This window comes from Intestinibacillus massiliensis (genome assembly GCF_900155735.1).
In the GTDB taxonomy this organism is placed as follows: Bacteria; Bacillota; Clostridia; order Oscillospirales; family Butyricicoccaceae; genus Intestinibacillus; species Intestinibacillus massiliensis.
In genome coordinates this window covers 284,222-365,655 of the sequence record NZ_LT707059.1, presented here as the reverse complement: position 1 = coordinate 365,655, position 81,434 = coordinate 284,222, and the positions used below count along the sequence as shown (strand labels likewise).

The window sequence follows — 81,434 nt, the reverse complement described above, 5'->3', positions numbered from 1 at the left end:
CCACAAGCCCCGCCGCAACCGCGGGGCGGCCCGCCCCGCCCCCGAGCGCTACGCCTGAAACCCCCAGGCGGAGCAGCAGTTGGCCGAGCGCCTCGATGATCTGCGAAACCGCCGTGGGCACCATATCAGAGCGCCCCTGGTAATACCCGCGGAAGACCGAAAGGGTCGATACCATGAGCACGGACGGCGAGATCGCCGCAACCGCCGCGGCCGCGCCGGGGTTACCGACACGCTCCGCCAGGACGCCCGCGCCGAAGAACAGCAGCAGCGTACAGACCGCGCCGAACGGCACAAAAATGCACGCCGCGACGCGCACGATGCGGCGCACCTCGCGTTCCCGCCCAAGCGCGGTCGCCTCGGCCACCATTTTGGCGAGCGAGGACGGCAGGCCGACGGAGGACACGACCAGCATGACCATATAAATCGTATAGGCGGTGTTGAACAGCCCCATATTGGCCACGCCGACCATGCGCGTGAGCGGGATCTGGAACAGCGCGCCGATTACTTTCACAATCAGGTTGGCCACAAGCAGGATAAACGCGCCCTGTACAAAATTCTGTTTTTTCCGATGCAAATGCAGCACGCCCTTCTTTTATGTTTCTTAACTTATGCTACTCAAGGGCGTACCAAAGTATGCCAGTTTAAATCATACGGAGGCACTGCACGGCAAGGCGCGTAAAACGCACCTCCGCGCGCGCGGCGATCTCCATTACGTCTTCATGTTTGATTGGCACGTCTTTGACGCCCGCCGCCATATCGGTGATCAGCGACAGCCCGAGCACCTCCAGACCGCAATGTGCCGCGGCGATGGTCTCGTTTACCGTGGACATGCCGACCGCGTCGCCCCCGAGCACCCGCATGGCGCGGATTTCGGCAGGCGTTTCATACTGCGGGCCCGGCGCGTACATATAGACGCCCTCGCGCAGGTCTACCTGCTCCCTGGCCGCGGCCTCGCGCGCCACCTGCTGGAGGCGCGGCGTATAGGCATGGCTCATGTCCGGGAACCGCGTGCCCAGTTCCTCGCAGTTCTTGCCCCAGAGCGGGGTCGCGGAAAACAGGTTGATATGATCCCGGATCAGCATGATATCGCCCTCGTGGAAGCCGAGGTTGATGCCGCCCGACGCGTTCGTCAGCAGCATCGCACGCGCCCCAAGCAGCTTTGCGACGCCGACGGCGAAGGCGCTCTGTTCCGGGCTGTTGCCCTCGTACATGTGCATGCGCCCCTGCATCAGCATCACGCGCCGCCCGGCAAGCTCGCCAAATGTCAGCGCGCCCGTATGCCCGGCCACGGTCGACGCCGTGAAGTGCGGGATCTCCGGATACGGCACGGTCACCGCCTGCCGGCACTGCTGCGCCAGGTAGCCCAGGCCGGAGCCCAGGACAACCAGCGCCTCCGGCGCAAAGCCCCCGGTTTTCCCGCGTAAAAAATCCGCGCTTTCGCGGTAGGTTTCAATGGAAAACATGCGTCCGTCCCCTTCCCTTGTACGGCCTGTATGCGCCGCCCCGCCGCAGGCTATACGGCCGGGGCGGCGGCCCCGCGGCGGATATTAAAGCTGCGCGCCGCAGGATGAGCAGAACCCATCGTCCTTATTGCAGGGCTTGCCGCAGTTGGGGCAGACCAGCCCCGCCTTGGCGTCCGCAATTTTTGCTTTCAGCTCGGCCACACGCGCGCGGTTTTCATCGACCTTGGCGATGCGGCTTTCCATTTCCTCTTCCGGCGTTTCGATGCCGACATGGATATCGTATACGATTTTGCCGATTTCCTTATACAGCACTTCGCATTCGGTGTTCAAGTCGAAAATCTGAAGGTTCAGGCGGGTCGCCTGCGCCATTTCCGTCGCCTTTTTCCCGGCGCTGTCCGCCGCGCGCACGGCCGCCTTCCCCGTCTTATCCGCGAGAACCTTGGCCTTTTCCAGCAGCATTTGTACCTTCGGGTCCATATTTTCAGCTCCTCCCGGGCATTTACGGCCAAATTGGCCGTCCGCCCATATTTAAAGTGATTATAAACCACGGCCCTATAAAAATCAAGACAGCAGCCGTAAATTAATGGTAAACTAGCCGATAAACTCGTGCAATACCGAATTTTCCGGCAGATAAGGCTGATAATCGAGCTCCGCGAAGCAGCCGATCGCCCGGAATACCTCGTGCAGGCCGACCGCGCGCATCTCCTCTTCCCGTCCTGCGATTTCGGCCTGCAGCATCTGCATCAAAATGCAGCTTTCATACGGCAGGTAGGAATCGATATACTGCGTCGCGTGGTGGCGGTACGGCGNGGGGGCGGCGCTCAAACGCAGGGCGGGGGGCGTTCCCCGGCGCCGGCTGCTGCGCCTTCTTAATAGACAGGTTTATGCGGCCTTCACGGTCGATGTTTATCACTTTTACGGAGACCTGCTGGCCCTCCTTGAGGAACTCTTTGATATCGCTGACATAGGAATTGGCGACTTCCGAAATATGCACCATTCCCGACTTCCCCTCCGGCAAAGCTACAAAGGCACCAAATTTGGTAATACCCGTAACCTTTCCCTCCAAGATTGATCCTACAACCAAATCCATACCTTTTGTTTTGCCCTCCGTTGTTTTTTGTGAAAAAAGATTATTTGCTAGACGCGTCGACAAAAACGCGTTCACCGGGAGACGCGTACCCCAGCTTGTCACGCGCAATGGTTGCGATATTTTCGTCGGACGCACCCTGATCCAGGCTGTCTTTGATCTCGCTGTTTTTGGCAGTCTGGCTCTGGATTTGTGCGTTCAGATCCTCCAGCCGTGCGCTTTTGTCGCTGATCTGAAGCTGGAGGTGCACCAGCGAGACCGTGGCATAGAGCGCAAAGCAAAACAGGGCGAACTTGACGACGCCCGGTACCCTCTGCCTTTTTTTCACGCCGCCGGCCTCCATTCACGCTGTTTGATACCATACCAACATCCTACAATAATATCTATTTTATTTTAAACCTTTTCTCCGGAAAATGGAAGGGCTTTTTTAAATTTTTCTTAGTTTGTTTGTGTGTTTTACCAGCATTTTTCAGATATACCAGATGTGGTTTTGTCTTCTTCCACAAAAAAACCGGAAAACCGGCAACGCGCTTCCCGCCCTGCATCAGGAGCATCGCGACGGCAAGGACCGGCGGGCTGAGCGCAATAAAATAAAGCAGCGCGCCAAGCCCCGCGCCGAGCAGGACATAGAAGCGCCCCTCCCCCGCCGCCGCGGTCAGCACAAAGACAAACAGCGTCCCCAGGAGCCCCAGCCAGAACAGGGTGTCGCAAAACGCCGTCATGGCAGCCCCCGCATGCAGCGAACGGCGCACCGCACGCAAGAGGTCATACAGGACGCCGAGGGACACGCCCATGAGCACCGCCTTTAAAAAGACCAGCGTCTGGAACGCGATCGAAATCTCCATCAGCCAAACAACCTGCCGAACAGGCCCGCCCGCGCCGCCGAGCGGTCCTCATACTCCAGCGAGTCCACCTGCCCGCGGATCAGCAGCTCGCCGTTTTCCAGGTTGAGCTTTTCCACATTGAGCTCGCTGCCGCGCACGACCAGCACGCCCTCGGTCGTCACCATGGAAATCGTATTTTCATCAAAGTTCTCCACATCGGTCACGCCCGAAACGCTTAGCTTGGCGCGGTCCTCCAGGATCAGGTTATGCGGCAGTTCCCCGCCCGTCCGGCGCAGTTTTTCATCATTTGCCATGCTTTCATCCTCCGCTATAAAAATAGAACGCCTGCTATCCCCATATATATGGTCCAGCACGGCGTTCTATGCAGCGTCAAATGATTTCGCGGTACATGCCTGCGGCGTCCGCCTTCAGGGCATGCTCGCTGATCTGCAGCACCTCGACCTTCATCGTGCGCTGCCCGAAAACGATTTCTATAACGTCCCCTTCCTTCACCTGATAGGAAGCCTTCGCGGGCTTGCCGTTGACCGTGATGCGCGCAGCGTCGCATGCGTCGTTCGCCACGGTACGGCGCTTGATCAGGCGGGAGACCTTTAAATACTTGTCCAGTCTCATATGTCGCCATTCACCCTGTCGCGCAGCTGCTTGCCCGGCTTAAACACCGGGATTACCGCCGCTTCAATCTTCATCGGTTCGCCGGATTTCGGATTGCGCCCCATGCGCTCCGGGCGCGATTTGGTCTCGAAACTCCCGAAACCGACGAGCTGCAGCTTATCCCCCGCTGCAAGAACGTCCTCCACCGCACTGAGCACGGCGTCCAGCGCCTTTTCCGCATCCTTTTTGGTCATATCCGCTTTGCCGGCGACCAGCGAGATGAAGTCGTTTTTCTTCATAATTGATTCCTCCGTTATTTGGTTTCTTCCCTCTTGGCCGCATCCCACAGCGCGTCCATTTCTGCAAGGGACGTCTCCTCCAGCGTTTTTCCAGAACCGAGCACGGCGCGCTCCACCTGTGCGAAGCGCCGGATGAACTTATCGCTTGCGCGCTCCAGCGCCTCTTCCGGGTCGGCCTTGATAAACCGCGCCACATTGACCGTGGCAAACAGCAGGTCTCCCAGTTCTTCCGTGGGGTCGCCGTCCCCGCTTACCGCGCGGGACAACTCTTCCACTTCCTCGCGCACCTTCTCAAGCGCGCCCGCGGCGTCCGCCCAGTCAAAGCCCACTTTAGACGCCTTATGCTGCACCTTTTCCGCGCGGATTAGCTGGGGCAGGCTGCGCGCCACGCTTTCCATGCTGTCCGTGGTGGTTTTCTGGCTCTTTTCCACGCGCTTGAGCGCATCCCAGTTCTGGAGCACCTCTGCGGAGGAGGAGACCTTGACGTCGCCGAATATGTGCGGGTGCCGGTAAATCAGCTTTTTGCAGATGCCGTCCGCCACGTCGTCCATATCAAAATTGCCCTTTTCGCGCTCCATTTCGGTATGGAACACAACCTGCAGCAGCACGTCGCCCAGTTCTTCCTTCATATGTTCCAGATCTTCCTGGTCGATCGCCTCGATCACCTCGTAGGTCTCCTCGATGAAGTTGCGGCGGATGCTCCGGTGATCCTGCTCGCGATCCCACATGCAGCCGCCGGGCGCGCGCAGGATTTCCATAATGCGCAGCAAGTCGTCGAATGTATAGTTCTCTTTGGTTTCAAATGCTATCATGTTAAACTTCCCATCATTTCAAATGCAGTAAATCTGCTAGTTTTTCACCGCCCGGCATCATCAGGATGTCCTCGCGCTCCACCGCGCGCAGCGCAAACAGCAGCACGGCATAGACGGCGACGGCCACACAGATGGATATCAGCGTCGCCACCTTATCCATGGCGGAACCCGGCGCGGCGGAAAGCACATGCGTCAGCGTCTGGAAACTGATGGCGGTCGCCGCGCCCATGCCGACGGTCGCTGCAAACGGCCGCACGAGGGTCTTCCCAAAGGACGGCAGCGCATGCGTCAGGCGGCTGATCTGGAACAGGTTGATCGCGGCGATGAGCGCATAACACACCGTGGTGCTGATCGGCGCGCCCGCGATATTGACCTGCGGCGTGCCCAGCAGCGCGTAGTCCATGAACAGCTTGACGACCGCGCCCGCAAACATGGAGATAAGCGGGAGGTCCGCCCGCCCCAGCGCCTGCAAAATCGCGTTTGTGATAGCCACCACCGCCACGCACGGTACGGCAAGCCCGAGGATCTGCATCAGCGGGCCCGCAAGTGCAGTGTGCTCGGAATAGACCAGCCGCAGGATCGGCTGCGCCAGGAGCAGGAAGCCCGCGCCCGCCGGCAGCGTGATCAGCATCGTCAGGCGGAAAGTGGTGCCCATCGTGTTTTTGACTTTCGTGAAGTTCTGGCTCGCGTTGGCGCCCGCGATGGCTGGCAGCGCGCTGACCGCAATCGCGGTCACCAGCGTCTGCGGCAGGTTAAAAAAGTTAATCGCCATGGTTTTGTACGCGCCAAAATTAATATTGGCCAGGTGTTCCGACATGCCGATATCCTGTAAACGGTTCATAATCAGCGCGAGGTCGATCAAGTCCGTCACGCTCATGACCGCCGAATTGATCGTAATCGGGATGGTCAGCGCCAGCAGGCTTTTGCAAAGCGACGACGCCGGGCGCATGCTGTCGTTTAGCGCATGCACGGCCTGCGCGCGCCGCTGCGAAAAGGCCGACCGGGCAAGCATGTACAGTACGGCGACCACTTCGCCGATCGTAATGCCGAGCACAATCGCCGCCGCAATCGCGGGGCCGTCCGCCCCGCGCCCNGCACCGAACGCCACTGGCGCAGCGTCGCCTCGACGGGCGCGCCGCGGAAGTTGCGGTCGCGGATCGCGCGGCGCATGAAACGCAGCATTTCCGGCGCAAGCACCGTCCCGTCTGAAAGCGAGACGCTGCTTGCCACGCTGAGGTACAGGCAGGTCGCCTTGTCCTCCAGCCCGCCTGTAATCGTGTCGCTGAAGGAGTGGATGCCCTCGATGACCGCGACTTCGTCCGGGTCCAGGCTCAGGCACTCGACCTCGTCGGTGCGGCTCTGCTTTTCAAAGTCAAAATGCGGCACGCAGATTTCCTCGCCCGCCGCCAGGCGCTGCAAATGGTCGTTCAGCAGCGGCAGGTCCATGCAGAGCGGGGACTCGAAGTCGTCCACGCCCTCCTCGTCCTTCGGGATCTGGTATTCCGAGCGCGTGCGGTAATAATCGTCCATCGAGATGACCTCGGCATGGACGCCGTGCCCCATCAGCGCTTCGCCCAGAAGCCTGGCCGTCGTTGTCTTGCCGCTGGAGGAGGGGCCGTTCAGCAGCACAATCGGACGCTGCTTCATGCAGGCAACAATGCTTGCAGCCGTTTGCTCCACCTGGGTATGGTACCGCCGCTCGCTTCCCTCGATAAAACCCTTGGGGTCGCGCGCCGCCTGGTCGTTAATTTGCTCCAATTTATAGGTCATGCTTATCCCTCATTCGCGCCGCCGCCCGCGAGCAGCTTCATACGTGCCGCCCGGATGCGTTCGCCGGCGCCCAAATATTCGGTTGGGTACTTCGGGTTTGCAAACCGCGTGATCTTGCCGGTGGCGGGGTCGCAGCGTTTGCTGACCGCGCCCGCGCCCAGCGAAACGATGGTTTGCAGTTCCTCCATCATGTACACATTGTAAAGGCTTTCCGTGCCCGGCTTACACCAGCCGACGTTTTCAAAGCCGCCCGCCGTGAATTTTTGCCGGTACAGGTAATAGGGCGCATAGCCCGCCGCCGTGAGCTGCCTGCCCGCGTCTTCCAGCATGGCGGCTGCCATGCCGCGCTTGGCGGCGTTTTCCGCCTTGTCGGAGAGGTCGGCCGCGCGCTTGATGGCCAGCGTATGCACCGTGATATTCTCCGGATCCAGGTTTATCAGGGTTTCCATCGTCTGTGCGAAGCTTTCCGGCGTGTCGCCGTCCAGCCCCGCGATCGTATCCATGTTGATACATTCAAAACCGGCCTCCCGCGCGAGCGCGAAACTCTCCAGCACCTGCGCCGCGCTGTGCTGGCGGCCGATGCGGCGCAGCACCGCATCGTTCATGGTCTGCGGGTTGATGCTGACGCGCGTCGCGCCGCCCGCGGCGATTGCGGCGAGCTTCTCCCGGGTGATCGTATCCGGGCGGCCGGCCTCTACCGTGTATTCCCGCAGCGCGGAAAGGTCTACCGCGTCGGCCAGCGTGCCCATCAGGCGAGCAAGCTGCCCCGCGGACAGCGTGGTCGGCGTGCCGCCGCCGATATACAGCGTGACGACGCGCTGGCCGCTTTCCCTCAGCAGGCGGCCTGTCATCTCGGCCTCCGCGCAGAGCGCATCCAGGTACGGGGGGATCAGTGCGGCCGATTTCTCAATGCTGGACGACACGAACGAGCAATACGCGCAACGCGACGGGCAGAATGGGATGCCGACGTACATCGATATATCGCCTGGCTGGAGCTGTGCCTTACAGTCGAGTGCGACAGCCGCTGCGCGCACCGTCAGCGCGGCCTGCGCCTTGGAAACGTAAAAATGGCCGCGCAGGCGAGCCGCCACCTCGGCGTTCGTCATGCCGCGCTCCATCATGCCGCGTGCCAGCTTGGCGGGACGCACCCCGGTCAGGCTGCCCCAGACAGGCGGCGCGGGCAAAAATGGTACGAGCGCATCGTAGATCGAAAGCTTTACGATTTCGTTTTCCAGCCTGCGGCGCGCCAGCACGTCGCAGCCCGTGATATCGGCTTCCCGCGCGCACTCCCTCGAAGCGCCGGCGTACGTCACGCGGGCAACCGCGCGCGCAACGCCGTTTTCGGCGGTAAGGCTGGAAACGCACACATCACCGGACGGCTGCACCGTGCAAGACGGTATTTCGGCCGGCAGCAGGTGCAGCAGCATTTCCTCGACCGCATGCCGGTAATCATGCCCCTGTAGGATATAATTCATCGTGCCAGCGCCTGGCGCACATAGGGGTTGTGGCGGCGCTCCTCCTCGAGCGTGGACGCGCCCTCATGACCGGGGAGGACATGGTAGTCGCCCTCCAGGTCGTGCAGGCGCTTGAGCGAGCGGAGCATATCGTCGAAATTGCCGCCCGGCAGGTCGCAGCGCCCGCATTCGTGGCGGAACATCGTATCGCCGGTAAACAGGCAATCGCCCAGCATGATGACGCACGAACCGGGCGTGTGCCCCGGCGTGTGTAGATAAGTTGCCGTCATCCCGCCGAAGGAAACCTGCGTGCCCTCCTCCGCGTAAAGGTCGACCGCCGGCTCCTCGTAATTCTTGATGAAGGGGCGGAAATCCGTCATGGCTTCCTTTGCCATCAGCGGCGCGTCGGCCTGGTGCAGCACCAGCTTTGCGCCCGTCGCCTCCTTTATGGCCTTCGCCGCGAGCACATGGTCAAAGTGCGCATGGGTCAGCAAGATATACTTGACGTCAACGCCTTCCTTGCGCACCTGCCCCAGGATCGCGTCCGCGTTATCGCCCGGGTCGATGACCGCGCCTTCCTTGGTCGCCCCGTCAAATACAATATAGCAGTTTGTGCCGACCACGCCGACACACAGGTGTAAAATCTTCATTGCGGCCACCTCCGTCTATCTCATCAGGCTGGTATCCATAAAAATGGTCACCGGCCCGTCGTTCACCAGTTCAATCTGCATATCCGCGCCGAACTCCCCGGTCTCGACCGCGAGGCCGCTTTCGCGGCAGCGTGCGACAAACCGTTCATACAGCGGGATCGCGGTTTCCGGGCGCGCGGCGCGCACAAAGCTCGGCCGCTTGCCCTTTTTGCAGTCCCCATACAGGGTAAAATTGGAGACGATCAGCAGGCCGCCCCCGACATCCGCAAGGGATAAATTCATTTTATCATTATTATCTGTAAAAATGCGTAAACCCACGCATTTATCCGCCAAATAATCGGCGTCGTCCGCCCCGTCGCCCTCTTCCACGCCGAGTAGCACTACAAAGCCGCGGCCGATCGCGCGTGCCTCCCCGCCGTCAACCGTGACGGATGCACGCGCGGCGCGCTGAATAATCGCCCTCATAAAGCCTCCATGCCTGAGCGCCGCCCGGTATGGGCGGCGCTGCAAAATACGGGGTCTTCCCCCTGTGTGTCCCTTAGTTGCCGTCAACCGTGCGGATGACGTCCACCACGCCCTTGGTGCCCCGCAGGCGCGACATGATATTGTCAAGCTGCGCAATGCCCGTCACGTCGATCATCGCGTTGATCACCGCAAAACCGTCCGCCAGGTCGCGCGCGCTCAGTTCATGCACATTGACGTGCGCGCTGGAAAACAGTGTTGCAATATCGGCCAGGATCCCAATGCGGTTCTTGGTCGAAATCTGCAGGCCGGTGGAAAACTTGTCGCGCTGCGGGTTGCTTGCGACCAAGTCCTCGTCCCACCAGCAGTTGACCCAGCGCGCCTTGTCCTCTTCGCTGCCATTGGTATGGACGTTGACGCAGTCGCGCCGGTGGATGGACACGCCATAGCCGCGCGTGATAAAGCCGATGATGTCGTCGCCCGGGATCGGCGTGCAGCAGCGCGCGAACTTGATCAGGCAGTTGTCAATCCCCTCCACGATGACACCGGACTGGGACTTGCCGTGGCGCTTGACCGTGACCGGGTGCGCGGCATGGTCGGCTTGCGCCGTCTGGCGGCGCAGGCGGGTGACGTCGTCCTTGACCTTATTGACCACCTTGGTGACTGTGATGCCGCCGTAGCCGATGGAGGCGTACATCTCATCCAGCGCCTTGAAGGAGAACTTATCCAGCACGTCTTTCTGGATTTCCCCGTTTTCGTAAAAACCGTTATAGAGTAGGTTGGCGCGCAATTCGCGGTCAAGCTCTTCCTTGCCCTGCACGATATTCTCTTCGCGGCATTCCTTTTTAAACCACTGCTTGATCTTGTTGCGCGCCTCGGTGGTGCGCACGATCTTGACCCAGTTGCGGCTAGGGCCGTGCGTCTCCTTGGAGGTCAGGATTTCAACGATATCGCCGTTTTTAAGTGGCGTATCGATCGGCGCAATGCGGCCGTTGATCTTACAGCCCACCATGCGGTTGCCGACGGCCGAATGGATGGCGTACGCCAGGTCGATCGGGATCGCGCCCGCGGGCATGTTGACGACGTCGCCCTTGGGGGTGAATACGAACACCTCATCCGCAAACAGGTCGACCTTGATGTTTTTGATAAAATCCTCTGCCTCGGTATCCTGCTGCGCCTCGAGGAGCTGGCGGATCCAGGCGAACGCTTCTTCGCTGCCCTTGCGGTCCAGCCCCTGCTTGTATTTCCAGTGCGCTGCAACGCCGTATTCCGCCATGCGGTGCATCTCCGCCGTGCGGATCTGTACCTCGAACGGCACGCCCGCGCGGCCGATGACCGTCGTGTGCAGGGACTGGTAGCCGTTCGGCTTGGGGGTGGAAATATAGTCCTTGAAGCGCCCGGGGATCGGCTTATACAGGTCGTGGATATAGCCCAGCACGTTGTAGCAGTCCGCCACCGTGCCCACGATCACGCGCACCGCGCAAATATCGTAAATCTCATTGATCGTCTTGTGCTGGGCGTACATTTTGCGGTATATGGAGTAGATATGCTTGACGCGCGCGGAAATCTCATGCGTGATGTGCGCTTCTTCCAGCTTGGAATCGATGGTGTCCTTGATGTGCTCGAGGAACTCCTCGTGCTGCGCGCTCTGCGCCTTCAGCCCTTCGACGATCTCGTTATAGCCGATCGGATCCAGGCACTTGAGCGACAAATCCTCAAGTTCCCACTTGATGCGCTGCATACCCAGGCGGTGCGCGATCGGGGCGTAGATTTCCATGGTTTCGAGCGCCTTGTCGCGCTGCTTGCGCTCGGGCAGGTGTTGGAAGGTGCGCGCGTTGTGCAGGCGGTCTGCCAGCTTGATGAGGATGACGCGTATGTCCTTGGCCATGGCCATAAACATCTTGCGCAGGTCCTCCATCTGCTCCTGCTCCTTGGAATAGCGCAGCATGCCCAGGCGGGTCACGCCGTCCACCAACTCGGCCACCGAGGTGCCGAACTTGTTTTCAATCTCACGGTAGCCGAAGGGGGTGTCCTCGATGCAGTCGTGCAGCAGGCCGGCGCAGATCGAATCCGTGTCCAGCCCCATTTCGACGATGATTTCCGCGACCGCGACCGGGTGGATGATGTACGGTTCTCCGTTGCGGCGCTTTTGCCCCTCGTGCGCGGCCGCCGCGCATTCATAGGCGGCGCGGATCTTCTTGACATTGGCGGACGGGTTCTGTTTTTGCACCCGTTCGATCAAAAAGTCTATCTTATTTTTCATTTCCATAGTTTTCTCTCCCCGGACAGCCCTCTCCCCTATTTGCTCATACTCTTCAGCGTCGCAAGCACGACCGAACCGGAAATATCGGCCTTGCCCTCGTGCGGCTTGAGGAGGATATTGAGAAGCCCATCCTTAAAATGGTAGCTCAGCAAGCTGCTTTCACTAAATACATCCAGGCAAACAAACAGCTTGCCAATATTGATATCCCTTTTGCTTTCCCACTGCACGCGGCGCGACAGTGCGTTCGACGGCACGCTGAGCCGCCCTTCCTCGGCGCGGCTGTTGATATGCCGCCACACGGCCACAAGGTCTTTGCGGTCTGGTAGCAGGATGCGCGCCTCGCGCTCGGTCAGCCCCTGGTCGTTCATATAGCGGTTGTAAATCTCCAGCAGCTTCTGGTCTGCGACCATCTCGCAGGCGCTCAGGCGCACGTCCTTCAGGACAAGCTGCACCGTTTTTTTGCCACGGTAGGTATTGATCTCCAGATGGAACGCGGCGTCCACATAGTTGCCCTGCGCGAAGCCGCACCCGCCTGCGCCCGTACCGAACAGCATCGCCGTAAACGGCACGCCGTCCTTGACAAGCGTTAGGCGGACGTGGCGGTCGCTCGAAATCGGGGTGATATCCTCGACGTACATTTCTTCCATCGAAAAGACCGGCTGCGCATTGCGCATCCCGAAGGGTTCGAGCGCGGACAGCCCTTCCACATTTTCCTGCGTGATGTAGGGCGGCGTAATGCGGCTGTCGATCTCCAGCACCGGGATCAGGTCGCCGGGGTGGATGTGCGCGTCCGCATATGCCCGGATGCGCGCCTTAAACGCCGCGAGCTGCCCGCGGCCGATCGTCAGCCCGGCAGCCAGCTCATGCCCGCCGTATTTTTGGAGGATGTCCTCGCAGCTCTCAAGCGCCTCAAACAGGTTGAACCCATGTAGCGAACGCCCGGAACCTTTGCCGGTGTCCTGGTCGAGCGCGATCAGGATGACCGGGCAGCCGTACCGGTCGCAGATGCGGGAGGACACGATGCCGATGACGCCGTGGTGCCAGTTTTCGCCGGCAAGCACGATGACCTTATCCTCAATCGGGTTGTATTCGCGGCGCAGCTGCGTCAGCGCCTGCTCCAGGATCTCGCTTTCCGCCGTCTGGCGGGCTTTATTCTGCTCGCACAGCCAGGAGGCCAGCTCCTGCGCGCGCGCGGGGTCTTTGGTCAAAAACAGTTCGGCCGCGCGGGACGCCTGCCCGAGCCGCCCCGCCGCGTTGATACGCGGCGCGAGGACGAAGCTCACCGTCCCGCTCGTCAGCTTGCGGCCTGCCTGCCCGGCTTCCCGCAGCAGCATGGCAAGGCCGGGGCGGCTTGGCTTTTCCATCTGCCGCAAGCCGGCCGCAACGATAATGCGGTTTTCACCGACAATCGGCATTACGTCCGCGACCGTGCCCATCGCCACCAGGTCGCCATATTGCGCCAGCATCGCCCGCTGGTCGCCCGCGAGCGCACAGACAAGCTTGAATGCGACGCCGACGCCGGCCAGCTCGTCAAAGGGGTATTCGCAGTCCGCACGCCGCGGGTCGACGACGGCTGCGGCCGCTGGCAGTTCGCTGCGGCACTCGTGATGGTCGGTCACCACGACGCGCAGGCCGAGCCCCGCAGCATATGCGATCTCCGGCAGCGCCGTGATGCCGGAATCCACCGTGACCACCAGGCGCGCGCCGTCATCATACAGGCTCTTGAGCGCCGCGCAGCTCAGGCCGTAGCCCTCGCTCACACGGTCGGGGATGTAATAGTCGCACTGCGCGCCCTGCTGCCGTAAAAAATCGACGAGGACGCACGTTGCCGTCACGCCGTCCACGTCGTAATCGCCAAACACTACGATTTTCTCCCCCGCGTCCATCGCGCGGCGGATTTCCGCGACCGCGCGCGCCATATCCGGCAAACGCATCGGGTCGTGCAGGCCGGAGGGGTCGGTATTCAGGAACGCGCGCACCCCGTCCGCCGTATCTATCCCGCGTGCGCACAGCGCGGCCGCGGCGAGCGGCGTGAAGCCGCACTCTTTGCAGAGCGCCCGTGCCCGGTCAAGATCCGGCTGCGCGGTCACCCATTTTTTCATTTTCATGCAATCTCCTCAACAGTATTTCATATTGAGTATATTATACCAAAACCTCATCACAAACTCAACACTTTACTGGTCATCCTGCATAAGCACCCGGATATGTGAAAAAACTGATGATTTTGCAACTATTACGGCATAGAAAAAGCGGACATCCCTGAAAAGGAACATCCGCTTCCCATTTGGCCTGTCAGTCCTGTTTTTCAAAGTCCTCTTTGCCGACGCCGCACAGCGGGCAGAGGAAATCGTCAGGGACGTCTTCCCACTTGGTGCCGGGGGCGATGCCGCCCTCTTCGTAGCCCTCCGCCTCGTCATAGACCCAGCCGCAGGGCACGCACACATACTTTGCCAAACTTATCGCTCCTTCTGTTCCCCCTCCGGATGCAGGTAGCGCTTCAAATACTGCCCGGTGTAGGATTTTTCGCATTTGACAATATCTTCGGGCGTGCCGCAGCACACGACTTCGCCGCCGCCGTCGCCGCCCTCCGGGCCAAGGTCGATGATATAATCGGCGGTCTTGATCACGTCCAGGTTGTGTTCGATGACGACAACCGTGTTCCCGGCGTCCACCAGCTTCTGGAGCACTTCCACCAAACGGTGCACGTCTGCGACGTGCAGGCCGGTCGTAGGCTCGTCCAGGATATAGATGGTCTTGCCGGTCGCGCGGCGGCTCAGCTCGGTCGCAAGCTTGGTGCGCTGGGCTTCGCCGCCCGACAGCGTCGTGGACGACTGCCCGAGCTTGACATAGCCCAGCCCGACCTCCTGCAGCGTCTGGATACGGCGGGCGATCTTCGGCACGTTTTCAAAGAAGCGCAGCGCCTCGTCTATCGTCATATCCAGCACTTCGAAGATATTCTTGCCCTTATATCGTACCTCAAGCGTCTCCTTATTATACCTTCTGCCCTTGCAAACATCGCAGGGGACATAAATATCCGGCAGGAAATGCATCTCGATTTTCAGCAGGCCGTCGCCCGCGCAGGCTTCGCACCGCCCGCCCTTGACGTTAAAGGAGAAACGTCCCGGGCCATAGCCGCGCATCTTGGCGTCCTGCGTGGACGCAAACAGCTCGCGGATGTCGCCGAATACGCCGGTATAGGTCGCCGGGTTGGAACGCGGCGTGCGGCCGATCGGCGACTGGTCGATATCGATCACCTTGTCGAGGTGCTCGATGCCGTCCATGCCCTCGTGCGCGCCCGCACGCGTCTTGGCGCCGTTGAGTTCGGCGGCCAGGCGCTTGTACAGGATTTCATTGACAAAGGAGGATTTCCCCGAACCGGATACGCCGGTGATACAGGTCAGCGTGCCGAGCGGGATGGTGAAATCCGTGTTCTTCAGGTTATTGACCGACGCGCCGCGCACCGTCAGGCGCTTGCCGTTGCCCAGGCGGCGCACTTCCGGCACGGGGATACGCCTTTTCCCGGTGAGGTATTGGCCTGTCAGCGACGCCTCGCATTTCAGGAGCCCGTCCACATCGCCTTGGTAAATGATATGGCCGCCGTGCACGCCCGCGCCCGGGCCGATATCGATGATGTGATCCGCGGCGTACATGGTGTCTTCGTCGTGCTCGACCACGATCAGCGTATTGCCCAGGTCGCGCAGCCGCTTAAGCGTGGCGAGCAGCTTGTCGTTGTCGCGCTGGTGCAGGCCGATCGACGGCTCGTCTAAGATATAGAGTACGCCCATCAGCGAGGAGCCGATCTGCGTCGCGAGGCGGATACGCTGGCTTTCGCCGCCCGACAGGGTCGCGGAAGCGCGCGAAAGCGTCAGGTACTCCAGGCCGACCGATTGCAGGAAGCCCAGCCGCTCGCGGATTTCCTTGAGGATACGCTCCGCGATCATCATGTGCTTTTCGCTCAGTTCCAGATGGTCGAGGAAATCGAGCGCGGCGGTCACGGACAGCTCGCTGAACTGCATGATGTTAAGCCCGCCTACCGTGACGGCAAGGATCTCCTTTTTAAGGCGGCGCCCCTTGCAATCCGGGCACGGCACCTCGCTCATGCAGTCCTCGATTTCCGCGCGCATATAGTCGCTGCTTGTCTCCTTATAGCGGCGCTCGAGGTTATTGATGATGCCCTCAAAGGGCTGCTTCATCGTGCCGCCGGAAAAGCGCTGCACCTTGAGTTCCAGCGCTTCCTTGCCCGTGCCGTAAAGCAGCGCGTCCACCGCTTCCTCCGACATCTCCTCAATCGGCGTATCGACGGTAAAGCCGTGCTTTTTGCCGAGCGCGTCGAAGTACATGCGCGCGATGCTGCCCGGCTCGGCGTTGCCCCAGCCGCTTGCCTGGATCGCGCCGTTTTTAATGGACAGCTTGCGGTTCGGCAGGACGCGCCCCGGGTCGAGCTTCATCTGGATGCCGAGGCCGGTACAGGTCGGGCAGGCGCCGTACGGGTTATTGAAGGAAAACATACGCGGCGTCAGCTCTTCGATCGAAATGCCGCAGTCCGGGCAGGCATAGTTCTGGGAAAACATGATTTCCTCCCCGTCGACCACGTCTGCGATGACCAGGCCGCCAGTCAGCGCGGAAGCGGACTCGACCGAATCGGTCAGGCGGGCGCGCACGTCCGGCTTGACGACGATACGGTCTACCACGATTTCAATCGAATGCTTTTTATTCTTTTCGAGCTTGATCTCCTCGGAAAGGTCATATATGATGCCGTCCACGCGCACACGCACATAGCCGGACTTGCGCGCTTCCTCAAACGTCTTGACATGCTCGCCCTTGCGCTGACGCACGACCGGCGCGAGCACCTGCAGCTTGGTGCGCTCCGGGAGCGTCATCAGCTGGTCGATGATCTGGTCGATTGTCTGCTGATGGATTTCCTTGCCGCATTTCGGGCAATGCGGCACACCGATACGCGCCCAAAGCAGGCGCAGGTAATCGTAAATCTCGGTCACTGTGCCGACCGTCGAGCGCGGGTTCTTGGACGTGGTCTTCTGGTCGATGGAGATCGCGGGCGACAGCCCCTCGATGTAATCCACGTCCGGCTTTTCCATCTGTCCCAGGAATTGGCGCGCATAAGAGGACAGCGACTCGACATAGCGCCGCTGCCCTTCCGCGTAGATCGTGTCGAACGCCAGGGACGACTTGCCCGAACCTGACAGGCCGGTCATCACGACAAGCTTATCGCGCGGGATCTTGACGTCGATATCCTTTAAATTGTGCTCCCTGGCACCTTTGACATGGATAAATTCGTGCATAATAGTTCCTTCATCCCTCCATCGCTTCCTTTATATCTGCCTGGATGGGGCGGCGTTTACCCGTCCGCCCAAACGCTGTGCAGGCATGGCCGCACACGCTATAATCCGTTTCCAACCGCTACAAAGCCTCATATCCCGTCCACGATGACCGCGTCCGCCTGCACCGAACCCTCGCGCAAATGCATGATTTCCCGGTATTCGTCCGAGGCAAAGCAGCGGCCGAGCGCTTCCCTGTCCGGGAACTCCACCACGATCAGCCGGTCAGGCTGCCAGTGCGCGGACAGATAGCCGATGCGCTCTGTCCGCACCAGGTATTTCCCGCCATGGCGCTCCACAACCGGGCGCACCTTTTGGATATAGTCGTCGTATAACGCGCGCTTGGCAGGGTCGCCGGCCTGCACGGAAACGATAAAATAAGCCTTCATGCCCCTTCCGCCTCCAGCGCCTTGATCTGGTCGCGCAGTTCCGCGGCGACCTCGAACTCCAACAGCTTGGCGGCTTCCTTCATCTGGCGGGTGAGCTGGGCGATCTTCTCCGCCCGCTCGCCCTTGGTCATATACTTTTTCTTGCCGGAAGCCTTGCTATTCGCCTCGGCGGAAATCTCAATAATATCGTGTACGTTTTTGTGTATCGTGCGCGGCGTGATGCCGTGCGCCTTGTTGAAGGCCATCTGCTTCTCACGGCGGCGGTTGGTCTCGCCAATCGCGCGGCGCATCGAGGCCGTGACCGTGTCCGCATACATGATGACCTTGCCTTCTGCATTGCGCGCGGCGCGCCCGATCGTCTGGACGAGTGAGGTCTCCGAACGCAAGAAGCCTTCCTTGTCCGCGTCCAGGATCGCGACGAGCGAGACCTCGGGCAGGTCCAGGCCTTCGCGCAGCAGGTTGATGCCGACGAGCACGTCGTACATGCCGAGACGCAGGTCGCGCAGCAGCTCCATGCGCTCGATCGTCTTGACGTCATGGTGCATGTAACGCACGCGGATGCCCGCGCCCTCCAAATAGCTGGTCAAATCCTCCGCCATCTTTTTGGTCAGCGTCGTCACAAGCACGCGCTCCTTCTTTTCGGCGCGCGCGTTGATTTCGCCGATCAGGTCGTCGACCTGCCCCTCGACCGGGCGGACGTCGATCTCCGGGTCGAGCAGGCCGGTCGGCCGGATGACCTGCTCGACGATCTGCGAGGAGCGTTCCTTCTCGTAGTCGCCCGGCGTGGCGGACACGTAGATGACCTGGTTGAGGCGCTCATCAAACTCCTCAAAATTCAGCGGCCGGTTGTCGAAGGCCGAGGGCAGGCGGAAGCCGTTTTCCACCAGGCTCTCCTTGCGGGCGCGGTCGCCGTGGTACATGGCGCGCACCTGCGGCAGCATTACGTGGCTCTCGTCCACGATCAGCAGGAAATCCTTCGGGAAATAATCAATGAGCGTAAACGGCGCGGAACCCGGCTCGCGCCCGCTGAGCACGCGTGAATAGTTCTCGATGCCGCTGCAAAAGCCGATTTCCTCCATCATTTCAAGGTCATAGTTCGTGCGCTGGCGGATGCGCTGCGCTTCCACCAGCTTGCCGTTTTCCTCAAAATACCGCACGCGCGCGTCCAGCTCGCTGCGCAGGTTTTCAATCGCCGCCTGCATTTTCTCCCGCGGCGTGACATAGTGGCTTGCCGGGAAAACCGCGATGTGCCCCAGCTCGCGCACCATCGTGCCGGTGAGCGGGTTGATCTGGCTGATGCGGTCGATTTCGTCGCCAAAAAACTCGACCCGGACACAGTCCGTATCCGAATAAACCGGCCAAATCTCGACCGTGTCGCCACGCACGCGGAAACGGTTGCGTTCAAATGCAATATCGTTGCGCTCATACTGGATATCGATCAGGCGCTGCAAAAGCTGTTCGCGCCGCAGCTCCATGCCCGGGCGCAGGGAAATGACCATGCTTTTATAGTCGATCGGGTCGCCGAGCGAATAAATACACGAGACCGACGCGACAATAATGACGTCCTCCCGCTCGGAAAGCGCCGAAGTCGCCGAATGGCGCAGGCGGTCGATTTCGTCGTTGATCGCGCTGTCCTTCTCAATATAGGTATCGGTCGAGGCGATATACGCCTCAGGCTGGTAGTAATCGTAATAGGAAACGAAATACTCGACCGCGTTTTCCGGGAAAAACTCCCGCAGCTCCGAGCACAGCTGCGCGGCAAGCGTCTTGTTGTGCGCGAGCACCAGCGTCGGCCGCTGGGTGCGCTCGATGATGTTCGCCATGGTAAAGGTCTTGCCCGAGCCGGTCACGCCGAGCAGCGTCTGTTCGCGGAACCCCAGTTCCACCCCCTGCACCAGCTTGTCGATCGCCTCCGGCTGGTCGCCGGCCGGCTTATATTCACTCACCACTTTAAATTTTGGCATATCGCCCCTCCCCTCTATGCACAGGATGCGCCGCAGCGCCCGTGCGCATTCCAAATCAGCCTCAATTCACGATGCCGCTGTCGCGGAGCGAAACAAAATCGTCATCCGCCACAATGATATGGTCGATCAGCCGCACGCCGACCGCCTCCAGGCCGGCCTGTATCCTCCTGGTCGTTGCGATATCCTCCCGCGACGGCAGCGCTAGGCCGTTCGGGTGATTATGCGCAAGGATGGCGCCGCTCGCGTTAAAACGGATTGCAAGCTCGACGATTTTGCGCACCGGCGCGCCGGTCTCGTTCACCGTGCCGCGCGCGATCTCCTGGCAGTCCAGCACGATGCCGCGGTTGTCCACGCAGGCGAGCAGCACCGCTTCATCCCGCAGGCCGCGGAACCGGGGCGCCATAAACGCGCCGATGAGCGCCGTCGAAGTCAGCGGCTTCTGCCGGAGGCTGTGCTCGGAACGGTCGACCTCGCAGCGGCGGGCAAGCTGGCTGCAAAGCTGGAGCAGCAACGCGCTGTTCTCGCCGATGCCGTCCACCTGCGCCAGTTCCTCGACCGGCGCTTCCAGCACGCGGTGCAGGCTGCCGAACCGTTCCATCAGCCGGTGCGCAACCGGGTTTACGTCGACCCGCGGGATGGCGTAAAACAGCAGCAGTTCAAGCGCCTCATGGTCATGCAGCGCATCCAGGCCGTTTTCGCGAAACTTCTGCTTCATGCGCTTGCGGTGGTCGTCATGCACTGCCATGGTTACGCCCCTCCCTATTGCGGCGCGCGGATGGCCGCCGCAGCTTTCCCCAAAATATCCGTGACGAACGGCAGCCCCGCAAGCTGCGGGAACGGCAGAGTCGGGTGCGGCTCGCCGGTATGGGGCCGCAGGGACTTCGCCATCCAGATAACGTCCCGCCACTGGCCGAACTTGTACATGCTGACCTGGTATGCGCCCGAAATCACAAACCCCATCGCGGAGTGGAACTTGATGGAGCGCTCGTTCGGCGATGTGATGCCGACAAAGATGTTATAATAGCCCTGCCGCGTCAGCAGCTCGAACAGCGCGGAATACAGGGCGCGCGCCACGCCGCAGCGGTGGAACGCCTCCGCGACATAGATCGAGGTCTCGACCGACCACTGGTATGCCGCGCGGGCGCGGTGCGGGGAGGCGTAACCATACCCTGCGACTGCGCCGTCAATCCGGCAGACCAGCCACGGGGTCTTTTGCGTAAAACGCTCGATACGCCCGATAAACTCCCCCAGCGACGGCGCCTCGTACTCGCTTGAAACCGTAGTGGCCTCCACATAGGGCGCGTAGATGGCGAGCATCTCCCGTGCATCCTCCACCGTCGCCGGTTTAATCGTAATTTCAGGCATGGTTTTCCTCCTGTTTCGACAGAATTCCTAGACTTTTATTATACTGCAAATACAAATCCATTTGCAACCGTATCTTTACAAAATAGCGCACAGTCTGTCTTTCCATTTCGCATGCCTTATGGTATACTGTTGATAAATTGAGTGCTTTTGAAAGGAGGCGAACCGTTTGGTACGCTACGGCTTTATCCGCACCAAGGAAGACATCAAATTCCTGGTGCTGTACTCCATGGGCTTCCTGGATTTCCCGGTCAGCTTTGAATCGGTTGTCGATATCTGCACCTGGTGCGACGACGGCTTCAGTTATTTTGAGCTGCAGGAGGCGTTTTACGAAATGGTCGAGACCGGCCATATCGAACGTGCGCCCGGGGAAGGCGAACCGCTCTACCGCATCACTGCCATGGGCCGGGAAACCGCCGAACTGTTCGAAACCAGCCTGCCCTATACCGTACGCGAATCCGCGCAGGCGTCCGCGCTGCGGGTCGTGCGCGCGCTGCGGCGGGACGCCGCGATCTCGACCAGCGTCGAGCCTTGCGCCGATAACGACCTGGTCGTCGAGCTTGGCCTTGAGGAGGTCTTTTCCATCCGCATGCATGTGGTAAGCCGTGCGCAGGCGTCCCTGCTGGAACGCCGGTTCCGCAAAAACGCGGAAAAGATTTACCATGTGCTGCTCGACGCGTTGACCCAAAACTACGAAGAAGAAAAGGAAGATGACCCCGCGCTGTGAAATACTTGAGACAACTCGCAATTCTCTTTGCCCTGTGCGTCGCCGGCGACCTGCTCTCCGTGCTGTGCGCGGGCAAGCTGCCGGGCAATGTGCTCGGCATGAGCCTGTTATTTATCCTGCTGGCCTTTGGCGTAATCAAGCTAAGCCACGTGGAAGAAGCCGCAGACTTCTTCCTGAAAAATATGGCGTTCTTCTTTCTGCCGGCCTGCCTCGGCATCCTGGACGTTTTCCCCCAGATCAAGTCCCAGCTTGTGCCCATCCTCGCGGTCATTATCCTGACGACGCTCATCACGGCGGCCGTGACCGCCGGCACCGTCCATCTCGTCCTGAAGATGCAGGCGCGGCGCGCCCCTGTGGAGACTGCCGTCCCCGCCGAAACGGTACATAGCGAGGAGGCGACGCTTTCATGAAAGACGTACTGACTTCCCCGCTCGCCTGGCTGGCGCTTTCAGTACTTTCCTATGAAATTGGCCTGCTGGCCAACCGCAGGCTGAAAACGCCGGTCGCCAACCCGCTGCTGATCGCCATGGTGCTGATGTGCGCCCTGCTGGTCGCCACCGGCACCTCGACAGAAACCTACAATACCGGCGGCGCGTTTATCTCGATGTTCCTGACGCCCGCCACCGTCGCGCTCGCCATCCCGATCTACCGGCAGCTCGGAACGCTAAAAAAGCACCTGCTGCCCATCTTGCTGGGCGCGTTCGTCGGTTCGCTCGCCTCCATGGGCAGCGTATTTGTGCTGTGCAAGCTGTTTGGGCTGGACAGCTCGGTCATCGCTTCCCTGCTGCCCAAATCGGTCACCACGCCGATTGGCGTCGAGGTCGCCCGTTCGCTCGGCGGCGTGCCGTCGATTACGGCGATCGCCATCATTGTTACCGGCCTGTTCGGCGCGGTCTGCCTGCCTGGCTTCCTGAAAAAGCTCGGCGTGAACCATCCGGTCACCACCGGCATTGCGATCGGCACCTCCTCCCACGCGGTCGGTACGTCGCGCGCCATTGAGCTGGGCGAAACGGAAGGCGCGATGAGCGGGCTTGCGATCGGCGTCGCGGGGCTGATTACGGCGCTTGTCGCATCGGTCGTGGCAATTTTCCTGTAAAAACAAAAAAAGGCTTTGCCTGCGGCAGGGCCTTTTTTGTTTCCCGTTATCAGATGTGCAGTTTCCGCGCAAACTGAACCCGGAGGTGATACCATGCGGCTATTCAAGGAGATCGTCCGTGTGCGGGAAGATGAATTGCGGCGCATTGCTTTCCGGCACCAGCACAAGAAAAAGGGCGGCAACGGCGGCGGGAAAAATGCGCAAGGGCAATAAGCCTCTTTGCGGCAAACCCATTAGTCCGGCTGTTTCAACTCAATTCTTTTAACGCGTATACCGTGTCAGCGTGAAGCCCAAAAGGCTTCACGCTTTTTTGCACAGAGCATGTCATCGAAGACGGGTGATACGCAAGATGATGTGGCTCCTATTGCCCCGCCCCGCCGGGAATTTCTTAAGAAGAATTAATTTTTATCCCGCCCCCCTTTCCTTTCACACAGGAGTTGGTATAATAGTTCTTATATGGTACATTTCATGTTGCCGCGAGATGCGGCAGCCAACGGCCATAGCAACTATAGGAGGGATGATAACCTATGAAAAAAGGGACAAAGGGGTTGGCCGCGGTACTCGCCGCCGTCACCCTGCTCGGTACGCTGCCCGCAGGGGCTGCCGCCGTTAAGGACATAAACGGCCACTGGGCACAATCTACGATCCAGTCCTGGATTGACAGCGGCCGCATCAGCGGCTATCCGGACGGTACATTCAAACCGGACAACAAGGTGACGCGCGCAGAAATGGTGAAGCTGGTCAATAACGCATTTGGCTTCACATCCGGTTCTTCCGCCACTTTTTCCGACGTTAAAAGCGATTATTGGGCCTATGCGGAAATCCAGAAGGGCGTAGGCAACGGCTACATCTCCGGTAATTCGGACGGCACGTTCCAGCCGGACAAGCCGCTGACACGTGAACAGGCGGCCGTCATGCTGGCCAAGGTGGACAACCTCAAAATTTCGTCCTCCGAAACCGCCTTTACCGACGACGCTTCCATTTCCAGCTGGGCAAAGCCGTATGTCCGCGCCGCGTCGCTGGCCGAAGTGATGAACGGCTATCCGGACAACTCGTTCGGGCCGGGCAAGCCGCTGACGCGCGCCGAGGCGGTCGTCGCGATCAACAAGGCGCTGTCCTCCCGCCGGAGCGAATCTTCGTCGAACAACAATAACAATCAAAACAATAACAACAACGCCAACAAGCCGACCAGCAGCGCGGACAACCTGACGGTCGATTCCAGCAAAAAATCCTACAGCGGCGGCACTTATAACGACATCGACATTAAGGTCTCCGGCGCAAAGCTTAAAAACATCACCGCCGAGGGCGACCTTACCATTACGGGCGACGTCAAGAATGGTTCCGTTACTTTGGAAGACGTGCGTGTCAAGGGCGATATTTACGTTTACGGCGGCGGCCAAAACTCCATCGTTTTTACAGACTGCCAGATTGACGGCGATGTGGTTTCCGACAAAAGCAGCAGCAGCGGCAGCGAAATCGTTGCGCTGAAATTTGACAAGGACACTTCCATCAAGGGGAACCTGCGCATTCAAAACGATACGACAATTGCGAAGAACAGCAGCAACCCAAAGATCAGCGATGTTGTGATCGAGAGCAAAAACCTTAAGGTTACCATCGAATCCAGCGTCACCGTCTCCACCCTGACGCTGGACAGCAGCGCAACCGGCACGACGCTTACGGTAAACGGTACGATCAGCACCCTGACGCCGAATTCCCGTTCCAGTGCAACCATCAAGGGCAGCGGTACGATTTCCAAACTGGAAAGCGGCAAAAACAGCACCATTACGGTTACGGACAAAGTGACGGTGGAAAACAGCACCAAGGTAACAGGCGTTTCCATCTCCCCAGCTTCCGCTAGCGTTGCGGTCGATAAAACGGTTGACCTTACCGCGACTGTCAGCCCCTCGGATGCAACGAACAAAACGGTTACTTGGTCTTCCAATAACACCAATATTGCAACGGTCAGCGACAGCGGCGTAGTTAAGGGCGTGAAGGCCGGCACCGCCACCATTACCGCAAAAGCAAATGACGGCAGCGGCAAATCCGCAACCTGCAAAATTACGGTTACGGGTTCTTCCTCTACGGTAAGCGTGACCGGCGTCACCTTGACTCCCACCACCTTAAGCCTGGTTGAAGGCAATTCGGAACAGCTCACCGCAACTGTTGCGCCAACAAATGCTTCTAACCCAAAAGTTTCCTGGACTTCCAGCGACGCTAACATTGCCACGGTAGACGCGAACGGCAAGGTGACTGCTGTTAAAAATGGCAACGCGACTATTACGGTGAAAACAAACGATGGCGGTAAAACCGCACAGTGCACAGTTACCGTTAAGTCCGAAACTGATATCGTTACTAAAATTTCTCTTAGTGCAAGCAGCCTATCCCTTGAAAAAGGCGAAACTAACACATTAACGGCAACTGTACAAGCTACGGGCAATGCTGACAAAACGGTAACTTGGTCTTCCAGCGATGAAAAGATCGCAACTGTGGCGGGCGGTGTGGTCAGCGCTGTCGCTGCGGGTACAGCCACTATTACTGCTACAGCAGGGGATCAATCCGCAACCTGTATTGTTACTGTAAAAGCTGACGAACCACCTAAAGCCATTCCTGTAGAAGATGTAACCCTTGATACTACATCTCTCAATCTTTCAACGAGCGACGAGAATCAACAATCTGCAAAGCTAAATGCAAAATTCAAGCCCGAAAATGCTACCAACAAAAATGTTACCTGGTCTTCCAGCGATAACGAGATAGCAACCGTCGATAACGGCGTGGTTACGGCCGTTTCTGCCGGAACAGCGACCATCACTGTTACCACAGAAGACGGGGAGAAAACTGCAACCTGCACTGTGACTGTCACAGAATAATTCATATTTTCACATAAAAGCGGCCGGGATTTCCCGGCCGCTTTCCTATTGCCCTACCACAGGCAGATTTCCGCATCCTCTTGCTGCGCCTCGCGCGTAAGCGCCGGGTGTTCCCTTTCCAAAATAGGGAACACACTGTCGTTATCCAGCAGCCACGGGCGGATTTCCGCCTGCCGCAGCACTACCGGCATGCGGTCGTGCACGTCCTGCATGGAAGCGTCCGCCGCGGTGGTCAGCACCACAAAATGCCCTGCGCCGTCAAAATACTGGTAAAGCCCGGCCAGGTACAGGCTGTCTGCGTGCGCCGCGCGGAAGCGGTATTTGCGCCGCGACCCATCGTGCGACCATTCGTAAAAACCGGACGTCGGCACCGCACAGCGCCGTATCCGCAGCGCTTCGCGGAACATCGGCCGCATCCCCGCGGTTTCCGCACGCGCATTGATGACGGCGCCCTTGCCGTGCGGGTTTGGGAATCCCCAGACAAAGGCCGCCGGGCGGACGGCCCCATCCTGTGCAAGCAGCACGGGCGCCCGGTCGGTGGGGAACACTTCGCCGCTGCAAAACGCCCCGCCGGCCTCCCGCAGCCCCCGCACGATTTCGCCAAACGCCGGCGCGTCCGCGTCAAACTGATATCTCCCGCACATCATGCACCCTCCTGTTTTACCGCTGCTCCGCCACGTCCGATCGCACCGGGCTTACAAATTTACGCAGTGAAGTATCGTCAAAGGACTTCATCCCGTCCCCTGCTTTCCGCCTTTATCATAGCATAACGCGCCACATCCTGTTAAGCCTTTCTTCCCAATTATGCGTATCCCTTCCCGAAACGGACATACTAAGCGGGAAAGCGAGGTGTTCCCATGTCATATGTTAACCCGAAAATCCAGACGCAGTTCGAGTCCCTTTCCATTGAACTAAAGGACGAGATTTTAAAGCGCAATGTGCGCCTGGAAAACCTGCATGACCTGATCCACGTGCTGGAACAGATTGTGAACGAAGATACCCATTCCTGAGTGATAACGAGGTGCGAAAAAATGTCTATTAAACAGATTGCATTCCAGTGCGTCGGCCTTGCCGATGACGACGCCATGAAAACGCAGCTTGGCGCGCTGCCGGGCGTTATTGAGATGAACATTGATTCCAGCTCCCACGCCGTGGATGTGCGCTATGACGATACAAGGATTTCCGCCATCCGGATCGAAGCGTGCCTGAATAACCCCAATTACCGGATGCACTCCTGACGTGCGCGGCCGCCCCCAACGGGCGGCTTTCCCTTTGCCGGAAAACATGCGCCCCCCACAGAAAACCCGCGGTCCCCTGAACGGAAAATGCTGATATTTTTCAAAGACACGGATAATTGTACAAGTAGCCGTGCCACCCACCATGGTATAATGCATTCAGCAAAAAACAAAACAGACTCATAAGCCTAGTACATAATTTGACGTCCGAAAGGAGCCTTCCCAAATGAAGATGAATATGAAAAAATGGCTGGAAGACATGCTCGCCGCCCCCCGCAAGACCGCAATGCCCGTCCTCTCCTTCCCCGCAATCCAGCTTATGGATATCTCCGTCCGCGAGCTGATTTCCAGCAGCGACCTGCAGGCCAAGGGGATGAAGCTTGTCGCAGGCCGCGTCCCGTCCGCCGCTTCCGTCAGCCTGATGGATTTGTCCGTGGAAGCCGAGTGCTTCGGCGCGGAGATCCGTGTTTCTGACGACGAGGTGCCGACGGTCGTCGGTTCTATCGTTAACGACAGCGACGAGGCCGAAGCCCTCGAGATCCCCAAGGTCGGCGCCTGCCGTACCGGCATTTACATCGAGGCGATCGAGAAAGCGGTCAAGCTGATTGAGGACCGCCCGGTATTCGCCGGCGTGATCGGCCCCTTCTCACTGGCCGGCCGCCTGATGGACGTGACCGAAGCCATGATCTATTGCTATGAAGACCCCGATATGGTAGCAACCCTGCTGGACAAAGTCAGCACCTTCCTGATCGATTATTGCAAGGCATATAAGGCTGTCGGCGCCAACGGCATCGTAATGGCGGAACCGCTTGCCGGCCTGCTGTCCCCCGCCCTGTCCGAGGAGTTCTCCGGCCCGTATGTCAAGCGCATCGTGGACGCGGTACAGGACGACGATTTTATCGTGATTTATCACAACTGCGGCAACTGCACCATCCAAATGATCGACTCCATCCTCGCAACCGGTTCCGCGGCCTATCATTTCGGCAACGCCATTTCCATGGCGGAAATGATGACCCACATCCCCGAGAGCACCATCGCGATGGGCAATGTCGACCCCGCGGTTGAAATCCGCAACGGCACGCCGGAATCCGTCCGTGAAGCGACGCTCAAGGTCATGGGCGAATGCTGCAAGTACCCGAACTTCGTCATTTCCACCGGCTGCGACATCCCGCCGATGTCCCCATGGGCAAATATCGACGCATTTTTCAGCGCTGTGGATGAGTTTTACAGCAAGTAAGGCATCCTGATATCGATAAAAAGCATTGCAGGCCGCTGCGGGATAACTCCCCACAGCGGCCTGCTTTTTCGTTTTTCCATGCTGCACACAGCACCCCTAATATGCATTACAGCACGCGGAACAGCTCTTCCGCCAACTCATGGATTGTGAAGCATCCGGTATCCAGCGCTAATAAATCCGCCATCATAGGGGAATACTGTGCGACCTCCTCCCGGGTGACGCCATGCCACAGCGGGAGCAGGATTTTACTGTTTTTATCATCCAACGATAATTTCGCAAAAAGGGCGTTCATTTCCTTTTCCGTCCAAAACTTACGCATATAGTTTTTTGATAAGATAATAATCCCATGCTTTGAATGCGCAATCCCGTAATCAATGGAAGTGCGCAGGCTGCTGCCTACAGTCATCTCAAATTTATCCAGCCAAACCTTTGCCCCCATTGCACGCAATTCCAGCGCCAGGGGTTCCGCAACCGCTTTTTTATCCTCCGTGGCATGTGACACGAAAAAATCATATTCGTTGTAAACGCCGGACGGTTTATCCTTGTGCATTTTTTCGCAAAGCCTCCACATCTCCAAGATATCGTTTGGCATGAGCTGTAGCATTTCCTCCGCCTGGGGCGTCAATACCGGGAATTCCTCCGGATGGTTTAAATACCAGACAAAGCGGTGCTCCCATAGGTCGAGCCAGATATATTCGTCGTCATATTGTTCCACGAAGATTTCAGACGGTTCCGCAAAGAAAAAGCAATACCAATCGGCGTCCTCTTTTGTATAATGGCCGCGGATATAGCTTTCGACCTCCTGGTCGTATTCCGTCGCCCCCATATCGTTTTTGAACGCCTCATAGTCGCGGATAATGCGATACATTGCATACAGGTGCAGCGGCGGCAGGCTTTCCCGGACGACAGGGCTGCGCGCAATATCATCCAAATCATAGATAATTTCAACCGCTTTTTGTGGGTTCCGGTAGATAAACGCGCGTGGGAAAATCCCGTCCAAATACTCCTCCGGGGATCCCTTTTTGTCCCAGCAAGAATTTAAATGGTCTAAAACTTCCATTTCAATCATGCCGATAAAACAGTCTTGGATATATTCATCAAGCTTTGCGTCTCCCGTAGGATACATGCCTGTGGCAAACATAAGCGCCCCCCTTTTCCGCACCGCAATCATTTTATCCCATTTTTACATCCCGGCATATAAACAAAGCAGGAATTAAAGCTCCGCCGTTTTGCCCGCGGGCAAGTCCGCGCCGGCCAGCAGGTACAGCCGGAACATCCCGTCTTTCGCCTTGTAATGGAGGCTTGCCCCATGCTTGCGGGCATAGGCCGCGATACTGCGCGTGCCGAAGCCGTGCCCCGGCTGATCCGTCACCGGCAGGCCGTCCCGCCCGAAGCGCACCTGCCCGGAAAAAGTGTTGGCGATCTCGACAGCAAACTGCGGCTCCGTCACGGCGTTCAGCTCTATGCGGCGTGCCGCCCCCTCGGGCTGGCGGCGGCAGGCAGTCAGTGCGTTTTCAATAGCGTTGGCAAACACCGTGGACAGCTCCACAATATCCACGGGCAAATCCTCCGGGATGTCCAGGCGGGCGCTGACCGCGACCCCCTCCTGTTCCGCCTGTTCCAGATAGAGGCTCAAAATCGCGTCGAGGGTGGTGTTTTCACACCAGCGCCGCCGCCTGGTAGCCAGGATACTCTCGTCGTACTGCTGCACGAAGCGCAGGGCTTCCTCCGGCTTGCCGTCTTGCAGCAGCGCGCCGATATTCTGCATATAAAAGCGGGTATCGTGCCGGATAGTGGCAAGCCGCGTCTCACCCGCGTGGATCGCCGCCGCCTGGCGGCGCAGGGCGGAGACCTGCATGGCGAGCATATCCGCCTTGCTCTGGTTTTCCGCCATACGCCGGATGGCATCGCCCACGCTCATACCGGCGCACAGCACAAACAGCGCAGCGCCGCACCAGTAGAGGGGCAAAGCGGGCAGGCCGTGGATCGCCTGTTTCAGCACCGCGCCTACTTGGGCGGCAAGCCCGCCGGAAAACAGGCAGGTAACGGCCAGCGATGCGATGAGCGCCCCGAGCCCCATAAAGAACAACCGGAACGCCCGGCTGCCGCGCCGCGCTTCCAACACGGCGCACGCCAGTACGGCGGCGATGGAGAGATAGAGCGCCTGGGTACACAGCTCATAAAAAGGGGCGAGCAGGGACGACCCCAGGACATAGAACAACGGAGGCAATAGGGCAACCGCGGCAGGGATCAGGATAACGGCCGCCCTGCGCCTCCTGTGCGCACGCTCCATCCGGCACAGCAGATACGCCAGCGGCAGCGCCACAAAGAGGGGTGGGATCAGCGCCGCCAACCGCATATCCAGCGCGGAGCGATACACAAACCGCATATCGTATTCCCGGAGCTGATAAAACGCCTGCAACGCCGCCGCCAGCGTCAGCAGGAGCATGGGGCCGTCCCATTTGCCTTGGAATCCGCCGTAGAGCAGCAGCCCTAGCAGCAAAAAGGCGGCGGTCATATAGGCCGCGGCGGGCATCCCCAGCCCGTTTGCCTGGGCGGCGGCCAGGGCGGTTTCCGCCGCCCTGCTGGAGAGGATCACACCCGGCGTCCCGTAGGAATCCGCGCCCCGTTCAAAGGCCAGCGTCAGCATTTTGCCGCCGTAGCCGGGAGGTAGTGTCAGACGGGGGATTTCCCCAGCCGCCGGCACCTCATAACCTGCGGGCAACTCCACGCCCTCCGGTTTATCACCGGAACCGGGGGCTGTGGTATAGAGCAGCACCCCATCCAGGAAGACGCTGACCGGCCCATCCAGTTCCAGCGTGGTATAACCAGCCGTCTCATAGGCCGGGTCCAGCACACGGGAGAGGTATACCGTGCCGGTTGCCTCCGCCGCCTCTTTCGGGGTGAGCGCCACGCGCCCGCCCGCACCATCCAGGCGGTAGATGTCCCAGCCTTTGGCGTCGGTAAATATCGGGGTAAGGAACAACTGGTCCTCATCCGTCACGGTGTAGGAATGGAACAGTGCCAGCGCCGCCACCGCCAGGGCAAGGTACAGCAGCGCCAGCGCCCACGCCGGGACGCGCCCGGTTTTCTTGCTTTGCATGGCCGTCCCCCCTATACGCCGATTTGGGGCAGCTTGCCCCGCTCTAAGATGTATTCGATATAGGTTTCCCTGACCGAGGCTGCCAGGGCGCGGGAGATATTCAGCACCGTGCCGTCCCGCATGAGGAAGCTGCCCCCGGCCAGCTTTTGCACAAAGCTCATGTTGACGATATAACTGACGTTAATCTTTACGAACCGCCCGTCCCCCAGCAGCGGCGCGGCAGTTTGATCCAGCGGCTCCCGCATGGTGCCGCTCTCCACCACCGAGCCGTCCGCCATATGGTATTCCAGCACATGGTCCCGCACCCGGACATAGAGCAGCTCGCCGGGATGGACGGGCGTCACTTGATCCCTGGTGCGCACCAGCAGCGGCGTCTCCCGGCGCTCTTGCAGCTCTGCCGCCAGCTTGTCCAGCAGGGCGGCCAGCGCGTCTGCGGCCACGGGCTTTAGGAGATAGTCATATGCCCGCACCCGGTAGGACTGCACCGCATAGTCCGGGGACGAGGTAAGATAGACGATAGGCGACTTGCCGCCCGCCTCCCGGATGGCCTGCCCCAGCTCAATCCCGTTCATGTGGGGCATCATCACGTCCAGCAGGTAGGCGTCAAACCCGCCCCGCTCCCGGATGCAGTCCATCAGGTCATATGCCGACTGGAAGCGCCGCAGGGAGCCGTCCAGTTCCGGCCGCCCGGCGAGATACCCCGAGACCAGCCGCCCAATCCATTCCAGTTCCTGGATGTTGTCGTCGCACAGGGCAATCTGCACCATGCTTCCCCCTCCCCTTTTTTCCATCGCTTTATGTAAAGTACGTGTTTTCAGATACAAAGTACGTGTAACGTGCGCCGCTTCCCCAAATATACGCTACAATACAGGCAGAACCTTTCATCCATTTTAACGAAACTTATACTCTTTGTCAAACGGTGCAATCGGCATTTTGGACAAAAAAAAGAGCCTTTTTCAAGGCTCCCATGCGGAAAAGATGTTTTGACAAAAGGTATGCCTATTATCAAACAGGAGGTGCGAGACAGTAAAAATGACGGGAACACGGCGTAAGGCAAGCCCCAGCGCCCCCTTTCACGCAGCGGCGCGCAAGCCCAGGACACCAAGGAGGTGGTGTGGTGGAAAAGATCGACCTGCGCACGATTTACAAGGGGCAGCCGGAATACGAGCTGTTCCCCGCGCCAAAGCCCGGCGAGAGCGTATGGCCCCACCAGGGCTGCCCCTGCTGGACGGCGCGGCGGTACACGCTGCTGGCCAATCCCGACCATGAGTGCTGGTGCTGCGCCTTTGCGGACTTCCACCTGGGGCAGGACAAGGCGTTGGAGGTCGGCATCTGCCAGTACCCAAAAAAGTGAAACAACAAGGGATTACGATAAAGGAGGAAGAAACGGATGGAACAAACAATGAAGAAGCTGGCTCAGGCTATCCGGCGGCACACACGCCGCGTTATGGCCTCGGCTCTGGCGGCCTGCCTGGTGCTGGCCATGCTCCCCATGGAGGCGCGGGCGGAGGATACGCCCGCCGCGCCCACGGTGGAGACCTTTGGGGGGATCAAGTACATTTTCGCCAACGGCGCGGCGCTGATCATCGCCGGCGACAGCACCACCACCCCCACCAAGACCACCGTCTATGTAGACGCGGACGGGGACGGTGTGCTGGACAGCGGGGAGCAGTCCCTTGCGGCACTAGGTATTACCAATGCGCCAGCGGACGACGCCGACCTCTCGGCATATCCTATCTACGGCGGCAGCAAGAGCGCCGGTCACACAGGCAACACAAAAATCACTATGACCGGCGGCAAGGTACATTCCATTTTTGGCGGCGGGTACAAAGGCGACGTTACCGGCAACACGGAAGTTACCGTCGGAGAGGGCGCGGTTGTCTACAACAACGTCTATGGCGGCGGATATATGGGCAATGTCAGCGGCAATACGGTAGTTACCGTCAGCGGTACGGCTCGTAGAGTCTATGGCGGCGGAGAGTCCAGTGGCGCTAAAACAACTGCGGTGGGAACAGCAGGAGCAAATAACACCGTAAAGGTGACCGTTTCGGGGACGGCGAGCAGCGTATACGGCGGCGGTACAAACCACAACCAAATCAACGGCGACACCGAAGTTACCGTCAGCGGCACGGTGTCAGGTTCCGTCTATGGCGGCGGAGACTTCTATAGCCCGGTCACCGGCGGCACCGCCGTCACGATAAGCGGCACGGTAAAGGGCAGCGTATACGGTGGCGTCGATGACGGCTCAGCTAATCAAAACACCGCTGTCACGATCACGGACGGCGCGGTTACCGGCAACGTCTACGGCGGCGGCAATGAAGGTTCCGTTACACAAGACACCAACGTTACGATCACAGGCAGCACGGTGGGCGGTGGCGTCTACGGCGGCGGCTTTACTGACTCTGGCACCGCCGATGTCGGCGGCACGGCCACCATCCGCGTTACCGGGAACAGTCAGGTCGCGAGCATCAATGGCGGCGGGGCCATACGTTATTTCGGCTCTGCCGCCGTCGCAAATGCGGCCATTACCGTGGCCGACAGCACAGTGACCGGTTCCATTTACGGCGGCGGCGCTAATGGAGCCACCGTCACCGGCACGCGAACCGTCACCGTCGGTGGCAGTGCAAAAATTGGCGCTACCGATGGCGAAAACAGCTATGGCGTCACCATCAACGGCGGCTCAGGGGGCACCGAAGTCACAAACGGCGTGGATAGCTTTAAAATCGACCCCAGCCTGACGGACAACGCCAGCGTGGACGTTGTGCTGCCCGCGGGCTACGCCACCGGCACGATTGCGACCGGCGCGGTGCAGGCCGACCTCGCCAAAATCCACCTCACCGGCAACGGGGCCACGGGAAAAACAGCCGCGTTTGAGAACAATACCATCGTGGTAAAATTGTCCACAACGCCGCCCACCGGCGACGCGCCCACCATCACCACCACCAGCCTGCCGGACGGCACGATCGGGACGGCGTATAGCCAGGCACTTGCGGCCACCAGCGGCACGGCCATCACATGGAGCGTGGCAAGCGGCAGCCTGCCCGCCGGCCTGTCCCTGAACGGTAGCACCGGCGTTATCAGCGGCACCCCTACGGCGGCGGGAACCTCCAGCTTCACCGTCAAGGCGGAAAACAGCGCGGGCAGCGCCACCAAGGCGCTTTCCATTACCATCTCCAAACCTCATTACAGCATTTCCGGCTCGGTAATGGACTCGTATGCCGCTAACCTGAGCGGCACCGTGCAGCTCGTGCAGTGGGGACGGGTCTTGCAGACGGTCGCTCTGGGGAGTACCCCCTGCGCCTTCACGTTCTCCGGCGTGGCGCCGGGGATCTATACCCTGGTGGCCACCAACACAAAGGGCGGCACAGGAAGCACATGCATGACCGACACTCAGCAGGTCACCGTCGCCGACCGGGATGTGACCGACGTTGCGATGGGCTGGGATCATCGCTTCTATGTCAGCAGCGAGGTCGAGGTCACGGGGGGTACGCCCCCCGTGTCCGTGGGCGGGCTGGAACAGGTCGCCGCATTGATACCTAACACTCAAGGCTCCACCGCCTATACGGTCAAGCTGACGGCGGAGGCCGTGGACGCCCCCGCCGACAAGGCGGAAATCGACGCCCATGCCGCCGGAAAGGCCATGGATCTTTATCTCGACCTGAGCCTGCTGCTGCTGAAAGACGATTCCGTTATCGAAAACCTGGCGGACGCCAAAGGCAAGGTGTTGGGGATTACGGTTCCCTACGACTTCACGGATAAGCAGGATGTGACGGTCTACCGCAAACACGGGAGCGAAGCCGCCCAGGCTTTGATGCAGAATGACAGCGGAGACGATGGCACCTTTTCCCTGGACAGAGAAAACGGGTGCATCCACATCTACGCCAGCAAATTCTCCACCTATGCCGTGGGCTACATCCCAGTGGTAACGCCGCCCGAGCCCAATCCCAGCCACTCCAGCAGCGGCAGCGGCGCAAGCAGTTCCACCATCACCGCCACGGCGGGGACGGGCGGGAGCATCTCCCCCAGCGGCAAGGTACGTGTCAGCCGCAACAGCAGCAAGTCCTTTACCATCCAGCCGGCGGACGGCTATGTGGTGGACGACGTGCTGGTGGACGGCAAGAGCGTGGGCGCGGTGGAACGCTACACCTTTGAAAAAGTCACCAAGGCGCACACCATCGCCGCCAGCTTCCGGGAAGAAACAGGCAAGGCCGCCTGGAACCCCTTTACGGACGTGCGGGAAGGCGACTGGTTCTATGACAGCGTGAAGTACGCCTATGGGCATAGCCTCATGCTTGGTACATCCCCCTCTGCGTTCTCCCCCGAAGCAAGCACGGAGCGCGGCATGATCGTCACGGTTTTGTGGCGCATGGAAGGCCAGCCGGAGGCTGCCGGCATCCACGCCTTCACCGACGTGGGCAGCGGGGCTTACTATGCCGATGCCGTGGCCTGGGCGGATGGCAATGGGATTGTCCTGGGCTATGGGGACGGCAAGTTCGGCCCCGAGGACACTATCACCCGGGAACAGCTCGCCGCCATCCTCTGGCGCTACGCCCAATATAAGGGCAAGGACGTGGGCGCAGGCGGGACGCTGGAGCGCTTCACCGACGCGGCGGCGGTTTCCGGCTACGCACAGGAAGCGATGCGCTGGGCAACCGGGCAAGGTATCCTTTCCGGCAAGGGCGACGGCATCCTCGACCCCATGGGCCAGGCCACCCGCGCGGAAACGGCGGCCATGCTCATGCGGTATCTGCAAGGCGGATCATAACAATGAAGCGGGGCGATCGATAGATCGCCCCGCTTTTCGTGCAAAGGAGGGATGGGCATTGCCGCCGGCGCCCTCCTGCCTTCATGGCATAAAAAGGCCTTACAGCATCTTCATGCTATAAGGCCATCTGGTATGGTCGAGGTGACAGGATTTGAACCTGCGGCCTCTTCGTCCCGAACGAAGCGCTCTACCAAGCTGAGCCACACCTCGAAATTCCCTTAACCATCACGAGTTATAATTATAGTTATTTGGCTCAGAAATGTCAAGTGCCTTTGCTTAATTTTTTTAGGCGAATTTCCCGGCTGGGCTTTCCGGACGGACTGGCGTTTTACCGCTGTCGCGATACCGCAAGAATCCATAAAGATAAAACCGGACGCGTGTTTTTTGTGCACTATTGGCGGCAAATTTGCGGGTGAAATCGCAACTTCCCATAATCCCGTCCTTCCCGGATGCGTTATAATGAAAGCACAAAATCAAACAGGGATCAGCTTCCTCATTGTTTATGTGATCCCTGAATGAATTCTCCTTCTTCTTTCCCCCGCCCCAGACGGTTTTTGTCTGGGGCGGGATTTTCATTGCACGAAAAAACCCTTGGAGCACTCTCCAAGGGTTTTCGGACTGGTTGATTTTTTATAATGTGTTTATATGTAAACAATCAGGTATAGTCTTTAAGCGAACTATAGTGAGTTTCGGTATACTCCGTAGATCCTACCCAAACTGTATTTACAGTCTGTAAACGATAATAGTATCCCTTTGCTACGTACTGAGATCCCTTTACCGTAGCATATCGGCCATTCTGTGTGCTTTCCTCATAAGTACCAGGAACACTTACCCAGTCTCCACCTACACTTTTCTGCACAACAGAGGATACCCTGGCTTTGGTAACAGAGGTATTACCCGTAACAGTTGCATCATAAGTTGCTAACCCACTGCTTGTATTAATTTTGAACGATAACGAACTACCATCAAGTGGAGATGAAGTAGCCTTTGTAATTACATTGGCATTGTCAAAATCCATGGCCATGGCAGATAACGATGTTATAGCCATAACACATACAATCGCTAAAGCTAGTTTCTTTAAGTGTTTCATAAAATTTCCTCCGATGAACCAGTCATGATATATATCATTTTCATTAGAGGAAATCTTACCGTTATTTGACGCTATTCGCCATTTTCACTAAATCTTCTTTGATGCAGTCTCCACTTAGCTTATAAACGTTTGTACCATCAGACCACACAATTTTTATATATCCATTTTCTTCAAGAATATAGCCTTTGTTTCCACTTATATATATTTCTCGCTCTTGTCCTATAGGACTTTCATAAAAAACAGAATCTTCCGCTCCTCGTTGTTCAAACAATATCTGATTTTCACCATTTGAATAGGCAAAAATAACGCCATTATCGCTTTGCTGTTGGTCAGTAATATGATAGCCTTTTGGAGCCTCTCTAGGGAATTTAACATCATCAGATATTTCTACTAAATCCTTTGTCCCTTCTTCTGACTGAGCACCAACCATAATTTTCCCATTAGTAACTTCCAACACCAAATTAAATATTTTAATGCGCCATGCTTCAACGCTCATGGTATATGCGCCGCCAATAAATACAACAAGCGCAAGCACTGCGACAATGCGGTAATGCCTTCTGAAAAAGCCTTTCTTTTTGTGTCCCGACAGCTCGGCCACCTCGGCCGATCCGTGTTCTGCGGCAGCGGCCGCTGGGGCTTCCGTCACGTCGTCAACCAGGGAGCGCACCATTTCATCCAGCTCGTCCGGGATCGGCTCGTTTTCGTCCGGGTATTTCTTTGTATATTCATCATAAAGGCGTTCCAGTGATTCTGTGCCGGATTCACGCAGCATTTCTTCAAACAACTTTTCAAAGTGCTCGTCCTTCACCGCTGCTCCCTCCATTCTTCTTTAACCGGTTCTTGATTTTCAGCTTTGCCCTATGTATTCTACTATACACTAGGTTCTCATTAATTCCCAGCATTTCAGCAATTTCTTTTGTCGTCATATCATAGACGTAACGATAGATCAGAGGGTTCCGGAAATCTTCATGCAGCCAAGACAAGCTTTCCACCAGTTCTTCCGTGCTTTCCTTCTGGATTAAGTCCTTCATGATATCCCGTGTCGATTCGTCGGGAATCTGTTCCATATCAAATTCATCCGGGTTTGGCTGTTTGCCGACCGCCTTGATCTTCTTGCTGTATAAATAATGAACCATTTGCTGGCACATCCGTATCAAAAGGCCGCCGGTCTCCTTTTGGTTCCCTTCCCGTATTTTATCGATCATGGTTAAAACGCGTTCATACGTTTGCTGTACGGCATCATGTGCAAGATGCGGGTCATCTGTCGATTCCAGCGCAACTTTCAGTAAAAGCCTGGAGTATTTCTCGTGCAACCGCAAGAATTTCTCTTTTTGTTCGCTGGACAGATCCTGCTTCATGTCGTATCCCCCTTTACAAAATAGTAGCACTAATATTATACCCGCAGATTTTGTCACTTTAAAGTACAACATTCACATTTGCATGCGATTTTATGCATTTTCCCTTTTATTTTTACAGTTTAAGTAATATTTTTGAAGCAAATTCAATTTTAGAAAAACATATGCAGGCTTGCAGCCGCCGCGGTCATATTGCCGGGTTTGTCCAAATAGGATTGTCCTAGTAAGGAGTGACAATTTATGAAAAATGGACTTTCCCCCGGACGGCTGCCGCCCGGGCTGAACCAGGAACAAGTAAAAGCGGCGCGCGCGGCGCATGGCGCAAACGAACTGACACAAAAAACACGGACGACCTTTTTCCGGGTCTTCCTCTCCAATTTTGGCGACCCGATCATTAAAATCCTGTTGGTCGCGCTGGCGATCAACGTGCTCATGCTGCTGCGGGATGCAAACTGGTTCGAGACCGTGGGCATCGCCCTTGCCATTTTCCTTGCGACATTCGTTTCAACCCTGTCGGAATACGGGAGCGAATCCGCGTTCCGCAAGTTGCAGGAGGAGGCCGCGGCGCAGTCCTGCCGCGTGCGGCGCGACGGGCGCATGTCCGCCCTGCCGGTCGCGGAGCTTGTCGTCGGAGACCTTGTGTACTTGCAGGCGGGCGAGGGCGTGCCAGCGGACGGCGTGCTGCTCGAGGGCGGCGTGGCTGTCGACCAGTCCGCCCTGAACGGCGAAACCGCCGAACAAAAAAAATCCCCCGGCGGGGACGCCGGGGACCTTCTTTCGGCAAGCGGCCTGTTCCGCGGCTGCACCGTCTGTTCCGGCGAAGGCGTGATGCAAGTGACGCGCGTCGGGGACAGCACGTTTTACGGCAGCATGGCGCAGGAAATGCAGGAGGAAACGCGGGAAAGCCCGCTGAAGCTGCGCCTGGAAAAGCTTGCGGGCACGCTGAGCTGGCTGGGGCTTGCAGCGGCCGTCTTTGTCGCCGCGGCAGACCTGTTCCTGTCCTTCTTCCTGGCCAATGGTATGGATCCCGCCCGCATCGCGCAACAGTTTTCCCAGCCCACCGTATGCTTCGGCCACGTGCTTCACGCGGTCACGCTGGCGATCACCGTCGTGGTCGTGGCCGTGCCGGAGGGGCTGCCAATGATGATCACCGTCGTGCTTTCCTCCAACATGTCGCGTATGCTGCGCGACCATGTGCTGGTCAGGAAGCTGGTCGGCATCGAGACCTCCGGCAGCCTCAATATCCTGTTCACCGACAAGACCGGCACGCTCACCCGCGGCAAGCTGCGCGTAAGCGCCTTTGTCAGCGGTGATGGGCAGGCCTACGCCGGGATGGAAGGCCTCAAGCGTGACCAGCTGCTCTGGCAACTTGCCGCGCTGAGCTGCGCCTATAACACCGCCAGCACGCCTTCCGGGAAAAAGGCGCTGGGCGGCAACGCGACCGACCGCGCCCTGCTGCAAGCCGTGCTCCCCCTCCCCGGCACGCTATCCGGCTGGCAGAAAACCGGCGGCCTGCCGTTTGACAGCGCGCACAAATACGCTTCCGTCAGCATCAGCGGCAAGGGCGGGACGCTGCACCTGGTCAAGGGCGCGCCNCTCTCCATGACCCCGGGCGCCACCCGGGAGCCCGCCGCCGCGCTCGCCAAGGACGCGGGCATCCTGCTCCCCGGCGGCGCCCCCGTGCTGACCGGCGCGGAACTCGCCCGCATGGACGACGGGCAGGTCGCCGATTGCCTGCCCCGCCTGCGCGTCGTGGCGCGCGCGCTGCCGACGGATAAAAGCCGCCTGGTGCGCATCGCGCAGTCCTGCGGCATGGTGGCCGGCATGACGGGCGACGGCATCAACGACGCGCCCGCGCTCAAAAAGGCGGACGTCGGCTTCGCCATGGGCAGCGGCACCGAGGTCGCCAAGGAGGCCGGGGACATCGTCATCCTGAACGACAATTTTGCGTCCATCGTCCGCGCCATCCTGTACGGGCGCACGATTTTTAAAAGCATCCGGAAATTTGTCATCTTCCAGCTCACCATGAACCTGTGCGCGGTCGGGGTCTCCATCGTCGGGCCGTTCGCCGGGATCGACACGCCCGTGACCGTCATCCAGATGCTCTGGATCAATATTATCATGGATACCCTTGCCGGGCTGGCCTTTGCCGGCGAGCCGCCCCTCCCGGAGTACATGCGCGAAGCGCCCAAACGGCGGGACGAGCCGGTTTTCAACAAATACATGTTCCATCAGGTCATCTGCATGGGCGCGTACACGATCGTACTCTGTATCCTGTTTTTAAAGCTCCCCTTCTTCCAGTCGCATTTCCGTTACGGCGAAAACCCGATTTACCTGATGACGGCGTTTTTCACGCTGTTTATCCTGTGCGGCGTATTCAACAGCTTCAATACGCGCACTTACCGGCTGAACCTGCTGGCGCACCTGCGGCGCAACCCGCTCTTTGCGCTCATCATGCTGTCGGTAATCGCCGTGCAGTTCGGGCTTGTATACTGGGGCGGTTCCCTGTTCCGCACCGCGCCGCTGCGGCTGGACGAACTGGCGGCCATTGTGCTGCTCGCCGCCACCGTCATACCAGCGGATATGCTGCGCAAAACCCTTCTGCGGTGCAAAGGCATCCGCGGCTCCATCTGACCCTCAACCTGCAAAAATCCCCTGCCCTTGCCGGGCAGGGGATTTCCTGTTTACCAGTGATTATAGGTGCGGACCTCGTCAAGCGGTTTGCGCACCTTCTTCCGCGGGGCGGCCTCCTGCGCCGGGAAACCGACCGTAATCACCAGACGGACAGGCCTTTCCTTCGGGATGCCCAGCGCCTCATGCATTTTCCTGTCGCTGAACGTGCCGATCATGCAGGTGCCCAGCCCCATTTCGGTCGCGGCGTAGCACAGCCCCATAGCCGCCATGCCGATATCCATCTGTGCAAAACGCTGCGTGCCGTACCGCTCCTTGACCCCCGGCATCACGTTGGCATATTCCTCGCAGATCACGATGAACGCGGGTACCGCGTCGCCCCAGGGGCAGCCGGTCAGCCCCTCGTCGTCCAGTGCATCGACCAGCTTGGCCTTGGCTTCCGGCTCGTCCACGATGATGAAATGCCAGGGCTGCGCGTTACAGCCGCTCGGGCTGAGATGCGCGACCTCCACCAGCCTATCCAGCTGTTCCCGCGGCACCGGTCGGCTGCTGTAAGCGCGGCAGCTTTCCCGCGTGTTCTGCAAAACTTCAAATTCCATGCAATAACCCTCCTGTCACAGTCCGTTTGCGTCTGTTCCTGCTTTTCATTATAGCACACCCGCCCTGCGGTATGCCCTATTTTTTTGCAATATTGTTGCCATTCCGCCGCACCGCCCAACCAGGGTTGCGCCACTGCGCAGGACGGCAAATCACAAGCCGCTAAATATTGCACAAAATAAATGCCTTTCCGCCGCGCACGCCGGCAAAAGATTTCTAATGACAAAGTACCGGGAAATCTGCTATACTTTTTACGGTTATACCAAATAGGCACAACGCAGACCAATGATAAAAGGAGATATATTATGGGCATTCAAATCGGTATCATGGGCTACGGCAACCTCGGCCGCGGCATCGAAGGCGCGATTGCGCAGAACCCGGATTTAGAGCTGGCCGCCGTTTTCACGCGCCGCGCGCCGGAGAGCCTGCAAATTGCCACGCCGGGCGCAAAGGTGCTACCGGCGGCGGAAGCGCCGGCATGGAAGGATAAAATAGACGTGCTCGTCCTGTGCGGCGGCAGCGCGACCGATCTTCCCGAGCAAACCCCGCGCTATGCGGAGCTGTTTAACGTCGTCGACAGCTTTGACACGCACGCCAAAATCCCGCAGCACTTTGACGCGGTCGACGCAGCGGCAAGGCGCGGCGGCAAGGTCGGTATCATCTCGACCGGCTGGGATCCCGGCATGTTCTCCCTCAACCGCCTGTATGCGAACGCAATCCTGCCCGAAGGCAAGGACTACACGTTCTGGGGTCGCGGCGTGAGCCAGGGGCATTCGGACGCGATCCGCCGTATCGAGGGCGTGCGGGACGCGCGGCAGTACACGGTACCAGTCAGCGAGGCGCTCGCGGCTGTCCGCGCGGGCGAAACGCCGGCGCTCACCGCGCGCCAGAAGCACACGCGCGAGTGCTGGGTCGTCGCCGAGGAGGGCGCAGACCGCGCGCGCATCGAACGCGAGATCAAGGGCATGCCCAATTACTTTGACGAGTACGACACGACCGTCCACTTTATTTCGGAAGAGGAACTGCGCCGCGACCATAGCGAACTGCCGCACGGCGGTTTTGTCATCCGCAGCGGCGCGACCGGCAAGGACGGCGCGCACCGCCATGTAATCGAATACAGCCTGAAACTTGACTCCAACCCCGAATTTACCGGCAGCGTAATCGCGGCCTATGCGCGCGCGGCTTACCGCCTGTACCAGGAAGGCCAGCGCGGCTGCAAGACCGTATTCGACGTGGCGCCCGCTTACCTCAGCCCGCTCGACGGCGCAGAGCTTCGCCGCTGCCTGCTGTAAAAAAGGAAGGGGACGCCATGCGGCTGCTATTTAAACAGCGTTTTTTCTCATGGCTGGACAGCTATGACATCTACGACGAGGCCGGAGGCACCGTTTACACGGTCGAGGGACAGCTCGCCTGGGGGCACAAGCTCGTCATCCGGGATGCTTCCGGCCGGGAAGCCGGCGTCGTGCGCGAGGAGGTACTCACGCTGCTCCCGCGCTTTGCGCTGTACATGGACGGCCGCGAGGTTGGAGAGATCAAAAAGGGGTTTACCTTTTTCAAGCCCTCCTTCCGGCTCGATTGCAAGGGCTGGGAGATAAACGGCGATTTCTTCGAGTGGGATTACCGCATTCAGGACGCAAATGGCACGGAGGTCGCGACGATCAGCAAGGAGGCCTTCCACTGGACGGACACCTATGTCATTGATGTACGCGACGCGCAAGACGCGCTTTTCGCACTCATGATCGCCCTCGCGATCGACGCGGCGAAATGCTCCGCTGGGAACGGATAGTATTAAAAAGGGTGGGAGACGGATAACCGTCCCCCGCCCTTTTCAAATTGGCAGCCAAAACATTTTATTCCCAAAGAGCCGCCCTTTGTACGTGCAAAACGCATGTACAAGGGGCTTTTTTGATGAAACCTTCCCTCTTTCATCCCCCACGGCAACGTGTACAGCCATACGTCACACCCCCTTCCTAATTAGCAAAGCAGGCCGCGGCTTTCTAGCGGGGGCGCGCCATGAACTCGGCCATACCGGAAAGCATAAAATATAAAGAAGGAGGGATGTCAAATGAGTGATCAGGAACTGTTGCTCTATCAAGCTTTTGGGAACTTTATGACCGAAAATTTATTTTGGCGTTTGTTATATATCAATAATGCTAATTTTGGGACGCCACTGAGCAGCTATGCAAAAAACAAATTATTGTCCATGGATAAATCGTTTGAAAACATCATTTCGAGGATTTATCCGGCAAAAGAGGGGAACGAACTTGTTGTGGCCGTCGCCCAATACAACCGGCTCTTTATCGCCTACGTCGATTGCCTGGTGAGCAATTGCCCCGAAGCAGGCAAACTGAAACGCGAATGGGAAGAGGGCGGCCAGCGCATTGCACGGATTCTATGCAAAATAAACCCCTATTGGCACAAAACAGAATGGTCGGCCATGATCAAACATGAAACGCAATTACTCAATTCCATTGCCAGCAATCTGCAAACACGGGACTATGCCGCTTTCGTGAACACCGCCCCGATCTGCCGGCGGCTTGTCATCGATATGGCGGCATATTTAAGCGCCGGTATTTTAAAGCAAAGGGAAGCGCGTTAATCGGAGCACCCAGGACACGCTGTGCCGCGGGGCTGGCCCGTGTCCGGCGCCGCTTCAGCAAATACCGCCCGGCGGCCTTCCCCATGACCGTACGCCCCGGCGAGTCATCGCGCCCCGCCTGCAAACCATGCGGCGGCGCGCCCTTGACAGGGGCATGCAATCGCCTGTACAATGGAAAAAAGCGTGAAAGCAGGTGTTTTGGATGCCCCACTTTCCCCTTCGCACCGCCGTATGCGCGCTGTTTTTCTGCAGCGCGATCCCTTTTTCCGCAGTTGCCCTTGAAGACGCGCCGCCGCCCAGCGTCATAGCCAGCGCCTGGGCGGAAAGCGGGATTGAAGCTGCCCGCCGCAACGGCATCATTTCCCCGGAAGCCGGGCTAGGTACGGATTACACCCGTCCTATCACCCGCGGGCAGTTTGCACATTTGACGGTCTCGCTGGTCGCGGCCGCCGGGCAGACAGACGTTCCGGCGCTTGCCGCCCATTATGGCCTTGATCCCGCCCCGTCAGGGGAAGCTGTCGCGCCCCCATCGGACGGGGACGGGACCGATGGGCATGATGCAGATGTTTTCCCAGCATCCTCCCCCACGGAAAACAGCGACGCAGACGCCCCCCTGCCGCAGGGCACATCCAGCGAGCAAACCACATGGGCTTCACCGGACGCGCCGCCCGCCCTTACCGTATCCCCATCCAGTTTTACGGACACCGACAGCCTGTATACCGAGCTTGCCGCGCGCCTTGGTATCGTACAGGGCGAAAACGGCCTGTTCCGGCCGGACGACCCGGTCGAGCGGTGCGAGGCCGCGGCGATGCTCCAGCGCTGTATGGCCGTGCTGGGGCGCGGGGAAGCCAATGCCCTGCCGCAGGCCTATACCGACGCTTACGCGATGCCGCGCTGGGCGGTGGAACCTATCAAGTTTGTTTCCGGCCGGACAACGCCGGACGGCCAGCCGCTCATGGGCGGCGCGGACGGGCTTTTTGACCCGTCCGGCCACTTCACGATCGAGCAGGCCATCGTTTCTGCCGGCCGCTGTTACAATTCCCTTCCTGTGGAAGGGGTTGCCGCGGGCTGGCGCGATGCGCCGGGCTACGACAGCGTCACCATTACCATGAGTTTCGGCGGCGACTGCACCTTTGGCCGCGGCGCTACGTTTTCTTACAGCGGCTCGTTCGATGAAAAATATGATACCGTCCGCGACCCCGCTTATTTTTTCAGCGGTATCCCGGAGTTCCATACCGACGACCTGACCATGGTCAATTTTGAAGGCGCGCTGACAGACGCCAAGCGCGCCGCAAACAAAACCTTTGTGTTCAAAGGCCGCCCCGCGTATGCAAAAATCCTGGAAGCGGGCAGTATCGACGTCGTTTCGGTCGCCAACAACCACGCAAAGGATTATTTACAGCAAGGCTTTGACGATACCATCCGCCACCTGTCGCCCTACGCCGCCGTTTCCGGCTATGAACGCATGCCGGTGCTGACCGTCAAGGGCGTGCGCGTCGGCTTTGTATCCAACGTCGGCTGGTCGTTTGACGAGGCGCAAAAGCGTTTCATATCCGGCGCCGTGCGGGAACTGCGTGCCGCGGGTGCGGAGCTGATCGTCTTCAACTATCACTGGGGGATTGAACGCGACTACCACAGTAACGCCACGCAGCGCGCAATCGCGCACTATGCCATCGATTGCGGTGCAGACCTCGTGATCGGCCATCATCCGCATGTGGTGCAGGAGGTTGAGACTTACCGTGGCAAACAGATTGCGTATTCGCTCGGCAACCTCGTGTTCGGCGGGAACCACAACCCATCGGACAAAAACTGCATGATTTTTCAGCAGTCCTTTACGCTGGATCTGGATACCCGCGCCGTTACGGGCGCCAGCTACCGCGCGATCCCCTACCGCATCTCGTCCGTCAATTCCCGTAACGACTATCACCCCGTACCCGCATAACCCGCTTCCCCTTGCGCCTTAAAAAACCTCCCGCTGCAGCGCACCTGCGGCGGGAGGTTTTATGGTATAGGGATTGCTGCGGCGTCAACCGGCCCCAGCAAAGGCATTTATGCGCCGCAACCAATTTCATACCCCTATTTTATCTTCAAAGCCTTGCATAATACAAAATTTCATGTAAAATTGATACGTTAGAACATTTCACCGGACCCTATTTGCGCAAGCAGCCTGCCGCCTACGCCTATGGATGAAAGGCATCCGCCTGCCTTATCCGGCTTTGACAATCCACCAAGGGTGTTCCCGGCCAACCTGCTTGCCCTTCATATACCGTTGCGCGGCCTGCGCGGATGGGAACTTCCTGGCATACCCGGGCAGGAATACGGCCACCCGATAATTATACAAATATTTGATCATTCCATTGATATTTAGACGGATATAGTACAAAGCGGCATCCCCTTGGCAATTATCGCAGCATTTATAGGCTTCCTGTTTGTCCCTGTAAAAGTTCAGTTTAAATGGTATGGAAGTTTTGTCAATGTACCCTAATACTTTGTACAGCATTACAAAATCCGCTAAAATCATTACAAAAGGGGCGGATTAAAATGTTTGGGCAAATTGTCGGCAAAAATATCAGCAAACGGCGCAAGGGCAAAAATATGTCCATCCTCAATTTGGCGCTGGAGACCGGGCTTGACCTCGCGAACCTCAGCAGGATTGAATGCGGGAAGGCCAACCCGACGCTGCAAAAGCTGCGGAAGATTTCCCGTGCTCTCGGCTGCACGCTCTACGACCTGTTCGAGGAGCCGGACGGCAGCCACGCTACGGCGGACCGGTTCATTATGCGCCGCATGTCGCTCTCCCCCCTGCTGCAAAAGGCCTTCCCCGACCCGCTGCTCGTGCTGAGCCTATACGACACCGATTTGCTGGACAAGCATACCGTCAAGGACATCGCCGCCGAAAATGATAAGCCCCTCCCCTAAGGCAGATATAAAGCCCCCTCCGGATACCTTCCGGAGGGGGCTTTTGCTTGCGCGGGGTTCGCCATCCAGGGCGTTACGCCCTGCGCCGTTTATACCATTTTGCCAGTTCGGCCTGTACGATGGAAAGCAGGGACAGCCCCGTCACCGCCAGCCATTGCGCGCCGGTCAGCGCAGTGAGCCGGAACGCCGTTTGCAGCGCCGGGACAAACAGGATGCACGCCATGAGTGCCGCAGACACCGCAAAGGACACGAACAGCCAGGGGTTCAGCCCCTCCGCGCGCACCCAAACCGGTTCGGTGTTCGAGCGCTGGTTAAAGGCGCGCAGCATCTGGGATAGCGCGAGCACGCAGAAGGCCATCGTCTGCCCTGCGGCGTGGTTCCCTGTGACCGTGCCGATCCAATAGGCCGCAGTCGTCATCGCGGCTACAAAAATGCCCTGCGTGACGACGCGGCGCACCAAATCCCGTTCAAACAGGGTGCCTGCCTTTACCGGGGGGTGCTTCATAATATTCTTGCTCGCTGGGTCAACGCCCAGGGCAAGGGCGGGCAGCGTCGCCGTCGCGAGGTTGACCCAAAGGATATGCACCGCGAGCAGCGGCGCTTCCCAGTTGAACACCGTCGCAAGGAAGAGGGTGAGTATCTCTGCGATGTTGCCGACCAGCAGGAACTGGATCACCTTTTGGATGTTGCGGTAGACGCGCCGCCCTTCCTTGACCGCGTAGGCGATGGTGGTAAAGCTGTCGTCCAGCAGGATCATGTCGGCCGCATCCTTTGCGACGTCCGTGCCCGTCACCCCCATGGCGACGCCGATATCTGCCGCTTTGAGCGCCGGGGAGTCGTTGACGCCGTCGCCGGTCATGGCGGCGACCTCGCCCGTGCGCCTGAGCGACTGGATGATACGCAGCTTATCAGCCGGTGAAACGCGCGCAAAGACAGTGGCCTTCCCCACCGCGGCGTCAAGCGCCGCGTCTGTCATCGCGTCCAGCCCGTCGCCCGTCAGGACGGTATCCCCCTCTCGGTAAATACCAAGCTCTCGGGCAATGGCAAGCGCCGTAACCTTATGGTCGCCAGTGATCATCACGGTGCGGATGCCCGCGTCCCGGCAGGTGCGCACCGACGCCGCGACCTCCCTGCGCGGCGGGTCGATCATGCCCACCACGCCCACAAACGTCATGTCATATTCGAGGTCGGCACCATCGTCAACGGGTACCGCTTCGACCCTTTTTTCGGCAAAGCCGAGGACGCGAAGCGCGTTTTCCGACATGGAGAGGCAAAGTTTAGCGATATTCCTCCGGTCGCGGTCCGTCATTGGCCGCACGCCGCCCGCCGTCAGGATGTGGGAACAGAGCGGCAGCATTTCATCCACCGCACCCTTGGTGTAAGCCGTATATTGCCCGCCGGTTTCATGCACCGTGGTCATGCGCTTCCGGTCGGAATCGAAGGGCTGTTCAAACAGGCGCGGGTACCTGTCTTCCAGTGTTTCGTGGTCGACGCCGAAAGCCTGCGTCATATAGATCAGCGCCCCTTCCGTGGGGTCGCCGATAATGCCGCCTTTGTTATCCGGGTCGAAGCTGGCGTCGTTGCACAGCGCGGCCGCATAAGCCAGTTCCCGGTATATCGCCGGATGCCGCGCCGCGGCGGATCCGACGGGCGTGGCTTTGCCCGCCTCAAAGTCGCCGTTGACCGCAACCTGGGTAACCGTCATTTTATTTAAAGTGAGCGTGCCCGTCTTATCGCTGCAAATGACCGTCGCGCTGCCCAGCGTCTCGACTGCGGGCAGTTTCCGGATCAGGGCGTTACGCTTCGCCATACGCTGTACGCCCAGCGCCATCACAATGGTCGCGGTCGCGGGCAAACCCTCGGGGATAATCGAGATCGCAAGGGAAATAGCGACCAGGAATTGTGGGATCAGCGGGCGCTGGTAGATCGCGCCGATTGCGAAAATCAGCACGCACACGGCCAGCCCCACGACCGTCAGCGTTTTGCCGACGGCGTCCAGCTTGCGCTTGAGCGGGGTGTCCAGCGCATCCTCATTTTCGAGCATCCCGGCGATATTGCCCACCTCGGTATCCATGCCCGTCGCGACCACCACGCCCGTCGCACGCCCGTAGGCGACGATTGCCGAGGCGTATGCCATATTGCAGCGGTCGCCCAGCGGGCAGCCCTCCGGGAGCGCCGCGCCGGCATCCTTTTCCGCCGGTACGGATTCGCCCGTCAGGGACGCTTCCTGCACCCTGAGGTTTGCGGTTTCCAGCAGGCGCAGGTCGGCGGGCACCATGTCGCCGTCGCCGAGGTGCACGATGTCACCGGCAACCAGCGTGCCCGCCGGGACGATGCTCTCCTCCCCCTGCCGCAGGACGCGCGCCGTCGGCGCGCCCATCTTGCGGAGCGCTTCCAGCGAAGACTGCGCCTTTTTCTCCTGCACAATGCCGATGACAGCGTTGAGCACGACAATTGCAAAAATTACCGCGGCTTCCGTCCATTCCCTCAGGATGGCGGAAAATGCGGCCGCGCCGACCAGGATCAGCACCATGGGGTCGAGCACCTGCGCTTTCAGCATTTGCAGGATGGTTTTCGGGGGCTTTGCCCGCAATTCGTTAGGCCCGTTTTTCCTTAGCCTTTCGGCCGCCTCGGCGTCGCCCAGCCCCTCCTCCGAGGTATGCAGAGCTGCATAGATCTCTTGCAGGGTTTGTGCGTGCCAAGGCCGTCGTTTGTGATTATCCATATTGGATATACCACTCCTTTCAAAAATATTAGTATGTATCTGACCGCTGTGAAGCGGGTGCAGCCTTTGTCCCGTCCGGGCAATTTCCGGACGCAAAAAGGCATAACCCGTTCCCCCTTGCATACGGGGACAGGCTATGCCTTACTCTTTGATTCTTATTAGATTTGCATCTGTCAGCGTCGCTACTGTCTGTGTCGTCCATAGTGCTGTAAAAACCCTTTTCCATTCATCAGTAATTGTGCCCTATTATAGGGGGAAGGCCGGGCAATGTCAACGCCCAGCCATAAGATTTTACACGCTCTTTACAATTTGTGAAAGGGCGTCCCCTTGGGACGGCTCTTGCCAAACGCCCGCCACGCCGGATTCCAGAATATGTACCTCCCCGGTATGGGTGTCGTATTTCGCAGCGGCAAACACCAAATCCTGCACGCCAGCCAGCGCCGGGTCGTCCCGGAGCAGCTTCAGCGTATTGCGAATGTTGAAATCCTCCGCAAGCCCCGCTACCCGGTCGGGCGAAGCGGCCTGCTCGCGGGCCCGCCGGACCGACGGTGCGATTTGCTCCAGCACCCTGGCCATGCAGCCCGCCCCGTGCCCGTCCATCGCGCCCGCCACCGCGCCGCAGCCGGAATGGCCGAGCACCAGCACAAGCCGCGCCCCCAGTTCGGTCACCGCATATTCCACGCTGCCAAGTTCCAAATCGGAAACCACATTCCCTGCCGTGCGCACCGAGAAAAGCTGCCCCAGCCCCTGGCAAAAGATCAATTCCGGGGTTATGCGGGAATCCGCACAGCACAGCACGGCGGCGCAGGGGCGCTGCCCCTGCGTATAAAGGCGCGCGACCTCCGCACGGCCTGTTGCAACCGGGCAGCGTCCTTCCAGGAAGGCTTTGTTCCCTGCCATCAGGCGCGCCAACGCCGTCTTTCCATCTCCACAATTTTCCATTCAGCGCACCTCCTTGCTTGCCATAATATCATATCCCGCACGTGATAGCAATAAAAACGCCCCGGACGGCATCTTGCCATCCGGGGCGTGCCGCGGTTTATCCTTCTGCCGCCGCATCCGTAACCTCGGTATTTTTATCCTGCAGCGCCGCAAGATCTGCCGGGACATAGTCGACTGCAAGCTGCTGCTCATCCGTCAGCCCGTTGTACCACTGCAGCCATTCCAGCGTTTCCTCCGATAAATCGCCCACATCGTAAAATTCGCCGTCAAACCGGATCCTGCTCCCATCCCCGCTCCGGTGTTCAAACACAATCCATTTATCATTGAGGAGGATTTCTATGGTGCCTTCTTCCCCATATTGGTAAGGATAGCCTGCGCCAAAATTCGATTCGCCGTCCTGCGCCGGAGTCTCAGAACCGTCGACCGCAGACGTAATTTCGCCGTCCATCACGCCGCAGCGTCCATCCGCCGTGCTTTCCCTCCCCGTGTCATAATAAAGCTTGCCGTCCACCATCACCATGGGGATTCTATCATAGCGCGGCGCCGCCCCGCTGACCAGTTTGATCGCATAGGCGCCGCTGATCTGAGCCGGGTCGCTCTCCGCAATGCCGCCATGGTAGCCGACGGCAACAATATCGCCCACGTCCGCGCCCGCCAGGTAGGCGATCGACTGTTCCTCCGATATCCCGTCCGTGCCAACAGCAATTTGCGCCGCAGACTGCCGCTCCGACGTACCCTCCAGCGGCTCCACCAATAGGCATGTATCCGAAACCTCCAAGACCGCCGCTTCAAATGTCTTGTCCACCGCCGTGACCTCTGTCGTCGTGCCGCCGTCCGCACACCCCACGCATGCGGAGATGAAAACCGCCGTGAGCACAAGCAGCGCAAGATGCCTTTTCATGGTAAGCGCCCCCTTATCTTCCTGTTATCCATATAGACGCAAAGTGTCCGGAAATGTTTCACAGCCCTTGCCCGAGGGAAAGAAAAACCCTCCTGCAGGCACTGACTGGCAGGAGGGGGTTGGGGGAGGTGGATATAAAAGGGGGATAAAATGAAAGTTTGTCCGTTTGATGTGTTTATTATACCAGCCCGATTGCGCGCGGTTGTTAACGCACTTTAAATAGATATTGAATATTGCGTAAATGTACCCAGGGGAACTGCCCCAGCCGGTACATACATGCCGATGCATTACAGAATCAGCCTTATCCCCCGCCGAGCGTCAACTGGATCGGCGGGACGGGGCGGAGTTCCTCCAGCTGCAGGCCGCAACTGCGCAGGTACGCTTCCGCTATCGGGAGCTGCTGCGTCACCAACCCCTTCACCGCCTGGGCGCATCCCTCTACATCGTGCGCCTTCAGGCGGCAAATCACCGTGTCTGAAAAATCGGATATCGCCTGGTCGACCCCTGACACGCCCGGAAAGGACGCTTTGAGCGGGTACCCCCACAAGAACAGGCCATAAATCGTGGCATAAATTTCACGGATGCCGTCCAGCCGGCTGTGAATCACCATAAAAATCAGGTAACACCAGAGCGATATCCCGCCCAAGCCCGTATCCCGGCACGCTTCCAACTCGTGGCGCAGCGCATCCATGTTTTCCGTGCCGCCCGTCCCGAGGACGTTGCGCGTCACGCCTTCGCAGGAATAAATCACAAGCTCCAATGCCTGCACAAAAAAAGACAAGTTGCGGCGTATCGCCGGATCCTTAAAATTCGGGGCCGCGCCGCGCTCCCCGACCGTGAAGATACGGATCCCTTTCCCATTGATCGGCCGCACCGCGCCGACCTGCCGCAGCAGGTTAACCGTGCGGCGCATGGTACTGACCGATACGTGGTACGCCTTCGCCATCTTTTCATAGGAAGGGAGGTATTGCGCCGTCCGGTATTCCCCCAAATAAATTTCATGCAGCAGGCGCGACGCCAAGCTGTAGCAGATTTGCGGGCGTTCCCGGTAAATCCGCCATACAAAAGGGATTTGTTCCGTTTGCCCCATAGGCGGCACGGCCTTTTGGAGCGCCGCTATCGCCGCGGCGATAAGGTCATGCTGGAAAAGCCACAGGTCGTGTTCCAGCTGCGCCCAGTCCTGGCGCGCCGCGCAGACCAGAACCCTTTTCGGCCATTCCTCCAAGGCGCAGCGGCTATGGTAGTACGGCCCCGCGTAGCCGGTGAGAAATAGGAACCCCCAGAAAAACGTGATTTCCCAGAAAAGGTTCATCACCAGCGCATTTTTGAGCTTTTTAAGGATGAACCCAAAGAAATGGGGCAGCTCGCTGATTTTTTCCTTTCCGGCCAAGCGGGAAAGATAGGCAAGGTCGGCCTCGTCCGCCCTGCGCAGGCCTTCCACGAGCATGGGGAAGAGGATCAATTCAGCCGACTGGCAAAGGTCCTGGAAGGAGTACATCCGTTTTGCAAAATAATCAATGGCGTACGCCTTTGCCTCCGCATCGGATTGCCGGAAGATTACCCGCGTCTGCCTGCCGTTGCGCAAATCAATATAACCTTCGTCCCGCAGCCGGCGCAGCGCCAGTTTGACCGTTTCTGCGGACACGCCGATCTGCTGGCTCAAAAGGTCGACCGGCGGCAGCGTCGCGCCGTATTGATAATATTGAAAGCGGATACGCATTAAAAAAAATTCATAAATAAGGTCCGAAAAATGCTCTTCATTCCGCAACCGCCCATCGCCCCCCATTTTTGTAATCTTATTTATTCTAACATTTAATCCGCAAAGATTCCAGAAGTGCATTGAGTTTTTCCGCCTGATCCTTTATAATTTAAACAACTACTTATGAACAAGGTTGCGTTTGCGATACGCCCGCACCGCCGTCCGAAATTGCGAGGGCATCCCCGGACGGAAAAAGGCTGCGCGAAAATAGGATAGGGGGCACCATTATGGCAGAACAGGAAAGCATGCACACTGGCCGCGACGCAGAGGCCAGACCCGCGGAATATGAGTACCATACCCTCATGCAGCTGCTGGGCGTCAGTGTGAGCAAACACCTGCTGGACGAGCATTTTACACTGGTTTGGGCAAACGAGTTTTATTACAAGCTGATTGGCTGGCCGAAGGCCGAATACGAGGCCACGTTCCATAACCGTCCCGACCTTTATTACCAAAACGACCCCAAGGAATGGGAAGAACTTTCCAATACCGTCCTGAAGGCGCTCGAAGCACATCAGGACGGCTACCGCATGGTTTCGCGCATCCGGCGGAAAAATGGGGAATTGATTTGGGTGCAGTTCTCCACGCAGTTTGCGGATGAGTATATCGACGGCTGCCAGGTCGCCTACTCCGTACTGACCAATATCGACGACCTCGTCCGCGTACAGCGCGAACAATCCGTCACCTATGAGAACCTGCCGGGCTTTGTTGCGAAATACCGGATAGACCACCTGGACACCGGCCTCGACTTGACGCTTCTGGATTCCAACACGCAATTTTTAGATTATTTTGGCGCGGCGGATGAACATGGCTCGAACCCCTTATACCGCGAAAACATCGAAAACAATTTTGACGTGCTCAGCGCGCAAAAGGAGAATATGCGCGCGGGCAAGCCGCTGCATTTCGTGATGCATGTGGAAAGCCGCCATGGGCAGCAGCTCTGGCTGCAGGTAAACGCCGCCTGCCTGGAGTGGCAGAACGGCGCGCCCGTCTATCTGGTCATATTTATCGACATCACGGATGTGACCGAACTGCGCGAGATGCATAAAAAGCTCACGGAACAGACGGAGGCGCTCAAGGACGCCCTTGCCGTCGCGGAGCGCGCCAACCAGGCAAAATCCACCTTCTTATCACGCATGAGTCACGAAATCCGCACGCCCATGAACGCCATTATCGGCATGACCACCATTGCCGCGGCCTACATCGGCGACCAGCAGCGGGTGGCCGACTGCCTGCAGAAGATCGGGTATTCGTCCAAGCATCTGATGACCCTGATCAACGATATCCTGGACATGTCCAAAATCGACGAGGGCAAGCTGCAAATCGCCCGCGACCCCTTTGACCTCGAGACGGTCGCCGAGTCCATAACCTCCATCATCTACCCACAGGCCACAGCCAAGGGGCTGGCCTTTACCGTGTCGCTTGTGGATATTACCGGGACGGTGCTGGTGGGCGATTCGCTTCGTCTCAACCAAGTCCTGCTGAACCTGTTGTCCAACGCCCTCAAATTCACGCCGGCAGGCGGCACGGTCTGTTTGAGCATCCAGCAGCTCCATCGCAGGGCTGGACGGGTGCGCATGCGCTTTTCCGTGAGTGATACCGGCATCGGCATGAGCGAGGAATTTATGGAACGCCTGTTTACCCCCTTCGAGCAGGAAAGCATTTCTACCAGCCAGCGGTTCGGCGGCACCGGGCTGGGTATGGCGATCACCAAAAACCTCGTGACCCTTATGGGCGGTACGATCGCCGTCAAAAGCGAATTAGGCGAGGGTTCCACGTTTACGGTGGAACTGGATTTTGATATCCCGGAGGGCGCAGACCAAATGCAGCCAACAAAGCAGCCCGGGCTGGCATCGCTCAAGGTGCTCATTACGGACGACGACCGGGATAGCTGCATCCACACTTCCCTGCTCTTTGAACAGCTTGGCATCCGATCCGACTGGGTGCAGACGGGGAGCGCATGCTTGGAGAAAATCCGCGCGGCGCAGGAAATAGGCGACGATTACGACGTATGCCTCGTCGACTGGAAGATGCCCGACGCCGACGGGGTGGAAATCACCCGCCGCATCCGCGCCTTGGTTGGACCTGATACGCCCGTCATTATCCTGACCGCGTATGACTGGAGCGCCATTGAAGACAGCGCCCGCCAGGCCGGCGTCAACGCGTTCCTGTCCAAGCCGGTTTTTGCATCCACCCTGTATAACACGCTGCTCTCTGTGACAAGCTTTGGCAAAGCGGGCGCCGCTGCATCGGAAGGCGATAGCCTTAAGCGGCCGGAACTCGCAGGATACCGCATCCTTTTAGCCGAAGACAACGACTTGAACCGTGAAATTGCGATGGAGTTATTGCAAATGACCGGGATTTCCGTGGATTCCGCGGAAAACGGCCAACAGGCGCTCGACCGGTTTTTAGCGGAGGGGGACAACTATGATCTCATCCTTATGGATGTGCAGATGCCCGTCATGGATGGGTACCAGGCTACCAGGGCGATCCGCAAATCCGGGCACCCGAAGGCAAAAAGCATCCCCATCATCGCGATGACCGCCGACGCGTTCCATGAAGATGTAATCTGCGCTGCAAAGGCCGGGATGAACGGCCATCTTGCCAAACCGATCGACCCCAAGCTGCTGTACCAAACGCTGGCCGACACCCTGGTGGGCGGTAGCGCATGACCGCCCTACCCTCTTCCCTTTTGCCAGCCCCAAACCGCCCCCGGCCAGGAAATTCAGGCCGGGGGCGATTTATATGGCATTTTTCCGTGCCCGCGATGGCTGTCCGGTTTCCCGGGACCATCGCCGGGCTGACGCGGCTTTAGGCACCTTGCTTTATCTTGTGCCAGCTCCCCAAATGCTGCAAAACCGATAGACCCGATGCATAAAGCGCCCGCTCGCACAAATACTAACCCAAAACTGAAACAGGGGGATGTATGATGCACAAAAAAGTCTGGAACTGGATACTCATTGCGATCGCAATCGTCATCATTGCAATTATTATCTGGCTTGCGGCAACCGGCGGCAAATCCGATGGCGATGCCGGGGCTGGCCACACCGCCCATACCCAAACAAACTCCGCTTCCGATCCCGACCTCGAGAGGTATATAAAGGAACAGGATGCCGTCATGGCGGATATGATGGACGCCATGGAGGGCGTCAGCCCCTCCGGCAGTGCGGACGTGGATTTCCTCGCGGGCATGCTACCCCATCACGAGGCGGCCGTCGCGATGTCTGAAAGCTATTTGCAATCTGGCGGCAAAAATGACACCCTGGAAAAACTCGCAAATGACATTATCACCGCGCAGACCGAAGAAATCAAGCAGATGCAGACGATGCTGCGGGACAAGAAGGCAAGCGGCAATATGGATGCGGCAAAGGCCGAGGCGTACACCAAGGCTTATCACGAAATGATGCACGGCCATACCATGGCGCACACGGCTGCCCAAAGCGTCGACGAGGCGTTTGCCGAGGGCATGATTATGCACCATCAAATGGCGGTCGATATGGCAAACGCCATTCTGCCAAATACGGACGATCCCGGGATCTCGGAACTGGCGCAAAATATTATTGACACGCAAAACCAGGAAATTGCAGACATGCAGTCTATCTTGGACGGGCTCCGCCCCGCTGCATAAGCCTCCCTCCCGCCCCATTGGGGCGGGCTTTTTTTGCCTGACCCCTCCCCCCGCCTTTCATATGCGGCGCTCCCCGCACCGTTATTGCTGCGCCGCATAGGCTGAAAGGGAGGTGATTTATTTTGACAACGATGACGGCGACTGTCATTTCGGTGCAGAATGGCAGCCTGCTTGTATTTGACCTTAGATCGCGGCAACGGGTGCGTGTCATCACACGGAACGCCCGCTGCTTCCGCCCCGGCAACTTCGTATGCATCCGCTATAACGGCGTAATGACGCTGAGCATCCCGCCACAGATTCGCGCAACCCGTATATCCAGGATCCCGCCCGTCGGCCCTTGGCGCAACTGGTGCCGTTAAACACGCCGCCCCTCCACCGGGGCGGTTCCCTTTTGCCTTTGCTTTCAGCCGGACGCTTTTTCTCTGCCGGCATATGCTATAAACGAGGTGATTCATTTGGGATTCTACTTGAGCCGCCCGCTTGCCATCGCGCATGTCAGCGGCGCGGCCGACGGCCCTACGGGCGACGTGTCTTTCTACCCATACAGCGGGAATACCCTGGTCGTAGCCGATATACGGCGGCTCCCGCATCGCGACGCGCCCTGCGCATCCGGCATATTCGGCTTCCATATCCACGAAGGCGGCTCCTGCGGCGGCGTCGGTTTCTCCGACACGAAAGGCCACTTTAACCCCGGGGGTTGTGCGCATCCGCATCATGCAGGCGACCTCCCGCCGCTGTTTGAATGCAACGGCCGCGCGTTCATGGCCTTCCTGACAGACCGCTTCCATATTTCCGACGTTATCGGGCGCACTGTGGTGATCCACAGCCAGCCGGATGACTTTACGACACAGCCGGCGGGCAATTCCGGCGAAAAAATCGCCTGCGGCGTCATCCAGGCCGCCTAGCCGATTGTAACACGGCAAATAAACGGCCGCCCCGAAAATGGGGCGGCTGTTTATGGTGATACGCCTATATCAAATTATCCCTTGTATTTCTTTTATATGCAAGCGCATACGGATCCCTAAGCCATTCTAAGGTTATACCTCCGCAGGTTTTGCCAGTGAATCCGCCGCATTTTCCAGCATGATGCATGGTTTCCATGGCCCTCCCCCAAAAGATTCTATAATACGACATACAGTTGTCATACTTCCTATGGCATGATAAAGGAAAGGAGGGTTTTACGATGCCTTTTGATTTTAAAAAAGAGTACAAGCAATTATATCTGCCGAAAAACAAACCTGCACTTGTTACCGTCCCGCGTGCAAATTTTGTTGCGGTCCGCGGCGAGGGCGACCCCAACGTGCAAGGCGGCGCCTACCAGCAGGCCGTCGGCATCCTGTACGCCATATCCTATACCATCAAAATGAGTTACAAGGGCACGCATCGGATCGACGGTTTTTTTGAATACGTCGTGCCGCCCCTGGAAGGCTTTTGGTGGCAAGACGGCATGGATGGGGTAGATTATTCTGACAAAAGCAGCTTCCAGTGGATTTCCGCCATCCGGCTGCCGGATTTTGTGCGGCGCCAGGATTTTGACTGGGCTGTCCAGGTAGCGTCCCGCAAGAAGGGGCTGGATTGCACCTCAGCGGGGTTTTTGACCATCGACGAAGGGCTGTGCGTCCAAATGATGCACCTGGGAACATACGACAGCGAGCCGGAAACGGTTGCGCTTATGGATGCGTTCCTGCTGGAAAACGGATACGCCAATGATTTTACCGAAAGCCGGCGGCACCACGAAATATACCTGTCAGACCCGCGAAAAACGGCGGCGGAGCAGCGCAAAACCGTCATCCGCCACCCTATCAAGCCGGTAACGCAACCCGGAAGTTGAGATATCCCACAGGACGCAAAAGGTTCATGCATCCTGCAATTTACCACGCGGCCTGCCTGGCATTTCCCTTGCATTCCGACTTCCAATCGGGTATAATGAAACCGGAAAGTCGATCCCGCCGCTGCGGCTGGGTCAAAAACATCAATTTATGAGGAAACGCTTTATGAAAAAAACTAACGTGTCGGAGATTGTATGCTAACCGGGAGGTTTGCGTAATTTAAATCTCACACGAACCTCCCAAAAGGTAGACCGATACTTTTAGGAGGACACACCCCATGAACCGGGAAAATAGGAAAAGATCTTTTGAAAAAGGGTATTACAAAACACACGGCTGCAATGAGACGTTCACATGTAAAATCTGTGACAGGCTCGTAGTCCCAACGGGCGCCGGAAGCGAGCATCGGAACCATTGCCCGAACTGCTTGGCCAGCCTGCACGTCGATAACGAGCCGGGCGACCGGGCTGCCGGCTGCGGCGGCATTATGGAGCCCATCGCCGTATGGGTCCGCAAAAACGGCGAGTGGGCGATTATCCACCGCTGCCGCAGATGCGGGGCGCTGCGCTCCAACAGGATTGCTGCGGACGATAACCCGATGAAGCTGATGGCGCTTGCAATGAAACCCATCGCCCTCCCACCGTTTCCGCTGGAAAAAATAGAGGAAATGACAGCTTTAATGGGTGGGGACGGGTCAATGCCGTAATTGCCTTTGAATCAAAAACCGTTTTCAAACAGCCCCCTGGACAAAATTGTCCAGGGGGCTTCCCTATGCCTACTTTCTCACTGCTTTGAACTAGAAGGAACGGTGCCCCGGTCAGCGCGGCATTTTTTCCATCAGCACAAAAAACAGGGGACGGGGCAAATTTTCATTCCCTAATTTTATGTTTCCGGCTCCAAACCCCGCAAACACAGCAAAAACCCTGTAAACCTCTTTACAGAGCCTTTACAGGGTTTTTCCTATGGCTGCCGAACTAGGATTCGAACCCAGACAAACAGAGTCAGAGTCTGTCGTGCTACCATTACACAATTCGGCATTATCTTGACTTTTTGCAGCTTTTTCAGAACTTTTTCCCGTCTTTAGCGGTTGTCCTCGCTGCTGACAAGAATTATTATATCCAACTACGGCAAAAAAGTCAAGCATAATTTTCAAAAAAATCTAGAATTTTTTGTACCCCTGCCTTTCGCCCATTATTCCCGGATCAGCACATGGATCCAGCGGTAACGGTTCGTTTTCACAAACGCCACGAAGCACTTCAGGAGCTGGTCGGAGCGCAGCAGGAAATACACCCATACGGTGGGCAGTTTCCATACGAACGCGGCCAGCAGGCCGACCGGCGCCACATACAGCCAGCACAGCACGAGATCCATGTACAGCACAAACCGCGTGTCGCCTCCCCCGCGCACGATGCCGCAGTTGCACGGCACCTGATAGGCTGTGCCGATGAACGTGACACAGGACACCAGCGTAAACTGCCATGCAAGGTCGAGCGAACGCGGGTCTACCTGCGGATAGAGCAAAAGGATCGGTTTTGCCATTGCGAACAGGATCAGCGCGCCCGCGACGCCCAGCAGGACAAAAAGCACCTGCATGGTACGCACCTGCTTTTTAATGTCGCGCAGCTGCCCGCCGCCGACGGCGTTCGCCACGATGACCGCGGTCGCGGACGCACAGCCCTCCACAAAGACGTTGATCATTTGGAACATGGAATTGGAGATGCTGCTCGCCGCAATCGCTTCGCGCCCCAGGTGCCCCAGGATGCCGGTATGCAGCGCCATCGACACGCCCCACAAACCGTTGGACAGCATGATCGGCGCGGTCGCCTTTGCGAGGTCCCGCAGCATCTGCGCGTTAAAGTGGAAGCGGTAATGCAGGAACGCGACGCGCTTGTCCCGGAACCACAAATAGCCGAGCGCGATGCCGAATTCACAAAACCGCGCGATACAGGTCGCGACCGCCGCGCCGGCGATCCCCATCCGCGGCGCGCCCCAGTGGCCGAAGATCAAAACATAGTTGAGCGTCACGTTGACGGCCAGGGAAACGATGGAGCTGACCGTGCCGATATGTACGACTTCCACACTGCGCAAAATGGCAAAAAATACGTTCGACAGTGCAAAAAACAGGTAGGAAAAGCGGATAATAGATAAATACCGCAAGCCTTCCGCGATAATGGATTCGTCCGTTGTGAACAGGCGCAGGCAGGGGCCTGGCACCAATGTGACGGCCAGGAAGAACACCAGCGCCGTCGCCGCGGCCAGCAGGATGCCGATGTTCCCCGCGTCGCGCGCCGCCTGCATCTCCGCCGTACCGGTATCGGACTGGCCAAGCGCCCTTTGCTTGCCCCAGTACTGCGAGGCAAAGAGCGCCACGCCCATGCCGATCGCCAGTGCGACGCATTGCAGGATGAACTGGATCTGGTTGGCCAGCGCGGCGCCTGAAAGCGCGGCCTCCGAATAGCTGCCCAGCATCACGTTGTCGACCAACCCGACAAACAGGATAATCAGGTTTTGCGCCGACAAAAAGAACGTCATTTTGAAAAACGTCCTGTAAAATCTCTTATCCCGAACCATACCCCACAACCTATCCGGCGCGCCGCTCGCATATTTCCCACCCATTTTGACGGCCGCCGTGTATTTTCATCCCAACAGTATCACAAAGTATACCAAGGTGTCAAGCCGCTGATGCGCCAGTGTGCACAAATATGCGCAACTCCCCTTTCCCCGCACATAAAACCTATGTTATACTTAAAATGTATTATTTACAGACAAAAGAGGTGCATGTATGAGCAGAAATCTAAAAATTTGGATCGCCGGGGCAAGCGGCCGCCTGGGCTCGGCGCTTTACCGCCGGTTTGACCGCACGGAATATGATATCCTGACGAGCGACCACGACGTGCCGGTCGGCGAAACCAACGAGGTCAACCGCTACGCCGACATGAATTATCCCAACGTAATTATCAACTGTTCCGGCTTGACCGACGTACGCGAATGCGAACGCGACCCGGAGCACGCCTATAAGGTCAATGCCCTTGGCGCGCGCAACCTTGCGATCGCCGCACGCCGGATCGACGCGAAGCTGATCCAGATTTCAACGGACGACGTTTTTGACGGCAGCGCGTCCGCCCCGCTGAACGAGTTTGACGCGCCCCACCCGATCACGGTCTATGGCAAATCCAAATACGCGGGCGAAGCCTTTGTCCGCGAACTGACGGATAAACACGTCATTGTCCGCTCGTCGTGGATTTACGGCAGCGGCACCTATGATTTTGTGGACGATGTGCTTGACCGCGCGGCGCGCGGCGAAACCGTATCCGTCCCCGGTGACGAAATCAGCTCCCCCACCAGCTCGGACGCGCTCGCGGGCTTTATCCATTACCTGATCCAGTCCAAGGAGTTCGGCCTGTACCACGCCTCCTGCGAAGGCGCGTGCAGCCGCAGCGAATTTGCGCGCGAGATCCTGCGGCTGGGCGGCTATCCGGACGTCCCGGTCGAAAGCACGGTCGCATCTGCCGGGGATACGCCGCTGCGCCCCAAATTCACCCTGCTGGACAATATGATGATGCGGATGACCGGCATCTATAAGATGCCGGATTGGCGGGACGCGCTCGCCCGGTACCTGTCCGCCCGCCCGTCCCGGAATGGAGGTGCTAAATGAGCGAAACCAAGAAGAAACGGAAGCTCGGCCTCACGACCCGCATCTTTATTTCCCTGCTGCTCGGCGCGGTCGCCGGTATCCTCCTGCACTATTTTGCGCCGCATCATTACTTTATCGACGATATTTTAATCAACGGCGTCTTCTATATCGTCGGCCAGGGTTTTCTGCGGCTGATGCAGATGCTGGTCGTCCCGCTTGTACTGTGCTCGCTGGTTTGCGGTGCGGCAGCGATCGGCGACACAAAGACGCTCGGCAAGGTCGGCGTGCGCACGGTCGTCTTCTATATCTTTACGACGGCGCTGGCCATCTGCGTGGCGCTCGGCATTGCAAAGCTGATCAACCCCGGCGTCGGCATGGACCTTACGGCTCTTGAAACCACGGAGACCGCCATTGCCCAGCAGCAGCCCATGTCCGAAACCTTGCTGGACATCATCCCCAAAAACCCCTTCAGCGCGCTCGCAAGCGGCAATATGCTGCAAATCATCGTCTTTGCGATCATTGTCGGCATTATCCTGGCCAAGCTCCAGGAGAAGACGCAGCTGATCCACAACTTTTTCCAGCAGGGCAACGACATCATGATGGAAATGACGATGATGGTCATGTCCCTCGCGCCGGTCGGCGTTTTCTGCCTGATCGCCAAGACTTTTTCCGGCATGGGGTTCGACGCTTTCCGGCCGCTGCTCAAGTATATGGCCGCCGTGCTGCTGGCGCTGCTGATCCAGTGCTTCATTTCCTATCAGGCGCTGCTCAAGCTCTTCACCGGCCTCAGCCCGGTCAAGTTTATCAAAAAGTTCCTGCCGGTCATGGGGTTTGCTTTTTCCACCGCGACCTCAAACGCGACGATCCCGCTGTCCATCGACACGCTGGAACGCAAGATGGGCGTTTCGCGCCGTATTTCGTCCTTCACCATCCCGCTCGGCGCGACGATCAACATGGACGGCACCTCGATCATGCAGGGCGTCGCGGTCGTGTTCATCGCGCAGGCGTACGGCATCCTGCTGACCCCGATGGACTACGTGACCGTCATCGCCACGGCGACGCTCGCGTCGATCGGCACCGCGGGCGTGCCGTCGGTCGGCCTGGTCACGCTGTCCATGGTGCTGGCCTCCGTTGGCCTGCCGATTGAGGGCATCGGCTTCATCATGGGTATCGACCGCATCCTCGACATGACGCGCACGGCCGTCAATATTACGGGGGACGCGGTGTGTACGACCATCGTCGCGTGCCAGAACGATGCCTGCGACAAGGAAACCTTCCAGCGCGACTGACAATCCCAGTTTACTGCGGTCATGCAAAAGCCCCTGCCGGGTTCCCGGCAGGGGCTTTCCTGCTTAAAAGACGCAGTAGGTCTCCATATACGCTTCCATTGCGCCGAGCACCTCGCCATAGGTGCCCTGCCCTTTCAGGTACTCGTAGATATCCTGCACCGTCACCAGCGCGTGTACCCGGATGCCGAACTCCTCGCCGACCTCCATCACCGCGGTCTTGCCCGGGGTGGTACCGACCTCGCAGCGGTTGACGGAGATAAACATATCGGTCACCTTCACGTCGGCGCAGCCTTGCAGCACCGGCATGGTCTCGCGGATAGCCGTGCCTGCCGTGATGACGTCCTCAATGATAATAATGCGGTCGCCGTCCACCGGCTTATAGCCCACGATGCTGCCGCCCTCGCCATGGTCCTTGGCCTCCTTGCGGTTAAAGAAAAACGGCTTGTCAATGCCGTAATTGCGCGCCAGCGCGCCGGAAACAGAGGTTGCCAGCGGGATGCCCTTGTATGCGGGGCCGAACATCGCGTCAAACCCGTCGCCAACGGTTTCCTTGACCAGCGCCGCGTAAAACTCGCCGAGGCGGGAGTTTTGCAGCCCGGTCTTATAGTTGCCGGTATTGACAAAATACGGGGTGCTGCGTCCGGACTTGGTGACGAAACTGCCGAAACGGAGCACGTCGGCCGACATCATAAATTCAATAAATTCTTTTTTTGCGGTAGAAAGCATCATCTATCACCCTTTTTCGTGTAGTGCTTTCAGTATACCAGTTTTTACGCCGGGATACAAGGTTTCCAAAGGGAAAAGCAAGGGGCCGGGACGCGTCCGTCCCAGCCCCATCGCACCTTATTCCAGTACCGCGCCCTTGTCGGCCGAGGTGACCTGGCGCGCGTAGCGCGCCAGCCAGCCGGACTTGACGTTCGGCTCGCGCAGCGTGAACTTCGCCCGGCGCGACTTCAGTTCCGCATCGGGAACCTTGACGTTTACCCGGCTCGCCGGGATATCAATGGAGATGATATCGCCTTCCTGCACAAGCGCGATCTCGCCGCCGGCCGCCGCCTCGGGCGACACATGGCCGATCGACGCGCCGCGGGACGCGCCGCTGAACCTGCCGTCCGTGATCAGCGCACAGTCCTTATCCAGCTGCATACCAGCCAGCGCAGAAGTCGGGTTCAGCATCTCGCGCATGCCGGGGCCGCCTTTGGGGCCTTCGTAACGGATGACGACAACATCGCCCTTGTTGATCTTGCCGCCGTAAATCGCCTCGATTGCGTCGTCTTCAGAGTCGAATACGCGCGCCGGCCCCTCATGCACCATCATTTCAGGCGCGACGGCGCTGCGCTTGACGACGCAGCCGTTCTTCGCAATGTTGCCCCACAGCACGGCGATGCCGCCGGTCTCGGAATACGGGGTTTCGAGCGGACGGACGACCTCGGGGTTCCGGTTCACGACGCCCTCGAGGTTTTCGCCGACCGTCTTGCCAGTGACCGTCGGCAGGGACAGGTCGAGCAAGCCCCTCTTGGTCAGCTCCTTCATGATGGCAGGCACGCCGCCGGCCATATAAAGCTCCTCGATATGGTGCGGGCCTGCCGGCGCGAGGTGGCAGATATTCGGCACCTTGGCGGAAAGCTCGTTCAGCGTCTCGAGGCTGAGGTCGACATGCGCCTCATGCGCCAGCGCAAGCAGGTGCAGCACCGAGTTGGTGGAGCAGCCGATTGCCATTTCACAGGTCAGCGCGTTGCGGAACGCCGCGGGGGTCAGGATATCGAGCGGGCGGATGCCCTTTTCCACCAGTTCCATCACTTTCATGCCCGCATGCTTGGCCAGATGGATGCGCGCGGCGTGCACGGCCGGGGTCGTGCCGTTGCCGGGCAGCGCCATGCCGATCGCCTCGGACAGGCAGTTCATGGAGTTCGCGGTATACATGCCGGAGCAGGAGCCGCAGCCCGGGCAGGAACCGCACTCGCATTCCATCAGCTTCTGGTCATCAATCAGGCCGGCCTTGTACGCGCCAACCGTTTCAAAGGTCTTGGAAAGCGAAATCTCCTCGCCGTCATAGTGGCCGGCCAGCATCGGGCCGCCGGAAACCACGATTGCCGGGATGTTGAGGCGCGCCGCGGCCATCAGCATGCCGGGTACGATCTTGTCGCAGTTCGGGATGAGCACAAGGCCGTCAAGCTGGTGCGCCTGCGCCAGCGTCTCCACGCTGTCCGCGATCAGCTCGCGGGACGGCAGGGAATACTTCATACCGATATGGCCCATCGCAATGCCGTCGCATACGCCGATGGCCGGGACGACGACAGGGGTGCCGCCCGCCATGCTGACGCCCGCCTTGGCCGCGTTCGCGATTTTGTCCAGGTTGATGTGCCCCGGGATGATCTCGCTGTACGCGGAAACCACGCCGATGATCGGGCGGTTCATTTCCTCCTCGGTCAGGCCGCATGCACGCAGCAACGAGCGGTTCGGCATGCGCTCCGGGCCTGCCGTAATATTATGGCTTCTCAGTTCCATGGGGATCCCTCCTTGATAGCAAGCGAGGGCGGGCATCAGCCCGCCCTCGTCCGGAAATTTTATTTCAGTTCCAGCCCTCTGTCCTTGCAGAGCATCTCCAGGCTGCGATCCCAGGCCGCTTCCCCCTCTGTGGAGAAAAAGCATCCGGGAATGCCGCCCTCATGGTCGCGGTGGTGCGCGACGCACTCGCAGCACTTGCCGTGCCGCGGGCAATCCGCCGTGCAGGGGCAGGGACGGGTATTTGAGCAACCAGCCATATCTGCTTTATCCTCGCGTCTATGTAAGCTTACTTCTTGAGCCAGCTCATCATGCCGCGCAGGCGCTTGCCGGTCTCTTCCAGCTCGGTCTCCGCCTCGAGCTGACGGGTCGCCAGGAACTTCGCGCGGCCGCCCGCACGGTTCTCCTGGATCCACTCGGAAGCAAAGGTGCCGTCCTGGATCTCGTGCAGGATCTTCTTCATCTCCTTGCGGGTCTCCTCGGTGATGATGCGCTTGCCGGTGCGGTAGTCGCCGTACTCCGCGGTGTCGGAGATGGAATAACGCATCTTGGCAAAGCCGCCCTCGTTGATCAGGTCAACGATCAGCTTCATCTCGTGGATGCACTCGAAGTAAGCGTTCTCCGGCGCGTAGCCAGCCTCGACCAGGGTCTCAAAGCCAGCCTTCATCAGCTCGCAGACGCCGCCGCACAGGACAGCCTGCTCGCCGAACAGGTCGGTCTCGGTCTCGGTGCGGAAGGTAGACTCCAGGATGCCCGCACGGCCGCCGCCGATACCGGCAGCGTAGGCCAGCGCGATATCCATCGCCTTGCCGGAAGCATCCTGATGGACGCAGACCAGATCCGGTACGCCGTGGCCCTCAACATACTGGGAACGGACGGTATGGCCGGGGCCCTTCGGCGCGATCATGATAACGTCGACATCAGCCGGCGGCACGATCTGCTTGAAGTGGATGTTGAAGCCGTGCGCGAAAGCCAGCACATTGCCCGGCTTCAGGTTCGGCGCAATGACTTCCTTATAGATATCCGCCTGCTTCTCGTCCGGGGTCAGCATCATGATGATGTCGCCCGCCGCCGCCGCGTCGGCCGGGGTCATAACGGTCAGGCCGTAGTCCTTCGCCTTCGCCTCGTGCTTGGAGCCCGGGCGCAGGCCGACGACAACGTTAACACCGGAGTCCTTCAGGTTCATCGCGTGCGCGTGACCCTGGGAGCCGAAACCGATAATGGCGACCGTCTTGCCATCCAGCAGGCTGAGATTGCAGTCGGAATCGTAGTACATTTTAACCATTTTCTTTTCCTCCATTTGTGAGTCGTATATATTGTTTATTGAACAACCTAAGTAAATAAGGGCTTACCGCACCATCGCGGTCACGCCGGAACGGCAGGTCTCGACGACCTTGAAGTTCGCGATGACCGACAGGAACGCGTCGATACGGCTGGGCGTCTCGGTCAGTTCCAGGACGATGTGGTCAGGCTCGGTCAGCACGACGTTTGCGCCGTAAATCTGCGCCACCTCGCGGGCGCTGTCGCGCACCGTGGCGTCCTCCGCCTGGAGCTTTACAAACACCAGCTCGCGGCAGTATGCTTCCTGCTCCACCAGATGCCTGACAACGATCGTTTCCTCCAGCTTGGAAACCTGCTTGATGATCTGCTCGAGGATCGCGTCGTCGCCGGTGACGACGATGGTAATACGCGAAACCCTGGGGTCGGTGGTTGCGGAAACCGTCAGCGAATCGATGTTGTAGCCGCGGCGGCCGAACAAGCTGGATACACGGGCCAGAACGCCCGCATTATTCTGTACTACGACAGACAGGATATATTTTTCCACTGGACGTCCCTCCTTTAATTCGTAATGACATCGTCGATGGTCGCGCCGGCCGCGATCATCGGCAGGACGCGCTCGTCGCGGTCGATGACGCAGTCGATCAGTACGGGGCCGTGCATTTTAAGCGCCTGCTGCATCGCCGCCTCGAATTCCGCGGGGGTCGTGCAGCGGAAGCCGTGGCCGCCGAACGCTTCTGCCAGTTTGACGTAATCGGTCTGGCGCTCGATCGTCGTGGACGAATAGCGCTTTTCGTAGAACATGGTCTGCCACTGGCGCACCATGCCGAGCACGGAGTTATTCATAATGACCGTGATGATCGGCAGGTCGTACTTGACGCCCGTCGACACCTCGTTCAGGTTCATATGGAAGCTGCCGTCGCCCGTAATATGGATCACGCGCTTATCCGGGCAGGCAAACTGCGCGCCGATCGCCGCGCCGTAGCCGAAGCCCATCGTACCCAGGCCGCCCGAGGAAATGAACTGGTGCGGGTGGTTGCGCTTGCAGTATTGCATCGCCCACATCTGGTGCTGGCCGACGTCGGTGACCATAATCGTATCGTCGTCGGTCGCCTTGACCAGGATATCCATGATGCGGTGCGGCTTAAGCTCGGTCTCGCTGTCCTTGGGACGGTAATCGAGCCGTGCGCGCCAATCCCCGATTTTTGCGATCCATTCCGGGTGGCGGTTTTCCTTGATGTACGGCATCACGGCCTGCAGGAAGGTTTTTGCATCCGAAACGACCGGATAATCGATATTGATATTCTTATTGATTTCCGCGGCGTCGATATCCACGTGGATGATGCGCGCGCGGGTTGCAAACCTGCTCGGGTTCGTCGCCACACGGTCGGAGAAACGCGCGCCGATGGTAATCAGGACGTCCGCCTCGTCGACCGCGCGCCCCGAGGATACCCAGCCGTGCATACCGACCAGGCCGAGGTTCAGCGGCTCATCCGACGGCAGCGCGCCGATGGCCATCATCGTACCGGTCGCGGGTATCTGCGCGCGGCGCATGAACGCCAGCATGTCGTCCCCGGCATCCGCAATGGTCACGCCGCCGCCGTAATAGATGACCGGGCGCTCCGCCTGGTTGATCAGCTCGGCAATCGCCCGCAAGTCGTCTTCCTTCAGGTCATAGCGCTCGCTGGTATCCGCAACGGGTTTGTTATGGAATTCACAGACCGCTGCCGTCACGTCCTTCGGGATGTCGACCAGGACCGGTCCCGGGCGGCCGGTATTCGCGATCCGGAACGCGTCGCGCAGCACGTCGGCCAGCTCGGTTACGTCGCGTACGACGAAGTTATGCTTGGTAATCGGCATCGTAATGCCTGCGATATAGACTTCCTGGAAGCTGTCCTTGCCAATCAGCGACGTGCCGACGTTACCGGTAATCGCCACCATGGGCACGGAATCCATGTAGGCCGTTGCAATGCCCGTCACAAGGTTGGTCGCGCCCGGGCCGCTCGTCGCAAGGCACACGCCGGTTTTGCCGGTCGCGCGCGCATAGCCGTCCGCTGCATGGGACGCGCCCTGCTCGTGCGCGGTAATAATATGGTGGATACGGTCGCTGTTCTTGTACAACGCGTCGTAAATATTCAGCACCGCGCCGCCTGGATAACCAAAAATCGTGTCCACGCCCTGCTCAACCAACACTTCGACCAAAATTTCGGAACCGTTAAGCTGCATTTTCACACCCCTCCTCATCTGTCCGCCAGCCGGACAATAAAAAAAGCCTTTATCTCCTGTTTCCAAGAGACAAAGACTTAAAAAAGTTCTCTGCGGTACCACTCTCATTGCCGTTTGCACGGCCACTCAGCCGCATCCGACCCGGGATCGAACGCGCGGCCCTCTAACGGCGGCCAGCCGTCCCAGCCTACACAGGCATACTGCCCTTCAGCCGGCTGCTCTCGGGGAGACTTTCGCACTTTCCATCCTCTGCCGCCTTGCACCTGCCGACAGCTCTCTAAAAGATTCCGGACGCTACTTTTCCCGGTCACTGCATTTCTGATGTATGTTCTATATTATAAGTATCCACCCCTGAAAAGTCAACCACAATTTTATATAGTTTTGGCCGTATCGGCCAGGGATACTTGGTATACTTTGTTGATTTACGGCCATGCTAAACGCATCCCCTGAACAAAGGAGCGTTTCCGCATGTCTATTTCCTTTATCCGGACCCTGTTTTTATACATTTGCGTGATTGTCGCCCTGCGCATCATGGGCAAGCGGCAAATCGGCGAATTGGAGCCGTCCGAACTGGTCATCACCATCCTGGTCAGCGAACTGGCCGCCATCCCCATGCAGGACCTCGGGGTGCCGCTGATGTCCGGCGTGATCCCGATCGTTACGCTGATTTCCCTGGAAATCGTCGTGTCTTTCCTCAGCCTGAAAAGCATCCGCCTGCGCCGCCTGCTGAACGGCCGCCCCGCGATCATCATCCGGAGCGGCGTGCTTGACCGCCGCAAAATGCAGCAGATGCGCATCACGGTCGATGAAGTACTCGAAGCACTGCGGGAAAACAACATTGACTCGATCAGCGACGTAAAATACGGCGTCATTGAGCCGAGCGGCAAACTCAGCTATGTGCTGCAGACGCCCTACCGCCCTACGACGGCGGAAATGCTGAACCTCTCCCCACAGGACAGCGGCCTGCCCTATATTGTCATCTCCGACGGCCATATCATCCATCAGAACCTGCAAAAGCTCAACAAAACGGTGGAGGATATCGAGCAAATGGTCAAAAAAGCTAAAATCAACGCCCCCAAGGACGTATTCCTGATGACGCTTGACGACTGTGGGAACCAATTTATCCAGGCAAAGGAGGGACGCGCATGAGACGCCTCATCGTCGCCATCCTACTACTCGCTGTGATGATCTTCGGCTGTTTCGCCAGCTATAACCGCCTTGACCTGCTGACGCAGGAACTGGCCGGGCACGTGCTGGAATCGGACGCCCTGTTGCAAACAGGCGACCGCGCCGGCGCGGACGCTATCCTGCAGGAGACCTATCACCTGTGGTCCGACCACCGCTCCATGCTGGGCGCGCTGGTACGCCACAACGAACTGGACGATATTGAAAACCTGTTCCTGCGCACGATGCAGGCCATGGACAACCACGATAACAACGAATATTTCCTCCAGTCCCGCGAGCTGTACGGCATGCTGCTGCACATCCCGGAGATGGAGCTCCCCAGCATCGAAAATATATTTTAGCCATATGTACCGCCATTTTACAGTGCCGTTGCATCAAAAAAAAGGGCCGTCCTGCCGGACGGCCCTTTTTTGATTACTTATCCCCCGCAATGCGGATACGGTTGACAGCCTTTTTGAGCTTCACGTCCGCGACGTCATGCTCGTGCTCGCTCAGCTGCTGATGGAGCAGCGCCTTGGCGCGTTCCGCCGCCTCGCGGGCACGGTTGATGTCGATTTCGTCCGCCCATTCACAGGTGCGCGCAAGCACAGTCGTGCCTTCCGCGGATACCTGGACAAAGCCGCCTGAAACCGCCGCCACGCGGCTGGTGCCCTCGTGGAAAATCGTCAGGCCGCCGATGCCGAGCGCGGCGACATAAGGGATATGCTTCGGCAGGATGCCGACGTCGCCCTCGGTCGTACGCACGATAATGCGTTCGGCCTCGCCGTCAAAGAAGCAACGGTCGGAAGTGACAACCTTCAAATGAAAAGTAGACATAGACTACTCTCCCTTCTTGGCTTTTTCCACTACCTCGTCAATCGAACCGGCAAACAGGAATGCGGATTCCGGCAGGTCGTCGTGCTTGCCCTCCAGGATTTCCTTGAAGCCGCGGATGGTTTCCTTGATCGGGACATATTTGCCGGGCATGCCGGTAAACTGCTCCGCAACATGGAACGGCTGCGACAGGAAGTTCTGGATCTTACGGGCTCTGGCAACGGTCAGCTTGTCCTCGTCGGAAAGCTCGTCCATACCCAGGATCGCGATGATGTCCTGCAAATCCTTGTACTTTTGCAGGATGGACTGCACGGCGCGCGCGGTCTCGTAGTGCTCTACACCGACCACGTCGGCCGTCAGGATACGCGACGTCGAATCCAGCGGGTCAACCGCAGGGTAAATACCCATGGATGCAATGTCACGGGAAAGGACGGTCTTTGCGTCCAGGTGGGCGAACGTCGTCGCCGGCGCCGGGTCGGTCAGGTCGTCCGCAGGGACGTAAACCGCCTGTACGGACGTGATCGAGCCCTTCTTGGTCGAGGTGATACGCTCCTGCAGCGCGCCCATCTCGGTTGCCAGCGTCGGCTGGTAACCTACTGCGGACGGCATACGGCCGAGCAGCGCGGAAACCTCGGAACCCGCCTGGGTAAAGCGGAAAATGTTGTCGATAAACAGCAGTACGTCCTGGCCTTCCTGGTCACGGAAATACTCCGCCATGGTCAGGCCGGACAGGCCGACGCGCATACGCGCTCCGGGCGGCTCGTTCATCTGGCCGTAAACCAGTACGGTCTTGTCGATAACGCCGGACTCCTGCATTTCGTTATACAGGTCGTTACCCTCACGGGTACGCTCGCCGACACCGGTGAAGACCGAAATGCCGCCGTGCTGCTTAGCGATGTTGTTGATCAGCTCCATGATGATAACCGTCTTGCCGACGCCCGCGCCGCCGAACAGGCCGACCTTACCGCCCTTGGCGTACGGCGCGATCAGGTCGACGACCTTGATGCCGGTTTCCAGGATTTCCGTGGTGGATTCCTGGTCCTCATAAGACGGAGCCTCCCGGTGGATCGGCCAGCGCTCCTCGCCCTTGACGGGGGGCTTGTGGTCGACCGGCTCACCGAGCAGGTTGAAGATGCGTCCTAAGTTCTCGTGACCGACCGGTACAGTGATCGGCGCGCCGGTATCGACGGCCTTCATGCCGCGCACCAGGCCGTCGGTCGACTGCATTGCGATGCAGCGGACCGTATCCTCGCCGATATGCTGTGCGACCTCAGCGGTAATGGTCTTGCCGTTCAGGTCGATGGTGATCGCGTTCAGGAGCTTAGGCAGCGCATCCGCAGCAAATTTGATGTCGAGTACAGGTCCGATAATCTGGACGACTGTACCAATATTCTGCTCACTCATTGGCAAAACTCCCTAATTCTTGTGTTGCCCGCGGTTACCGGGCGTTTAGCTGCCCACCTGGCCTGCGCCCGCGACGATCTCAGTGATTTCCTGCGTGATCGACGCCTGGCGCGCACGGTTGTAGGACAGGTTCAGGTTTTCAATCATCTCGCCCGCGTTGTCCGAAGCGGCCTCCATCGCCATGCGGCGGGCGCTCTGTTCAGACGCATACGACTCGACAACCGCGCCATACAGCACGCCGTTGAGGTATTCCGGGATGATTTCGTTAAAGACCGCCTCGGGCGAGGGGTCGTATTCGGTCAGCACGCGGCTCTGCTTCGTGTCCGTTTCCTCCTTGCCAAAGCTCAGGGGCAGCAGCTGGATGCAGCGCGGCTCCTGGGTCAGCGGGGAAACGTACTTCGTGTAGCACAGGAAGACCTCGTCCACTTCGCCCCGCTTGAACAGGTCGAGGAACTGCCGCACAATCGAATGCGTATCCGAAATGCGCATGGTCTCCGCAATGCCCGGATAGTCGGCGAGCACGCTGCCGGCATGCTTGGCGTAGTGCTCCTGCGCCTTCTTGCCGATGGTGATCACCGCGGTATCCTTGCCAGCCATCTGCGCCGTTGCCAGCTTGAAGATGTTGGCATTGTAGCCGCCGGCCAGGCCGCGGTCGCCTGCAATGACGAGGTAGAGGCTTTTTTTGACCTCCCGCGGCTTGGTATAGACCGAACTGCCGTCGCGGTTTGCGGCCGCGATACGTGTGATCGTGTCATAAAGCGTGTCGAAATAGGGCCTGGACCGCTCGACGCGCTCCTTGGCGCGGCGCACCTTGCTCGACGCCACCAGCTCCATCGCCTTGGTGATCTGCATGGTGGACTGGACGCTCTTGATGCGGCGCCTGATTTGTTTCATATTGCCGGCTGCCATTGGCTATCCCTCCCTTTCTTTATCAAGTTTTGTACGGGAGGCTTATCTCTCGGCCAGGAACTTGTCCCTGAACTCGATGATTGCGTCGTGCAGCTTATTCTTGATATCGTCGTCCATCTTGCCCGTGGCGCGGATGGTCTCCGGGATATCGCCGTAGGTATTGGCAATATAGTCGAACAGCTCGTTCTGGAACTCGCCGATCTGTGCGACCGGGATTTCCTTGAGCAGGTTCGAAACGACCGCATAGATAATGATAACCTGATTTTCTACGGAAATCGGGCTGTTCTGCGGCTGCTTGAGGACTTCAACGATGCGTTCGCCCTGTGCCAGGCGGTTCTTGGTGTCCTCGTCGAGGTCGGAACCGAACTGGGAGAAGGACTGCAGCTCGCGGTACTGCGAATACGCCAGCTTGAGCGTACCGGATACCTTCTTCATCGCCTTGATCTGCGCGTTACCGCCGACACGCGATACCGAGATGCCGGGGTTGACCGCGGGACGGATACCGGAGTTGAACAGCTCGGTTTCTAGGAAGATCTGGCCGTCCGTGATGGAAATGACGTTCGTCGGGATATAGGCCGCGACGTCGCCCGCCTGCGTCTCAATGATCGGCAGCGCGGTCAGCGAGCCGCTGTCCTTGATGTTTGCCGCGCGCTCCAGCAGGCGGGAGTGCAGGTAGAATACGTCGCCGGGATATGCCTCACGTCCGGGCGGACGGTGCAGCAGCAGGGAAATTGCACGGTAGGCCACCGCGTGCTTGGACAGGTCGTCATAAATGACCAGCACGTCCTTGCCCTTGTGCATAAAATATTCGCCCATCGTGCAGCCCGCGTACGGCGCGATATACTGCAGCGGCGCGGACTCGGACGCGGTCGCCGCGACGATTGTCGTGTACTCCATCGCGCCGTTTTTGGCCAGCGTTTCCGCAACCTGCGCGACGGTCGAACGCTTCTGCCCGATCGCGACATAGATGCAGATTACGCCGTTGCCGCGCTGGTTGATGATCGTATCCAGGCAGATCGCGGTCTTACCGGTCTGGCGGTCGCCGATGATCAGCTCGCGCTGGCCGCGGCCGATCGGGATCATGGAGTCGATCGCCTTGATACCGGTCTGCAACGGGACGTTAACCGGGGTACGCTCGATGATGCCGGGCGCCGGCATTTCAATCGGGCGGGATTCCTTGGTCTCGATGGGGCCCTTGCCGTCGATCGGCTTGCCGAGCGCGTCCACGACGCGGCCGAGCATTGCCTCGCCGACCGGGACCTCCACGATCCTCTGGGTACGCTTTACGGTGTCGCCCTCTCTGATGTTCTGGTCGGAACCCAGCAGGACGGCGCCGACATAGTCCTCTTCGAGGTTCTGTGCCATGCCATATACGCCGCCGTCGAACTCCAAGAGTTCGCCGGACATACAATCCTCAAGGCCGTAGATCTTGGCGATACCGTCGCCGACCTCCATAACGGTGCCGACGTTGGTCTGCCGGATCTGCGACTGGTACCCCTTAATCTGGGCTTTCAGGATTGTACTAATCTCTTCCGGGCGTAATTCCATGAAGTCACCTACTTCCTTACGCAATAATTTGAGTCATTTTTTGTGTCAGCTCCGCCAGGCGGGTCTTGACACTGGTATCGATCTGGTCGTTGCCGAGCTTGATGACGATGCCGCCCAGGATGGACGGGTCGACCTTCTTGCGGAGGATGACCTCCTTGGAGGTGATCTTACGCAGCTTGGCAATGAGCTGGTCGGTGAGCGCGTCATCCATGGGGACTGCGGTCGTCGCAATGACCTCGATGATGCCGTGCTCCTCATAATAGTGCTGTTTATATGCCTCCTGCATTTCCAGCAGGCCGCCTACGCGCCGCTTTTCCGTGATCAGCATCAGGAAATTGAGCAGATAGGGGTCGGCCTTGCCGGAGAAAGCGTCTTGCAGCACCTTCTTCTTGTCTTCCAGCGCAATCGCCGGCGCCTGCAGCATTTTCAGGAAATCCGGCGCTTCGCGGATGGCCTCCGCGATTACAGCGAACTGGTCGAGGATCTCGGAAACCTTGTCCTCATCCCGCGCCGCTTCATAGAGCGAAAGCGCGTAGCGCTCGTTTACGATCGTCGCCACTTAAACCCTCACCCTACCTTACTGATAAAGTCTTCGATCATGCGCTTATGATCGTCTTCGTTGATGTCCTTTTCAATGACCTTGGACGCAATCATAACGGACAGGCCGGTGATTTCGTCCTTAATTTCATTCATTGCCTTCTTGCGCTCCTGTTCAATGGACGTCTCCGCCTTCTTGACCATGTCGGCCGCCTGCTGCGAAGCTTCCTTCAGGATTTCTTCGCCGCGTACCGTGGCGCGGTGGGTGGCGCTCTTCGTAATCGAAGCCGCCTCCTCCTTCGCCTTTGCCAGGCGCTCGGTATATTCGGCGCGCAGCTTCTCCGCCTCCGTCTGGGCGTTTTCCGCCTCGGAGTACATCGACTGCACTTCCTCTTCGCGCTGCGCCAGCATTTTACGGACCGGCTTGTACAGGAATTTCTTGATAATCAGGAAAGTGATCAGCGTATTGCAGATCGTTACGATCAGTTCCCAGGGGCTAAATCCGACAAACGATTGAAATAGTTCCACAGGTTTACCCTCCTCCCGTTGGAATCTCGATCCTTGCGGATTGGCTTAGAACAGATTGACAAACGGGTTGGCAAACAGCAGGATCAGCGCGATAACCAGCGCGTAAATACCGGTGGATTCGGCCATTGCAATACCAAGGATCATCGTACGGGTAATATCGGACTGCGCTTCCGGCTGGCGGCCGATCGCAGAGCACGCCTGGCCGGCGCAGTAACCTTCACCAATACCAGGGCCGAGGCCGGCGATCATTGCCATACCGGCGCCGAGGGCGGACAGACCTGCTACAAATGCCTTTGCATCCATAATTTTTTCCTCCTGAATGTTACAATCAAATTTAAAAATTCTGAGGCCTTTCCTTTTAAGGAAGGCCGCTTAGTCTGCAGAACGCGCGTTGCCGACATAGGACATTGTCAGCATACTGAAGATAAACGCCTGCATGGCCGATGTAAACACATCGAAATACAGGGACAGCACACCCGGAATACCGATCTGCAACAGGGGGACCGGCAGGAAACCGAGCACAAAGCCCGACAGAGCCTTGAGCGCCGCAAGCAGCAGCGTTGTGATTACCAGGCCGCCCGCAATGTTACCGAAGTGACGGAAGGACATTGAGACCGGCGTTGCAACCTCACTCAGCACATTGAGCGGCGCCATGACGAATATCGGCTGAAGGAAACCCTTGAGATACCCGCCGACCCCTTTGTACTTAATATTATTGACAATAATCAGCACAAAGGTGATGAGCGCCCAACCGAGCGTCGTGTTCAGGTCGCCCGTTACCGGGCGCATGAAAAACAGGGACGCCAAGCTGCCACAGAAAGAGAACATCAACAGGGTCGCGATATACGGAGAGAAACCGCGGCATCCAGGCCCCATTGTCCCGTCGACAAGGTTGTCGATCATTTGCACGGCTTTTTCCGCGATCGCCTGCTTGCCTTTGGGCACCTTTTCCATCCTGCTCGTCAGGAACAGGCAGAGGCAAAGGATGAACAGCATCACGATCCATGCGTTGCGCATGGTTTCCGTGATCGGCAGCCCGCCAAGAATTGGGATCTCAAATAGCACTCTTGGGCCATTAATTGCTATATCGCCCACAATTTAACCTCCTTTCTTCCGAAATATGCTGTTTGCCAGCAAAATGATTTTGGGGAAGAACAGCGGCAGGATCGCCGCCAGCGGATTGATAAACGGAAGCTTGAACGTGAGAAATACCAACACGCCGGTCAGGCAGTACCGGAACATATAGCCCCGGCGTACCAGCCCGATCGCCTGTGCGGCCGGGTAGAGCAGCGCTTTCGACGCGTTTGCGCCGATCATCAGGAATAAGATGAAGCTGTACGCCGCCCCGCCGAGCAGGCTGCCGATCGTACGCAGGTCGCCCATCCCCGCCAGGAAAAAAAGGCCGGCCGCGATGAGCGTGAGCGGGGCCATGCCGAGCAGGAGCCGTTTCGCTTCCTGCATTACAATTTGTTTCGCCGTCATGGCCTGTGTTCACGCTCGCTTTCCTTCGCCTTTTTTTCGGTGTACTGCATGAACTTCCAGAGGTTGCATCCAGCCACCGCGATGCCCAGCAGGATCCCAATGATGATCACCCCGTTGCCCCAGCCAAACTTGTTTTTGAGCCACCAGGCCAGCGCCGTCATTACGACCGGCGGGATAATCATATTGAGGCCGAACTGTGTAAAATAAACCAGGTATTTCAGCACTGTCCACGTAGATTTGTTCTTCAATCGCATCCCGTCCCCAAAAGGTAAAATATGATGTTAAGGCTCCGTGCCCGCGCCCGCTTGTTGTTCCCCGGCGCGGGTTTGGCACCCCTCCCACACATCGTTTTTATTATACCGAAACTTGCTAAAAAGCGAAACACTTTTTAGCGAAATTTTCTAAAAATTTTTTCTTATACTTTGTCGGATTGGGAATGATATACAAAAAAATGGACGTAATCCTGTGGATTACGTCCATTGCGTTCCGTTACTATCGGTTTCTTGCTTTTCGTCCGATCGGTAATTACATGAATTTCTTCATGGTCTCGGTCGCAGTCTTCTCGTCTTCGCTGATGGCGACGGTGAACTTGACCGAATGCTTCTCTGCGAAAGCGTCGAGGTCGCGCAGGAACTTTTCCGCGTTCTCGGGCTTCTCGTCTTCTACGATTTTATACAGGCTGTCGATGTAGAACTGGGAAATGTCATAGTTCCCTGCATGGATACCGGACAGGAAGCCCAGCAGGCCGTCGTAGCCCTTAACCGCATAATCGCTTACGTCTACCAGACGCGCGTCATGGGAAATGTCGAATGTCAGCTTGTTGCCCTTGGCAATACAAACTACCGCACCTTTTTCTTCTGCGACAGCAGCGTTTACAAGATCAATGATTGTTTTCGTCTTGCCGGTGCCCTTGCCGCCCATAATTAATTTTACCATAATGATTCCTCCCAACCTTTGAGGTTATTTTTATGTTACCATACACTGCACAAAATTACAATGATAATCCGTCACTTTCTTGTATCTGTTTTGTGAATTTTTGTATCGCGCCCCGCCTGCTCATTTCATGAGCACAACCCGTAAAAAGGAGCGGAACAGGTCGCCCACCCCCATGGCGTCCACGGCCTCGGCCGCGGTCACCGGCACGGTCAGCAGCACGTCAGAGCCGCTTAAAACCTGCACTTCGCCGACCTTCTGCCCTTTTTGCACCGGCGCGTCCAATGTTTCCGGCAGGTTCACCTGCGTCGTCAGGCCGCCCGCCTTTTCCTTTTCAATCAGCACGCTGTCCGCGCCGTCCGCTGTAAGCGGCACGGTTTCCGACTTGCCCAGCGTGACCGGCAGGGCGGACGGCAGCCCTGACAGGTCCGGCACGTATTTTGTGAAATTGGCAAAACCGTAGTTGAGCAGCGCGGAAGCGTCCGCCGTCCGCTGCTCCTTGGTGGGCGCGGCCATGACCGTCGCGATCAGCGTCATCCCATCCCGCTGCGCCGCCGCCGAGATACAGAAGCCCGCCTCGGATATGTACCCGGTCTTAAGCCCGATCAGCCCCTGGTAGCTCTTAAGCATCTTATTGGTATTGGCCAGCTGGAATGCGCCGTCCCGGATCGAATCCATCCAGATCGTCGTATAGTCCAGGATTTTGGGATGCTTGAGCAGCTCGACCGAAATCAGCGCAAGGTCGCGCGCCGAGGTCAGCGTCTTCTGCCCGTCGTGATCCAAGCCGTTGGCATTGACAAAGGTGGTGTTCTGGCAGCCCAGCTCCGCCGCGCGCGCGTTCATGCGCTCGACGAAGGCTGCCTCCGTGCCTGCCAGGTGCTCCGCCACGGCGACCGCGCAGTCGTTCGCCGAACCCACCGCGATCGCCTTCATCATGTCGTTCAGGGAGAGCTGCTCGCCCTCCTTAAGCCAAATCTGCGTGCCGCCCATCGATGCGGCATAGGCGCTGCCCGTAACCATATCGTCCAATGACACTTCGCCCCGGTCGACCGCCTCGAGCGCGAGCAGCATGGTCATGATCTTGGTCACGCTGGCGGGCTGCAGCGGCTCGTCGGCGTTATACTCGTAAAGCATCTGCCCGGAAGAATCGTACAGCGCCGCCGACTTTGCCGACAGCTCCCCCATCGCAGGGAGCGCAAACGCCTGCCCTGCTAGGATGGCCGAGCAGAGCAACGCGCAAAGCATTTTTTTCATCATCATCAGCACCCCTCTCGTCCTTACTGTATGACGTAGGGGTGAAAATATACCGCCGCCTGCACGCCCGCCCGGGCGCCCGCATGTGAAGCAATTTACTTTACACTTCGTCTTTTATTCGATCTCCAGCGTAACCGGGCAATGGTCGCTTCCGAAAACGTCGTTTAATATCCCGGCTTTGGCTACGCGCGGCATCAGGCGGTCGGAGACGAGGAAATAGTCGATGCGCCAGCCGGCGTTCTTCTCCCGCGCCTTGAAACGGTAGCTCCACCAGGAATACGCGCCCGTCAGCCCGGGATAAAAATGCCGGAACGTATCGGTAAACCCCGCGCCGATCAGCTCCGTCATTTTGGCGCGCTCCTCGTCGCTGAAGCCCGCATTGCGGCGGTTGGTCTTGGGGTTTTTCAGGTCGATCTCCTCGTGCGCGACGTTCATGTCGCCGCAGATGACGACCGGCTTCACCGCGTCCAGGCCTTTCACGTACGCGCGGAAATCGTCCTCCCACTGCATACGGTAGTCCAGGCGCTTCAGCTCATCCTGCGAGTTGGGTACGTAAACGCACACCAGGTAAAAGCCCTCATATTCCACCGTGATGGCGCGCCCCTCATGGTCGTGCACATCGATACCCAGCCCGTACCGCACCGAAAGCGGCTCCTGCTTGGTAAATACCGCCGTACCGGAGTAGCCCTTCTTTTCCGCGGAGCACCAATATTCGTGGTAACCCTCCATCGGCACATCGGCCTGCCCCTGCTGCATCTTAGTTTCCTGCAGGCAGATGACATCCGCATCCTGTGCCTGCACAAAATCCAGGAACCCCTTCCCCATACAGGCGCGCAGCCCGTTGACATTCCAGCTTATCAGCTTCAATGAAATCCTCCTATCTATGCTTTGAGTATCCCGCTTTCCCCGATCCGGCGCACCGCTTCCTCCATACGCGCGGGCGGCACGACAAGCGCAAAACGGACATACCCCTGCCCCAATTCCCCGAAGCTTTCGCCGGGTACGCAGATGACGCCGGTCTTTTCCATCAGTTCCATGACGAACTGTGCGGACGACGGATAGTGCGGCGGGATTTTCGCCCAGACGAACATCGTTGCCGGCGCGTCCGCGACCTCCCAGCCGATCCGGCGCAGCCCGCCGCACAGCGCGTCACGGCGGGCGCG

Annotated in this window: 81 protein-coding genes, 2 tRNA genes and 1 other annotated feature; of the genes, 24 read left to right on the top strand and 59 right to left on the bottom strand. The window is 58.5% G+C overall.

Annotated features, from left to right (window positions below):
• The 24 genes from CZ203_RS09585 to CZ203_RS09475 form a co-directional block, all read right to left on the bottom strand.
• On the bottom strand, nt 1–574 hold a 574-nt coding region (locus CZ203_RS09585; protein WP_159456459.1), incomplete at its 3' end, for an oligosaccharide flippase family protein.
• 67 nt (nt 575–641) lie between these two features.
• Entirely contained in the window at nt 642–1,463 is an 822-nt protein-coding gene (locus tag CZ203_RS09580) for a purine-nucleoside phosphorylase (RefSeq protein WP_087065879.1), read from the bottom strand.
• Nucleotides 1,464–1,547: 84 nt separating this feature from the next.
• Complete coding sequence (locus tag CZ203_RS09575) at nt 1,548–1,940, bottom strand: zinc ribbon domain-containing protein (protein ID WP_087065878.1); 393 nt, start codon at nt 1,938–1,940, stop codon at nt 1,548–1,550.
• 114 nt (nt 1,941–2,054) lie between these two features.
• Complete coding sequence (locus tag CZ203_RS14750) at nt 2,055–2,210, bottom strand: hypothetical protein (RefSeq protein ID WP_159456458.1); 156 nt, start codon at nt 2,208–2,210, stop codon at nt 2,055–2,057.
• A 10-nt stretch (nt 2,211–2,220) separates the two neighbouring features.
• On the bottom strand, nt 2,221–2,553 hold the full coding sequence (locus CZ203_RS09570) for a S1 RNA-binding domain-containing protein (protein WP_087065877.1): 333 nt from the start codon (nt 2,551–2,553) through the stop codon (nt 2,221–2,223).
• A 40-nt stretch (nt 2,554–2,593) separates the two neighbouring features.
• Complete coding sequence (locus CZ203_RS09565; protein ID WP_159456457.1) at nt 2,594–2,878, bottom strand: FtsB family cell division protein; 285 nt, start codon at nt 2,876–2,878, stop codon at nt 2,594–2,596.
• 55 nt (nt 2,879–2,933) lie between these two features.
• Entirely contained in the window at nt 2,934–3,395 is a 462-nt protein-coding gene (gene yabQ, locus CZ203_RS09560; protein ID WP_087065875.1) for a spore cortex biosynthesis protein YabQ, read from the bottom strand.
• Nucleotides 3,395–3,688 carry a sporulation protein YabP gene (gene yabP / locus CZ203_RS09555; protein ID WP_087065874.1) on the bottom strand — a complete coding sequence of 98 codons (294 nt, stop codon included), beginning with the start codon at nt 3,686–3,688 and terminating at the stop codon, nt 3,395–3,397. The genes yabQ and yabP overlap by 1 nt, the downstream gene beginning before the upstream one ends.
• A 76-nt stretch (nt 3,689–3,764) precedes the next feature.
• Entirely contained in the window at nt 3,765–4,007 is a 243-nt protein-coding gene (locus CZ203_RS09550; protein ID WP_087065873.1) for an RNA-binding S4 domain-containing protein, read from the bottom strand.
• Entirely contained in the window at nt 4,004–4,285 is a 282-nt protein-coding gene (locus CZ203_RS09545; RefSeq protein WP_087065872.1) for an HU family DNA-binding protein, read from the bottom strand. Before CZ203_RS09545 ends, CZ203_RS09550 begins: the two co-directional genes overlap by 4 nt.
• A gap of 14 nt (nt 4,286–4,299) precedes the next feature.
• Nucleotides 4,300–5,097: a nucleoside triphosphate pyrophosphohydrolase gene (gene mazG / locus CZ203_RS09540; RefSeq protein ID WP_087065871.1), complete on the bottom strand. Its 798-nt coding sequence runs from the start codon at nt 5,095–5,097 to the stop codon at nt 4,300–4,302.
• A gap of 13 nt (nt 5,098–5,110) precedes the next feature.
• Entirely contained in the window at nt 5,111–6,109 is a 999-nt protein-coding gene (locus tag CZ203_RS09535; protein ID WP_235847516.1) for an MATE family efflux transporter, read from the bottom strand.
• The gene (locus CZ203_RS15150) at nt 6,055–6,660 is read right to left on the bottom strand and encodes a uridine kinase family protein (RefSeq protein ID WP_456236200.1); all 606 of its coding nucleotides are present in this window, start codon (nt 6,658–6,660) and stop codon (nt 6,055–6,057) included. Before CZ203_RS15150 ends, CZ203_RS09535 begins: the two co-directional genes overlap by 55 nt.
• A 209-nt stretch (nt 6,661–6,869) precedes the next feature.
• On the bottom strand, nt 6,870–8,342 hold the full coding sequence (gene hemZ / locus CZ203_RS09525) for a coproporphyrinogen dehydrogenase HemZ (protein WP_087065868.1): 1,473 nt from the start codon (nt 8,340–8,342) through the stop codon (nt 6,870–6,872).
• Nucleotides 8,339–8,971 carry an MBL fold metallo-hydrolase gene (locus CZ203_RS09520; RefSeq protein WP_087065867.1) on the bottom strand — a complete coding sequence of 211 codons (633 nt, stop codon included), beginning with the start codon at nt 8,969–8,971 and terminating at the stop codon, nt 8,339–8,341. The genes hemZ and CZ203_RS09520 overlap by 4 nt, the downstream gene beginning before the upstream one ends.
• A gap of 15 nt (nt 8,972–8,986) precedes the next feature.
• A complete protein-coding gene (dtd, locus tag CZ203_RS09515; protein ID WP_087065866.1) occupies nt 8,987–9,436 on the bottom strand; it encodes a D-aminoacyl-tRNA deacylase in 450 nt (149 codons plus the stop codon).
• 73 nt (nt 9,437–9,509) lie between these two features.
• Nucleotides 9,510–11,702, bottom strand: coding sequence for a RelA/SpoT family protein (locus CZ203_RS09510; RefSeq protein WP_087065865.1), 2,193 nt, complete (start codon nt 11,700–11,702; stop codon nt 9,510–9,512).
• Between the two features lie 29 nt (nt 11,703–11,731).
• Nucleotides 11,732–13,804 (bottom strand): single-stranded-DNA-specific exonuclease RecJ, encoded by a 2,073-nt coding sequence (gene recJ, locus CZ203_RS09505; RefSeq protein WP_087065864.1) that lies wholly within the window; start codon nt 13,802–13,804, stop codon nt 11,732–11,734.
• A gap of 184 nt (nt 13,805–13,988) precedes the next feature.
• Nucleotides 13,989–14,150 carry a rubredoxin gene (locus CZ203_RS09500; protein WP_227103406.1) on the bottom strand — a complete coding sequence of 54 codons (162 nt, stop codon included), beginning with the start codon at nt 14,148–14,150 and terminating at the stop codon, nt 13,989–13,991.
• Between the two features lie 2 nt (nt 14,151–14,152).
• The gene (uvrA, locus tag CZ203_RS09495) at nt 14,153–16,996 is read right to left on the bottom strand and encodes an excinuclease ABC subunit UvrA (RefSeq protein ID WP_087065863.1); all 2,844 of its coding nucleotides are present in this window, start codon (nt 16,994–16,996) and stop codon (nt 14,153–14,155) included.
• A gap of 128 nt (nt 16,997–17,124) precedes the next feature.
• The gene (locus CZ203_RS09490; protein ID WP_087065862.1) at nt 17,125–17,421 is read right to left on the bottom strand and encodes a DUF1330 domain-containing protein; all 297 of its coding nucleotides are present in this window, start codon (nt 17,419–17,421) and stop codon (nt 17,125–17,127) included.
• The gene (gene uvrB / locus CZ203_RS09485) at nt 17,418–19,385 is read right to left on the bottom strand and encodes an excinuclease ABC subunit UvrB (protein ID WP_087065861.1); all 1,968 of its coding nucleotides are present in this window, start codon (nt 19,383–19,385) and stop codon (nt 17,418–17,420) included. The genes CZ203_RS09490 and uvrB overlap by 4 nt, the downstream gene beginning before the upstream one ends.
• A 61-nt stretch (nt 19,386–19,446) precedes the next feature.
• A complete protein-coding gene (locus tag CZ203_RS09480) occupies nt 19,447–20,130 on the bottom strand; it encodes a JAB domain-containing protein (RefSeq protein WP_087065860.1) in 684 nt (227 codons plus the stop codon).
• Between the two features lie 14 nt (nt 20,131–20,144).
• Nucleotides 20,145–20,750, bottom strand: a complete 606-nt coding sequence (locus CZ203_RS09475; protein ID WP_087065859.1) for a GNAT family N-acetyltransferase — start codon at nt 20,748–20,750, stop codon at nt 20,145–20,147.
• Nucleotides 20,751–20,916: 166 nt separating this feature from the next.
• Between CZ203_RS09475 and CZ203_RS09470 the strand changes: the two genes are divergently transcribed.
• The 4 genes from CZ203_RS09470 to CZ203_RS09455 all read left to right on the top strand — a co-directional run bounded on the left by CZ203_RS09470 (nt 20,917) and on the right by CZ203_RS09455 (nt 25,437).
• Nucleotides 20,917–21,474 carry a DUF4364 family protein gene (locus CZ203_RS09470; RefSeq protein ID WP_087065858.1) on the top strand — a complete coding sequence of 186 codons (558 nt, stop codon included), beginning with the start codon at nt 20,917–20,919 and terminating at the stop codon, nt 21,472–21,474.
• Nucleotides 21,471–21,884: a CidA/LrgA family protein gene (locus CZ203_RS09465; protein WP_087065857.1), complete on the top strand. Its 414-nt coding sequence runs from the start codon at nt 21,471–21,473 to the stop codon at nt 21,882–21,884. Before CZ203_RS09470 ends, CZ203_RS09465 begins: the two co-directional genes overlap by 4 nt.
• Nucleotides 21,881–22,570, top strand: a complete 690-nt coding sequence (locus CZ203_RS09460) for an LrgB family protein (RefSeq protein WP_087065856.1) — start codon at nt 21,881–21,883, stop codon at nt 22,568–22,570. The genes CZ203_RS09465 and CZ203_RS09460 overlap by 4 nt, the downstream gene beginning before the upstream one ends.
• 527 nt (nt 22,571–23,097) lie before the next feature.
• Nucleotides 23,098–25,437, top strand: coding sequence for an Ig-like domain-containing protein (locus CZ203_RS09455; protein ID WP_087065855.1), 2,340 nt, complete (start codon nt 23,098–23,100; stop codon nt 25,435–25,437).
• 53 nt (nt 25,438–25,490) lie between these two features.
• Here the strand turns inward: CZ203_RS09455 and CZ203_RS09450 are convergent, their stop codons facing one another.
• Nucleotides 25,491–26,084 (bottom strand): SOS response-associated peptidase, encoded by a 594-nt coding sequence (locus tag CZ203_RS09450; protein ID WP_087065854.1) that lies wholly within the window; start codon nt 26,082–26,084, stop codon nt 25,491–25,493.
• A 210-nt stretch (nt 26,085–26,294) separates the two neighbouring features.
• Here CZ203_RS09450 and CZ203_RS14940 point away from each other — a divergent pair, with 210 nt between their 5' ends.
• The 3 genes from CZ203_RS14940 to CZ203_RS09440 all read left to right on the top strand — a co-directional run bounded on the left by CZ203_RS14940 (nt 26,295) and on the right by CZ203_RS09440 (nt 27,909).
• The gene (locus CZ203_RS14940) at nt 26,295–26,447 is read left to right on the top strand and encodes a hypothetical protein (protein ID WP_200809466.1); all 153 of its coding nucleotides are present in this window, start codon (nt 26,295–26,297) and stop codon (nt 26,445–26,447) included.
• 21 nt (nt 26,448–26,468) lie between these two features.
• The gene (locus CZ203_RS09445) at nt 26,469–26,675 is read left to right on the top strand and encodes a hypothetical protein (protein WP_087065853.1); all 207 of its coding nucleotides are present in this window, start codon (nt 26,469–26,471) and stop codon (nt 26,673–26,675) included.
• A gap of 223 nt (nt 26,676–26,898) precedes the next feature.
• Nucleotides 26,899–27,909 carry a uroporphyrinogen decarboxylase family protein gene (locus CZ203_RS09440; RefSeq protein ID WP_087065852.1) on the top strand — a complete coding sequence of 337 codons (1,011 nt, stop codon included), beginning with the start codon at nt 26,899–26,901 and terminating at the stop codon, nt 27,907–27,909.
• Nucleotides 27,910–28,015: 106 nt separating this feature from the next.
• Here CZ203_RS09440 and CZ203_RS09435 read toward each other — a convergent pair whose 3' ends face one another.
• From CZ203_RS09435 to CZ203_RS09425, 3 genes are all read right to left on the bottom strand, one after another.
• On the bottom strand, nt 28,016–29,050 hold the full coding sequence (locus CZ203_RS09435; protein WP_207651266.1) for a toll/interleukin-1 receptor domain-containing protein: 1,035 nt from the start codon (nt 29,048–29,050) through the stop codon (nt 28,016–28,018).
• A 72-nt stretch (nt 29,051–29,122) separates the two neighbouring features.
• Nucleotides 29,123–31,012, bottom strand: a complete 1,890-nt coding sequence (locus CZ203_RS09430; protein WP_087065850.1) for a sensor histidine kinase — start codon at nt 31,010–31,012, stop codon at nt 29,123–29,125.
• Nucleotides 31,013–31,023: 11 nt separating this feature from the next.
• Entirely contained in the window at nt 31,024–31,779 is a 756-nt protein-coding gene (locus tag CZ203_RS09425) for a LytR/AlgR family response regulator transcription factor (RefSeq protein WP_159456455.1), read from the bottom strand.
• Nucleotides 31,780–32,129: 350 nt separating this feature from the next.
• On the opposite strand from CZ203_RS09425, the gene CZ203_RS09420 reads away from it, so the two are divergent.
• A complete protein-coding gene (locus CZ203_RS09420) occupies nt 32,130–32,366 on the top strand; it encodes a hypothetical protein (RefSeq protein ID WP_235847500.1) in 237 nt (78 codons plus the stop codon).
• A 36-nt stretch (nt 32,367–32,402) separates the two neighbouring features.
• Nucleotides 32,403–35,777 carry an S-layer homology domain-containing protein gene (locus CZ203_RS09415; RefSeq protein WP_087065848.1) on the top strand — a complete coding sequence of 1,125 codons (3,375 nt, stop codon included), beginning with the start codon at nt 32,403–32,405 and terminating at the stop codon, nt 35,775–35,777.
• A 133-nt stretch (nt 35,778–35,910) separates the two neighbouring features.
• Here the strand turns inward: CZ203_RS09415 and CZ203_RS09410 are convergent.
• The 4 genes from CZ203_RS09410 to CZ203_RS09395 form a co-directional block, all read right to left on the bottom strand.
• Nucleotides 35,911–35,987, bottom strand: a tRNA-Pro gene (locus CZ203_RS09410).
• Nucleotides 35,988–36,432: 445 nt separating this feature from the next.
• On the bottom strand, nt 36,433–36,867 hold the full coding sequence (locus tag CZ203_RS14265) for a hypothetical protein (RefSeq protein WP_143436186.1): 435 nt from the start codon (nt 36,865–36,867) through the stop codon (nt 36,433–36,435).
• 61 nt (nt 36,868–36,928) lie between these two features.
• The gene (locus tag CZ203_RS09400; protein ID WP_159456454.1) at nt 36,929–37,675 is read right to left on the bottom strand and encodes a DUF4367 domain-containing protein; all 747 of its coding nucleotides are present in this window, start codon (nt 37,673–37,675) and stop codon (nt 36,929–36,931) included.
• A complete protein-coding gene (locus CZ203_RS09395) occupies nt 37,656–38,225 on the bottom strand; it encodes an RNA polymerase sigma factor (RefSeq protein ID WP_159456453.1) in 570 nt (189 codons plus the stop codon). Before CZ203_RS09395 ends, CZ203_RS09400 begins: the two co-directional genes overlap by 20 nt.
• Before the next feature lie 237 nt (nt 38,226–38,462).
• On the opposite strand from CZ203_RS09395, the gene CZ203_RS09390 reads away from it, so the two are divergent.
• Nucleotides 38,463–40,856, top strand: coding sequence for a cation-translocating P-type ATPase (locus CZ203_RS09390; protein ID WP_087065844.1), 2,394 nt, complete (start codon nt 38,463–38,465; stop codon nt 40,854–40,856).
• Between the two features lie 50 nt (nt 40,857–40,906).
• On the opposite strand, the gene CZ203_RS09385 is transcribed toward CZ203_RS09390, so the two are convergent.
• Nucleotides 40,907–41,452 carry a nitroreductase family protein gene (locus CZ203_RS09385; RefSeq protein ID WP_087065843.1) on the bottom strand — a complete coding sequence of 182 codons (546 nt, stop codon included), beginning with the start codon at nt 41,450–41,452 and terminating at the stop codon, nt 40,907–40,909.
• A gap of 303 nt (nt 41,453–41,755) precedes the next feature.
• Here CZ203_RS09385 and CZ203_RS09380 point away from each other — a divergent pair, with 303 nt between their 5' ends.
• The 5 genes from CZ203_RS09380 to CZ203_RS09360 all read left to right on the top strand — a co-directional run bounded on the left by CZ203_RS09380 (nt 41,756) and on the right by CZ203_RS09360 (nt 46,968).
• On the top strand, nt 41,756–42,742 hold the full coding sequence (locus tag CZ203_RS09380; protein ID WP_087065842.1) for a diaminopimelate dehydrogenase: 987 nt from the start codon (nt 41,756–41,758) through the stop codon (nt 42,740–42,742).
• A 17-nt stretch (nt 42,743–42,759) separates the two neighbouring features.
• Nucleotides 42,760–43,236, top strand: a complete 477-nt coding sequence (locus CZ203_RS09375; RefSeq protein ID WP_087065841.1) for an LURP-one-related/scramblase family protein — start codon at nt 42,760–42,762, stop codon at nt 43,234–43,236.
• A 279-nt stretch (nt 43,237–43,515) separates the two neighbouring features.
• On the top strand, nt 43,516–44,049 hold the full coding sequence (locus tag CZ203_RS09370) for a hypothetical protein (protein ID WP_087065840.1): 534 nt from the start codon (nt 43,516–43,518) through the stop codon (nt 44,047–44,049).
• Nucleotides 44,050–44,251: 202 nt separating this feature from the next.
• The gene (locus CZ203_RS09365; protein WP_087065839.1) at nt 44,252–45,991 is read left to right on the top strand and encodes a CapA family protein; all 1,740 of its coding nucleotides are present in this window, start codon (nt 44,252–44,254) and stop codon (nt 45,989–45,991) included.
• A gap of 599 nt (nt 45,992–46,590) precedes the next feature.
• Complete coding sequence (locus CZ203_RS09360) at nt 46,591–46,968, top strand: helix-turn-helix domain-containing protein (protein ID WP_159456451.1); 378 nt, start codon at nt 46,591–46,593, stop codon at nt 46,966–46,968.
• Between the two features lie 73 nt (nt 46,969–47,041).
• Here CZ203_RS09360 and CZ203_RS09355 read toward each other — a convergent pair whose 3' ends face one another.
• The 4 genes from CZ203_RS09355 to CZ203_RS09340 all read right to left on the bottom strand — a co-directional run bounded on the left by CZ203_RS09355 (nt 47,042) and on the right by CZ203_RS09340 (nt 53,322).
• Nucleotides 47,042–49,693: a cation-translocating P-type ATPase gene (locus CZ203_RS09355; RefSeq protein ID WP_087065837.1), complete on the bottom strand. Its 2,652-nt coding sequence runs from the start codon at nt 49,691–49,693 to the stop codon at nt 47,042–47,044.
• A 291-nt stretch (nt 49,694–49,984) separates the two neighbouring features.
• Nucleotides 49,985–50,635 carry a carbonic anhydrase gene (locus CZ203_RS09350; RefSeq protein ID WP_087065836.1) on the bottom strand — a complete coding sequence of 217 codons (651 nt, stop codon included), beginning with the start codon at nt 50,633–50,635 and terminating at the stop codon, nt 49,985–49,987.
• A 97-nt stretch (nt 50,636–50,732) separates the two neighbouring features.
• The gene (locus CZ203_RS09345; protein WP_087065835.1) at nt 50,733–51,536 is read right to left on the bottom strand and encodes a hypothetical protein; all 804 of its coding nucleotides are present in this window, start codon (nt 51,534–51,536) and stop codon (nt 50,733–50,735) included.
• A gap of 301 nt (nt 51,537–51,837) precedes the next feature.
• On the bottom strand, nt 51,838–53,322 hold the full coding sequence (locus CZ203_RS09340; RefSeq protein ID WP_268875367.1) for a GntR family transcriptional regulator: 1,485 nt from the start codon (nt 53,320–53,322) through the stop codon (nt 51,838–51,840).
• Nucleotides 53,323–53,522: 200 nt separating this feature from the next.
• Between CZ203_RS09340 and CZ203_RS09335 the strand changes: the two genes are divergently transcribed.
• The 5 genes from CZ203_RS09335 (at nt 53,523) to CZ203_RS09315 (ending at nt 59,452) form a co-directional block, all read left to right on the top strand.
• On the top strand, nt 53,523–55,964 hold the full coding sequence (locus CZ203_RS09335; protein WP_087065833.1) for a response regulator: 2,442 nt from the start codon (nt 53,523–53,525) through the stop codon (nt 55,962–55,964).
• A gap of 254 nt (nt 55,965–56,218) precedes the next feature.
• Nucleotides 56,219–56,920 carry a DUF305 domain-containing protein gene (locus CZ203_RS09330; protein ID WP_235847499.1) on the top strand — a complete coding sequence of 234 codons (702 nt, stop codon included), beginning with the start codon at nt 56,219–56,221 and terminating at the stop codon, nt 56,918–56,920.
• 455 nt (nt 56,921–57,375) lie between these two features.
• Nucleotides 57,376–57,825: a superoxide dismutase family protein gene (locus CZ203_RS09325; RefSeq protein WP_235847498.1), complete on the top strand. Its 450-nt coding sequence runs from the start codon at nt 57,376–57,378 to the stop codon at nt 57,823–57,825.
• Between the two features lie 278 nt (nt 57,826–58,103).
• Entirely contained in the window at nt 58,104–58,751 is a 648-nt protein-coding gene (locus tag CZ203_RS09320; protein WP_087065830.1) for a GyrI-like domain-containing protein, read from the top strand.
• 275 nt (nt 58,752–59,026) lie between these two features.
• A complete protein-coding gene (locus CZ203_RS09315; protein ID WP_087065829.1) occupies nt 59,027–59,452 on the top strand; it encodes an RNHCP domain-containing protein in 426 nt (141 codons plus the stop codon).
• Nucleotides 59,453–59,709: 257 nt separating this feature from the next.
• Here the strand turns inward: CZ203_RS09315 and CZ203_RS09310 are convergent.
• Together CZ203_RS09310 and CZ203_RS09305 are read right to left on the bottom strand one after the other, a co-directional pair.
• Nucleotides 59,710–59,783, bottom strand: a tRNA-Gln gene (locus CZ203_RS09310).
• Between the two features lie 154 nt (nt 59,784–59,937).
• On the bottom strand, nt 59,938–61,278 hold the full coding sequence (locus tag CZ203_RS09305) for an MATE family efflux transporter (protein WP_159456449.1): 1,341 nt from the start codon (nt 61,276–61,278) through the stop codon (nt 59,938–59,940).
• A gap of 250 nt (nt 61,279–61,528) precedes the next feature.
• Here CZ203_RS09305 and rfbD point away from each other — a divergent pair, with 250 nt between their 5' ends.
• Entirely contained in the window at nt 61,529–62,401 is an 873-nt protein-coding gene (gene rfbD, locus CZ203_RS09300; RefSeq protein ID WP_087065827.1) for a dTDP-4-dehydrorhamnose reductase, read from the top strand.
• Nucleotides 62,398–63,669 carry a dicarboxylate/amino acid:cation symporter gene (locus tag CZ203_RS09295; protein ID WP_087065826.1) on the top strand — a complete coding sequence of 424 codons (1,272 nt, stop codon included), beginning with the start codon at nt 62,398–62,400 and terminating at the stop codon, nt 63,667–63,669. The genes rfbD and CZ203_RS09295 overlap by 4 nt, the downstream gene beginning before the upstream one ends.
• A gap of 63 nt (nt 63,670–63,732) precedes the next feature.
• On the opposite strand, the gene pyrE is transcribed toward CZ203_RS09295, so the two are convergent.
• The 6 genes from pyrE to ilvB all read right to left on the bottom strand — a co-directional run bounded on the left by pyrE (nt 63,733) and on the right by ilvB (nt 69,678).
• A complete protein-coding gene (gene pyrE / locus CZ203_RS09290; protein ID WP_087066226.1) occupies nt 63,733–64,395 on the bottom strand; it encodes an orotate phosphoribosyltransferase in 663 nt (220 codons plus the stop codon).
• Nucleotides 64,396–64,512: 117 nt separating this feature from the next.
• A complete protein-coding gene (gene ilvD, locus CZ203_RS09285) occupies nt 64,513–66,171 on the bottom strand; it encodes a dihydroxy-acid dehydratase (protein WP_200809478.1) in 1,659 nt (552 codons plus the stop codon).
• A 65-nt stretch (nt 66,172–66,236) separates the two neighbouring features.
• Entirely contained in the window at nt 66,237–66,434 is a 198-nt protein-coding gene (locus CZ203_RS09280; RefSeq protein ID WP_087065824.1) for a hypothetical protein, read from the bottom strand.
• Nucleotides 66,435–66,463: 29 nt separating this feature from the next.
• On the bottom strand, nt 66,464–67,474 hold the full coding sequence (gene ilvC / locus CZ203_RS09275; protein ID WP_087065823.1) for a ketol-acid reductoisomerase: 1,011 nt from the start codon (nt 67,472–67,474) through the stop codon (nt 66,464–66,466).
• 48 nt (nt 67,475–67,522) lie between these two features.
• Nucleotides 67,523–67,999: an acetolactate synthase small subunit gene (gene ilvN / locus CZ203_RS09270; protein ID WP_087065822.1), complete on the bottom strand. Its 477-nt coding sequence runs from the start codon at nt 67,997–67,999 to the stop codon at nt 67,523–67,525.
• 14 nt (nt 68,000–68,013) lie between these two features.
• Nucleotides 68,014–69,678, bottom strand: coding sequence for a biosynthetic-type acetolactate synthase large subunit (ilvB, locus tag CZ203_RS09265; RefSeq protein ID WP_087065821.1), 1,665 nt, complete (start codon nt 69,676–69,678; stop codon nt 68,014–68,016).
• Between the two features lie 62 nt (nt 69,679–69,740).
• Nucleotides 69,741–69,998, bottom strand: a binding site (T-box leader).
• A gap of 148 nt (nt 69,999–70,146) precedes the next feature.
• On the opposite strand from ilvB, the gene CZ203_RS09260 reads away from it, so the two are divergent.
• Both CZ203_RS09260 and CZ203_RS09255 read left to right on the top strand, forming a co-directional pair.
• A complete protein-coding gene (locus CZ203_RS09260) occupies nt 70,147–70,827 on the top strand; it encodes a DUF421 domain-containing protein (RefSeq protein ID WP_087065820.1) in 681 nt (226 codons plus the stop codon).
• The gene (locus CZ203_RS09255; RefSeq protein ID WP_087065819.1) at nt 70,824–71,204 is read left to right on the top strand and encodes a DUF4363 family protein; all 381 of its coding nucleotides are present in this window, start codon (nt 70,824–70,826) and stop codon (nt 71,202–71,204) included. The genes CZ203_RS09260 and CZ203_RS09255 overlap by 4 nt, the downstream gene beginning before the upstream one ends.
• 73 nt (nt 71,205–71,277) lie before the next feature.
• On the opposite strand, the gene atpC is transcribed toward CZ203_RS09255, so the two are convergent.
• The 14 genes from atpC to CZ203_RS09185 all read right to left on the bottom strand — a co-directional run.
• The gene (gene atpC / locus CZ203_RS09250; protein WP_087065818.1) at nt 71,278–71,679 is read right to left on the bottom strand and encodes an ATP synthase F1 subunit epsilon; all 402 of its coding nucleotides are present in this window, start codon (nt 71,677–71,679) and stop codon (nt 71,278–71,280) included.
• Nucleotides 71,680–71,682: 3 nt separating this feature from the next.
• The gene (atpD, locus tag CZ203_RS09245) at nt 71,683–73,080 is read right to left on the bottom strand and encodes a F0F1 ATP synthase subunit beta (RefSeq protein WP_087065817.1); all 1,398 of its coding nucleotides are present in this window, start codon (nt 73,078–73,080) and stop codon (nt 71,683–71,685) included.
• Nucleotides 73,081–73,125: 45 nt separating this feature from the next.
• Nucleotides 73,126–73,989 carry an ATP synthase F1 subunit gamma gene (gene atpG, locus CZ203_RS09240; protein WP_087065816.1) on the bottom strand — a complete coding sequence of 288 codons (864 nt, stop codon included), beginning with the start codon at nt 73,987–73,989 and terminating at the stop codon, nt 73,126–73,128.
• Nucleotides 73,990–74,031: 42 nt separating this feature from the next.
• On the bottom strand, nt 74,032–75,537 hold the full coding sequence (gene atpA / locus CZ203_RS09235) for a F0F1 ATP synthase subunit alpha (protein WP_087065815.1): 1,506 nt from the start codon (nt 75,535–75,537) through the stop codon (nt 74,032–74,034).
• Between the two features lie 16 nt (nt 75,538–75,553).
• On the bottom strand, nt 75,554–76,096 hold the full coding sequence (atpH, locus tag CZ203_RS09230) for an ATP synthase F1 subunit delta (RefSeq protein WP_087065814.1): 543 nt from the start codon (nt 76,094–76,096) through the stop codon (nt 75,554–75,556).
• Between the two features lie 8 nt (nt 76,097–76,104).
• On the bottom strand, nt 76,105–76,602 hold the full coding sequence (atpF, locus tag CZ203_RS09225; protein WP_087065813.1) for a F0F1 ATP synthase subunit B: 498 nt from the start codon (nt 76,600–76,602) through the stop codon (nt 76,105–76,107).
• Between the two features lie 45 nt (nt 76,603–76,647).
• Nucleotides 76,648–76,905 carry an ATP synthase F0 subunit C gene (gene atpE, locus CZ203_RS09220; RefSeq protein ID WP_200809465.1) on the bottom strand — a complete coding sequence of 86 codons (258 nt, stop codon included), beginning with the start codon at nt 76,903–76,905 and terminating at the stop codon, nt 76,648–76,650.
• A 69-nt stretch (nt 76,906–76,974) separates the two neighbouring features.
• The gene (locus CZ203_RS09215; protein ID WP_227103489.1) at nt 76,975–77,697 is read right to left on the bottom strand and encodes a F0F1 ATP synthase subunit A; all 723 of its coding nucleotides are present in this window, start codon (nt 77,695–77,697) and stop codon (nt 76,975–76,977) included.
• 3 nt (nt 77,698–77,700) lie between these two features.
• Nucleotides 77,701–78,084 carry an ATP synthase subunit I gene (locus CZ203_RS09210; protein WP_087065811.1) on the bottom strand — a complete coding sequence of 128 codons (384 nt, stop codon included), beginning with the start codon at nt 78,082–78,084 and terminating at the stop codon, nt 77,701–77,703.
• A complete protein-coding gene (locus CZ203_RS09205) occupies nt 78,081–78,332 on the bottom strand; it encodes an AtpZ/AtpI family protein (RefSeq protein ID WP_159456448.1) in 252 nt (83 codons plus the stop codon). The genes CZ203_RS09210 and CZ203_RS09205 overlap by 4 nt, the downstream gene beginning before the upstream one ends.
• 277 nt (nt 78,333–78,609) lie before the next feature.
• Nucleotides 78,610–79,020: a hypothetical protein gene (locus CZ203_RS09200; protein ID WP_087065809.1), complete on the bottom strand. Its 411-nt coding sequence runs from the start codon at nt 79,018–79,020 to the stop codon at nt 78,610–78,612.
• Nucleotides 79,021–79,140: 120 nt separating this feature from the next.
• Complete coding sequence (locus tag CZ203_RS09195; protein WP_235847495.1) at nt 79,141–80,277, bottom strand: D-alanyl-D-alanine carboxypeptidase family protein; 1,137 nt, start codon at nt 80,275–80,277, stop codon at nt 79,141–79,143.
• Between the two features lie 108 nt (nt 80,278–80,385).
• The gene (locus CZ203_RS09190) at nt 80,386–81,138 is read right to left on the bottom strand and encodes an exodeoxyribonuclease III (protein WP_087065808.1); all 753 of its coding nucleotides are present in this window, start codon (nt 81,136–81,138) and stop codon (nt 80,386–80,388) included.
• Between the two features lie 14 nt (nt 81,139–81,152).
• A partial coding sequence (locus CZ203_RS09185; RefSeq protein ID WP_143436200.1) for an aminotransferase class I/II-fold pyridoxal phosphate-dependent enzyme occupies nt 81,153–81,434 on the bottom strand: 282 nt, incomplete at its 5' end.

What these genes read in the sequence shown, in the direction of transcription:
- CZ203_RS09580 (WP_087065879.1), bottom strand. Translation starts at nt 1,463, where the DNA reads ATGTTTTCCATTGAAACCTACCGCGAAAGCGCGGATTTTTTACGCGGG.
- CZ203_RS09575 (WP_087065878.1), bottom strand. Translation starts at nt 1,940, where the DNA reads ATGGACCCGAAGGTACAAATGCTGCTGGAAAAGGCCAAGGTTCTCGCG.
- yabQ (WP_087065875.1), bottom strand. Translation starts at nt 3,395, where the DNA reads ATGGAGATTTCGATCGCGTTCCAGACGCTGGTCTTTTTAAAGGCGGTG.
- yabP (WP_087065874.1), bottom strand. Translation starts at nt 3,688, where the DNA reads ATGGCAAATGATGAAAAACTGCGCCGGACGGGCGGGGAACTGCCGCAT.
- CZ203_RS09550 (WP_087065873.1), bottom strand. Translation starts at nt 4,007, where the DNA reads ATGAGACTGGACAAGTATTTAAAGGTCTCCCGCCTGATCAAGCGCCGT.
- CZ203_RS09545 (WP_087065872.1), bottom strand. Translation starts at nt 4,285, where the DNA reads ATGAAGAAAAACGACTTCATCTCGCTGGTCGCCGGCAAAGCGGATATG.
- mazG (WP_087065871.1), bottom strand. Translation starts at nt 5,097, where the DNA reads ATGATAGCATTTGAAACCAAAGAGAACTATACATTCGACGACTTGCTG.
- CZ203_RS09535 (WP_235847516.1), bottom strand. Translation starts at nt 6,109, where the DNA reads ATGCTTGCCCGGTCGGCCTTTTCGCAGCGGCGCGCGCAGGCCGTGCAT.
- hemZ (WP_087065868.1), bottom strand. Translation starts at nt 8,342, where the DNA reads ATGAATTATATCCTACAGGGGCATGATTACCGGCATGCGGTCGAGGAA.
- CZ203_RS09520 (WP_087065867.1), bottom strand. Translation starts at nt 8,971, where the DNA reads ATGAAGATTTTACACCTGTGTGTCGGCGTGGTCGGCACAAACTGCTAT.
- dtd (WP_087065866.1), bottom strand. Translation starts at nt 9,436, where the DNA reads ATGAGGGCGATTATTCAGCGCGCCGCGCGTGCATCCGTCACGGTTGAC.
- CZ203_RS09510 (WP_087065865.1), bottom strand. Translation starts at nt 11,702, where the DNA reads ATGGAAATGAAAAATAAGATAGACTTTTTGATCGAACGGGTGCAAAAA.
- recJ (WP_087065864.1), bottom strand. Translation starts at nt 13,804, where the DNA reads ATGAAAATGAAAAAATGGGTGACCGCGCAGCCGGATCTTGACCGGGCA.
- uvrA (WP_087065863.1), bottom strand. Translation starts at nt 16,996, where the DNA reads ATGCACGAATTTATCCATGTCAAAGGTGCCAGGGAGCACAATTTAAAG.
- CZ203_RS09490 (WP_087065862.1), bottom strand. Translation starts at nt 17,421, where the DNA reads ATGAAGGCTTATTTTATCGTTTCCGTGCAGGCCGGCGACCCTGCCAAG.
- uvrB (WP_087065861.1), bottom strand. Translation starts at nt 19,385, where the DNA reads ATGCCAAAATTTAAAGTGGTGAGTGAATATAAGCCGGCCGGCGACCAG.
- CZ203_RS09480 (WP_087065860.1), bottom strand. Translation starts at nt 20,130, where the DNA reads ATGGCAGTGCATGACGACCACCGCAAGCGCATGAAGCAGAAGTTTCGC.
- CZ203_RS09475 (WP_087065859.1), bottom strand. Translation starts at nt 20,750, where the DNA reads ATGCCTGAAATTACGATTAAACCGGCGACGGTGGAGGATGCACGGGAG.
- CZ203_RS09460 (WP_087065856.1), top strand. Translation starts at nt 21,881, where the DNA reads ATGAAAGACGTACTGACTTCCCCGCTCGCCTGGCTGGCGCTTTCAGTA.
- CZ203_RS09455 (WP_087065855.1), top strand. Translation starts at nt 23,098, where the DNA reads ATGAAAAAAGGGACAAAGGGGTTGGCCGCGGTACTCGCCGCCGTCACC.
- CZ203_RS09450 (WP_087065854.1), bottom strand. Translation starts at nt 26,084, where the DNA reads ATGATGTGCGGGAGATATCAGTTTGACGCGGACGCGCCGGCGTTTGGC.
- CZ203_RS14940 (WP_200809466.1), top strand. Translation starts at nt 26,295, where the DNA reads ATGTCATATGTTAACCCGAAAATCCAGACGCAGTTCGAGTCCCTTTCC.
- CZ203_RS09445 (WP_087065853.1), top strand. Translation starts at nt 26,469, where the DNA reads ATGTCTATTAAACAGATTGCATTCCAGTGCGTCGGCCTTGCCGATGAC.
- CZ203_RS09440 (WP_087065852.1), top strand. Translation starts at nt 26,899, where the DNA reads ATGAAGATGAATATGAAAAAATGGCTGGAAGACATGCTCGCCGCCCCC.
- CZ203_RS09435 (WP_207651266.1), bottom strand. Translation starts at nt 29,050, where the DNA reads ATGTTTGCCACAGGCATGTATCCTACGGGAGACGCAAAGCTTGATGAA.
- CZ203_RS09430 (WP_087065850.1), bottom strand. Translation starts at nt 31,012, where the DNA reads ATGCAAAGCAAGAAAACCGGGCGCGTCCCGGCGTGGGCGCTGGCGCTG.
- CZ203_RS09425 (WP_159456455.1), bottom strand. Translation starts at nt 31,779, where the DNA reads ATGGTGCAGATTGCCCTGTGCGACGACAACATCCAGGAACTGGAATGG.
- CZ203_RS09415 (WP_087065848.1), top strand. Translation starts at nt 32,403, where the DNA reads ATGGAACAAACAATGAAGAAGCTGGCTCAGGCTATCCGGCGGCACACA.
- CZ203_RS14265 (WP_143436186.1), bottom strand. Translation starts at nt 36,867, where the DNA reads ATGAAACACTTAAAGAAACTAGCTTTAGCGATTGTATGTGTTATGGCT.
- CZ203_RS09395 (WP_159456453.1), bottom strand. Translation starts at nt 38,225, where the DNA reads ATGAAGCAGGATCTGTCCAGCGAACAAAAAGAGAAATTCTTGCGGTTG.
- CZ203_RS09385 (WP_087065843.1), bottom strand. Translation starts at nt 41,452, where the DNA reads ATGGAATTTGAAGTTTTGCAGAACACGCGGGAAAGCTGCCGCGCTTAC.
- CZ203_RS09380 (WP_087065842.1), top strand. Translation starts at nt 41,756, where the DNA reads ATGGGCATTCAAATCGGTATCATGGGCTACGGCAACCTCGGCCGCGGC.
- CZ203_RS09375 (WP_087065841.1), top strand. Translation starts at nt 42,760, where the DNA reads ATGCGGCTGCTATTTAAACAGCGTTTTTTCTCATGGCTGGACAGCTAT.
- CZ203_RS09370 (WP_087065840.1), top strand. Translation starts at nt 43,516, where the DNA reads ATGAGTGATCAGGAACTGTTGCTCTATCAAGCTTTTGGGAACTTTATG.
- CZ203_RS09365 (WP_087065839.1), top strand. Translation starts at nt 44,252, where the DNA reads ATGCCCCACTTTCCCCTTCGCACCGCCGTATGCGCGCTGTTTTTCTGC.
- CZ203_RS09360 (WP_159456451.1), top strand. Translation starts at nt 46,591, where the DNA reads ATGTTTGGGCAAATTGTCGGCAAAAATATCAGCAAACGGCGCAAGGGC.
- CZ203_RS09355 (WP_087065837.1), bottom strand. Translation starts at nt 49,693, where the DNA reads ATGGATAATCACAAACGACGGCCTTGGCACGCACAAACCCTGCAAGAG.
- CZ203_RS09350 (WP_087065836.1), bottom strand. Translation starts at nt 50,635, where the DNA reads ATGGAAAATTGTGGAGATGGAAAGACGGCGTTGGCGCGCCTGATGGCA.
- CZ203_RS09345 (WP_087065835.1), bottom strand. Translation starts at nt 51,536, where the DNA reads ATGAAAAGGCATCTTGCGCTGCTTGTGCTCACGGCGGTTTTCATCTCC.
- CZ203_RS09340 (WP_268875367.1), bottom strand. Translation starts at nt 53,322, where the DNA reads ATGGGGGGCGATGGGCGGTTGCGGAATGAAGAGCATTTTTCGGACCTT.
- CZ203_RS09335 (WP_087065833.1), top strand. Translation starts at nt 53,523, where the DNA reads ATGGCAGAACAGGAAAGCATGCACACTGGCCGCGACGCAGAGGCCAGA.
- CZ203_RS09330 (WP_235847499.1), top strand. Translation starts at nt 56,219, where the DNA reads ATGATGCACAAAAAAGTCTGGAACTGGATACTCATTGCGATCGCAATC.
- CZ203_RS09320 (WP_087065830.1), top strand. Translation starts at nt 58,104, where the DNA reads ATGCCTTTTGATTTTAAAAAAGAGTACAAGCAATTATATCTGCCGAAA.
- CZ203_RS09315 (WP_087065829.1), top strand. Translation starts at nt 59,027, where the DNA reads ATGAACCGGGAAAATAGGAAAAGATCTTTTGAAAAAGGGTATTACAAA.
- CZ203_RS09305 (WP_159456449.1), bottom strand. Translation starts at nt 61,278, where the DNA reads ATGACGTTCTTTTTGTCGGCGCAAAACCTGATTATCCTGTTTGTCGGG.
- rfbD (WP_087065827.1), top strand. Translation starts at nt 61,529, where the DNA reads ATGAGCAGAAATCTAAAAATTTGGATCGCCGGGGCAAGCGGCCGCCTG.
- CZ203_RS09295 (WP_087065826.1), top strand. Translation starts at nt 62,398, where the DNA reads ATGAGCGAAACCAAGAAGAAACGGAAGCTCGGCCTCACGACCCGCATC.
- pyrE (WP_087066226.1), bottom strand. Translation starts at nt 64,395, where the DNA reads ATGCTTTCTACCGCAAAAAAAGAATTTATTGAATTTATGATGTCGGCC.
- CZ203_RS09280 (WP_087065824.1), bottom strand. Translation starts at nt 66,434, where the DNA reads ATGGCTGGTTGCTCAAATACCCGTCCCTGCCCCTGCACGGCGGATTGC.
- ilvC (WP_087065823.1), bottom strand. Translation starts at nt 67,474, where the DNA reads ATGGAGGAAAAGAAAATGGTTAAAATGTACTACGATTCCGACTGCAAT.
- ilvB (WP_087065821.1), bottom strand. Translation starts at nt 69,678, where the DNA reads ATGCAGCTTAACGGTTCCGAAATTTTGGTCGAAGTGTTGGTTGAGCAG.
- CZ203_RS09260 (WP_087065820.1), top strand. Translation starts at nt 70,147, where the DNA reads ATGTCTATTTCCTTTATCCGGACCCTGTTTTTATACATTTGCGTGATT.
- CZ203_RS09255 (WP_087065819.1), top strand. Translation starts at nt 70,824, where the DNA reads ATGAGACGCCTCATCGTCGCCATCCTACTACTCGCTGTGATGATCTTC.
- atpC (WP_087065818.1), bottom strand. Translation starts at nt 71,679, where the DNA reads ATGTCTACTTTTCATTTGAAGGTTGTCACTTCCGACCGTTGCTTCTTT.
- atpD (WP_087065817.1), bottom strand. Translation starts at nt 73,080, where the DNA reads ATGAGTGAGCAGAATATTGGTACAGTCGTCCAGATTATCGGACCTGTA.
- atpG (WP_087065816.1), bottom strand. Translation starts at nt 73,989, where the DNA reads ATGGCAGCCGGCAATATGAAACAAATCAGGCGCCGCATCAAGAGCGTC.
- atpA (WP_087065815.1), bottom strand. Translation starts at nt 75,537, where the DNA reads ATGGAATTACGCCCGGAAGAGATTAGTACAATCCTGAAAGCCCAGATT.
- atpE (WP_200809465.1), bottom strand. Translation starts at nt 76,905, where the DNA reads ATGGATGCAAAGGCATTTGTAGCAGGTCTGTCCGCCCTCGGCGCCGGT.
- CZ203_RS09210 (WP_087065811.1), bottom strand. Translation starts at nt 78,084, where the DNA reads ATGACGGCGAAACAAATTGTAATGCAGGAAGCGAAACGGCTCCTGCTC.
- CZ203_RS09200 (WP_087065809.1), bottom strand. Translation starts at nt 79,020, where the DNA reads ATGGTAAAATTAATTATGGGCGGCAAGGGCACCGGCAAGACGAAAACA.
- CZ203_RS09195 (WP_235847495.1), bottom strand. Translation starts at nt 80,277, where the DNA reads ATGATGATGAAAAAAATGCTTTGCGCGTTGCTCTGCTCGGCCATCCTA.